This window comes from Burkholderia lata, assembly GCF_902499335.1.
GTDB classification, from domain to species: Bacteria; Pseudomonadota; Gammaproteobacteria; order Burkholderiales; family Burkholderiaceae; genus Burkholderia; species Burkholderia lata_B.
The window spans coordinates 168,879-284,221 of the sequence record NZ_CABVQK010000010.1 but is presented as its reverse complement, the minus strand read 5'-3'; the positions used below and the strand labels follow the sequence as shown (position 1 = coordinate 284,221).

General features: G+C 64.3%; 97 protein-coding genes, 1 tRNA gene, 1 pseudogene and 1 riboswitch (2 of these 100 cut by a window edge). Of the genes and pseudogenes, 53 read left to right on the top strand and 46 right to left on the bottom strand.

Annotated elements, in window-relative coordinates; all coding sequences use genetic code 11:
• Window positions 1-271, top strand: the 3' end of a protein-coding gene (locus BCO18175_RS25585; RefSeq protein WP_174985272.1) for an acyl-CoA dehydrogenase. It extends 917 nt beyond the left edge of the window; 271 of the gene's 1,188 nt are visible here — the last part of the coding sequence; the start codon falls outside the window, past its left edge; it ends in the stop codon at window positions 269-271.
• 151 nt (window positions 272-422) lie between these two features.
• Here BCO18175_RS25585 and BCO18175_RS25580 read toward each other — a convergent pair whose 3' ends face one another.
• Window positions 423-1,061, bottom strand: a complete 639-nt coding sequence (locus BCO18175_RS25580; RefSeq protein WP_122944588.1) for a peroxiredoxin — start codon at window positions 1,059-1,061, stop codon at window positions 423-425.
• Between the two features lie 318 nt (window positions 1,062-1,379).
• Between BCO18175_RS25580 and BCO18175_RS25575 the strand changes: the two genes are divergently transcribed.
• From BCO18175_RS25575 to BCO18175_RS25565, 3 genes are all read left to right on the top strand, one after another.
• Window positions 1,380-1,682, top strand: a complete 303-nt coding sequence (locus BCO18175_RS25575) for a DUF883 family protein (protein WP_006494044.1) — start codon at window positions 1,380-1,382, stop codon at window positions 1,680-1,682.
• Between the two features lie 123 nt (window positions 1,683-1,805).
• Window positions 1,806-2,195: a phage holin family protein gene (locus tag BCO18175_RS25570; RefSeq protein WP_021157159.1), complete on the top strand. Its 390-nt coding sequence runs from the start codon at window positions 1,806-1,808 to the stop codon at window positions 2,193-2,195.
• A gap of 43 nt (window positions 2,196-2,238) precedes the next feature.
• The gene (locus tag BCO18175_RS25565; protein ID WP_174913232.1) at window positions 2,239-2,682 is read left to right on the top strand and encodes a DUF3318 domain-containing protein; all 444 of its coding nucleotides are present in this window, start codon (window positions 2,239-2,241) and stop codon (window positions 2,680-2,682) included.
• 54 nt (window positions 2,683-2,736) lie between these two features.
• Here the strand turns inward: BCO18175_RS25565 and BCO18175_RS25560 are convergent, their stop codons facing one another.
• The 7 genes from BCO18175_RS25560 to glyA form a co-directional block, all read right to left on the bottom strand.
• Window positions 2,737-3,183: a type IV pilin protein gene (locus BCO18175_RS25560; protein ID WP_174985271.1), complete on the bottom strand. Its 447-nt coding sequence runs from the start codon at window positions 3,181-3,183 to the stop codon at window positions 2,737-2,739.
• Window positions 3,180-3,641, bottom strand: a complete 462-nt coding sequence (locus BCO18175_RS25555; RefSeq protein ID WP_174985337.1) for a hypothetical protein — start codon at window positions 3,639-3,641, stop codon at window positions 3,180-3,182. The genes BCO18175_RS25560 and BCO18175_RS25555 overlap by 4 nt, the downstream gene beginning before the upstream one ends.
• Before the next feature lie 203 nt (window positions 3,642-3,844).
• Window positions 3,845-4,684 carry a PilW family protein gene (locus tag BCO18175_RS25550; RefSeq protein ID WP_174985269.1) on the bottom strand — a complete coding sequence of 280 codons (840 nt, stop codon included), beginning with the start codon at window positions 4,682-4,684 and terminating at the stop codon, window positions 3,845-3,847.
• Window positions 4,668-5,069, bottom strand: coding sequence for a type IV pilus modification PilV family protein (locus tag BCO18175_RS25545; protein WP_254608168.1), 402 nt, complete (start codon window positions 5,067-5,069; stop codon window positions 4,668-4,670). Before BCO18175_RS25545 ends, BCO18175_RS25550 begins: the two co-directional genes overlap by 17 nt.
• A gap of 5 nt (window positions 5,070-5,074) precedes the next feature.
• Window positions 5,075-5,638 carry a GspH/FimT family pseudopilin gene (locus BCO18175_RS25540; RefSeq protein ID WP_174985267.1) on the bottom strand — a complete coding sequence of 188 codons (564 nt, stop codon included), beginning with the start codon at window positions 5,636-5,638 and terminating at the stop codon, window positions 5,075-5,077.
• Between the two features lie 152 nt (window positions 5,639-5,790).
• Entirely contained in the window at window positions 5,791-6,270 is a 480-nt protein-coding gene (nrdR, locus tag BCO18175_RS25535) for a transcriptional regulator NrdR (RefSeq protein ID WP_050011738.1), read from the bottom strand.
• A gap of 6 nt (window positions 6,271-6,276) precedes the next feature.
• Window positions 6,277-7,524 carry a serine hydroxymethyltransferase gene (glyA, locus tag BCO18175_RS25530; protein WP_021157166.1) on the bottom strand — a complete coding sequence of 416 codons (1,248 nt, stop codon included), beginning with the start codon at window positions 7,522-7,524 and terminating at the stop codon, window positions 6,277-6,279.
• 137 nt (window positions 7,525-7,661) lie between these two features.
• Window positions 7,662-7,762, bottom strand: a riboswitch (ZMP/ZTP riboswitch).
• Window positions 7,763-7,942: 180 nt separating this feature from the next.
• On the opposite strand from glyA, the gene BCO18175_RS25525 reads away from it, so the two are divergent.
• The 9 genes from BCO18175_RS25525 (at window position 7,943) to BCO18175_RS25485 (ending at window position 14,487) form a co-directional block, all read left to right on the top strand.
• Window positions 7,943-8,689 (top strand): SDR family NAD(P)-dependent oxidoreductase, encoded by a 747-nt coding sequence (locus tag BCO18175_RS25525; RefSeq protein WP_089430665.1) that lies wholly within the window; start codon window positions 7,943-7,945, stop codon window positions 8,687-8,689.
• A gap of 103 nt (window positions 8,690-8,792) precedes the next feature.
• On the top strand, window positions 8,793-9,278 hold the full coding sequence (gene ybgC, locus BCO18175_RS25520) for a tol-pal system-associated acyl-CoA thioesterase (protein ID WP_039361271.1): 486 nt from the start codon (window positions 8,793-8,795) through the stop codon (window positions 9,276-9,278).
• 130 nt (window positions 9,279-9,408) lie between these two features.
• The gene (gene tolQ / locus BCO18175_RS25515; RefSeq protein ID WP_021157170.1) at window positions 9,409-10,086 is read left to right on the top strand and encodes a protein TolQ; all 678 of its coding nucleotides are present in this window, start codon (window positions 9,409-9,411) and stop codon (window positions 10,084-10,086) included.
• 10 nt (window positions 10,087-10,096) lie between these two features.
• Entirely contained in the window at window positions 10,097-10,546 is a 450-nt protein-coding gene (gene tolR / locus BCO18175_RS25510; protein WP_011351075.1) for a protein TolR, read from the top strand.
• Entirely contained in the window at window positions 10,543-11,598 is a 1,056-nt protein-coding gene (tolA, locus tag BCO18175_RS25505) for a cell envelope integrity protein TolA (RefSeq protein WP_174985265.1), read from the top strand. The genes tolR and tolA overlap by 4 nt, the downstream gene beginning before the upstream one ends.
• Window positions 11,599-11,707: 109 nt before the next feature.
• Window positions 11,708-13,003 (top strand): Tol-Pal system beta propeller repeat protein TolB, encoded by a 1,296-nt coding sequence (gene tolB, locus BCO18175_RS25500; RefSeq protein ID WP_174913252.1) that lies wholly within the window; start codon window positions 11,708-11,710, stop codon window positions 13,001-13,003.
• A 17-nt stretch (window positions 13,004-13,020) separates the two neighbouring features.
• Window positions 13,021-13,533, top strand: a complete 513-nt coding sequence (pal, locus tag BCO18175_RS25495; RefSeq protein ID WP_011351072.1) for a peptidoglycan-associated lipoprotein Pal — start codon at window positions 13,021-13,023, stop codon at window positions 13,531-13,533.
• Between the two features lie 19 nt (window positions 13,534-13,552).
• The gene (gene ybgF / locus BCO18175_RS25490) at window positions 13,553-14,302 is read left to right on the top strand and encodes a tol-pal system protein YbgF (RefSeq protein ID WP_174913255.1); all 750 of its coding nucleotides are present in this window, start codon (window positions 13,553-13,555) and stop codon (window positions 14,300-14,302) included.
• Window positions 14,303-14,410: 108 nt separating this feature from the next.
• Window positions 14,411-14,487 (top strand) — tRNA-Lys (locus BCO18175_RS25485).
• A 160-nt stretch (window positions 14,488-14,647) separates the two neighbouring features.
• Here the strand turns inward: BCO18175_RS25485 and BCO18175_RS25480 are convergent.
• From BCO18175_RS25480 to BCO18175_RS25445, 8 genes are all read right to left on the bottom strand, one after another.
• A complete protein-coding gene (locus tag BCO18175_RS25480; protein ID WP_174985263.1) occupies window positions 14,648-15,595 on the bottom strand; it encodes a fatty acid desaturase family protein in 948 nt (315 codons plus the stop codon).
• A complete protein-coding gene (locus tag BCO18175_RS25475; protein ID WP_254608167.1) occupies window positions 15,592-16,230 on the bottom strand; it encodes a phosphatase PAP2 family protein in 639 nt (212 codons plus the stop codon). The genes BCO18175_RS25480 and BCO18175_RS25475 overlap by 4 nt, the downstream gene beginning before the upstream one ends.
• Window positions 16,206-17,363: a hypothetical protein gene (locus BCO18175_RS25470; protein WP_174985261.1), complete on the bottom strand. Its 1,158-nt coding sequence runs from the start codon at window positions 17,361-17,363 to the stop codon at window positions 16,206-16,208. The genes BCO18175_RS25475 and BCO18175_RS25470 overlap by 25 nt, the downstream gene beginning before the upstream one ends.
• Entirely contained in the window at window positions 17,360-18,109 is a 750-nt protein-coding gene (locus BCO18175_RS25465) for a hypothetical protein (RefSeq protein ID WP_174985259.1), read from the bottom strand. Before BCO18175_RS25465 ends, BCO18175_RS25470 begins: the two co-directional genes overlap by 4 nt.
• Window positions 18,106-19,122 (bottom strand): hypothetical protein, encoded by a 1,017-nt coding sequence (locus BCO18175_RS25460; protein ID WP_174985257.1) that lies wholly within the window; start codon window positions 19,120-19,122, stop codon window positions 18,106-18,108. The genes BCO18175_RS25465 and BCO18175_RS25460 overlap by 4 nt, the downstream gene beginning before the upstream one ends.
• Before the next feature lie 72 nt (window positions 19,123-19,194).
• On the bottom strand, window positions 19,195-20,259 hold the full coding sequence (locus tag BCO18175_RS25455) for a glycosyltransferase (protein ID WP_174985255.1): 1,065 nt from the start codon (window positions 20,257-20,259) through the stop codon (window positions 19,195-19,197).
• Between the two features lie 139 nt (window positions 20,260-20,398).
• Entirely contained in the window at window positions 20,399-20,842 is a 444-nt protein-coding gene (gene yiaA, locus BCO18175_RS25450; RefSeq protein WP_174913275.1) for an inner membrane protein YiaA, read from the bottom strand.
• A 103-nt stretch (window positions 20,843-20,945) separates the two neighbouring features.
• A complete protein-coding gene (locus tag BCO18175_RS25445; RefSeq protein ID WP_174985253.1) occupies window positions 20,946-21,893 on the bottom strand; it encodes a cupin domain-containing protein in 948 nt (315 codons plus the stop codon).
• A 129-nt stretch (window positions 21,894-22,022) separates the two neighbouring features.
• On the opposite strand from BCO18175_RS25445, the gene BCO18175_RS25440 reads away from it, so the two are divergent.
• Entirely contained in the window at window positions 22,023-22,352 is a 330-nt protein-coding gene (locus BCO18175_RS25440; protein WP_006484989.1) for a carboxymuconolactone decarboxylase family protein, read from the top strand.
• 209 nt (window positions 22,353-22,561) lie between these two features.
• A complete protein-coding gene (locus tag BCO18175_RS25435) occupies window positions 22,562-23,395 on the top strand; it encodes a class II glutamine amidotransferase (RefSeq protein WP_174985333.1) in 834 nt (277 codons plus the stop codon).
• 23 nt (window positions 23,396-23,418) lie between these two features.
• Here BCO18175_RS25435 and BCO18175_RS25430 read toward each other — a convergent pair whose 3' ends face one another.
• From BCO18175_RS25430 to BCO18175_RS25400, 7 genes are all read right to left on the bottom strand, one after another.
• Complete coding sequence (locus BCO18175_RS25430; RefSeq protein ID WP_174985251.1) at window positions 23,419-24,093, bottom strand: N-acetyltransferase; 675 nt, start codon at window positions 24,091-24,093, stop codon at window positions 23,419-23,421.
• Window positions 24,090-25,418: an aminotransferase class I/II-fold pyridoxal phosphate-dependent enzyme gene (locus BCO18175_RS25425; RefSeq protein WP_174985249.1), complete on the bottom strand. Its 1,329-nt coding sequence runs from the start codon at window positions 25,416-25,418 to the stop codon at window positions 24,090-24,092. The genes BCO18175_RS25430 and BCO18175_RS25425 overlap by 4 nt, the downstream gene beginning before the upstream one ends.
• 64 nt (window positions 25,419-25,482) lie before the next feature.
• Window positions 25,483-26,400 (bottom strand): UDP-3-O-acyl N-acetylglycosamine deacetylase, encoded by a 918-nt coding sequence (locus BCO18175_RS25420; protein WP_174985247.1) that lies wholly within the window; start codon window positions 26,398-26,400, stop codon window positions 25,483-25,485.
• On the bottom strand, window positions 26,397-34,028 hold the full coding sequence (locus BCO18175_RS25415; RefSeq protein WP_174985245.1) for a type I polyketide synthase: 7,632 nt from the start codon (window positions 34,026-34,028) through the stop codon (window positions 26,397-26,399). The genes BCO18175_RS25420 and BCO18175_RS25415 overlap by 4 nt, the downstream gene beginning before the upstream one ends.
• 3 nt (window positions 34,029-34,031) lie before the next feature.
• Entirely contained in the window at window positions 34,032-35,564 is a 1,533-nt protein-coding gene (locus BCO18175_RS25410) for an LTA synthase family protein (RefSeq protein WP_174985243.1), read from the bottom strand.
• Window positions 35,561-36,352: an SDR family NAD(P)-dependent oxidoreductase gene (locus BCO18175_RS25405; RefSeq protein WP_174985241.1), complete on the bottom strand. Its 792-nt coding sequence runs from the start codon at window positions 36,350-36,352 to the stop codon at window positions 35,561-35,563. Before BCO18175_RS25405 ends, BCO18175_RS25410 begins: the two co-directional genes overlap by 4 nt.
• Window positions 36,345-37,550 carry a capsule biosynthesis protein gene (locus tag BCO18175_RS25400; protein WP_174985239.1) on the bottom strand — a complete coding sequence of 402 codons (1,206 nt, stop codon included), beginning with the start codon at window positions 37,548-37,550 and terminating at the stop codon, window positions 36,345-36,347. Before BCO18175_RS25400 ends, BCO18175_RS25405 begins: the two co-directional genes overlap by 8 nt.
• Before the next feature lie 794 nt (window positions 37,551-38,344).
• Between BCO18175_RS25400 and BCO18175_RS25395 the strand changes: the two genes are divergently transcribed.
• From BCO18175_RS25395 to BCO18175_RS25375, 5 genes are all read left to right on the top strand, one after another.
• On the top strand, window positions 38,345-39,502 hold the full coding sequence (locus BCO18175_RS25395; RefSeq protein ID WP_438820512.1) for a hypothetical protein: 1,158 nt from the start codon (window positions 38,345-38,347) through the stop codon (window positions 39,500-39,502).
• Window positions 39,503-39,945: 443 nt separating this feature from the next.
• Window positions 39,946-41,901, top strand: coding sequence for a DUF4214 domain-containing protein (locus BCO18175_RS25390; protein WP_174985237.1), 1,956 nt, complete (start codon window positions 39,946-39,948; stop codon window positions 41,899-41,901).
• Window positions 41,902-41,907: 6 nt separating this feature from the next.
• Window positions 41,908-44,835, top strand: coding sequence for a glycosyltransferase (locus BCO18175_RS25385; RefSeq protein WP_174985236.1), 2,928 nt, complete (start codon window positions 41,908-41,910; stop codon window positions 44,833-44,835).
• 6 nt (window positions 44,836-44,841) lie between these two features.
• The gene (locus BCO18175_RS25380) at window positions 44,842-46,464 is read left to right on the top strand and encodes a glycosyltransferase family 4 protein (protein ID WP_174985234.1); all 1,623 of its coding nucleotides are present in this window, start codon (window positions 44,842-44,844) and stop codon (window positions 46,462-46,464) included.
• 193 nt (window positions 46,465-46,657) lie between these two features.
• The gene (locus BCO18175_RS25375; RefSeq protein WP_174985232.1) at window positions 46,658-47,776 is read left to right on the top strand and encodes a glycosyltransferase family 4 protein; all 1,119 of its coding nucleotides are present in this window, start codon (window positions 46,658-46,660) and stop codon (window positions 47,774-47,776) included.
• A 66-nt stretch (window positions 47,777-47,842) separates the two neighbouring features.
• Here the strand turns inward: BCO18175_RS25375 and BCO18175_RS25370 are convergent, their stop codons facing one another.
• From BCO18175_RS25370 to BCO18175_RS25355, 4 genes are all read right to left on the bottom strand, one after another.
• Complete coding sequence (locus BCO18175_RS25370; RefSeq protein WP_174985229.1) at window positions 47,843-49,540, bottom strand: hypothetical protein; 1,698 nt, start codon at window positions 49,538-49,540, stop codon at window positions 47,843-47,845.
• Window positions 49,541-49,831: 291 nt separating this feature from the next.
• Window positions 49,832-50,728 carry a WcbI family polysaccharide biosynthesis putative acetyltransferase gene (locus tag BCO18175_RS25365; protein WP_174985226.1) on the bottom strand — a complete coding sequence of 299 codons (897 nt, stop codon included), beginning with the start codon at window positions 50,726-50,728 and terminating at the stop codon, window positions 49,832-49,834.
• A 22-nt stretch (window positions 50,729-50,750) separates the two neighbouring features.
• Window positions 50,751-51,866 carry a GSCFA domain-containing protein gene (locus BCO18175_RS25360; protein ID WP_174985223.1) on the bottom strand — a complete coding sequence of 372 codons (1,116 nt, stop codon included), beginning with the start codon at window positions 51,864-51,866 and terminating at the stop codon, window positions 50,751-50,753.
• A gap of 679 nt (window positions 51,867-52,545) precedes the next feature.
• The gene (locus BCO18175_RS25355; protein WP_174985220.1) at window positions 52,546-53,493 is read right to left on the bottom strand and encodes a glycosyltransferase family 4 protein; all 948 of its coding nucleotides are present in this window, start codon (window positions 53,491-53,493) and stop codon (window positions 52,546-52,548) included.
• Between BCO18175_RS25355 and BCO18175_RS25350 the strand changes: the two genes are divergently transcribed.
• Complete coding sequence (locus BCO18175_RS25350) at window positions 53,494-53,847, top strand: hypothetical protein (protein ID WP_174985218.1); 354 nt, start codon at window positions 53,494-53,496, stop codon at window positions 53,845-53,847. It begins immediately after the preceding gene.
• An 8-nt stretch (window positions 53,848-53,855) separates the two neighbouring features.
• On the opposite strand, the gene BCO18175_RS25345 is transcribed toward BCO18175_RS25350, so the two are convergent.
• The 5 genes from BCO18175_RS25345 to BCO18175_RS25325 form a co-directional block, all read right to left on the bottom strand.
• Window positions 53,856-54,509, bottom strand: a complete 654-nt coding sequence (locus BCO18175_RS25345; RefSeq protein WP_174985215.1) for an ABC transporter ATP-binding protein — start codon at window positions 54,507-54,509, stop codon at window positions 53,856-53,858.
• Window positions 54,506-55,297: an ABC transporter permease gene (locus BCO18175_RS25340; RefSeq protein ID WP_174985213.1), complete on the bottom strand. Its 792-nt coding sequence runs from the start codon at window positions 55,295-55,297 to the stop codon at window positions 54,506-54,508. Before BCO18175_RS25340 ends, BCO18175_RS25345 begins: the two co-directional genes overlap by 4 nt.
• 159 nt (window positions 55,298-55,456) lie before the next feature.
• Entirely contained in the window at window positions 55,457-56,353 is an 897-nt protein-coding gene (locus tag BCO18175_RS25335) for a GDP-mannose 4,6-dehydratase (RefSeq protein WP_174985210.1), read from the bottom strand.
• 5 nt (window positions 56,354-56,358) lie between these two features.
• Entirely contained in the window at window positions 56,359-57,393 is a 1,035-nt protein-coding gene (gene gmd, locus BCO18175_RS25330; RefSeq protein WP_174985207.1) for a GDP-mannose 4,6-dehydratase, read from the bottom strand.
• A gap of 148 nt (window positions 57,394-57,541) precedes the next feature.
• Window positions 57,542-58,711, bottom strand: a complete 1,170-nt coding sequence (locus BCO18175_RS25325; RefSeq protein WP_174985329.1) for a polysaccharide biosynthesis/export family protein — start codon at window positions 58,709-58,711, stop codon at window positions 57,542-57,544.
• 143 nt (window positions 58,712-58,854) lie between these two features.
• Here BCO18175_RS25325 and BCO18175_RS25320 point away from each other — a divergent pair, with 143 nt between their 5' ends.
• From BCO18175_RS25320 to BCO18175_RS41125, 6 genes are all read left to right on the top strand, one after another.
• The gene (locus tag BCO18175_RS25320; RefSeq protein WP_174985205.1) at window positions 58,855-60,009 is read left to right on the top strand and encodes a glycosyltransferase family 4 protein; all 1,155 of its coding nucleotides are present in this window, start codon (window positions 58,855-58,857) and stop codon (window positions 60,007-60,009) included.
• Window positions 60,006-61,856 (top strand): capsular polysaccharide biosynthesis protein, encoded by a 1,851-nt coding sequence (locus tag BCO18175_RS25315; RefSeq protein WP_254608166.1) that lies wholly within the window; start codon window positions 60,006-60,008, stop codon window positions 61,854-61,856. Before BCO18175_RS25320 ends, BCO18175_RS25315 begins: the two co-directional genes overlap by 4 nt.
• A gap of 140 nt (window positions 61,857-61,996) precedes the next feature.
• Window positions 61,997-63,424: a mannose-1-phosphate guanylyltransferase/mannose-6-phosphate isomerase gene (locus BCO18175_RS25310; protein WP_174985202.1), complete on the top strand. Its 1,428-nt coding sequence runs from the start codon at window positions 61,997-61,999 to the stop codon at window positions 63,422-63,424.
• A gap of 201 nt (window positions 63,425-63,625) precedes the next feature.
• On the top strand, window positions 63,626-64,438 hold the full coding sequence (locus tag BCO18175_RS25305; protein WP_174985325.1) for a mechanosensitive ion channel family protein: 813 nt from the start codon (window positions 63,626-63,628) through the stop codon (window positions 64,436-64,438).
• Window positions 64,439-65,643: 1,205 nt separating this feature from the next.
• Entirely contained in the window at window positions 65,644-67,233 is a 1,590-nt protein-coding gene (locus tag BCO18175_RS25300; RefSeq protein WP_174985200.1) for a hypothetical protein, read from the top strand.
• Window positions 67,234-67,307: 74 nt separating this feature from the next.
• Window positions 67,308-67,742: a hypothetical protein gene (locus BCO18175_RS41125; RefSeq protein ID WP_438820511.1), complete on the top strand. Its 435-nt coding sequence runs from the start codon at window positions 67,308-67,310 to the stop codon at window positions 67,740-67,742.
• A gap of 589 nt (window positions 67,743-68,331) precedes the next feature.
• Here BCO18175_RS41125 and BCO18175_RS25290 read toward each other — a convergent pair.
• Window positions 68,332-69,015, bottom strand: a complete 684-nt coding sequence (locus tag BCO18175_RS25290) for a DedA family protein (protein ID WP_174968379.1) — start codon at window positions 69,013-69,015, stop codon at window positions 68,332-68,334.
• A 173-nt stretch (window positions 69,016-69,188) separates the two neighbouring features.
• Between BCO18175_RS25290 and mutL the strand changes: the two genes are divergently transcribed.
• Window positions 69,189-71,186 carry a DNA mismatch repair endonuclease MutL gene (mutL, locus tag BCO18175_RS25285; RefSeq protein WP_174985197.1) on the top strand — a complete coding sequence of 666 codons (1,998 nt, stop codon included), beginning with the start codon at window positions 69,189-69,191 and terminating at the stop codon, window positions 71,184-71,186.
• A complete protein-coding gene (gene miaA / locus BCO18175_RS25280) occupies window positions 71,183-72,157 on the top strand; it encodes a tRNA (adenosine(37)-N6)-dimethylallyltransferase MiaA (protein WP_174985194.1) in 975 nt (324 codons plus the stop codon). Before mutL ends, miaA begins: the two co-directional genes overlap by 4 nt.
• A gap of 5 nt (window positions 72,158-72,162) precedes the next feature.
• Here miaA and tetR read toward each other — a convergent pair whose 3' ends face one another.
• The gene (gene tetR / locus BCO18175_RS25275; protein ID WP_174985189.1) at window positions 72,163-72,795 is read right to left on the bottom strand and encodes a tetracycline resistance transcriptional repressor TetR; all 633 of its coding nucleotides are present in this window, start codon (window positions 72,793-72,795) and stop codon (window positions 72,163-72,165) included.
• 63 nt (window positions 72,796-72,858) lie between these two features.
• On the opposite strand from tetR, the gene tet reads away from it, so the two are divergent.
• Window positions 72,859-74,058: a Tet(A)/Tet(B)/Tet(C) family tetracycline efflux MFS transporter gene (tet, locus tag BCO18175_RS25270; RefSeq protein WP_174985186.1), complete on the top strand. Its 1,200-nt coding sequence runs from the start codon at window positions 72,859-72,861 to the stop codon at window positions 74,056-74,058.
• A gap of 61 nt (window positions 74,059-74,119) precedes the next feature.
• Here tet and purM read toward each other — a convergent pair whose 3' ends face one another.
• Entirely contained in the window at window positions 74,120-75,175 is a 1,056-nt protein-coding gene (gene purM, locus BCO18175_RS25265; RefSeq protein ID WP_006484927.1) for a phosphoribosylformylglycinamidine cyclo-ligase, read from the bottom strand.
• A gap of 250 nt (window positions 75,176-75,425) precedes the next feature.
• Between purM and hda the strand changes: the two genes are divergently transcribed.
• From hda to BCO18175_RS25225, 8 genes are all read left to right on the top strand, one after another.
• Window positions 75,426-76,160, top strand: coding sequence for a DnaA regulatory inactivator Hda (gene hda, locus BCO18175_RS25260; RefSeq protein ID WP_217483926.1), 735 nt, complete (start codon window positions 75,426-75,428; stop codon window positions 76,158-76,160).
• 11 nt (window positions 76,161-76,171) lie between these two features.
• Complete coding sequence (locus BCO18175_RS25255; protein ID WP_174913356.1) at window positions 76,172-76,849, top strand: HAD family hydrolase; 678 nt, start codon at window positions 76,172-76,174, stop codon at window positions 76,847-76,849.
• 5 nt (window positions 76,850-76,854) lie between these two features.
• Window positions 76,855-78,393 (top strand): polynucleotide adenylyltransferase PcnB, encoded by a 1,539-nt coding sequence (gene pcnB / locus BCO18175_RS25250; protein WP_174985180.1) that lies wholly within the window; start codon window positions 76,855-76,857, stop codon window positions 78,391-78,393.
• 35 nt (window positions 78,394-78,428) lie between these two features.
• Window positions 78,429-78,971 (top strand): 2-amino-4-hydroxy-6-hydroxymethyldihydropteridine diphosphokinase, encoded by a 543-nt coding sequence (folK, locus tag BCO18175_RS25245; protein WP_174913363.1) that lies wholly within the window; start codon window positions 78,429-78,431, stop codon window positions 78,969-78,971.
• Window positions 78,968-79,654 carry a deoxynucleoside kinase gene (locus BCO18175_RS25240; protein ID WP_027788310.1) on the top strand — a complete coding sequence of 229 codons (687 nt, stop codon included), beginning with the start codon at window positions 78,968-78,970 and terminating at the stop codon, window positions 79,652-79,654. The genes folK and BCO18175_RS25240 overlap by 4 nt, the downstream gene beginning before the upstream one ends.
• A gap of 45 nt (window positions 79,655-79,699) precedes the next feature.
• On the top strand, window positions 79,700-80,515 hold the full coding sequence (gene panB, locus BCO18175_RS25235; RefSeq protein WP_011351027.1) for a 3-methyl-2-oxobutanoate hydroxymethyltransferase: 816 nt from the start codon (window positions 79,700-79,702) through the stop codon (window positions 80,513-80,515).
• Between the two features lie 187 nt (window positions 80,516-80,702).
• Window positions 80,703-81,083 carry a BPSL0067 family protein gene (locus BCO18175_RS25230; protein WP_174985177.1) on the top strand — a complete coding sequence of 127 codons (381 nt, stop codon included), beginning with the start codon at window positions 80,703-80,705 and terminating at the stop codon, window positions 81,081-81,083.
• On the top strand, window positions 81,080-81,529 hold the full coding sequence (locus BCO18175_RS25225; protein WP_174985175.1) for an STY0301 family protein: 450 nt from the start codon (window positions 81,080-81,082) through the stop codon (window positions 81,527-81,529). The genes BCO18175_RS25230 and BCO18175_RS25225 overlap by 4 nt, the downstream gene beginning before the upstream one ends.
• Before the next feature lie 7 nt (window positions 81,530-81,536).
• Here the strand turns inward: BCO18175_RS25225 and BCO18175_RS25220 are convergent, their stop codons facing one another.
• From BCO18175_RS25220 to grpE, 5 genes are all read right to left on the bottom strand, one after another.
• Complete coding sequence (locus tag BCO18175_RS25220) at window positions 81,537-83,483, bottom strand: chorismate-binding protein (RefSeq protein WP_174985172.1); 1,947 nt, start codon at window positions 83,481-83,483, stop codon at window positions 81,537-81,539.
• Window positions 83,484-83,496: 13 nt separating this feature from the next.
• Window positions 83,497-84,633 carry a molecular chaperone DnaJ gene (gene dnaJ / locus BCO18175_RS25215; RefSeq protein ID WP_011351025.1) on the bottom strand — a complete coding sequence of 379 codons (1,137 nt, stop codon included), beginning with the start codon at window positions 84,631-84,633 and terminating at the stop codon, window positions 83,497-83,499.
• 266 nt (window positions 84,634-84,899) lie between these two features.
• A complete protein-coding gene (gene dnaK, locus BCO18175_RS25210) occupies window positions 84,900-86,852 on the bottom strand; it encodes a molecular chaperone DnaK (RefSeq protein ID WP_174913369.1) in 1,953 nt (650 codons plus the stop codon).
• A gap of 148 nt (window positions 86,853-87,000) precedes the next feature.
• Complete coding sequence (locus BCO18175_RS25205) at window positions 87,001-87,426, bottom strand: thioredoxin family protein (RefSeq protein WP_174985170.1); 426 nt, start codon at window positions 87,424-87,426, stop codon at window positions 87,001-87,003.
• 10 nt (window positions 87,427-87,436) lie between these two features.
• Window positions 87,437-87,982 (bottom strand): nucleotide exchange factor GrpE, encoded by a 546-nt coding sequence (gene grpE / locus BCO18175_RS25200; RefSeq protein ID WP_122944536.1) that lies wholly within the window; start codon window positions 87,980-87,982, stop codon window positions 87,437-87,439.
• Between the two features lie 355 nt (window positions 87,983-88,337).
• On the opposite strand from grpE, the gene BCO18175_RS25195 reads away from it, so the two are divergent.
• A complete protein-coding gene (locus BCO18175_RS25195) occupies window positions 88,338-88,499 on the top strand; it encodes a hypothetical protein (RefSeq protein WP_006476841.1) in 162 nt (53 codons plus the stop codon).
• Here BCO18175_RS25195 and BCO18175_RS25190 read toward each other — a convergent pair.
• The 3 genes from BCO18175_RS25190 to hrcA all read right to left on the bottom strand — a co-directional run bounded on the left by BCO18175_RS25190 (window position 88,471) and on the right by hrcA (window position 91,197).
• On the bottom strand, window positions 88,471-88,878 hold the full coding sequence (locus tag BCO18175_RS25190) for an RNA-binding S4 domain-containing protein (RefSeq protein ID WP_011351021.1): 408 nt from the start codon (window positions 88,876-88,878) through the stop codon (window positions 88,471-88,473). The two genes, BCO18175_RS25195 and BCO18175_RS25190, sit on opposite strands and share 29 nt — an antisense overlap.
• A gap of 84 nt (window positions 88,879-88,962) precedes the next feature.
• Window positions 88,963-90,027: a ferrochelatase gene (hemH, locus tag BCO18175_RS25185; protein ID WP_174985167.1), complete on the bottom strand. Its 1,065-nt coding sequence runs from the start codon at window positions 90,025-90,027 to the stop codon at window positions 88,963-88,965.
• A 147-nt stretch (window positions 90,028-90,174) separates the two neighbouring features.
• Window positions 90,175-91,197, bottom strand: coding sequence for a heat-inducible transcriptional repressor HrcA (hrcA, locus tag BCO18175_RS25180; RefSeq protein WP_096472512.1), 1,023 nt, complete (start codon window positions 91,195-91,197; stop codon window positions 90,175-90,177).
• 130 nt (window positions 91,198-91,327) lie between these two features.
• On the opposite strand from hrcA, the gene BCO18175_RS25175 reads away from it, so the two are divergent.
• Together BCO18175_RS25175 and recN are read left to right on the top strand one after the other, a co-directional pair.
• Window positions 91,328-92,230, top strand: coding sequence for an NAD kinase (locus BCO18175_RS25175; protein WP_122944533.1), 903 nt, complete (start codon window positions 91,328-91,330; stop codon window positions 92,228-92,230).
• A gap of 19 nt (window positions 92,231-92,249) precedes the next feature.
• Window positions 92,250-93,899 carry a DNA repair protein RecN gene (gene recN / locus BCO18175_RS25170; RefSeq protein ID WP_174985164.1) on the top strand — a complete coding sequence of 550 codons (1,650 nt, stop codon included), beginning with the start codon at window positions 92,250-92,252 and terminating at the stop codon, window positions 93,897-93,899.
• Between the two features lie 111 nt (window positions 93,900-94,010).
• Here recN and glnE read toward each other — a convergent pair whose 3' ends face one another.
• The gene (gene glnE / locus BCO18175_RS25165) at window positions 94,011-96,812 is read right to left on the bottom strand and encodes a bifunctional [glutamate--ammonia ligase]-adenylyl-L-tyrosine phosphorylase/[glutamate--ammonia-ligase] adenylyltransferase (protein ID WP_174985161.1); all 2,802 of its coding nucleotides are present in this window, start codon (window positions 96,810-96,812) and stop codon (window positions 94,011-94,013) included.
• A 227-nt stretch (window positions 96,813-97,039) separates the two neighbouring features.
• Between glnE and BCO18175_RS25160 the strand changes: the two genes are divergently transcribed.
• The 6 genes from BCO18175_RS25160 to BCO18175_RS25135 all read left to right on the top strand — a co-directional run bounded on the left by BCO18175_RS25160 (window position 97,040) and on the right by BCO18175_RS25135 (window position 105,981).
• Window positions 97,040-101,239 (top strand): YhdP family protein, encoded by a 4,200-nt coding sequence (locus BCO18175_RS25160; RefSeq protein WP_174985159.1) that lies wholly within the window; start codon window positions 97,040-97,042, stop codon window positions 101,237-101,239.
• Window positions 101,240-101,302: 63 nt separating this feature from the next.
• Window positions 101,303-102,130: a carbon-nitrogen hydrolase family protein gene (locus BCO18175_RS25155; protein WP_174985156.1), complete on the top strand. Its 828-nt coding sequence runs from the start codon at window positions 101,303-101,305 to the stop codon at window positions 102,128-102,130.
• Window positions 102,131-102,216: 86 nt separating this feature from the next.
• The gene (gene tldD / locus BCO18175_RS25150) at window positions 102,217-103,683 is read left to right on the top strand and encodes a metalloprotease TldD (RefSeq protein WP_174913396.1); all 1,467 of its coding nucleotides are present in this window, start codon (window positions 102,217-102,219) and stop codon (window positions 103,681-103,683) included.
• A gap of 445 nt (window positions 103,684-104,128) precedes the next feature.
• Window positions 104,129-105,202 carry a 3-deoxy-7-phosphoheptulonate synthase AroG gene (gene aroG / locus BCO18175_RS25145; protein ID WP_046544980.1) on the top strand — a complete coding sequence of 358 codons (1,074 nt, stop codon included), beginning with the start codon at window positions 104,129-104,131 and terminating at the stop codon, window positions 105,200-105,202.
• A gap of 123 nt (window positions 105,203-105,325) precedes the next feature.
• Window positions 105,326-105,595 (top strand): type II toxin-antitoxin system Phd/YefM family antitoxin, encoded by a 270-nt coding sequence (locus tag BCO18175_RS25140; RefSeq protein WP_174985153.1) that lies wholly within the window; start codon window positions 105,326-105,328, stop codon window positions 105,593-105,595.
• On the top strand, window positions 105,592-105,981 hold the full coding sequence (locus BCO18175_RS25135) for a type II toxin-antitoxin system VapC family toxin (RefSeq protein WP_011351011.1): 390 nt from the start codon (window positions 105,592-105,594) through the stop codon (window positions 105,979-105,981). The genes BCO18175_RS25140 and BCO18175_RS25135 overlap by 4 nt, the downstream gene beginning before the upstream one ends.
• A gap of 71 nt (window positions 105,982-106,052) precedes the next feature.
• Here BCO18175_RS25135 and hmpA read toward each other — a convergent pair whose 3' ends face one another.
• Window positions 106,053-107,261 (bottom strand): NO-inducible flavohemoprotein, encoded by a 1,209-nt coding sequence (gene hmpA / locus BCO18175_RS25130; RefSeq protein WP_174985151.1) that lies wholly within the window; start codon window positions 107,259-107,261, stop codon window positions 106,053-106,055.
• 92 nt (window positions 107,262-107,353) lie between these two features.
• Window positions 107,354-107,905, bottom strand: a complete 552-nt coding sequence (locus tag BCO18175_RS25125; RefSeq protein WP_048022312.1) for a cob(I)yrinic acid a,c-diamide adenosyltransferase — start codon at window positions 107,903-107,905, stop codon at window positions 107,354-107,356.
• Here BCO18175_RS25125 and BCO18175_RS25120 point away from each other — a divergent pair.
• From BCO18175_RS25120 to proC, 6 genes and pseudogenes are all read left to right on the top strand, one after another.
• Window positions 107,829-109,488, top strand: a pseudogene (locus BCO18175_RS25120) (FAD-binding oxidoreductase). The gene BCO18175_RS25125 and the pseudogene BCO18175_RS25120 sit on opposite strands and share 77 nt — an antisense overlap.
• Window positions 109,489-109,529: 41 nt before the next feature.
• The gene (locus tag BCO18175_RS25115; RefSeq protein WP_174985145.1) at window positions 109,530-111,023 is read left to right on the top strand and encodes an FAD-linked oxidase C-terminal domain-containing protein; all 1,494 of its coding nucleotides are present in this window, start codon (window positions 109,530-109,532) and stop codon (window positions 111,021-111,023) included.
• A 183-nt stretch (window positions 111,024-111,206) separates the two neighbouring features.
• Window positions 111,207-112,295: a glycolate oxidase subunit GlcE gene (gene glcE / locus BCO18175_RS25110; protein ID WP_174985142.1), complete on the top strand. Its 1,089-nt coding sequence runs from the start codon at window positions 111,207-111,209 to the stop codon at window positions 112,293-112,295.
• A gap of 290 nt (window positions 112,296-112,585) precedes the next feature.
• On the top strand, window positions 112,586-113,812 hold the full coding sequence (gene glcF / locus BCO18175_RS25105; RefSeq protein WP_174913420.1) for a glycolate oxidase subunit GlcF: 1,227 nt from the start codon (window positions 112,586-112,588) through the stop codon (window positions 113,810-113,812).
• Between the two features lie 131 nt (window positions 113,813-113,943).
• Window positions 113,944-114,642: a YggS family pyridoxal phosphate-dependent enzyme gene (locus tag BCO18175_RS25100; protein ID WP_174913530.1), complete on the top strand. Its 699-nt coding sequence runs from the start codon at window positions 113,944-113,946 to the stop codon at window positions 114,640-114,642.
• A gap of 51 nt (window positions 114,643-114,693) precedes the next feature.
• Window positions 114,694-115,343: the 5' portion of a pyrroline-5-carboxylate reductase gene (gene proC, locus BCO18175_RS25095; protein WP_174985139.1), read on the top strand. Its footprint extends 163 nt past the window's final position; only the first 650 of its 813 coding nucleotides appear in the window; it begins with the start codon at window positions 114,694-114,696; its stop codon lies beyond the right edge, outside the window.

Below are 115,343 nucleotides of genomic sequence, written 5' to 3'. Positions count from 1 at the left end.
CCTGCAAGGCGTGCTGCGCCTCGGCCGTATGAAGGACGAAGGCACGGCGGCCGTCGAAATCACGTCGATCATGAAGCGCAATTCGTGCGGCAAGTCGCTGGACATCGCACGACTCGCGCGCGACATGCTCGGCGGCAACGGTATCTCCGACGAATTCGGCGTCGCGCGCCACCTCGTGAACCTCGAAGTGGTCAACACGTACGAAGGCACGCACGACATCCACGCGCTGATCCTCGGCCGCGCGCAGACGGGCATCCAGGCGTTCTTCTGATCGTCCAGGTGCGGCGTGCGCGGCTGCCACGCCGCGCCACACACGCGCAAAAGACACGGCCCGCCCGGCATGACTGCCGGGCGGGCCGTTTTTCATCTGATCCGCGCACCGGGCCACTGGCCCGGTACCACGTTCATGCATCAGCCGATGCTTACTTGTTCGGCTGCGGCGTGAGGCGCAGATACGGACGCACTGCGTTGAAACCCTTCGGGAAGCGCTTCTTCAGCTCTTCCGGATCCTGCAGTGACGGCACGATCACGACGTCGTCGCCATCCTTCCAGTTGCCGGGCGTCGCGACCTTGTAGTTGTCGGTCAGCTGCAGCGAGTCGATCACGCGCAGTACTTCGTCGAAGTTGCGCCCCGTGCTGGCCGGGTACGTGATGGTGAGCCGCACCTTCTTGTTCGGGTCGATCACGAACAGCGAGCGCACCGTCAGCGTTTCGTTCGCGTTCGGGTGGATCATGTCGTACAGCTGCGAAACCTTGCGGTCCGCATCGGCGATGATCGGGAAACCGACGACCGTCGACTGCGTGTCGTTGATGTCGTTGATCCAGCCCTTGTGCGATTCGACACCGTCGACCGACAGCGCGATCACTTTCACGTTGCGCTTCTCGAATTCGCCCTTCAGCTTCGAGGTCAGCCCGAGTTCAGTCGTGCACACCGGCGTGTAGTCGGCCGGGTGCGAGAACAGGACACCCCAGCTGTCACCCAGCCACTCGTGAAACTTGATCGTGCCCAGGCTCGATTCCTGCTCGAAATCCGGTGCGATGTCGCCAAGACGCAGACTCATGATGTTCCCTCCTCGAACGATGCTGGTTGAAACCGCGCCCGGGTCGGCGCGGGAAAGTCTGTCAGCTTACGGGAAGCAATGGGGCGTGCGAACGATTATTCCGTTTGATATTCATACTTTTTTGTCATTTTTGCCCGGTGTTGGTGCCGAGCGGGCGGCCACTCGGGAAACTTTTCACCCCGTTTGCTGCTCTGTTGATGATTACAAGTCGTTTACCATGCGGTCTTGCACTGCCGTCGTGTGTCTTCCCGGCTCGCCAGCAGGCAGGCGTTTCGCTACGATGTGAACCTGCAGCATGACAGCACGATGGGAGTTGCAATGTCGGAAATCAACAAGGAGAAACTGATGTCGGATATCAAAACCGTTCTCTCGGACGCCGAAGACCTGCTCAAGCAAGCTGCGAGCAGCACGGGCGACCGTGCGGCCGAGCTGCGCGAGAAAGCCATGTCGCGCCTGAAGCAGGCCAAGGAAAAGGCAGCCGACGTCCAGGTCGTGGTGGTCGAGAAGGGCAAGAAAGCCGCACGCGCGACCGACGACTACGTGCACGAGCATCCGTGGACGTCGATCGGCGTCGCCGCCGGCGTCGGCGTGCTGATCGGCCTGCTGATCAACCGCAAGTAACGCGCTCTGCGCCGTTTCGTCCCGTTGGCCGCGTCGCGCGGCCTGCGGGCGTCGAAGCCAGCCGGCGGTTTCCGCCGGCCGGCTTTGTCCTAGCTGCACACTGCACGCGCACGCACCTCACCCATGACGACAGACACCACCTCGCAGCCGTCCGGCCAAGGACCGCTGCGCCGCCTCGTCGGCTCCGCGATCGGACTTCTGCAAACGCGCCTCGAACTGGTGGGCATCGAGCTTGCCGAGGAGAAGGAGCGCCTGATGGGCGTGCTGTTCCTCGGGCTCGCCGCGATGATGCTCGCGACGATGGCACTCATCAGCCTGACCGTACTCGTCGCGATCGCGTTCTGGGATACCTACCGCTGGCAGTCGCTCGCGGCGATCACCGCGCTGTATGCCGCAGGCGGGATCGCATGCGCACTGAAGGCCCGCTCGGGCCTGCGCGATGCGCCGACCGTATTCGAGGCGACGCTCGCCGAACTCGAGAAAGACCGCGAGCTGTTCCGCGGCAAGCCGTGAACGCAGTCGCGCTCACCCCTTCCACCTACTTCGCCGACGCGCCATGAGCCAGAACGTCACGGGCAATTCACCCCGCTCCCATTCGTCGCGATCGAACTGGAGCGCGTCGCAGCATCGCGCGCTCCGCAAGGAACTGCTGATCCTGCGATCCGAAGTCGAGCGGCTCGAACTCGCGGAAGCCGCCGGCGAAATGCGCCACGCCGTCACGCGCTTCAGCTGGCTCAAGGTGTTCATCCCCGGCCTGTCCACCAACAAGTTCAGCCAGTCCGCCAAGAACCTGAATACGAGCCTCGGCCAGCTCGTCAACCAGTATCCGATGCTGAGCTCGCTCGCATCGCTCGTGCTCGCAAAACCCGTTCGCTCGCTGCTGCGCGCGAGCGCGGGGCCCGCGCTGAAGTGGGGCACCCTCGGTTTCGCCGCTTGGGAGGTCTACCGGATCTGGAAGCAGTCCCGCGACGAGCGCGGGCTCGACACGCAAGACGACTGACCGCCGGCATCCTGCGCGCACGGCCATGCGCCGTGGCGCGCCTTCCATCCGGACTCAACGCACACCCCAGCACGCCGCGACCTGTCCGTCGGCGCCATCACTTCGCGCATTGCCTTTCGTCCCGTCCGAACGCAGCGTGAATGCGCCGCATGCGTCGTCGTGCATCGGGCCCGTGTCGAGCGGGATGGCTTCCAGTTCATAGTTCACCGGCGAATCGTCGCCGTCCAGCCGCCTGAGCGCCAATCGATACACCGCGCGCCCGTCCGGCGGCGCTTGCGTGAGCGCCGTCGGCAATGCCGAAGGCGGCACACCGTCCAGTGTTTCGAGATGTTGGGCCGCCCGGTACAGCGCGGCGACCGCCGACGCGCGATGAACGCGCACGACATGCTCGCGATACGACGGGATGCCCCATCCGGCCAGCACCGCGACGATCGCGAGCACGATCATCAGCTCGATCAGTGTGAATCCCGCCGAGCGGTACTCGGACGTGCGACCGTTCATCGAAGCATCGTCGCGACGCGACGCCAGTGCAGGGCAACGATGTGTCCGTCGCGGATCGCGACCTGATGCTGCAGCCAGACGGCGCTCGATGCATGCGCACCCACGCCACGCGCGGTGACGACGTAAGCGCGGCCGCCGGCCGGCCCCGCCCCGCGCCACGCTTCGATCAGGCATCGCGGCGGTTGCGCAGCCATCGGCCATCCGACGAACGGCGCGAACGCTTCGGCGGCTGCCAGCGCCGGCATGCGCCGCCACGCGTCGGGCTCCTCGTACGATTCGCCTTCGCTCACGTACGGTGCCGAGCCTCGGCGCAATCGTGCGGTGCATACAGCAAGCGCGGCATCGGCCGCGTGGAATGCGACCAGCCGATCGGACAACGCGCGCGTGCGGCGCGATTCCGTCAGTGCGGCTTCGAACCACATACCGGTCAGCGCCGCGACCGCCGCGCCAACCGCGATCACCGCGGGCAATGCAAGGCCCGCGTCGCGACGCCAATCACGGCTGGATGACCGCAAGCGTATGTGCGGCGCTCGCCGGCCCGTGGTCAGCGCCTCCGCAGCGGCAGCCTGCCGCGGATCGTCGCCGGGTATCGCGATACGCTCGCGCGTGTTGCGTGCCGCGACGCATCGCGACCTCTGTCGCGCGTACTGGCCCACCCCGTTCATCGCGGCACCTCGCGTTCATCCGTTGCATCGCTCGACGTATCGTCGAATGCGCGCGTGGTATTCCGCAACGCGACGATGCGATCGAGTGTCAAACGCGCGCGACCGTCTTGCGCAACGACAGTGCGGCCGTCGCAGTCGACGTGCCGCACCGGCTCGCCCGCCGGTTCGCCGCGCGCCCGCACGCAGACATGCACGGCCACGACCTCGCGCCAGTCGTCGCCGCGCATTGCATCGGCATCGACGAACTGCGTGCCGCCGCGACGAAGATAGCGCACCCGCAACTGATCGATTCCCGACACGACCGGCTGCGGCGTGCCCGGACGGCCGCTTCCTTCGCAATACAGTTCGGGCTCGCCCGTCGACGGACTGGTGTGCACATCGAAGCGGTTCTCCACCAGCGCACGCTCACCGGACACGCCGACTCCCTGCCCGAGGCAATCCGACACCTGGCCGCTAACGGTGGCCCACGTCGACACGGCATCGCCGACGTACCGGATCAGCAACGCGTCCGACGCAGCACGCACGGGCTCGCACCGTAGCTGTGCGCCATCTCCCCTCACACGCGCCATCGAACAGCCGAACACCGGCGGCAACGACGACACGGCGTCCGCATCGAGCGGCCGGAATCCTGCCATCTGGATCTGCTGGCCGATCAGTATCAGCGCTGTGCCGGCCGCGTCGCGCATCCGGAACCCGTCGTCCGCGCGCCGCTGTGCGACGCGCTGCGCGTGGTACAGCGCACCGGCCGCCACGAGTACGAGCAGACCGACGGTCATCGCAATCAGCACTTCAAGCAGCGTATGTGCGCGCATCCGGCGATCAGCGTTCATCGGCATCAGCCTCCCGATACGGAATCCGGACGCACGACGGCGGCTGCGCCGACCTGCCCGCCGCGTCGCATCGCGGCCCGGTAGCCGCATTGCCGCCGCGCCAGCCGACAACCGCGTAGCGGACGCCGCCCGGCCCGTCACCGCGCGTCATCGCGCCGCCGGGCAGCGCCGCCGCGGCCCGCGCCGCGAGGCCATCGTCAGCCTCCGCGGCCACGCGCAAGCGCTCGATACGCGCATCGGCCAGCCACAGCGCGCGTTCGCGCCAGATCGTCGCGCGCTGCGCACGCGCCATCGCAAGCTGGCTGCCCGCCACGGCCAGCATTACAGTCGCGAGCAGCGCGATGGCCAGCATCGCTTCGATCAGCGATGTGCCGCGCATTGCGTTGCGCATGGCGCTCACGCAGCGCCGCAGCGGCCGGCGACAAGCCGCGCCCGGCCGCCTGCCGCGATCCGCACGCAACGCGATACTTGCGCGCCGTCAGCCCCCGGCACGTCGCGCCGCGGACGCAATTCGAAACGCCGGATGCCACCGATTGCCTGACCGACCGGCGGCGCGAACGCGAGATCGTGCGCGGCACCCGCGACGGCCACTTCGGCATCGCGCGGATAGCGCCGCAGCACGCGCGACTGCCCGTCGACCTGCCCGCTGACGATCCAGTCGCACGACCATTCGGCCGGATCGCACCGCTCACCGGCGCGCAGACAGGTGCTGCCGCTCCCGGCCCGGCACAGCGTGACGCGCACGCCGAGACGCGCCGCCTCGGTACGTGCAAACGACAGCGCACCGAGCAACGCACGCGAGCGTGCGTCTACACGCTCACGCATGCGCCACTGGTCGAACGCGGGCGCCGCATAGAGCGCGAGCCCGGCCGCCAGCGAGATGGCGACCATCAGCTCGACGAGCGTGAACCCGCGCGAGCGTCGCAACACATTTTTCAGGGGATGAGCGTGCAGTTCCATCGCAGTCGTCCTTCGCCGAGGTGATGCGACGACTGTAGCGACGCGTGTGGACGCACGCTATTTGCCGAATGGCCGACTGGCGGCATGCGATCGCCACCGACACAATCGGCGCGAACTGACCAACGGAGAAGACGATGAACGGACGCAGCGCGTCAGCGCTTACGCGGAGTCTTGGCGGGAGAGGCGCGACGGAACTCTTCGATCACGTCGGCAAATTCGGAAACGTCCTCGAACTGGCGATACACCGATGCGAAGCGGACATAAGCGATCGTATCGAGGCCGCGCAACTCGTTCATCACGAGTTCGCCGAGCTTCTCGCTACGCACTTCGCGCTCGCCTGTCGCGAGCAGTTGATATTCGATGCGGGCGACCGCCGCGTCGATCGCGTCGGCAGCAACCGGCCGCTTGCGCAGCGCGAGTTGCATGCTGGCGACGATCTTGCGACGGTCGAATTCCGTGCGGCTGCCGTCCTTCTTCACGACGAACGGCAGGGACAACTCGACCCGCTCGTACGTCGTGAAGCGCTTGTCGCAAGCCGAGCAGCGACGTCGCCGCCGGATCGCGGCGCCATCTTCGGACACGCGGGAATCCACGACCTGCGTGTCGTCATGCCGGCAGAACGGGCAGCGCATCGTCGATCAGCGATAGACCGGGAAACGCTTGGTCAGCTCGGCAACCTGCGCGCGCACGCGCTCGATCGTCGCCGCATCTTCCGGGTTGTCCAGCACGTCCGCGATCAGGTTGCCCACCTGTTCCGCTTCTGCCGGGCCAAACCCGCGCGTCGTCATTGCCGGCGAGCCCAGGCGCACGCCGCTCGTCACGAACGGCTTTTCCGGATCGTTCGGGATCGCGTTCTTGTTCACCGTGATGTGCGCCGCGCCCAGTGCCGCTTCCGCTGCCTTGCCGGTGATGTTCTTCGCACGCAGGTCCACCAGCATCACGTGGCTTTCCGTACGGCCCGACACGATCCGCAGCCCACGCTTCACCAGCGTTTCAGCCAGCACGCGTGCGTTCTCGACCACCTTCTCCTGGTACGCCTTGAACTCCGGCGACAGCGCTTCCTTGAACGCCACGGCCTTCCCCGCGATCACGTGCATCAGCGGGCCGCCCTGGATCCCCGGGAAGATCGCCGAGTTGATCGGCTTCTCGTACTCCGCCTTCATCAGGATCACGCCGCCGCGCGGGCCGCGCAGGCTCTTGTGCGTCGTCGTCGTCACGAAGTCCGCGTGCGGCACCGGGTTCGGGTACACGCCCGCTGCGATCAGGCCTGCGTAGTGGGCCATGTCGACCATCAGGTACGCACCGACCGACTTCGCGATCTTCGCCAGGCGTTCGAAATCGATCTTCAGCGAGAACGCCGACGCGCCCGCGACGATCAACTTCGGCTTGTGTTCCTGCGCGAGCTTCTCGGCGGCTTCGTAGTCGATGTCTTCGTTTTCGTTCAGGCCGTAGCTCACCACGTTGAACCACTTGCCCGACATGTTCACCGGCGAACCGTGCGTCAGGTGGCCGCCGTGCGCGAGGCTCATGCCCATGATCGTGTCGCCCGGCTTGAGCATCGCGAAGAACACGCCCTGGTTCGCCTGCGAACCCGAGTTCGGCTGCACGTTCGCCGCTTCCGCGCCGAACAGCTGCTTCACGCGGTCGATCGCCAGCTGCTCGACCACGTCAACGTATTCGCAGCCGCCGTAGTAGCGCTTGCCCGGATAACCTTCCGCGTACTTGTTCGTGAGTTGCGAGCCCTGCGCGGCCATCACGGCCGGGCTCGTGTAGTTTTCCGACGCGATCAGCTCGATGTGATCTTCCTGGCGGCGGTTTTCCTGCTCGATCGCGGCAAAGATTTCGGGATCGACGTTCGCAATGGTGCTTTGGGCTCTGTCAAACATACGGTTTCCGTTAAGTGTGTACAGGTTGACCGGAGCGGCCGAGTACGGTGCGCTGCTGGCGGGACCAGCTCGACGTGGCGGAAGAATCCGTATGACGCGAAGCAGGACAGCCACCGGCGATGCACGCGACGGCACACAACGGCTGCCCAGGCGAACGGCAAAAACGGTGCCCCGCGCTTCACGGTGGGATGCTCCACCTTGAACCCGAAGGGTTCTATCGCCAGTCACGCGGGGGTGATGAGCGCGTTAGTGTATTGGATGCGTCATGAATAGGCAACCGCACGGCGGCGCGCCGGATGCAATTGGGGCCAGACTCTACGCGCCCGTGCCGGAACGCTTTGCCGCCTTGCCGCGGTGCGGCAATCTCAGTAGGCTTGCGGGATACTACCCGCTATTTTGTCATCGACCAGGAGCAGCAATGATCGTGTTCGTCACAGGCGCGTCCGCCGGCTTCGGCGCCGCCATCGCCCGTGCCTTCGTCAAGGGAGGCCACCGCGTCGTCGCGACCGCGCGCCGCAAGGATCGTCTCGATGCGCTCGCCGCCGAACTCGGCGATTCCCTGCTGCCGCTCGAGCTCGACGTACGCGATCGCGCGGCCGTCGAGGCCGTGCCGGCCGCCCTTCCCGCCGAATTCGCGGCACTCGACGTGCTCGTCAACAACGCCGGCCTCGCGCTCGGCGTCGAGCCGGCCCAAAAGGCCAGCCTCGACGAATGGCACACGATGATCGACACGAACTGCACGGGCCTCGTCACGGTCACGCACGCACTGCTGCCCGGCATGATCGATCGTGGCCGCGGTCACATCTTCAATATCGGCTCGGTCGCGGGTTCGTACCCTTATGCGGGCGGCAACGTCTACGGCGCGACCAAGGCGTTCGTCAGACAATTCAGCCTGAACCTGCGCGCCGACCTGCTCGGCACGCCGCTGCGCGTCACCGACATCGAGCCTGGCCTGTGTGGCGGCACCGAATTCTCGAACATCCGCTATCGCGGCGACGACGCCAAGGCGGCGAACGTCTACAACAATGTCCAGCCGCTCATGCCCGAGGACATCGCCGACACGATCTACTGGATCGCGACGCGCCCGGCGCATGTCAACGTCAACACGATCGAGCTGATGCCGATCGCGCAAGCTCCCGGCGGCCCGACCGTCCACCGCGGCTGAAGCCACGCGGGCCCGGCCCCTTCCGGGCCGGCCCGCAGTGTGCTACGGCATACTACATTCCGTTACGAATCGGTTACGAATCAGGCTCCTGCCTTCCGGTAGAATGCGCGCCATGACCCAGCCTACCCGCTCCCCGGAAGCGCCGTCCGGCTTCATCTGGCCGGTGCGCGTGTACTACGAGGATACCGACGCAGGCGGCATCGTCTTCTATGCCAACTACCTGAAGTTCTTCGAACGCGCCCGCACCGAGTGGCTGCGCGCATGCGGCATCGACCAGCGTCAGCTCGCCGACGACACCGACGCGATCTTCGTCGTCCGCAGCACGTCGCTCGACTACCGCGCGCCGGCGCGACTCGACGACACCCTCGCGATCACGAGCCGGCCCGGACGCATCGGCCGCGCATCGGTGGAATTCACGCAGGAAGCCTGGTGCGGAGACACGCTGCTCGTGGCCGGACACATCCGCCTCGGCTGCGTCGACCGTACCGGTATCCGGCCCGCGGCCATCCCGCCGGCCGTGCTCGACGCGCTGCAGCGCGGGCCCGTCATCAACGACGGGCAGACTGCACTGTCAACGAAGCTCGCATGAGCCCCGTTTAGACAAAGCCTATGAACTTGCCTTTCTGATTCGATACTAAGCAAGGTTCGGCGCCAGGCATGGCCGGCGCGCCGCGCCGCACGCATACCGGGCGCCCCGAAGGGACGTTACTCAAACCTCTATGAACACTTCTCAAGACCTGTCGATCATTTCCCTCGTCCTCAACGCGAGCGTGCTGGCCCAGGCCGTGATGGGGCTGCTGCTGCTGCTGTCGCTGATGTCGTGGACCTTCATCTTCCGCAAGTGGTTCGCGATCCGCCGCGCACGCGCGCAGACCGAACGCTTCGAGAAGGATTTCTGGTCGGGCGGCGACCTGCAGGCGCTGTACCAGAGCGCGGCCAACAACCGCCACACGATCGGCGCACTCGAGCGGATCTTCGAATCGGGCATGCGCGAATTCCTGAAGGCGAAGGAAAAGCGCATCAGCGATCCGGGCCTCGTGCTCGACGGTGCACGCCGCGCGATGCGCGCGTCGTTCCAGCGTGAAATGGACGTGCTCGAAGCGAACCTCGCGTTCCTCGCATCGGTCGGCTCGGTCAGCCCGTACATCGGTCTGTTCGGCACGGTCTGGGGGATCATGAACTCGTTCCGCGGCCTCGCGAACGTGCAGCAGGCCACGCTCGCGAACGTCGCGCCGGGCATCGCCGAGGCGCTCGTCGCCACTGCGATCGGCCTGTTCGCCGCGATTCCGGCGGTGGTCGCGTACAACCGCTACGCGCACGACATCGACCGCCTCGCGATCCGCTTCGAGACCTTCATCGAAGAGTTCTCGAACATCCTGCAGCGTCAGGCCCAGTAAGGAGCGCGCCATGGCAGGAAGTCCCATCCGATCCAGCATGCGCGGCGGCCGCTCGCGCCGTGCAATGGCCGACATCAACGTCGTGCCGTACATCGACGTGATGCTGGTGCTGCTCGTGATCTTCATGGTCACCGCACCGCTCGTCGCCCCGTCGATCATCAACCTGCCGACCGTCGGCAACGCCGCGCCGCAGGAGCAGACGCCGCCCGTCGTCGTCAACATCAAGGCCGACCGCACGATGAGCGTCAAGTACAAGGGCGACTCGGGCGCGACCCAGGAAGACACGATGACGAAGGCCGAGCTCGACAGCTTCATCGTCGCCCGGCAGGCTGACCATCCCGACCAGCCGGTCGTGATCGCGGCCGACAAGACCGTGCAGTACGATGCGGTCATGACCGTGATGTCCGATCTGAAGGCGCGCGGCGTCAAGCGCGTCGGCCTCCTCGTCAAATCGCAATGACCCGGCAGCAATCCTCGCGCAGCTCCGCCTACCCGCCTCGGCCTCCCCGCGAGCGCGGCACCTGGCGTGCATTCGCGCTCGCCGCGCTGATGCACGTGCTGCTCGCGCTGTTCCTCTATCACGGCGTGCAGTGGCAGAACAGCACGCCGGCCGGCGCCGAAGCCGAGTTGTGGACCGAGGTGCCCGATGTCCCCGCGCCGCGGCCCGTCGTGACACCCGCACCGCCCGTGAAGGTCGCGCCGCCCGCTCCCCCGGTGCGCGACGAGCAGGCCGACATCGCGCTGCAGCAGAAGAAGCGGCAGCAGGAAGCGGCCGCGCGTGAAGCGCTGCTCGAGCAGCAGCGCCGCGCGCAGCAACTGAAGGCCCAGCAGGAAGAGGAAACCCGGCGCGCGCAGCTCGCGGCGCAGCAGGCTGCCGCGCTCGCCGCGCAGAAGGCCGCGGAACGCGACAAGCAGAAGCAGGCCGACAAGCTCAAGCAACAGCAGCTCGCCGAGCAGCAGAAGCTCGAACAGCAGAAACTCCAGCAGCAAAAGCAGGCGCAGCTCGAAGCGCAGCAGGCGGCGAAGGCGAAGGCCGACGCGGCCGCGAAGGCAAAGGCGGAAGCCCAGGCCAAGGCGAAGGCCGAAGCCACGGCGCGCGCGAAGGCCAACGCGGCGGCGAACGCGAAGCTCGACCGCGAGCGCAGCGCGCGCCTCGCGCAGATGCAGGGCCAGTCCGGCGCCGGTGAAGGCGGCGGCGAGGGCCTCGCGAAAAGTGGCACCGGCACGGGCTCAGGCGGCAATGCCGCTACGCCCGGCTATGCCGACAAGGTGCGCCGCCGCGTCAAACCGAACATCGTTTGGGGCGGTGAGCGAGCAGGCCTGACCACCGTCGTCAAGATTCGGTGCACGCCGTCCGGTGACGTATTGAGCGCATCGGTTTCCCGTTCCAGCGGGAATTCGGGGTGGGATCAAGCCGTGGTCAATGCGATCCACGCATCGGTCCCGTTGCCGCCCGATTCTAACGGTCGTACCCCGTCGGACATTACGATTACCTTCAAGGCAGCGGAGTGAAAGGAAATGCGCTTACACTCCGGGCGTCGCTGTCGGACGGGAACGAATCGGGTATTTTTACTGTCTCTGCCGTTGCGCAGCGATCCAAGTCATACGGGAAGCAACAAGCATGAGTTTGATGACAAAGCTAGGTTTCAGGGCACTCGTGGCCTCGTGTCTGATTACGGCGGGCAGCGCCGCTAACGCCCAGGTCAACGTGCTGATCACCGGTGTCGGGTCGACCCAGTTCCCCATCGCCACCGCGAATTTCGCGAACGAGGCGAACCTGCCGCAGCAGGTCACGTCGATCGTCCGCGCCGACCTCGCCCGCAGTGGCAAATTCACCAACATCGACGCAGGCAGCACGCCCGTGCCGGAGTCCGCATCGGTCGATCTCGGCGCATGGAAGGCCAAGGGCGCCAATGCGTTCGTCGCCGGCAGCGTGAACCGCGAGGCGAACGGCCAGTACAAGGTCAACTTCATCCTGTACGACACCGTGAAGCAGCAAAGCCTCGGCGGCCTGTCGCTGACGGCCACCGACACCACGCTGCGCACGGCCGGCCACAAGATCGCCGACTACATCTACCAGAAGCTGCTCGGCGTGCGCGGCGTGTTCGCCACGCGCCTGTCGTACGTGATCAAGACCGGTAACCGCTACCAGCTGCAGATCTCTGATTCGGACGGCCAGAACGCGCGCATCGCGCTGTCGAGCACCGAGCCGATCATCTCGCCGTCCTGGTCGCCGAGCGGCACGAAGGTCGCGTACGTGTCGTTCGAGCGCAAGAAGCCGATCGTCTACATCCACGACCTGCCCACCGGCCGCCGCTACATCGTCTCCGACCAGAAGGGCAACAACAGCGCACCGGCATGGTCGCCGGACAGCAACACGCTCGCCGTCGCGCTGTCGCTGTCGGGCAATACGCAAATCTATACGGTCAACTCGACCGGCGGCGGCCTGCGCCGTCTCACGCAGAGCAGCTCGATCGACACCGAGCCGTTCTACTCGCCGGACGGCCGCTGGATCTACTTCACGAGCGATCGCGGCGGCGCGCCGCAGATCTACCGGATGCCCGCGCAGGGCGAAAGCGCCGGCGCGGCGCAACGCGTGACCTTCACCGGCAGCTACAACACGAGTCCGCGTATCAGCCCGGACGGCAAGCTGCTCGCTTACATCTCCCGCACGGGCGGGGGCTTCAAGCTGTACGTTCAGGATCTGCAATCGGGCGCGGCGAACGCCATCACGAATACGAATCGCGACGAATCGCCGAGCTTCGCGGCAAACGGCCAGTACCTTCTGTACGCTACCCAGTCGGGTGGTCGCAATGTTCTGGCAGCAGTGCCCTCCGACGGCAGCGCGCCGCCGCAAATCCTGTCCGTCCAGGGCGGCTCCGTTCGTGAGCCGTCGTGGGGGCCCTTCATGCAATGACCACAAGGAGAGTAACCATGATGTCGAATAAAGCTCGTCTGGCCCTGGCCGTGATGATGATCAGCGCGCTCGCAGCGTGCAAGTCGGGCGTGAAGCTCGACGACAAGGCAAACAACGCGGGTGCAGTCAGCACGCAACCGAGCGCCGACAACGTCGCTCAGGTGAACGTCGATCCGCTGAACGACCCGAACAGCCCGCTCGCGAAGCGCAGCATCTACTTCGACTTCGACAGCTATTCGGTGAAGGACGAGTACCAGCCGCTGATGCAGCAGCACGCTCAGTACCTGAAGAGCCACCCGCAGCGCCACGTGCTGATCCAGGGCAACACCGACGAACGCGGCACGAGCGAGTACAACCTCGCGCTGGGCCAGAAGCGTGCGGAAGCCGTCCGTCGTGCGATGGCACTGCTCGGCGTGAACGATTCGCAAATGGAAGCCGTGAGCCTCGGCAAGGAAAAGCCGCAGGCAGCGGGTCACGACGAAGCATCGTGGGCGCAGAACCGTCGCGCCGACCTCGTCTACCAACAGTAAGTAACGGAAGAATCGCCGTATGACGCACCGTGTATCCCTGCTGCGCGTTGCCGCAGCATTCTGCGTCGCCGGCGCGGCGTGGTCGGCCGCGCCGGCGCACGCCGGCGTGTTCGACGACAACGAAGCGCGCCGCGCCGTGCTCGATCTGCGCAGCAAGACCGACAACCTGGCGAGCCAGTTGTCCGCCGCCCAGCGTACGATCCTCGATCAATCCGGCCGTCTCGACCAGCTGAATCAGCAGGTCGCGACGCTGCGCGGCGAGAACGAGGATCTGACGAACCGGCTGACGACGCTCGAGCGGCAGCAGAAGGAGTACTACCAGGATCTCGACACGCGGCTCAAGAAGTTCGAGCCGCAGCAGGCGACGATCGATGGTGTCGAAGGCACCGTGCAGCCGGGTGAAACGGATGCGCTCAGTGCGGCGCAGCAGCAGTTCCGCAACGGCAACTTCAAGGCGGCGGCAGCTTCGTTCCGCGCGTTCATCGCGAAGTATCCGCAGAGCCCCTACCAGCCGACCGCGCAGTACTGGTACGGCAATGCGCAATACGCGCTTCGCGACTACCGCGGTTCGACTGCAACGTGGCAAGGGATCGTCAGCAAGTTCCCGCAGCACCCGCGCGCAGCCGACGCCCTCGTGGCAATCGGCACGAACCAGCTCGAACAAGGCCAGAAGGCGGCCGCGAAGAAGACGTTCGAACAGGTCGTGTCGCAGTACGGCGGGTCGAACGCTGCGCAGACCGCGCAGGGCAAGCTCGAGACGATCAAATAATTATCGCGGCGGGTTGTTGACAGCCTGACAATCCGTCGCTATAATCTTTTGCTCTTTGGGTCGTTCTCCAAGTTGTTGAAGCAACGAACCAACAGGTTTCAAGAACGTGGGGTGGTAACTCAGTTGGTTAGAGTATCTGACTTTTAATCAGAGAGTCGAGGGTTCGAGTCCCTCCCACCCTACCAACTATCTTTGATAGTGCAAATTAAAGCCTCCCAAGCGGAGGCTTTTTTGCGTCTGCCGCATCCGTGTCGATGCGCGGCATCCCGGTGATGCCTGCCACACATTCAGCCGAACCCTCCCGACTCCGCTACCGGACGGGGCACGCAACGCCCCGCCCGTGCGTCAGCGCACACTGACGTCGCGCAGCACGCCACCGTATCCCGCGTACAGATTGCCGTCAGGCAGCAACTGCCGCTGCGCGAGCTGCCGATGCACGACCGGCAGGTTATGGGACGGCATCCGCGCGAACAGGTGATGTTCGATATGGAAATGAATCGCGTGCGGGCCGAACAGGAACGTCTGCCACGAACGCCGGACGATCGTGCGCGCGTTGCGGCTCTGGTCGGCACACGCCGGCAGCCCTGCATGCTCGAAGATCGCGCGCACCTGTCCGGCGAGCGGCAGCAGCGTGACGGACGGCACGATCCACAACGTGACGTACAGCAGCGGATGTCCGGCCCATGCCAGCGCGCCGAACAGCACACCGTTACCGGCCAGCATCGACGCGATTTCCCACGCGGCATACGCGCGCGACTTCCCGACCTTCGGCAACGCATGAGCAAACTCGCCACGGGCGAGCTTCACGACACTCGTCACGTAGCCGATCCCGCACGCGTACGCGAGCAGGCGGCCGATCAGCCGCCCGCGTGTTACCGGATAGTCGTGCACGCCGAACAGCAGCGCGACCGGATCGTCCGACTGCATCGGTGCGCGATGGTGCTTCAGATGGCCTGCACGATACGTGCGCAGCGACAGCCACAACGGGCCGGCCGCGAACAGTTGGCCCAGCGCGTCGTTGACACGCCGGTTCCGCGCCAGCAACCCGTGCGCGCCTTCGTGCATCATGACCGCGAGCGCAAGCTGGCTGCGTGCGATCACGATCGCGGCCAACGCGTACGCGAGCGGATGCGCAAACGCGATCGCAGCCACGAACGCAGCGGCGATCATCAGCCAGTCGCCCGCCAGCGCCGCGCCGACACGCGACGCGCTCACGCGAAACAACGCGGGATCGGGCACGAACTGCGCAAGCTCCGCATTCGACCCGGCAGGGTGAACATGGGTATCCGTCACGCGAGCCCCCTGCGCAGTGAACGCCGCTCGACCCACAGCGCACTGACCATCGCGAGCGCCACGCCCCCCAGCACATCGGCCACCGTATGCTGCTTGAGCGTCAGCGTCGACGCGCAGATCAGCACGCCGACCGCCACCGTCACGATTCGCCGCCGGTCCGCCAGCATCCGACAGGCAAGGCAGGTCACCGCGACATGCAGGCTCGGAAAACCGTTGGCCGCGAGATCGAGCTGCCACATGCGCGCGAGACGGTGGCGCACGAACGCGTTGCCGATCTCCGCGACGTCGGGCCGCGGCACGGCTTCCGGAAACAGCAGGAAGCACACGACACCGAACACGAACGCAATCAGCACGGCCTCCTTGAACGCGGCGAACGCGGGCGGCCGCGCATACGCGGCAAGCGCAATCACGAACGGAAAGAAGCCGACATAGACGAACCACGACCACGCGATGAACGGAATCCGCGCGTCGATCGCCGTGGCAAACACGTAGCGCGGCGTGACACTGCGCTCCAGCAGAAAAAAGATCGCGAGGCCGGCTGCCATGCCGAACGTCGCGGCCAGCATCTGCCGGATATCGGGCCGCCGATCATCTCGAAACGACAGCGAATTCATCGCGATGCCGGCGCCTCGCATCGCGTCTTCGTATCGGCCACCTGCGCACGCGGACTCAGCGCGAGGAGGCGCGACGTCCATGCATCCACGCGTGAACGTGCATGCTCGCGGCCGGCGATCGTGCCTGCATGCGTGCCGGGATTGCACATCAGTTCGGCTGCGGCCTGCCCGACTTCCCGCCGGAACGCGGCCGCATCGCCGCGCCACGTGACGACGCGGTGCACGAGTTGCAGCCGCGCGGCGCGCGCGGCGTTGCTCGCCTGCTCGGGCTGATCGGACTGCACGAGCAGGATCGGGCGGCGGTACACGCGTGCGATCGACAGCGCGGCCATGCCGGGTGCCGATACGATCAGCGGTGCATGGGCGGCGCGCGTCGCCCAGTCGGCGTCGACGCCGGTCCAGCCGTCGTGCCCGGCGTAGCCCTCGCCCACACGGTGCGTGGCGAGCCCCGCGTCGCGCATGCCGGCCGACAACGCATCGGCGAGCGCGATATCGCGGAAGTGCGGGTTCAAATAAACAGCTGCGGCAGCCGGCTCCGAAGCCGGCAATTCAGCGACGATCGGCACCGGCGTCGGCAGCCGGCAATGCGTGCGCGATCGCCGGACTTCGTCGGCAGCGTCGTACGCAAAATCGTGTTCGATGCAGCATCGCGCCGAATCGATCTGCCAGTCCACGATCCGCGCGAAAGCACGCGCCAGCATGCGTGGCAGCCGCGCATCGAAATTCGCGGTCAACGCACGGCGCAGGCTACCGCCATACACGTGGACGACGCGGTGCCGCCAGCCCGGCATCGCGCCCATGAACAGCAGCGCCGGATGAAACGAGTCATTGATCACGAGATCGGCATCGCGAACGATCGCACGCAGCCGCGCGATGTCGCGCAGCATGCGCGTCGGCCTGAACACGTAGTGCGCGACAATGCGATCGGTCGCGTCGCGCAGCATGTTCTGCCGTTCGTCGAACTGCACCGCGTAGTGACGGGACAGCACGGCCGCGTCGATATCGAACGCAGCCAGGAATGCCTGCCCCGCGTCGGACGTCGTCCACACGTCGACCTGCGCGCCGGCCACACGCAGCGCGTGCACGAGCAGTTGCGCGCGCATCAGGTGGCCGCGCGCGTCAGCCGTCGCCAGATAGACGATCCGCGGCATCATGCGCGCGGACGAAGCGACTGGAACCAGCCGGCCGCAACCATCGCCAGCGCGCCCGTCACGCCGAAACCGGCTTCGATCGCACGGATCTCGTTCAGCAACGCGGCGAGATGCGTGGTCTCGGACGGCGCAACGAGACGGCGCAGCGTGTCCGAGCAGAGCCGGACATGCCGCGTCTCGTCGGCGAGCACGCGCGAGAGCAACGGATACAGCGGATGCGCGGCACCGATCGTCGCGCAGTGGCGCGCAAGCACGCGCATCGCCATCTGCTCCGCGCACAGACCCGTCGCATAGGCCGGCACGAGCACGCCTTGCGAGAAATGCGGCGCATGGCGCTGCGCGAGCCGGCGCCATCGCATGATCTTGCGACGGCTCAGCCAGTCGGGTTCGTTCGGTGCGGTCGATGGCGCGACACCCCGTACGCGCAGCGCCTCGGCAAACGCAGCCGCGTGGCGACGCTCGTCCGCGAGATGCTGTTCGATCCGCGGCGCAAGCCAGTCCGGCGGCTGTCCGGTCCAGTCCTCGTGCAACGCGCACTCGGTCGCTTCCTCGCCGATCAGGTACATGCGCAACACCCAGCGCTCGCCATGTGTGCTGCGATGAAGCTGCCGGATCGCCACACGCTTAATGCGATCGACGAGGTACGCGCGTAGCCGCGCCACGCCGCGCGGTGCGGGCGCGTCGAGACAGTCGAAGCGCGCGTCGTGCGCCGCCTGCGGCGCCGCCGGCAGTTCGCCTGCCGTAGTCATGCAGGCACACCCCGTACCGACGCGGATTTCGTCGCGGACGCCGCGGCAGCGGCTGGATCGCGACGCCATCCGAGGATCAGGCCGATGAAGCTTTCCTGCATGAACGCATGCGCGGACGCGGTCGCACCCGCGAATGCCTCCTCGCGGCCGTTCACGCGCAGATAGCCGTTGCCGTCGCGCGCGCCGAATTCGATCCGGTCGTTCTTCTTGAAGCCGCGCGCACGCATGTCCTTCACGAGCGCACTGCTGTCGAGGCCGAACAGGAACAGCTCGCGCTGCGCGACCCACACCGGAATGTGATTGCTCAGCGCATCGAAACGAATCGTCCACGTGCCGGACGCGAGTGCGCGATCGACGTCGGCATCGTGCGGCGCGTTCGACGCAAAGCTCGCGCGCGCGACCGACTTCGTCAGGCCGCCGACGCCGAGCGCGATCGTGATGTCGTCCACGGACGGCTGCTTCGGATCGGTTGCACTCACCTTCACGAAATGCCGCGCGAGCCGCGATGCCAGCGACGGATGCGCGAACAGCGCCAGCGTTTCCTCCGGCGTGAGCACGTCGCGCTCGCCCGCCCCCTCCTTCACGCGCACGCGATACGGATCGATCCGGACGTCGGTGAACGTGCCGTGCACGGGCGCATGGACGTACACGTCGCGATCCCATTTCGCGTCGTTGCGACGCAGCAGCACGTGCACGCTCAACGGCACGCGCCGGCCCTCGCCGTCGACGCCCGTACCCTGCAGCAGCACGTCGCCGAGCACATCCTTCGTGCGGCGCGTCGCATCGCTCGAGAAGACGATCGTGTGCGCATCGGTATCGATGCTCGCGTGAACGTCCGGCGCATCGAGCGCGACGCGGTTGCAGTCCGTGGCGGTCGCGCTCGCGAACGGGCAGCCGCTTTGCGACGCGAAGTGGTAGATCCCGCGCCCCGCATGATCGACCGGCGCGGCATGGGCGCCGGCGCTGGCGGCAAACAGGGCGAGGCAGGCAATACGGGTGACGAGAGAGGGCATGGTCGTTGTCGGATGGATGCGGAGTGTCGGGGTATCGGCGTGTCATGGCCGCGCACGATGCGCGGCGCCGGTTCAATGACGGTGGTAGGACAGCGCTTCAAGATCGCGCCGGGCCGACGCGCGCCCGGCGAGACCGAAACCGCGCGCGAGCGCGCCGAGCGTATCGACGGCGGACGCAGCGATCGTGACGCCGACGGCCGCGAGATAGCGGGCAGCGCCCAACTGCGGCAGTTGCTGGCGATTGAGCGCGCGCAGGCTGTAGCCGAGCCGCATGGCCATCACGCAGAACGGGCCGAGCGGGCCGCTGCGGCCGAGCCACTGCCATCCGCGTGGCAGGTACGCGTTCACGAGATACGGCGTCAGCCCGACGCTGTCCTCGCCGCGCATCCAGCGCAGCTTCAGCGATTCGCGATGCGTGTCCGGCAGCCGATGCTCGGTGTGAGCGGCAGGCGCAAACTCGACGGCCACGCCGGCTGCCTGCATCCGCAACCCCATCACCTGGCAATGCGCGCGATAGACGCCGTCGAGCGGCTCGTAGCGGAATTGCGCGAACACGTCACGCCGGAACGCGACGTTGTTCGCGTAGAAATTGCGCGTCGCGCCGTCGCGCAGCGGGCTCGGGAAATACATGAAATCGATCGACGTCAGCGCGATGCCGAGCACGTTCGGCGCATAGCTGGTGCGCCCCGCCACCGCGACGGGCGCATCGCCGGTTTCGCGCGCGAACGGTGCGAGCAGGTGCTCGAGCCAGTCGTCGGCCGGCCGGCAATCGGCATCGCCGAACACGACGATGTCACAGCGGGACGCGTCGACGCGATCGAACCCGTCGTTCTTCGCATCGTAGTAGCCGGTACTCGCGCCGATCTCGACGAAGTCGATCGGGCGGCCGGCCAGCGCGGCGATCTCCGCGCACGCATCGGCCGGCAGGCCGTCGTGCGTGATGATCCATTGCGCGAGTGCCGCGGGCGGCACGGTCTGGTTCGACAGCGTCGATACGAGGCGCTTCAGGCTGTCCACGGCCTGCACGAGGCCGGCGCCGCCGCGCAGGTTGTTCGTCTCCAGCACGAGCGCGGCCTTCGCCGCCATCGAACGGGCAGCCGCGCGGGTGAGCCGCGTGGTTTCAGTGAAATCTGGCATCCGGAATATCTCCATCGTCATGCGCGACGGCATGGATGAAACGAATGGGCGGGGAGCCCGCGGCGCACGGGCGAATGCGGGCCGCCCTCGACCGTCATTGCAAAACGGGCGGCCTGGAAGGCGCCCGCCTCGCGTGCCGTCACTCCTGGACGGACGGCGCCGAATCGGCGTCGGTATAGCGCGGCTTCGCGTTCTGCAGGTCGCGCGTGTTCTTCTGCACGGCCACCGAGCCGAACAACGCGAGCACGAACGACATCGCGTAGAAGCCCTTCTCGCTCAGTTGCAGCGTCGCATTGAAGAGGCCGACGACCAGCAGCGCGATCGACAGCAGCAGCGCGATCCAGCTGAGGCCGTAGTAGATGCCGGTGACGGGAATGCCCTCCGCGCGGTCGCGGACGCTCTTCTGCAGCGAGATCGCCGCATAGAGGCCGAACACCAGCACGGTGAAGTAATAGCCCTTCTCGTTGAGCTGCATGCCGGCGTTCCAGAGACCGATCAGGAATGCCGCGAAACCGGCGAGCAGTGCGGCCCACGATGCGGCCACGAACGCGAACGACGGCTGCTGGATGGTGGTCTGGTTCATTGCTTTGCCCTCTCTTTCTTCTTGTTCGAAATCGTTTTCGTTGAACTGCGTTTCGCGCATGGTAGCAGCTTTGGCGCGTGCCACGACAACCTGGCTTGCAGTCTTACATGCCGCGCTGCGCGCGCCGCCAGCGCCCCGGCGTCGTGCCGAGCACCGCGCGAAACGCCTTGCCGAAGGCGGCCTCGGACTGGTAACCGACCGCCTGCCCGATCTCCGCCTGCCCGCGCTGCGTGTCCTGCAGCAGCGCGCACGCATGCATCATCCGGATCTGCGCGACGAACGCGCCGACGCTCATCCCGGCCCGCTCGCGGAAATGCCGGGCATACGTCGCGCGCGACATCGCGGATGCGTCGCCGAGCGACTCGACCGTCCACGGTTTCTCCGGCGCCTGCAGCACGGCCTGGACCGATGGGCCGAGCCGCGCATCGGCCGCAAGCGCGAGCCAGCCGGACGGCACGCGCGCGCCGCGACCGTATGCGCGCAGCGCATACGCGAGCAGCGCCTGGCCGAGCGCGTTCACGATCGCGCCGGCGCCCGGTTGCCCGTTCGACGCCTCGGTACGCAGCACACTCGTCAGCAGTTGCAGCGGCGCGAACCCCGACGCCTCGCGCAACCCGACATGCAGCACGTGCGGCAGCGTGCGCATCAGCAGTTCACCCGCACCGCGCGCATAGACGAACCGTCCGCACAGCAGGTCCACGCTCGCGCTGCCCGGCTCGGCCGGATCGAGATTCGACTTGACCGGCAGCACCGCGCCGCCGCCGGTACCCTGTTCGCGCAGCGCCGCAACCGGCCGCGACCGGCCAGCCCCTGCATCGAGCAGGTCGTGCGCGCCACCCGCGGGCAGCAGCACGAAATCGCCGTCGGCGAGTTGCAGCGTGCGCCCATCCGCGGTACGCAGCCGGCACGTTCCGGCCAGCACCAGGTGAAACGCCGCCTCGCCGGACGGCAGCGGGTCGTGCGGCATCGCGAACGGCCCGTCGAGCAGGCAGCGCACGTCGAGCTCGACATGACTGCGGCCCAGCGACAGGAGTTGACTCAACGCATCCATGAGACGATCGCGCTAAAAATTGACACTCTAGCGTATCGAAACCCTCAGCGCGAACGATCAGAATAGCCCTGCATCGCCCGAGATCGCGGCGCCCGCCGCCCTCCTCACCCCTACTCGAAAGGACGCATCATGCTGAACTGGAACGAATACCGGAAGGAACTCTCGACGCGTATCGGCGACATCGCCAAGCTGTCGCCCGATACGCTGGCCGGCTACAAGGCACTGTCCGGCGCCGGCGCCAAGACGGGTCATCTCGACGCGAAGACGCGCGAACTGATCGCGCTCGCGGTCGCCGTCACGACGCGCTGCGACGGCTGTATCGCCGTGCACACCGCGGAAGCGGCCAAGCATGGCGCGACCAAGGAGGAAGTGGCGGAAGCGCTCGGCGTCGCGATCGCGCTGAATGCAGGTGCGGCGCTCGTCTATTCGGCGCGCGTGATGGACGCGCTCGGCGACTGAACCTGACGTGGCGGTCGCGGTGCCGCCGTCGGGCGGCGGCGCCGGGCCACCAGTCTGAATGGCCGCCCGGTTGCGCGTCGCGAATCCGGGCAAGCGATGTATGAAGAATGGCCAACGCTTGCCCGAACGACCGGCCGGCCGCGCACCGGCACGGATGCGCCGCGAAGTCGGCTACCATGCGCGAACGATCCATCGTGAAGGAGCGCCTCATGTGCCGCTGGCTCGCCTATACGGGTAATCCGATTCATCTCGAGACCGTACTGTTCCGCGCGAAGCATTCGCTGATCGACCAAAGCCTGCATTCGGAGCTGGGGGCGACGACCACCAACGGCGACGGCTTCGGCATCGGCTGGTATGGGCATCCTGACGAACTCCCGTTCCGCTACCGCTCCGTGCATCCCGCGTGGAACGACCGCAACCTGCGCGAGGCCGCGCGCGCGATCCGCTCGCGGATGTTCATCGCGCACATCCGCGCGGCCACCGACACACCGGTGCAGGAAACCAACTGCCACCCGTTCCGCCACGGCCGCTGGCTGTTCGCGCACAACGGGCTGATCCGCGATTTCCACAAGCTGCGCCGCGACCTGACGCTGAAGGTCGACCCGGCGCTGTTCCCGACGCTCGAAGGCTCGACCGACTCCGAACTGATGTTCCGCCTTGCCCTGACCTACGGCCTCGAGCAGACGCCGCTGCCCGCGCTCGAGCGGATGGTCGGCGTGGTCGAGGAAAGCGCCGCGCGGCACCACGTGGCCGACCCGCTCAACATGACGATCTGCGCGACCGACGGCGAACGGATCATCGCGGTGCGTTATTCGAGCGAACGGCAATCGCGTTCGCTGTTCCACAGCACGTCGTTCAAGCACCTGCACGAACTGTATCCGCACAACCCGCGCATCGCCGAAGCCGGCGACGACGCGTTCATGGTCGTGTCCGAACCGCTCGTCGACCTGCGGGGTGCGTGGGAGGAAGTGCCGGAGAGCATGGCGATCGTCGCGCAGGGCGCCGATGTGCAGCAACGGCCGTTCAGCCCGCGGCACAAATAGCGCAGCAGGCACCATACGCGCCGTCAGGCGCGGCGCGACAACCGCATCCGGATCGAATCGAGTTCGGCCGGCAGCCGGTGCGAACGGGCGCGCGGCCGCGGCAACGCGGTAAACCCGAGCCGTTCGTAAAGCGCGCGGGCCCGCACGTTGCGGGTCAGCACGTCGAGCACGACGTCGCGGCTGTCGTCCGCAGGCAATGCACCGGCGGCCAGCGCGTCGCAAAACAATGCGCTGAAGATCCCCGTGCCGCGCTGCCGCTCGTCGGTTGCGCAATGCGCGACGAGGATCTGCGAACGCTTCGGCGCCGGGAGTTCCGTTTCGAGGATCAGCCCGCGCAGCAACTGGCCGACCGTGCGGCGCACGCCGAAAAAGCGCGCGAGTGCCCATACGACATGCACGTCGTCGAACATCGTCCGCTGCCCGTCGTGAATCGCCATCACGGCAAGCACGGTGCCGTCTTCGGCAACCGCGACACGATGCCGGCGCCACGAGAAGCGCCCATGACGCGAACGGAACGCCTGCTGCAGGAAGGCGATGCAGCGCGCGTCGCTTTCGCCGAGAAAGAAGCCGAATTCGGCCACGCCGGACGCAAACACGAGCGGTGCACACGCCGCCGCGTCGCCCGCATCGGCCGCACGAAACCGCATGCGTTCACCGGCGCGTGGAGCCGCTTGCGCGAACGCGCCGGCCAGCGTCATGCGCTGCGCCCCGCGAGACGAGACAACACGGCGACCGTCCGGCTGATCTGCTCCGGCTCATGCGTCGAGCAGATGAAGAAGCGCAGGCGCGCCGCCTTTTCCTCGACGGCCGGATAGAAGATCGGCTGCACGTTGATCCCTTCGTCGAACATCGCATTGGCCCACTGCGCGGCCTTCAGCGAGCTCCCCGTGATCACCGGCACGACCGCGAACCCGGCGCTCGTGCCCGTATTCAGCCCGGCGGCACGCGCCTCGGTCAGGAACTGCCGCCCGCGCGCCTGCAGTTGCGCGACGCGCTCCGGCTCGGCCTGCAGGCGCTCGAGCGCGGCCAGCGACGCTTCGGCGAGCGTCGGCGCGAGCCCGACGCTGTACAGGAAGCCCGGCGCCAGGTGGCGCAGCATGTCGACCAGCGGCTGGCAGCCGGCGATGAAGCCGCCGCAGCCGGCCAGCGTCTTGCTCATCGTGCCCATCCACATGTCGACCTGGTCGGGCGCGACGCCGCAATGCTCGCGGATGCCCTTGCCGGTCGCGCCGAGCACGCCGAGCGAATGCGCCTCGTCGACCAGCAGGAATGCACCGTGGCGCGTCTTCACGTCGACGAAGCGCTGCAGGTCGGGGAGATCGCCGTCCATGCTGTACAGCCCTTCGATCGCGATCAGCACGTGCCGGTATTCGCGGCGCACGCGCGACAGCAGCTCGTCTAGCGCCTGCCAGTCGTTGTGCGCGAAGCTCAGCCGCTTCGCGCCGCTCAACTGCGCGCCCTGCACGATGCTGTTGTGCGCGAGCGAATCGTGGACGATCAGATCACCGGGGCCGAACAGCGCGCCGATCACGGTCACGTTCGTCGCGTGCCCGCTCACGAACGCGACACAGTCGTCGGTCTCGTAGAACGCGGCCAGCGCGCGCTCGAGGTCGCGCTGCACCGGGCGCTCGCCCGCGACCATCCGGCTCGCGGAGGCCGACGTGCCGTAGCGGTCGATCGCGGCTTTCGCGCGCGACGACACGGCCGGATCGCCGGCAAGGCCGAGGTAGTTGTAGTTCGCGAAGTTCAGGTACTCGCGGCCGCCGATCTGCGTCGTCGCACCGGCGACGCCGTCGTGCACGCGGAAAAACGGCGAGTCGACGCGCAGCTTCTCGCCCATCTCGCGCATGATCCGGACCTGCTGATACTGCGGCATCGACTCGAAGCGGCTGCGTGCCGATGCGGTCTGCGCGGCCAGCGTGCCGGGCACGCCCGGTGCCGCGGCAGCATCTGTCGCACGCTCCAGTTGCCGTTTCAGCGCTTTCGCCGCCAGTTGCTGGCGAAGATGCTCTCCCAGTGCCATTGCTTCCTTCGCTGTATCTCGAAAAGACGCTATGTTACGCCGCGCATCATGAAAAAGCGTGGTGTCACGCGTCGGAAAACTCGGCCCATTGCCACGCATCGGGTTCGGCCAGCAGTGCGTCCACCAGCCGGAAATTCATCTCGTGGCTCGGCCGCAGCGCGCTCACGCGCGCCAGCAGCGGCGCGCCGGCCAGCGCAAGATCGCCGACCAGGTCGAGTACGCGATGCCGGACGAACTCCTCCGGCAGCCGCATCCCGCCCAGCACGCGATTGCCGACGATGGACGCCGTGCACGACGGCCGCGCGCCACGCAGGATCGGCACCCCGCGCAGATAACCGGCGACGATCGCGGGTACCGCCCACTTCACCCGGCCATACGAACGCGATGGCGCAATTTCGGTCGCAAATGCGGCCGGCGTCAGCGCACCGTCCCAGTGCATGTCGCCGAAGCCGCGCAGGTCGTTGCGCACGCTCAGTTCGTAACGCGGCGCCGGTTCGATCCGCATTTCACGCCGCTGGTCGCCCTCGCCGTCCGTGACGACGACGGGCCGCAGCACGCGGATGAAGCGTTTCGGCGCATCGAGCGCGACACGGCCGCACGCGCGGATGGCGTCCACCCACGGCGCGGCGCTGCCATCGAGAATCGGCACTTCCTCGGCGTCGATCTCGACGACCGCGTGATCGATCTCGCACGCGAGCAGCGAAGCGAGCAGATGCTCGATCGTGCGAACGCCAACGCCGTCGGCATTGCGCAGCATCGTGCACAGCGGCTGCGCGCGGCGCAGCGCGGGATCGACCGGCAGCGTCGCGAGCGTGCGCCCCTGCGCGACGCGACGGAACGCGATGCCCGTCACGCCGTCTTCCGGACGCGCGGGCAGGATCCGCACGCCCACCTTGCGCCCCGTGTGCAGCCCGTGACCGTCGATCGTCAGCGGGCGTGCCAGCGTGCCCTGACGCGTTGCCCAGCCGGACGGCGCGCTCATCGCGCGACCTCCAGCGTCGGCGACGCCTGGCCCGCCACGGGCGCCGGCCGCGTGTCGAGCATCGCGCGCGCTTCGCCGTCGATCGCATGCTTCGCCGCAAGCGCGGCGACGGCCTCCTGCGCGGCGTCGATCGCAGAACCGGCGTCGGCATCGGTCGACGCATCGATCGAATCGACGATGCGTCCGGCCAGCGTCTTCACGGACGCGCCCTCGGCAATCGCCATCACCGACAGCTTGACCTCGAACGCCTCCTCGACCGCGAGGCCGAGCTCCATCCCCATCAGCGAATCCATGCCCATGTCGAGCACCGACTTGTCGAGCGCGATGCGATCCGGCGTCATGTGCAGGATCCGCGCGATCTGCCCTTGCAGCGTCCGGGCTACCAGCGCGATCGCTTCGTCACGCGGCAACGCCAGCACTTCTTCCCGCAGCTGCGTGCCACCGTCGCGCGCATCGCCACCCTTCGCATGCGATTGCAGCAGCGCATACCGGCGCGCCTTCGCGGCAGGCATCCCGCGCGCCACCGCGTGCCAGTCGAGCCGGACCACGGCTTCGCCCGCCGCGCCCGCCACCAGCGCGCGCTCGAGCGCGACCATCGCCTCGTCGGACGTGATCGATGCACCGCCGATCCGCGACTGCAACGCCTCCCGCGTATCCGCGTGGCGTGCGAGGAAGCCGACGTCCTCGAGCGGCCCCCAGGCCATGAACGTGCCCGGCAAGCCTGCCGCGCGGCGATGTTCGACGAGCGCCTCGAGGAAGCTGTTGGCCGCGACGTAGTTCGATTGCCCCGGATTGCCGAGATAGGTCGTCGCCGACGAATAGACCACGAACAGGTCGAGCGGCAACGCGCGTGTCGCTCGATGCAGGTTCCACGCGCCGGCCACCTTCGGTGCGAGCACCGCGGCCATGCGCGCATCATCGAGATTGCGCACGAGGCCGTCGTCGATCGACATCGCGGAATGCAGCACGCCCTTGAGCGGGCTGTCGCGCCGGACGATCGCGTCGATCATCGCATCGACCGCCGCTGCGTCGGTCACATCGCACGACACGACATCGACCGTGACGCCGAGCGTCGCGCGCCAGCGTTCGACTTCCTCGCGTGCGGCAGCAGCGAGTTCGCCGGAACGGCTCGCCAGCGTCAGCCGGCGTGCGCCGAGCTCGACCATCCAGCGCGCACTCGCGAAACCGAGCCCGCCCGTGCCGCCGACCACCAGGTACGTGCCATGCGGATCGAGCGCGAGCGAACCCGCGCGCGAGACGCCGCGCGTCGGAGCCGGCGTGCCGGACGGATAGGTCACGAGCACCTTGCCGATCTGGCGCGCCTGCTGCATGTAGCGGAACGCATCCTCCGCCCGTTCGGCCGGAAACGCGCGATACGGCAGCGGATGCAGCACGCCTGCCGCGAACAGCGCCATCACTTCGCCGAACAGGCGCGCAGTCAGCTCAGGCAGCGCCCCCATCAACTGGTCGGCGTCGATGCCGAAATAGCTGATGTTGTTGCGGAACGGCCGCAGCCCGATATGGCTGTTTTCGTAGAAGTCGCGCTTGCCGAGCTCGAGGAAACGGCCGAACGGCCGCAGCGTATCGATGCTGCGCACCATCGCCTCGCCGGCGAGCGAATTCAGCACGATGTCGATGCCCTGGCCACCCGTCAGCGCGCGAATCTCGTCCGCGAACGCGAGGCTGCGCGAATCGAGCACGTGGTCGGCACCGAGCAGGCGCACGAACTCGCGTTTCTCGTCGCTGCCGGCCGTCGCGAACACTTCCGCGCCGAAGTGGCGCGCGAGCTGGATCGCGGCGATCCCGACGCCGCCCGCACCACCGTGCACGAGCACGCGCTCGCCGCGACGCAGACGCGCGAGTTCGACGAGTGCGTAATACGCGGTGAAGAACGTGGTCGGCACGGTCGCCGCTTCCTCGAACGACAGGCGCTCGGGCTTCAGCGCGATCGCTTGCGCGCGCGTCCTGACGCGCGTCGCGAACGAGGCCGGTGCGAAGCCGAGCATCGCATCGCCCGGTGCGAATTCCGTCACGGCGCTGCCCACCCGGACGACGCGGCCGGACAATTCCATGCCGATCGTCGCGCCCGCGAAGCCCGTCTCGACCGCTTCATCGGACAGGAGCCCCATCGCATACATCACGTCGCGGAAATTGAGGCCCGTCGCAACCGGCTCGATCTCCACCTCGTCGGCACCCAGCGGGCTTTCCGGCAACGCAAACCATTCGAGATTGCGCAACGAGCCGGGCGCATCGAACGCGAGCACGGCCGCACGTGTGATCGCGCCATCGTTGCGGGCCGCGGCCTGCACGGCTGTCAGCATGCGCGGCACCTGGCGCCCGTGTGCGCCCAGGATGACTTCTTCCTCGACCGCCGAACCGGTCAGCTCGCGAACCAGTGCGTCGGAAATCCCGTCCGCCGCGGGATCGGCGTCGATCAGACGGCACGCGAGTTCGGGATGCTCGTTCGCCAGCACGCGACCGAGGCCCCACAGCGTGGCCTGTTCCGGGTGCGCATTCGCGGTCCCGGCGAATGGCGCGCCGCCGCGTGTGACGACGGTCAGCCGCGTGGCCGCATTCGGCTGCGCACCGAGCGTGCGAACGAGCGCCGCAAGAGCGATCACGCCGCCATGCTGCGCGGCCATCAGCCCATCCCCCGTCGCCGATTCGGCGAGCGGCGTTTCAGGCGCGCAGAACACGACATGCGCCGGCTGCCCGGTCGGCAACGACGCGATCGCATCGGCCGCGTGGGTGACGTCGACGATATCGGCCGGATAGCCCGCACGCGCCAGCGCATCGGCCAGCCGCCCGCCGAAACTGCCGGCGGCATCCGGTGCGTGCATCACGAGCCATTGCTCGCTGCGTGCCAGCGTATCGAGATCGCTCGGATCGTCGCCGCGTTGGTCGGCAACGGCGCTCGCCGGGTTGCGTGCGATGACGAACGTCGGCGTGCCGTCCAGATCGAGCGACTGCTCGACGTGCCGCACAACGTCGACGTAACCTGCGCGTTCGAGCGCCGCATCGAGATCCGCCGGTGCCAGCGGCACGGGCACATCGGCTTCCGTCGACGAACCCTGCGCGCCAAATACGATGTCGGAGAAGCGGCCGCGGCGCGACTCGGCCAGCAGCAGCAATCCACCGGGCGCCAGCCATGACCGCATCGCATTCAACGCGTCGGCTACGTCGTGACGGCCGCTCAACGCGCGGTTCGCGACGATCAGGTCGTAAGGACCGGCTTCGTCGGCCGCCAGCGACAGGCGCTCGCCTGACTGCAGCGCAACCGTGCGCACCGCCGCTTCCGCATCCGCGTCGAACCCGGCCAGCTGACCGGCCGTCGCCGCGATCGTGTGATCGCAACGCGCGGCCGCGAGATGCATGCCGAGCGTCTGCAGCACGTCGCCGTCCGTCGCGCCCAGTTCGAGCACGCGCAACCGGCGTGCCGGTTGCCATTCGTCGACGGCCTGCTCGACGCTTGCGGTCAGCAACGCGTGCACGTGCTGCCACGTCGGCGATGCGGCAAGGAGTTGCTCGACCAGGCTGTGCCCGGTCGGCGACAGCAAGCGTGCGCCGTCCTTCGCGCCGTTCAGCACGTCCGGCAACGCCGCGCCGCAATGCGCGAGCAGCGTCAGCTCGGCCACGTGCCCCGGCGATTCGGCCAGCAGCCCGCGCCACAGCTCGTCGAGCGGCGGCAACGCCGCACACGCCGCGTCGTCGCGAACGAGCAGCGCGCCGTCGCGATGAGCGAGACCATCCTCGACCAGCATGTCGGCAAGACGCGCGGCCAGCGCCGCGTGCCCGGCCGCCGGCTGCCACGTGCCGGCGAATGTGCCGAGCGCATCGAACGCGCGGAGCGCGTAGAGGCTCGCCAGCACGTCGAGCAGCGGCAGGATTTCGGTCAGATGCTGCGTCCGGCGGCCGTCGTGCCCGGTTGCATCGAGCCGCGCGACGGCCTGTGCGAGCAGCGCATCGGGGGCCGGCAAACCGGCTGCATCGACGTCGCCCGGCAGCGGCACCTCTTCAAGGCGGTAGACGAAGCGCGCGGGCAGGTTCTGCCGGCGGCCGACGAGATCGACGCGCCGGAACCGGCATGCGCCGAGCCGCGCGACGATCGCGCCGTGCGCGTCAAGGAATTCGAAATGCGCGACGATCGAATGCGGGCTGTGCCGGTCAATCCGCACGAGCACGCGCTCGACCGTGTCGCCGCGCAGATAGTCGACGCGACCGATCTGCACCGGCACGTAAGCCGGATGCTCGCCTTCGCGCGCGTAGGCTGCAAGCAAGGCGAACAGCGGATGAAACCCGCTGTCCATCAGCGCCGGATGCAGCAGATAGGCGGACAACGCCCGCGCGTCGCCGCATGCGGCCGGCGCGGCGACGTCGGCCAGCGCAGCACCGTCGCCGGCGGCGACCCGCACGCTGCGGACCCAGCGGAACGCCGGCCCGTAGCCGAGGCCGATCGCTGCCGTGTTTGCGTACAGCGAGTCGCCGTCAGCTGCGGGCAGCGCAAGCAGACGATCGAGCGCGTCCGGCGGCACGATGCTCGCATCGCCGAGCGCGTTGCCACTTTCCAGCATCCGCCCCGTCACGTTCAGCGTCCATGCGCCGTCGGACATCCGGTCGCGCGTCTCGATCGTGAAGGTCGCGGTACGCGGCTCGATCACGAGCCGGAACAGTTTCGCCTGCTGCGGCTGGAATACCACCGGCGTGCGGATCTCGACGTTTTCGAGCGCCGCATCCGGCGTATCGAAGAAGGCGCGTGCCGCGGCGAGCGCCATTTCCACGTATCCAGCCCCCGGGAACGCCACGCCGCCGTCGACGACGTGATCGGCCAGCATCGGCAGCTTCGCCGGATCGAGCTGGTTTTCCCATGCGAATGCGTGCTCGTGCAGGCGATAGCCGAGCAGCGGATGCTCGCGGCGGCGATTGACGAGGCCGTAGCCTTCGACGGTTGGCGTCAGCCAGAAGCGGTCGCGCTGCCAAGGATAGGACGGCAATGCAGCGCGCGATTCGCCCGGCGCGAAACGGTCGGGATCGACGCTCGCGCCATGCGCGATCGCCGCGAGAATCGCGTGCCGCAGCGTCGCCGCGCTGCCGTGGTCGCGCTTGAGCGTCGGCAGCACCACGCCGGTCGCGCCGGCGGCCGCGAATGCCTGCTTCACGTACGTGCGCAGGATCGAATGCGGCGAGACCTCGACGAACAGCCGGACGCCCTGCTCGATCAGATGCGCGATACCGTCGCCGAAGCGCACCGGCTCGCGAATGTTGCGCCACCAGTAGCGGGCATCGAGTTCGGTGCCGGCAAGCGCGCCGCCGGTCACGGTCGACACGAACGCACCGTTGCCCGACTGCGGCCGCAGGCTCGCCAGTTCGGCCAGCACGACCGGCTCGATGCGGTCCATGTGGCTGCTGTGGAATGCGTAGTCGAGATCCAGCATCTGGAAGAACTTGCCGCTGCCGCGCAGCGCGGCCTCCAGTGCCTGCAAGCCCTGCAGCTCGCCCGCGAGCGTCACCGCATCGGGGCTGTTGATGCCGGCGATCTCGACGCGCCGCGCCAGCCCGTGGCGCGCGATCAGTTCGCGCGCCGCCGCGTCGCCGATGCCGACGGCCGCCATCCGGCCGCTGCCGCGCGTCATCGCCTGCGCACGGCTGCGGATCTTGATCACGCGAACCGCGTCGGCGAGCGACAGCGCGCCCGTCACCCACGCCGCGGCAATCTCGCCGACGCTATGACCGATGGCCGCGTCGTAACGCATTCCGCGCGCGTCGATCACGCGGATCATGCCGACCTGGATCGCGAACAGCAGCGGCTGCGCGTTCTCCGTCGCGGCGAGCCATTCCGCGCCCGCGCCGGCCAGCCATTCCGCGCTCGGGCCGCCACGCATCACGTCGACGAGCGACGGGCTGCCGTCGGCGCACCACAGCGCGTCGACTTCGTCGAGCGCCGCGCGGAACACGACGTTCTCCGCATAGAGTTCGTTGCCCATCCCGACCCACTGGCAGCCGTTGCCAGAGAAGACGAGCGCGGTGCGCGCCGCGTCGGCAGGCGCCTGGCCGGTTGCCACGCTGGCCGGCAGGCCTTCCTGCGACGGCTGGGCCAGTGCCGCAAGCGCCGCACGGCCTTCGGTCGCATCGGCCGGCGCGACGATCGCGCGATGTTCGAGCCATTGACGGCGACGTGCGGCCGCGGCGGCAAGCGCCTGCCAGTCGCCGCCGTTGTCGAGCGCCGCCAGATAGCGGCCCGCGAGCGCGCCGAGCGCATTCGCGCTGCGCGCGGTCAGGACGAGCGGAGGCAGCTGCGCGTGAGTCGGCTCGGGTGCGGCCGCCAACGCCTCGTTTGCAGCCGGCGCCTCGGTCAGCACGACGTGTGCGTTCGTTCCGCCGAAGCCGAACGAATTGACACCGACCGTCAGCGGCGCGTCGCCCGCGTCGAGCGGCATGTAGCGATCGACGACGCGCAGACGCCCGCCGTCGAAATCGATCCCGGGATTGGGCGTGACGAAGTGCAGCGAGCGCGGTACCGCCCGATGCTTCAGGCACAGCACGGCCTTCAGCAGCCCGGCCATGCCGGATGCCGTCTCGAGATGGCCGATGTTGGTCTTGACCGAACCGATGAGCAGCGGCCGATCCGCCGGGCGCTCGCCCGACACGACGTCGATCAGCGCACGCGCCTCGATCGGATCGCCGACCGCCGTGCCGGTACCATGCGCCTCGAGATACGCCAGCGACTGCGGATCGATGCCGGCGCGCGCGTACACGCTGCGCAGCAGCGACGCCTGGGCGGCCGCGCCCGGCACGCTGATGCCGCCCGGCGAATGGCCGACAGAGTTCACGCCGGAGCCGGCGATCACCGCATGGATCGTGTCGCCGTCGGCGAGCGCGCGATCGAGCGGCTTGAGCAGCACGAACGCGCCGCCTTCCGAGCGGACATAACCGTCGCCGGTCGCATCGAACGCGCGGCAACGGCCGCGCGGCGACAGCATCGACGCCTTGGAGAAGCTGACGAAACCGAACGGGTGCAGCAGCAGGTTGACGCCGCCTGCGAGCGCCACGTCGGCTTCGCCGGACTGCAGCGCCTTGACGGCCTGGTGAAGCGCGACGAGCGACGACGAGCAGGCCGTGTCGACCGACATGCTCGGGCCGCGCAGGTCGAACAGGTAGGACACGCGGTTCGACGCGATGCTCAGGGTGTTGCCGGTTGCCGAATACGGATCGATCACGTTCAGATCGTCCATGTTGCGGTTGCCGTAATCCATGCTGGCGGCACCGACGAAGACGCCGCAGTTACTGCCGCGTATGTCGGCCGGGCGCACGCCCGCATCCTCGAATGCTTCCCATGCGAGTTCGAGCAGCAGGCGCTGCTGCGGGTCCATCTGGGCCGCTTCGCGCGGGGAAATGCCGAAGAACGCCGCGTCGAAGCCGGCGACGTTGTCGAGGACGCCGGCCGAGAACGTATAGCTCTTGCCCGGTTCGCGCTTGGACGGGTGCTGGTAGAAATCGGTGCCGAAGCGGTCGGCGGGGATTTCGGTCACTGCGTCGCGTTCGTCGCGCAGCAGTTGCCAGAAGTCGCCGAGATTATTCGCGCTTCCGGGAAACCGACAAGCCATCCCAATTATTGCAATCTTACTGTTCATCTTTTATGTCGCTTTCTCGGATGCGTGCGGTTCTTCCGTACGATTTCCGTCGTCTTGTACCACGCTCAGCAGTGCCGCCCCAAGCTCTTCGGCGGCCAAATTCCGGCATTTCACCGCAACTGCGCCGTAATTTCGCCAAATGAAGTAATCGCTGCGTTGCGGGGTAACGCCCAACTTTTGGAAAACATGAGGCAGAGCGGGAACGTGATCGCCGTAAAAACAAACGACCGTTTCACGATTGCTGGTGCGCAGATAATCGATCAGGCGCCCGATCATTGCGTCCGCATTTTCAATGTGCCGCAAATATGCGGTCAGATCGCGCCAGGATGCGTCCTCGCCAAGAGTATGCCGTGAAGACGATTCACCAGGCAAAACCTGCTCGAGATGCAGCGGGCCGTGATTTTCCATGGTCATCGCAAAGACAAAGCGCGGGCGGTCGCCACTGGCCGCGTCGAGTTCCGCGATGATCGACTCGGACACTGCGGCGTCCGCCACGTACGGACCGGCACGGGACGCCGATGCGAAGTGGCGGATATCGAGAAAACGCGTAAAGCCGAGCAACGGAAATACCCGGTTCCGCCCGAAGAAATCGGCGTAATAGGGATGAATCGCGACTGTATCGTAGCCGCAACGGTTGAACCAGGATGCGAGCGAAGCGATTTTGTTTCTTACAAATGCGTAGGGATAGAAGCGCGCATACCCGAGCGAATGGGATTCCGTGCCGGTCAGCACCGCGAATTCCGTTCGCATGGTGTTTGCCCCCCACGCAGGCACCGTCATCTCGCCATGCCAGACGGCCTCGCGACGCGCGTCGTCGAAGCGCCTGAAGAGACTCGGTTCGACCGCCTCTCCGAGCCGGCGTGCATCGAAGAACGATTCGCTCTGGATCACGATCACGTCAGGGCGCCGCGTCGGCTTGCCGGTTGCGAACGGCCCGGCCGCAACGATCTCGCGAAACCGGCGAAATGTTGCAGGCCGCAGGCCGTTGAGCAGATAGGCAACGAACACGGCGAAAAAGCCATGTCGACGCTGGTCGGCATCGGGATCGAGTGTCAGCGGCATACCGGCAGCCACGAACGCGGCCAGCACGAACGACAGCACCACCGTAAGCCAGACCAGCATGCCGGAGCCTGCAAGCACGGGGCGCTCGACGACGAAGCCCGCGATCACGAGCACGATGCCAGCACCGATCGCGATAACCTTGCCTGCGCTCAGGAACGGCAGGTAGAGACGGGGATGCGAGAACAACTGACTGAATAGGCTCAGATCGGTAAAAACGAACGGCTCGCGCAACGACTCGTACTTCGCATTGCTGACTGCGGCGACAAGACCGACGAGCGCTATCGCCGCGCAGGCCGAAAAAAACGGGCGCGACGTGACCGCGAACACCGCGTCGAACAGGAAGACTACGGAAAGAATGTGAAGCACTGACGACAGCAGCGGCCGCCGCAGCGGCGCGCGCGGGACGGCGATCGCATCGACCGCAAACGACAGCGCGACGGCGGCCGTCAGCGTCACAGCGAGACGCGCGCTCAATTGGCCCGGTCCTTCGACGGCAGATAGGAAAGGCGGTCGAGGATCGCGTCGGCGAGTGCGGCAGGCAGGATTGACAGCAAGCGCATGCCGAACGCGAGCAGCCCAGGGAATGCGATCTCACTGTGGCCCGCGTCCAACCGGCGCCGGATGTATGCAGCCGCGCGTTCGGCACTCTGAAGGAACGGCTTGTCGCCAGGAAATACGTCGCTCATCGCCGTCTTCACAAAGCCGGGCAGGATCACCGTAACGCCAATGCCGTTTCGCGCAAGCAGCGGCCGCACCGAGTCGCCATACGCTTTGATTGCAGACTTGCTTGCGCAATAGGCCGGCGAGATCGCCATGCCGCGCAGTGCAGCGATCGAACTGACCATGGCAACGCGGCCGCGCCCGCGTGCGCGCATACGTTCAATGACGGGCAGAACCGTATTCAGCGTACCGTAAAGATTGGTGTCGATGACGCGCACCGTACGCTCAAGCCCCTCCCAGTCTGAGGCCGACGCAATCGTGCTGGCAATGCCGGCGTTTGCGATTAGCAGGTCAATCGGATGAAGGGCGTCGAAATCGTCAAGCCAAGCGGCAATAGCCGCCGCGTTGCACACATCAATTGCCACGGTCTCGACAGCAGCACCACGGGAGCGGCAGGCTGCCGCGGTTTCAGCGATCCGCTCGCAATCGCGACCGACGAGACCGAGCATGATGCCCGGTTGCGCATAGGTGAGTGCAAGGGCCCGGCCGAGGCCTGCGCTCGCGCCCGTAATGACGACGTGAACAGGCTCGCGGCTACGCATCCACACAATCCAAACGGTCGACCGCGCCCTTCACCGCCATCGCAATGCCGGTGTGCGTATAAAAATCGCCGTTGATCTGAGTGTGATGCATCACGTAGTCGAGAAAGGCGTGATAGAGGACCATATTGGGCGGTTCGCTGTTGCTCCAGAAGTCATCCAGCCCTCCCTGCCAAGTCAGGCCGCGCATATTATATATGGCAGTGCCGAGCGCCATTAAAGGGCGCTCATGGTGCAAGGCAGACAAGCCGACCGTACTGTTGACCACTACGACGCCGCGCGAAAACTGCAGTAGCGTAGGCAGATGACCGGAATCGATAAAGCGCAGACGTCCGTCAATACCGACTGCACGTGCGAGCGACATCGCGAAGCGCCGGTATTCGATCAACCCGGTGTCGAACGGATGATTCTTGATGACCAATGTTGCGTCTTGCGATGCGTGCTTCGCGAACGACCGGATCACCTGATCAATGGCATCGCGCACGCCGTCGAAAGGCGAATGCACAACGATCTGCGCGTCGGAATTCAGTTGCAACGGAAACAGATAGTACGGCCGCCCACAGTCGAGCAACTCTCGCGTAACCGCCTCAGCCTGACGGTGATGCCTGCCCCGCAACAATGTACGCACCGCCAACCCCGTGTATTCGACTAGTCCGTTACGCGGACGATGGCTCCGGTAGCACGGGAACCGCCAAGCCAACAGTGTGTTCGCGATACGGTATGTGATGTCATGAAAGACTCGTTCGAATAGGTTGTACCCTGTTGCCAGCCCGGGTTGCGCCGATGGAACATGTCCTTGAAACTGCAGGATATTCTCGGGATTGGTCGGCATCAGCGATCTGCCGTTGACGCCGTGACGCTCAAGCGTAATCCAGTGCGGACGAATATAGCCTTCCTCAAAGACGTACAACCGAAGGCCATGCCGCTCGGATACCAAATGCATGTGCTGGTGAATCTCGCGGCAATCGCCGAACATCAGGACGTCCGTAATCCCCTTCTGACGAACGAGAGCCGCATACCAATCCGGGAGTTCGGAAGTCTTCCCGCGATAGTTGATAACTTCCGTCGTCCGGCCGTACAACCAGTCGCCGCCACAGAAATTGATGCGGCATACCGCGTGACCACGGGCGGAGAGCGCCTCCGACAACCGACTGAAGAACAGGGAAGCCGTGCCTTGCAGCACAAGAAAAGAGCGAGGCATCGAAATATCAACCAACCGGGCATCCCGGGGGAATCGCCCTCATTCATCGAATCGGGCTCTGGAATTGGCATTCATCGCGCCGGGATTGCTCGCGATTCGCAAGGCCGCCGAATATAGCATTCCAAACTGAGCGCCCACAAGGCAGCAGACGAAATATGTGGCGCATTACAACGTCCCGGTCGAGGTGCCTTCCGTCACGCCGGCAATTGCCCCGGCACGCCCCGCCTGCGCGCTCGAGCACGTGAGGCAAACGCCCCCCCTCCCGGGTCGCCGCGCGCCCGCACTCGAGCCAAATCCAACCCTGCTTGTTTTTTATTTTTCAAATCAGACAATTGGCCGGAATAATTTTGAGTGCCGTCAATTTTCGATAGCACCCACATGGAGCGCGAGCGACAGCAAATGGCCCGCCAGCGGAGCGACGATTACACACCATGTGGATATAGTCACAAACTTTCTGTTATGTGCAGCCACATCACAGCGAATTCGCCCCCTGTTGAACGCCACCGCACAATAGAACACAAAAGTGTCAGCTACGAGTGATATCGTGCACTCAACGCAGCTATAATTTCGCGCGCAGCCGTCCCGCGGAACTCAGCGTGACATGGACAGCAAGATCGCGACCCCGCTCCGGCCTGTAGTACGAAGAGCCAGGAACGGTACATGATTGTACGTCCCGGGATGCGCACTAGGCAGTCTGCGCCCAGCCTGAACAGCACCCCGGATTTCTGATTCGCCCTCCGCCAGACAACGATGCTGGCAACGAAGTGAGGGCACCACATTCCTGCGGAAAAGAGTTGGAACAGATCTCTAGCAACACTGCAACGAACAATCAGTCGACGTCAGCCAAGCACAGCCTGATCGATAGATTTAAGCGCATGAATCGGCTGTTTGTAATCTCGGTCATCGTTCCGACTATCATTGCGATCGTCTACTACGGCCTGATCGCCTCCGATGTGTATGTCTCTGAGTCGCGCTTTATTGTAAGAAGTGCATCTCGTCAGAGCTCCAGCAGCGTCATGGGCGCCCTGCTGCAAGGGGCTGCCTTTTCCCGCACGCCGGACGATGCTTACTCCGTCATCGACTATATCCAGTCGCGTGATGCGCTTCACGAACTCAACACCAACAGCAGTATCGCAACCGCCTACTCTACACAGGGCGATATCTTTAGCAGGTTCCACGCAAGCCTCGACGGCAGCTTCGAATCGCTGTGGAGATACTACGGCAAGCACATTGTGTCAGTGAATCTGGATTCCGCATCCGGCATCGCGACACTGCAGGTGCGCGCCTATACCGCCAATGAGGCCGCCGACATCAATAAGAAGCTTCTGGAGATAAGCGAACGCCTGATCAACGAGATGAACAAGCGTGCCGCGGACGACACTGTGCGATTTGCCCAACGCCAGGTCGACGAAGCCGCAGATCGAGCCAAGGCAGCCGCAGTCAATCTGGCGGCATATCGAAACGGGAACGCGGTTTTCGACCCTGAAAAGCAGTCAGCCTTGCAACTTCAGCAAATCACGAAGCTGCAAACGGAGTTGTTCAGCGCTCAGACCCAACTTGTGCAACTGCAGTCCATCGCGCCGAAGAACCCTCAGATTCCGGTGCTGACGCAAAATATCGCCATGCTGCAGAAGCAGATCCACGACTCCACCGGAGATGTCACTGGCAACAAGAGCTCGTTGTCGGCAAAAAATGTCGCCTATACGAAGTTGCAACTGGATTCGGAAGTGGCCAATAAGCAACTTGCCTCGACCATCTCCGCACTGGAAAATGCCCGCAGCGAGGCAGAGCGAAAGCAACTTTACCTAGCTCGGCTGGTTCAACCGAATACCCCTGACGTCGCAACCGAGCCCAAGCGCATCAGATCGATATTCGAGGCAATCGCACTCGGAATGATTGCATGGGGAATTTTGAGCCTGTTGCTCGCGGGAATTCGCGAACATCATGATTGATCTGTTGCGACACCATATTCTCGGAGAGCTGCTAATATAGCGAGCCATTTAAACACGATGACGCAGGCAGTTCAGAGCCTGCGCCATCCTACGAAAAGAACGGCGGAGAGGCATCTCTTGGCTTGCGGAAGCGGTAATGCGCGAGCTTTATCTGCAAAGTAGTCGGTTGTGTCTTTCCGGCAATCAATCTTTCGGCACCCAAAATTCGAAGTCGCCTCCTCGCTGGATGGCAATGCGGTACGTACGCTCCCGCCGAGCTTACTCAATGACTTGCTTACACGGCCGAGAACATATTTCCACAACGAAACTCCGATCATCGCGCGATATTTCCCCGAATCGCGACAATCGGAATTTCGCTCTAGCCCCCTCATCGGCACGGCAGATGGCAGGCAGGAAGTTCACGATTTTTAATTCGGCAATTACCTTCAAGAAGGTTCAAAACCATGCAGCCCACTGAAATCGCTCACTTCAAGAACCGAATCCGACAGGTAGTTGCGAAGCAAGCCAACCGAGTCCTGCAATCCAAACTCGAGAAGGCGGTCGATCCGACGCAGGTGCATACCGGCGGCCCGGATTCGATCGCACCCGATATCGAGCGCATCAAGCAGATTGCCATCGAGTTGCGCGGCGCCGTTCATGCGTCAGGCGGCACACACCATCACGCCACGCTCGAGCCGCATCCGCTGCCGCCGTTGCCCAGTGTATCCATTCCCGCCCGGTTCGATCTCGCCTACCCTGCACTGCCCACTTATCCAAGTTTCGTCGACTTCTTCGACGAAAGCCACGAACGCTTCCTTCACCGGTTGTTCACCCATCTCCTGCACCGGGAGCCCGATGAAGCTGGCCTCGAGCATCTGCTCGAACAACTCCGGTCGGGCGACTCCCAACTCGAAGTCCTTCTTCACATCTGGGCATCGCAGGAACGGAAACTACTCGGCACGCAACTCGCAGGAATACGGCATGCGAAACGACGTCTGTTTCTCTCGAATCTTCCTGTAATCGGCCGCCGATTTAAAAGCAAGCTCGGGCCATCGGCCTCGGGCAAAAAGCCAATCCAGTTTTCCGCGACGACGCTCCAGCAGTATGAAGACGAGGGGTTCGTCCGCTCAGCCTATCGCATCATCTTGAGGCGTGAACCGGACACCCAAGGCCTCCGTGACTACCTGAATCAGATCCGGTCTGGCATCTCAAAGGTCAAGATCATTCAGAATTTACGCGCAAGTCGCGAAGGACGGGAGGCCGCGACCATTCTCCACGATTTCGCCTACGCGAGCGTAGTGGAAACGCTGGAGGCAATCCCCGTGATTCGCTGGATCGCTTTCCCGTTCATCGTTCACTATCGTACATATCGCGTCGCGAAATTGGCTAAGCTGGCCAATAGCACCTTCATCGCGAATACCAATGCCCGCGCCGCAGCCGCAGATTCCGCATTCCAGCGGATCCTGATTGCCATCGGGGAGCGCGATCAAATCTCGAATATCCAGGCCTGTATTGCACGTGACGCGATCACGTCCCTGCAGGGGAGCATCGATGCTACATCCAAATTGATTGCCGAATCGGCCAAGCGCTCTCCGTGGATCGCCTACGACGAACGAATCCGGAAGCTCGAGAAGAAAGTGCAATCGGATCATGATCATCTCGCGCGACTCGTCCAACTCGAGGACAGCGCAAAGCGCTCGGACGACATCCATCGCGTCGTCTTCAGCGCCATCGACGACAGCAGGAAAACAAGTCAAGCCTTCGCCCTCGAGCTGAAGCGCGAAATCGATCTTCTCCGCCAAGACATATTCGACACCGCCCGCGTCGTTTCCGCCGTAGCCGACACCCCACAGCCGAGCGCACACGGCACTTCCGGCCCGGCCTCAAGCGTGCAATCTACACGCACGGAAAAGCCTAGCTTGTCTGAAGGCGACGTCAGCAGCGCATCGGCGACACACGACCGGTCACTTACAACCTTGCTGGATTTCATCGCGGAAAACAACGGAGTTCGCGATTCAGAGATTGAAATGTTGCAACAGGCAGTCGACGTACTCCGGTCGAACGTCGACCACATCGCCAAGGAGCGCAAACGCTCCGCGGAACAACCTCAGTGGATCATGTACGACGAACGCCTCCGTGCGCTCGAAAACAGGATCAGTCGCATCGAGCAAAGCGTACATCGAACGAACAACTTCCGCGAATCGAGCGGCTCCACCGATCAGGCCCAACTGCTTGTCATCGCACGACAACTGGATTCGTTCAAGCAGGCGCTGGACGACACGTTGACGAAAATCTCTGCGACGGTCGGTCACGCGAATGAGGGGGCGACTTGGCAGATTCCTCGAGATACGTCACATGATGTGCACGCGGGCCCACAAGACTACGCAGTCATCGATAAAAAAGCGCAAAAAAAGGCATAAACGATCATGAATATTTTGATTTGCAATGAACGGCTTCTGTTTCGCTTTGGCGTCGATCGACTACTCCTGATTCTCGCTGAGAATCTTCGCAAGCAGGGACACCACGTTACTGTGATTGCGAACAACTTCAACGAGTCCGTGGTGAAAAATGCCGCCGATCAAATCTATCGAATTCCGGATGGTGCCGAGGCCTACATCCAGCTAGACACTTTTACGTCAAAGTGGATCAACAGGGCATGGGACGAGCTGTTCTGGAAATCGAAACCTGACGTCGCAATTATCGGTGGCTGGCCATTTTTCTCAACGATTCCGGTTCTCGAAAAGCATAACTGCCGGACCCTCTTCATCGATTGCGGCTCCGTCCCGCTCGACGGATTCGAGGGGCACGCTCGTGAGATTCAGCTTTACCTGAAGGAACTGCGCAAGAAGCACTTGCCTAGTCTGACCAGGATTTCGCCGATCAGCCAATTCATCGCGACATCGCAATCCGCGATCGACGCCCCCTCGGTGTCATCCAAAACGATCCTGCTCGGTGCGGATCACATGACAGACGCGATCTGGGACGATGCGGCCCAGAATTCCGAATCGCTGGCGTCGCCGATCCTCGATGCCTCGAAAGGTAAAAAACTGAACGTCATCAACTTGGGGCGCTGGGAACCCGGCTGCTACAAGAATTCCGAATGCGTATTCGACATCTCTACCGAGCTGTCGCAACGGAACATCGACCACAACATCTTCGTGCTGGCCGACCCCCAGCAGTTTGAATGCCCCGCGTCTACACGAGATCACGTGCACCCAGTCGGCTTCCCGAGCGATCTGCAACTGCAGGATCTGATGAACGCCTGTGACGTCGGTATTTCCGTGTCGACCTGGGAAGGATTCAATCTTCCACTTGCGGAGATGCAATGGTTGAACAAGCCCACACTGGTTTTCAATGTCGCCGCCCACCCCGAGGTCGTTGTTCACCCGTGGTACCTGTGTGCGAATACAACCGAGATGGTGGACAAACTCGCCTATCTGCGCGATTCCGCCGACGTCGTTGCCGCCGATCACTGGCCGGAGAGGACGGTGTTTCATCGGGATTTCCGCTGGCGGCGTGTCATCGGGCAATATGTCGACCTCATCCGTGACCTCGGTCACGCCCGCAGGAAGGTCTTGATCGACGTGAGCAACGCCGCGATTGACCCGGCCAACTCCGGCGTCATTCGTGTTACCCGACGACTCAGTCGCGAGCTACAACATTTTGTGGATCCTGTCTTCGTTATGTGGGATCCAAGCATCAAACAGTATGTGTTCCCGACGGAGCATGAGTACAAGCAGTTGTCGCAATACAATGGCCCGGTCGCGGGGAATGCCTTGCCGCGCTCTCCGGCGGGCAAACGCACACTGCTGAGCGACCGTTCGGATCTTTATCGCGGCAACAATACGTGGCTTCTTCTGACTGAAACCATATTCGAGAAGAACGGCGTCAACATTCGAAAGTTCTGCATGCAGAACGGCATCCGGACGGCGGCCATCTTCTATGATGCGATCCCCGTGCTCCGCCCCGACTACGTCAAGGACTCTGCCATTCGCGAGAACCATGCGGACTACATGCGAGGCATCTCGCATTGTGACGTGGTCGTTCCCATTTCCCAATTCTCGGGCGACTGCCTCGATACATTCTGGAAAGCGAACGATCTCGCCGGGTCGCGGGTCCGTGTCAACGCCCTGCCCGGCGAGTTCGGTGGTACGTCCCGAGTTGTCACCGCGGTCAACTCGTCGTCCGAAGGGCCGACGCGCATTCTCTGCGTCTCGACGCTGGAACCCAGAAAGGGGCACAGGAAAATACTTTCGGCCCTGCGAATACTAGCGAAGGACCATCCTGATTTTGACTGGGAAATCACGTTTATCGGGAATCGATATGCAGGGGCTCAGGACATTGCCGACGAGATGACGGCATTCTGCCAATCCGAGCCTCGTGCGAAATGGCTCGGTATCGTCGACGACGACATCTTGCGTAGGGCCTACTCCGATTCGACACTGACGATCTACGCCTCCGAAATCGAAGGTTTCGGCATGCCCATCATGGAAAGTCTGTGGCACGGCAAGCCCTGCATTTGCCACTCGGATGGCGTGATGCGTGAGCTCGCGAGCGACGGCGGCTGCCTGACGGCAGATATGACAACACCCGGCCACATCGCGGATGCCTTGTTCAAGGCGGGCAGTGATCGGGGACTGATGCAACGTCTGACTGAGCAGGCCGGTAAACGTGCCATCAAGAACTGGCAGGAATACACGTCCGGCTTTCTCGAGATACTCGACGAATCGACGGATACCGAGCACGAAGATACCGACGATGACTGCGTGCAGGCGGCCATTGGTGAATCGCTGTCGCTCATTCGTGACTACGGCATCAGCACCGCATCGCGTATCTTCCTGAATGCTCTTTTCAAGCGGGTCTCGCTTGGTAGTACGCTCATCGTGACCGACAAGCAGGTAGACGCGTTGATACAGGTACCCGATGGGCGCGCAGTATTCGCGTTCAACCCGGACGACAAATCGCACGACGTCCGACCGGGTGACGACCACGTCATCCGCATCAGTGGACCGATCGATATTTCGCTTCCGCTCGTGCTTGAAGAACTCGATGTCCGGGGCCCCTATCCGGATTCGATACTGGTCGTGTCCGATGATGAGCGCCTTGTCGCTCAAGCCCTCGACATCGCCCATGCATACGCGACGAAGCAGCCGCTCGCCGTTTATCTCGAGACGAACTTGCCGAACATGATCAGGCTGCAACGGCACGCGGTCTTTCAAAACGATCGCATGTCCGTCGTTTCCAACGACCGCCGAAATCCGGAACCGACAGGCGATATCGTGTCGCTCGGTGATGGTGACTCAAGAAAGCACGTCGTTTTCTCGATCGTGGACACCCTGAAAGCCGATCACTGAATTGCGATGAAGATACTTATCTGCTCAAACGTCTATCCGCCGAAGTTCATCGGTGGCGCCGAACTGATCGCGCACCAGCAAGCGGTCATGTTGAAACACGCCGGACATGAAGTCGAAGTGTTTTGCGGGGACATTCGCGAAGGTTACCCCCGACATAGCTTACGCACCGACGAACTAGATGGAATCACGGTCCACCGTAATCGGCTGACCGGCGAAGATTTCCAGATCAACCTGCTCAGCTTCAACCACCCGGAAGTTGAAGACAATTTTCGTGCGGTCATCGAGCGCTTCAAGCCCGATGTGGTGCATGGACATAATCTGATCGGACTGTCGACGCGCATTCTCCGGATCGCTAAGGATGCCGGTGCGTTTTGTGTCGTCACGCTCCATGATCATTGGGGATATTGCCTCAAGAATACGGCAATGCTTGAGGATGGGCAGCTTTGTGATGACTTCACGGCCTGCACGCGATGCCACGGCCCACTAGACGACGGACGTGGCAGAAACATACCGATCCGGCTTCGCCAAGGGCATTTCCGGATCTTGTTCGACAGCGTCGACGCCTTCATCTCCCCTTCGGCCCATTTGGCAAACTCCTACTTGAAGGCTGGCTTCCCGGCGGAGAAGATGCACGTCAACTGGAATGGCGTCGACTTCCAACGCTTTTCCAATATCGAAAGACGCGCAGCACCTGCCGTGCGCTTTACCTTTGTTGGTTACTTCGGCAAGCACAAGGGCGCCGCCACCCTGCTAAACGCGCTCGCGATCGTCAAGAACCATGTCAACGTTCACGTCAATCTGATCGGCGAAGGCGAGCAGCGTGAAGAATACGAACGCTTGGTTACCAGCAATGGCTGCAAGGATCTCGTGACATTCTGGGGGAAAATCCCGAATGAACAGATGACTTCCGTTTATGAAAATACCGACGTGCTGGTTCTTCCGTCGATCTGGCCTGAAAATCAGCCGGTCTCGATCACGGAAGCCATGTGCTCCGGAATACCGGTCATTGCATCGCGAATCGGCGGCATGCCGGAACTTGTCAAACATAGTGTCACCGGTTTGACCTTCGAACCCGGCAACGCAAGCGACCTCGCCCATTGCATAGAAGAAATGGCGCGCTCTCCGGAATTGCGTACCCTGCTCGGCGTCAATGCGCAGGAAGCCATGCGGTTCAATGCCTTCGAGATGCAAGTTTCGCGCCTCGTTCATATCTACAGGCTTTCGATCGATCATTCTCGAACACCCGGCCCGGCAGCGCGGATTCTGTGCATCGGAGACAGATTCGACCAGTCGTTTGCCACGATTGTCGAAGCCACCCATGAATGTCTCGCCGAAGAAATTCGCCCTGTCTTCACACACCATGAATGGATCACTCCGACGCAACTCCGAGAGTTCTCGTTGATCTGGATTACCGAGAGCAATGGCGATCTGAGCAGCGTGATACGCCAGAACCTAGACATCAGGGTGCCAGTAGTCTTGCCTCAGGCAAAACTCAGGGGACTGCCCGCAGAACACGGGCTTCCGGTGTGGTTCGCGTATGAAGACGCCGCCGAAGCACTGGCATGCATTATCGAATTTTCACGAGATCACGCCAGTCGCCACATGTCAAACACCGAGTCGATCAGTTAAGCATCACTGTATTTCAGCCGGTTGCGAACGCCTCCGGGTTGGCTTGCTGCTCATGCGCGGCAAGACCTGACGTGACAGGCTGATACACGACTCATCAACCGCGACATCGAGATGGACTCCATCACGGTGTCGCCCAACTTTGACTGGATATGGCGCACCTCGCCCAAGGTTGTCTTGCCACTATCGCGAATTCATGAAAATTGCCTTCTGCGTCGACGCCATTACACCACCTCTCACCGGCATCGGTCGTTACACGTATGAGTTAGCCAATCATTACCTGGCAGATTCATCGAATTTCGCTGAGCTGAAATTCTTTCTCCAGAATCGTTGGATCGAGAACCCGAACGTACTGTTAAGCAATCTCGTTCAAACTCGACACCGAAAAGGGGTGCTTGCTCAAACGGCACGGAAGTTCCGGCGCTGGCGACTGAACCGTCAGGCAAGACAGTTCCTGTTTCACTCGCCCAATTACTTTCTTCCGGATCTGGCCGACTCCGGAATCTCGACCATTCACGATTTGTCGGTATTCAGGTATCCCGAGGCACACCCCCGCGAACGACTCGCCGATTTCGAAAACCGGTTTGATTCTACGCTCAACAGAGCACAACACCTGGTCACGGACTCCGAAGCCACACGAAAGGAAGTCATCGACTACTTCGGATGGCCGGACCATCGCGTTACATCGATTCCACTCGGCGTGGCGACCGATTTCCACCCTCGTGACAACAGCGATCTGCAAAACTACCTGGGTTCAACCGGACTTAGGTTCGGATCATATTCACTGTGCGTATCAACGCTGGAACCGCGCAAGCGAATTGATTACCTGCTCGATGCCTACTCCAGCCTCCCCGACGACGTACGACGGCACTACCCGCTGGTGTTGGCAGGCAGCAAAGGCTGGTTGAGTGACGCGCTACATTCTCGCATCGAGACCTACCAGCGCGACGGATGGCTCCGCTATCTCGGGTTTGTTCCCGAATCGGCGCTTCCGCTCCTTTACTCCGGTGCACGCGCCTTCCTGTACCCGTCGATTTACGAGGGATTTGGACTCCCTGTCCTCGAGGCGCTCGCCAGCGGCATCCCGACCTTGACTTCGAATCGCTCATCCCTCCCCGAGGTCGCCGGCGGCGCAGCGTGGCTTGTGGACCCCGACGATACCGAAGCGTTGAAGCAAGGCATCGCAAAAATCCTCCTTGACGACGAGTGGCGGCGAACCGCAGTGTCCGCGGGCTTGTCGGTGGCCAGCCGCTTCACCTGGAAGCGCTGCGCAGATCGGACGATCGAACTCTATCGGCAAATCTCTCAAGAGTAGTCACTAGCGCCGTCACAATGAAAAACCTGATCGCGGTATCCAGCGAGAATGCAGGACGACGCCACGTCAATGCGCAGCCCACTTCGCCCCGTCACACACCGCCAGCACAGTCGTTGTACCGCTGCCCGTTAACGGCTTCGCGTATTGCGGCATCGCTGCGTCGGTCACCAAGTAAGTTGAGCCGATCGATGACTGGCCGCATGCGGGTAGAGTTGCGACCGTTGCCTGAGGCATCGCCTCGGGTCGTGCTCCAGCTCCGGCCGCCTGGATCCAGCGCGCCCCATCATGAACCAGTACCAGCACAGCGTTGCGATTCGCCTGAAATTTGCCGCCGTTGTCCACAAACAGCGAATCACGGCCGTCACCCGAATAAACCGTCAACGCATCGCGAAATATCAGCGTGATCGTCCGTCCTGCCCAACCGCCGCCGAGATACCGCAATCCGGCGGCCCCCTTCACCATAAATACCTCACCATTTGACGGAATATTCAAAATTTCGCGCGATATCAGTTCGGGTATTTTTAGCCCCCCAGAGGAGAGCCCCCCTTCCTGCTTACCCGTTAAATTTAGGTTATCCGGCCCGATATTAACATTTTCTGTCGAAACAAGCGCAGAAATACTGACATCGTTATTCGCCAACGTATTCCTATCGAACATAACAATTGAATCCGGGCCCCGAATCACCAATATTTTTTTGGCATTGAAAAACTCTGCCCCGTACACCTTCACGCTTCCACTTTCAACGTAAATATGCGTCGAATTATGATTAAATCGCATCCCAGATAAATCAACGATTTGACTGGGATTCAAATTAATACGCACCCCAACAGCCTGACTCCAGGAAACATTTCCCATTCCTGAAAATCCATTCAGATTTCCGTCAAATCGCCACCCCTCAGAATCAGAAGACTGCTCGACGTTATCCGCAAAGTTGTTGACCGCACTAACTGTACTGACATTCGCAAAGCGAAACGATATTTTGTAGCCGTACGAGAAATTATTGACGAGAACTGGACCATCAACGGTATCGTGAAAATTATACGCAATGCCCGACCGCCGATTGCGCAATGGGCCTCCCGATGATGCAATCGTTGCGAAAGGCCACATATGGCAGTTGGCAATTCGAGCGACATCGTACACACGCGTGAGCTCGATGCCATTGTTATTATCGCCGTACAGCGAATTGATCAATGGCCGCTGATAGCCCGCATCATACACAGCTCGGTCGAATCCGAGAATCGTGACGCGATCCACCGCGGCGTCATCGCCGCCGATCGTAATTGCCGTTCCTGCGTACGATTTGCTATCGGGCGCAGGGAACGTCATCCCTGCGCGAAAAATCTGCATTGCCCGAATACTCGCACCGGAAGACAAGACAATTGTCGCCGTGGGACTCACACTCATCACACCACAACGCGAGTTAGCATATTCGACGATCGAATTGCTGCCGTTGGTTCCCGGCGTTGCGCACTCACCCTCGAGTGAAACACCGGGTGGGACAACCAACTGTCGCTCAATCAAGTATTTGCCGGTTACCTTGACGCGGCCTCCACCGATCAGGCCGCGCATCTTTTTTTCGAGACAGGCAGTCGAGTCCTCTTTTCCTGTCGCATCGCAGATGGCATCTTCGCGGCCGCCGTGCTTTCGATCCGTACCCGCAACCATCTCTGGACCGGGCACATCAACTACCTGCGCGACCGCATTCTTTGCAGCGAAAGCAGACAGGCCAACCATCACGGCCACAACCGATCCAACATGTTTCATAGGGAGTTCAGCACGCAGGTCCGAGAATCCAGCAAATATCGGCATCGGTCTCGGTACATGCCTTGTATGGCCTCTTCGAGTACGCCCGCCGAATACAGTCGTAGACTACCGAAAAGATGCATCGTTCGCCAATCGCGTCGGCTGCGGAAGCGGTCACGGACAATCGGCATAGCTGCGTGCTGGTTTGCGCCAGCGCCTCGTCAAGCGCGTGATCCACCATTGGGTTCGAGCGGATCAAGCGGCCGGCATGCGACACCGACCGCAACTCGACGCCTGCCCTACCAGCACCACTCAAGAGCGTGAGTCGGAAATCAGGTCCTGTATGACTTTCCGGGCGAAGCGGATCGAGGAGTCGACGAGAAGCTCATCACGCTCCAGCGAACGATAGATCTCGTACGCATTTTTCGCAAAGCGATGGATGTCCATGTATCTCTCCGCCTCGCTATTGGCCGCTCGCTTGTAAGTACGAAAACGGTCGGCTCCCTGCACTCCAAGATAACGCCCAATTTCGGGGTATACCGGGCAACCATGCTGATCGTCGAAGATATCGTCGATCTCGCCTTCGACCGGCGAACCAGGCTCAAGGCCTGCTGTTTTGGCGGCATGCAGTGCAAACTCACCGAGAATAGCGACGCTCGGGTGATTCGGTGTATGCATGAATGCACCGCGCGAAATCCAGTCGTCCCAGCGTGAACGCGCGAACTCTTCGAGCTGATAGGGGCGCAACAGCTCAAAGAATACTTCCTTGGCTGCATTGAAGTGATGAAAGTAACCGAGGCGGTTAAATATCAACGCATTGGCAATATTTGCCGCCTGCGTATCAGGCAAACCAAGCGTATAGGCAGCCGCAATAATTCTGGAGTGATAGACCTCGATCGGAGAATTCAGTGGTACCCCGCGATGCGGAATGATGATCATATCGGGATGAAAACCGCTGAACACCAATGGCGGGATAATTACGACATCCCTCGCAATTTCCCGCAGCGCATCTTTCGAAAATTCTTCCATGCCGTGATCTGGCAGGATTTGCGAAATAATCAAATCCGAGTCTTTCAGATGGTTGATTATTTCGTTTCTATTTGACGTTGGCTGCACATGATAACTAGATACTTCTACCACGGGAAATTGCTTTCGCAAATAGGCGGCCATTCCCACGACTTGACAGATACCTACAAGAGAGATTTTCATGATTCGCCTGTCGTTTCGGGGATTAGTTGCCGAAGTCCTGATCAAGGACTTCTTCATCACAAATAATATTCTGAAGCTGTTTCATGTGCTCCGCGGTTGATGTCCCGCCCGCCGTCGTGAATGCCGCATGATCCGGGCGAAAATCTGCGGGCCGAGCGGAAGGTGCCGCGGCATCGAAAACCGTTGTGTCGGTACCGCCAAGGTAGTGACGCTTGAACAGGCGCATCACGTGCGCCACTCCCTCTGGCCGTACTTCCCGGAGATCGTCCTCGAAATATGACGAACGAGCATATGCCCCGGTTATGATTTCATACGAGGGGAAATAGGCCACATTTGAATGGCAGCGCGACGCGTCCTCGGCAACAACACGCAACGCCGACTTGCTATAGCAGGTCGAAACCAGCACATGGCGCGCTTCATAGGTTGCGACCAAAGCGACCGGCGAAACGGTCAGGATGATCTTGATGGCTGGATTGACGCCCCGCAGCAGCGAGATGAACTTGGTCAAATCCTCTTCCATCTCCCGAACCGTAAAATTCCGGAATGAAATCGAATCCCCCGCATCCGGATTGGCAACCACACCGGGAGCGATCGGGAAGACAGCACCATCGACATCCGAGACCCATCCCTCCGTCAACCCCAACGTAAACACAAAAACGTTTGCGCGCTCGAACATTTCGCGCACCGCCTTGAAGTGTTCAATACGATCGGATTCAACCTCTCCACGACTGGCAAATCCAGACTCCTGTACCCGCGGGCGAAACGGATCGACCGCGCGACCATCTGCCCGCCACCATACTGAATCGACCGGATGGAACAAGCCGTAAGCCCGGAGGAATAACTGCAGAAGCTGACGCACGGTGTAGATATTGCCGAAGCGAGCCGGGAATACACCGTATCCGTCGTCAACCGCAGCAGTGGAGCGCGGGGCACTCTCCGTCACCAGATAGTCGTAACCTTCCGAGGTCAACGTTCTCGATATGTGCTGGGCGAAACAACTCCCTGCCGTCGCGATCTTGTCCCCGAGATTGATCGGGAACGGCGCCGACACTACCGGATCCACTTCACCGATGTTCAGGCTGGACACCGATCGTTTCCAGAAAGCGTAGTCCGGTTTACCGGAATAAGGATTCTTCATGTTTCCCCTTCACATGTTCTGACTAACACAACCCATCTTTCCCCCGGGGGGCCCATCTTTGGCGTGAGTCACCAAAGTATGAGCTTCGCGGAGCTGAATCGCTACGTGTACGGACCGACCGATGACCTGCCCGGTCGGATGCTCATGGCCAACCGCACCAAACGGGAACGTCCGCCCCGAGCCACTCTCGGCAAACTCGACTCCCTTCCAGGCTGGCCTGTGACGAGGGCGCAATCGGGCTCACTTCACAAATTTTCATTTGTCTGAACACATGCCTGCACCCGAACGAACGAATCGAGCGATTTTGAAGATTTTACGTCGCAATAGACGAAGAATATCAGCAAAATCTCGCAATAATTGTGTCGGCGCGACGACGACGCCAAAATCGTTAAATTTCGGCGAAAGATTGTTGAATGTGCTTCGATTGCCGTCAGGCGATACGTCACGTCGAGGTCGGGCACCTGCGCTCGCGAAACAACCTCGTGTCGGCCCCGCTGCCGTTCGTTGCCTAATCGTCGCCACCCCGGCGAAGGCTATCGGCCGGCCTAGTCAAGCTAGATCTCGCGATTGGCGCGACGACACTCACGCCGGGCGCCTGCGGAAAGGCAACACGCAATAAATTTCCCCCCGGGGGGTTGCCCCGGCCAACCATGCCATTGGCCAGGACAAGGCCTGCCAGTCAAGCCAGTTCGTTCAGATGCCTGATCAGCCAATTCGTGCTCTCCCGCCAGTTGAGCAACCTCATTCGGTCAGTCGCGGGCGCTCTTTCCGATTCTGAATCATTCATCCATTCGAGTATTCGATCCGCGAACTGAATCGGATTGTCGTCGCAAAAATACGATGCTGACTCTCCGGCAATTTCTCTGAACACCGGCAGATCCCGCGCCAAGATTGGCATTCCGTAATGCATCGCCTCGACGAGGGGCAGGCCAAATCCCTCCGCCATCGACGCCATCACCAGTCCACCCAGATTCTTGTAGAGCCATCCCAACTGGCCGTCGCTGACATCCTCCAACCAGATGATCCGCTTGCCGTTCTCGGGATGCGCACGCAGACGTGCGGCAAACGATTCGACATTCCAGCCCTGTCGCCCCGCCACGACCAGTACGACATCGAATCCTCGCCGCCACAACTCCTCCACAGCGCCCAGCACTTGGTCATGTCCCTTTCTCGGCTCGACGGTGCCGACCATCAACAAGGATCTCGCGAGCGCGGCTTCACTTCCGCTGCCTCGCACGACCGCCGGCTGAATCGGCTCGATTACCTCCTCACCGAATGACGTGCCAAGATAGAACCAGCGAAAATTAATTTCGTCGTCGTCAATGCCGAATCTCGATGAAATCCAATGACGAGCATCATCCGCTACTGCATTCGAAATACAGCAAAGCATATCGGCGTGAATCGAAATTGACCTCAGCCACCTTTGATAACTATTTCTACCTTTCTTCGTGAACCACTGCGGATATAGGGCCGGAATCAGATCATAGACGACAAATACGCACTTTACTCCGATCTGTCGCCAAGACAATAATTCACGCAATCTCGCCGGGATGATCCGGCTACTGAAGTCCAGGCCGAGAAAAATGTCGCCGCATTGAACATTTACCGGAAGATCGAGCGTCCGCATTTGCAATCGATCGTCGTCTCCAACCGGGCACTGAAGCTCGACATGGCGATAGCCCAGCTTGCGCGTGGCTCTGACCAGCTTAACCTCAAAGCCATCCGGGGGGGCCCGCAACAATTCGATAGCGACGGAGCGGACAACGCGCTGAATGCCTGTTCCCGCGTCATGCATGGCGAAGATCGAGACATCGACGAGCAACCACCTGCCCCTGCGCTGCGGTTCCGGTTGGACGCGCAACGACGCAATGCCTTGGCGGGCGTGTTTCACCCAAGCCTCGTGGTAGCGAACGGCGAGCAACTGGAGAAGATGCAACCGCACCGTTTTCCACATCACAAAAAGATCAAATTCGAAGGTTAAATATTAAATTAATTAGAACTAGCCTGGTAAAATTCGTAGGCTTCGCCGACATGATCGAATTGATGCAACTTCCCTTGAACGAGAACCGCGGCACGATCACAATGCTCTCGAATGTATCCGGCATCGTGACTAACGATAATCAACGCCCGATCACTCCGCTTTTCAAAGAGCTCGGCGTGACATTTTGCATGAAACCTGCTGTCACCGACAGCAATGATTTCATCAATCAGGAAGCAGTCGAATTCGATAGCCATCGATAACGCAAACGCCAGACGAGCACGCATACCTGCCGAGTACGTCTTGACAGGTTCTCTCAGGTAATAACCCAGTTCGGAAAACTCCTGAACAAACGGCTCGGCCGCCTTCGAATCGGCGCCATATACCCGACAAATGAAACGCAGATTATCCAAGCCGGTCAGACTGCCCTGGAAGGCTCCTGCAAATGCCAGCGGCCATGATACGCTCATGCCACGTCGAACCATCCCGCTGGTCGGCGGTTCTGCACCACTAACCATCCTGATCATGGTCGACTTACCGGCGCCGTTGCGTCCGAGAATACCGATTTTCTCTCCGCGCTCAACCTTCAGGTTGATGCGATCGAGAACTGCGCGCGAACCCTGGCGGGTCCGATAGACCTTAGTGACGTTTTCCAGTGCAATCATTCAGGTTCGACTCGCTTGCCTGTTTCGGCCACCAGAAACAGGCCGACGAGCATTAAAATGGCATCGAATATCACAACGTAGGACACGCTGTAATGCGGTTTGACGAGATCACCGAAATAGCCGGCCCGCATCATTTCCACTCCATGCACCATGGGCAAAAACAATACATACTGCTGCATTTTCTTCGGCAACCAGTCGACCATAAATAGCGCACCGGAAAGCGCGAACAGCAGATAAGAAACCGTATGCCAGATCCGTTCCGACATCTCGCTACGCTCACTCAATGCTCCAATCGCAAATCCAAGTCCGATTGCAAAGAATGCAAGCAGAAACCAACCCATGAGAATCAAACTGATGTCACTTGGCATCGACATGATGCCGAGCGTCACAAATAATATCGTCAACGTGAATATCGAGATTGTCGCGCCCGCAATCTCCAGTATCGCCCGGGAAATGAACAAGTCGATCACGCGTACGTTCCGGTGAAACAGGAGGCTGTGATTCGGGAGAATGGCGAGACAGCATCGGTTAACGCAATTCCGCCACAACAGGACTGACGAATAACCGGACAGGGCGAAGGCAGCAATCGGCAGACCCGAGCCGTGAACAGTTTTAGTAGCCGTCCACAATCCGATGACACCCAACGTAAACATCATCGGCTCACCAAACAACCAGACGAACCCAACGTTGTGCCTTCCATAGCGCGTAATGATTTCCCGCATCAAGAGCGCACCAATCACTCTGATCTGAATTTCGATAGATCGTCTAAGTGGAGTATCGTGCTTCATTCCGTATAACCCGTCTCTACCCGGCAGCACCCGTTGAGAAACCACGAGGGCACGTACCGGATACAGAGATAAAAATCCCTCCGGCCGCTACCCTCCACGTGCAAGCCACGACCATATGCTCCGGCGGCCTGCGAGGTGGGATGGAAAGCCATCGGCTCATTACCTGACATTCGTTCCCTCGAGCATCCACTCAAGCGTCTTATCAAGGTCGGAGCCCGGCTCCCAACCGGTGGCCAAACGCAATTTCTCATTCGAACCGATCAACTTGTGCACTTCGTTGGCGCGAACAAATTGCGGATTGACACGAATCTCAAGATGGTGGCCGGCAATTTGTTCCGCCATGGCCAACACTTTGCGCAGCGCGTAGCCATGCCCAGAACAGACATTGAATGTTTGCCCCGCAAAACTGCCGTCAATCAGCCGTGCATAGGCGGCGACCACCGACCTGACATCGGAGAAATCCCGAATAACGTCAACATTGCCAAGTTCGATTACCGGTCGCCGATCACGAAAGTGTTCAACGATTTTGGGCAGCAGAAAGCTAGTCGATTGCCCAACACCGGTATAGTTGAACGGCCGGACGATGGTAATGGGCAGTTTGTCCATCCACAGTCTTGCCATGAACTCCATCGCGACCTTGCTTACGGCATAGTCGTTCGCGGGACTGACAGGCGTCTCTTCGTCCAAGACTTCACGATCCGAGTTACCATAAACGTTCGCGCTGCTGGCCAATAGCACTGATCGCGGACTGCATCCGGATGCGCACATGGCCTCCAGCAGATTCCGGGTACCGACTACGTTTGTGTCGTAAATTGCGCGTGCATCTCCATGTGCTACAAGCGCAATGGCTGCCAGGTGCACAACGACATCGGGCCTGATTTCCCCAAGGGCCTGTTCGACCTGGGAGCGATGCAGCAGGTCGACGACGCGAGTCGTTGGCGAATCCGTATCTTGCCGATGACCAAAACCACATACCTCATGGCCTGCCGCTACGAGAAAATCCGACAGGAAGCGGCCGGTGAAGCCGCGTACCCCGGTGATCAGGACTTTCGCCATGAGTGTTAGAAGGAAAAGCCGGCTTTATTGCGGCGGATATCAGCTTCAACCATCATCTGGCAAAGCGCCTCGAGAGAAGTTTGCGGCTTCCACCCAAGTTCGGCGTGAGCCTTCTCCGGATTGCCGATCAGCAGTTCGACCTCGGCGGGACGATAGAACTTCGGATTGATCTTCACGATCACCTTGCCCGTCTTCTTGCACGTACCGATTTCGTCGGCACCGCTGCCGCTCCACGCGAGATCGATGTCGGTTGCCTTGGCCGCCATCGTCACAAAATCGCGCACGGTTTCCGTCCGGTTCGTCGCCAAGACGTAGGTATCGGGCTTGTCCGCCTGGAGCATCCGCCACATGCCCTCGACATACTCCTTGGCAAACCCCCAGTCGCGCTTCGCGTCGAGATTGCCAAGTTCCAGCACATCAAGCTTGCCAAGATGGATCTTCGCGATGCTATCGGTGATCTTGCGAGTGACGAATTCACGCCCACGGAGCGGCGATTCATGATTGAAAAGAATGCCGCTGCAGCCAAAGATGTCGTAGCTTTCCCGATAATTCACTGTAATCCAGTGTGCATAAAGCTTTGCAACACCATACGGGCTACGCGGATAGAACGGCGTCGATTCGATTTGCGGAATCGCCTGCACCTTGCCGAACATCTCGGACGTGCTGGCCTGGTAGAAGCGAATATCAGTGTTGACGATACGGATCGCTTCGAGCAGGTTCAGCGGTCCAAGCCCGGTAATCGCGGCCGTCGTGGATGGTTGATCGAAAGACACCCCAACAAAGCTTTGCGCTGCAAGGTTGTAAACCTCGGTGGCGCCGGTCGTCTTGAGCAAGTTGATGCTCGCACCCAGATCCGTCAGATCGTATTCGACGAGTCGCAGATTGGGATGCGAGTCGATACCGAGCTCCTCGATTCGCCAGAAATTTACCGAACTCGTCCGACGGTAGGTACCGTAAACCAAATAATTCTTCTCCAGCAGCAATTGCGCCAGATACGCCCCGTCCTGCCCAGTGATACCAGTAATGATTGCCGTTTTCATGTTTATCTCTGCAATTCAAAAAAGTACTTCAGATCGCCAATGAGTCAGCATATACGTTCATGCGAATACGCAACCAAATATTTCTGCATATCGAACTGGGCGATATTGCCAACGCGACACCCAACGATCAAATGCCTTAACCCTCAAATCACTTGAACGACTGCACCCCGGTCACGACCGGATACGCAACAGTAAACACCAGATTCAACATTTTCTGGAGTTCCGTAACGGGTGCATTTGATACGTAAATCAGATCCTTGTTGTCCACCATGAAATTCTGGGCAACAAAAAACGAACCTGGATCACGCAAGTTCACCCGATAAATCACAGGGACCTTATTATCCGCCGTGGTGCGCACCGGCTTGGACTGCCAGTCGAGCGCACCAGCATCCTCGAAACGAAAGACAAACACGCCTTGCGCATCTGCACGCGAGTCTTCCAGGCCGCCGGCTCGCGCGAGCGCCTGTGCCAGGGTAATACCCTGCGCTTCGAAGTTGATTTCCTGATTCTTGCCCGTCGCGCCCAGGGACGTAAAGCTGTAAGGCTGGAACAACGCGGTAACCACGTCTCCCGCGCGTAACGGTACGTTTTGACGCGGATCGCGAATCACGGTCGCGAGCGGAAGTGACGCCACGACATTGCCCCGCGTTACCTGGATCGTGATCTTGTCGATCGGCTGTCGGACGCCACCTGCGGAAGCCAAGGCATCGAGCACGCGCTCGCCGCGTGCGCTGAGCTGCATCCGGTTGCTGCTGGCCACATCCCCCACAATCGTGACATATGACGTCTCGTTGCGATCGAGTTTTACCAGCACCTGGGGATCATGCGCGATGCCCTTAAGCCGAGTCGTGATGTATTGCTCAAGCTGGGCCGGCGTTCGCCCGGCAGCTTTTACTGCACCAATGAATGGGATACGAATATTCCCCTCACCATCGACGGTTTGGGTCGGCAGCGTCGTCATGCGCGATCCGCCTGTCGCACCAGACTTGGCGTCCATTTCACCTGCCGAAAACAGCGTTGCAGGTGGTGCCTCCCAGATCAACACGGAAAGACTGTCGCCGACTCCGAGCCGCTGACTGAATTGCGCCCCGTCGCCCAGGACATCGACGAAACCGCCGAGCTTGCGCTCGGCGAAAAGTTTGCGCGCCACTTCGTCAGTGAGATCGACGATTTGAATTCCCGCCGGATTGCTTTCGGAGGCCGCGCTATTGACTTGGGACCGGCTGGGCCCGGAAGTCGGAATGGCCGAGCAGGCGCTCAGGCCGACCACACCACATGCGGCCCAAGCCAGATATGTACGACGATAGAAACTTGCCATGTTTTGATGCGTTCCGGTCATCATCTAGAATCGGCTTGGATTGTCTCACGATGTAGAATATATTTGCGCGCGATTGGCAGAATTCCTCAATCCATCCGTTGCTACTCGCACACGTCCATCCGTCAAGACAAAATATTTCATCCGTGTTAAACGTATTCTTGGACGTATCTCGACTCCTGTCGCGCCTGGCCAAAGGACAATTACCGACAGGCGTGGATCGCGTCGGGCTGGCCTACGTGGAGCGCTACCACGACAACGCGCGTGCGGTACTCAGCGATCTCGGGTTTTCCAAAATTCTGTCCGAACGGGATTCGCGCAGGATATTCAGCCTGCTACTGCAATCGACCACGCCCTCCAAGACGCGAATACGCGTTCAATCTACTTTCAGTCTGTTGACACCCGTAAGTGGCACTTTCGACAGGGCCGTTCTCCTGCATACCAGCCACAACGGCATGGAGCAGCCACGCTACTACCAAGCCATGAAACGTCGCGGCATTCGGTCAATCTTCATGATCCACGACCTGATACCGATCACGCATGCCGAATATTGTCGTCCGGGAGTCGGCCCGGTTCATCGCGCGCGCATCCACACCGCGCTGCGCCATGCCGACGGCCTCATCATGAACTCGCAGGACACACTCAACGCACTGACCGCGGAAGCTCATCGCGCCAACCTGTCGCTGCCGCCTACGGTCGTGGCTCGCCTGGCACCGGGAATCGCAGTACACGACAGTGTATCCAGCCCGCTCGACCAGCCCTACTTCGTCATGCTTGGCACAATCGAGCCTCGAAAGAACCACTGGTTCATGCTGCATATCTGGCGGGAACTTGTCGCCCGGCTCGGCAAGAGAGCGCCCAAGCTCGTTATTATCGGTCGCCGCGGATGGGAATGCGAAAACGTCATTGACATGCTCGAACGCTGCGAAAGCATCCAGGATGCCGTGATAGAACATTCCGACTGCAGCGACGCACAATTGCGCGCCTGGCTGCAGCATGCGCAGGCACTATTATTCCCGTCCTTCGTGGAAGGCTACGGCATGCCACTCGTCGAAGCGCTGACGCTCGGAGTCCCCGTGCTAGCAAGCGATCTCGGGGTGTTCCATGAAATTGCCGGAGATATTCCGGACTACCTCGACCCATTCGATGGTCCAGGTTGGTCCGCACGCATTCTCGCATATGCACAAAGCGACAGCCCCGAGCGCAACACACAGCTTGATCGCATTGCAGACTTCGAGATCCCCACCTGGCAAATGCATTTCCGCCAGGTCGACGCATTTATTGACGCACTGTCTTCGTGAAGACGAACATCTACCGGCCCACCAGCGCCCCAGGCGTATGGGCAAATGACATCCTGCCACGCAAACGCGGGCCGTTACTTTCGTGGTTTTGTGCGCCGCTTGCAACTCGCACCGCAGAAACTTGGATCCGCTGCATCGATGACGAACTGGCGAAACACGCGACCGACAGCGAAACGGTCGGCTTGCAGCAGTTGATGGAGCGATTTCGCGCAGCCTGTGTCTTCGACCCTGCTGCTTCGCCATCGCGCCCCCACCCCGATCTGGCCGCGTCGACCAGGCAACGCGTTCTGCTGATCGACGAACCGGTCTCGGACGCATTCGGCACACCGCGTCCGGTGCGCCGTCAGGCATTCAAAAAGATGATCTCAGCTGCGCGCAACACGCATCCAGACGCGGAATTGTGGCTAGCGCGCAGCGGTGTGAACAAGCGCACAGAATGGTTGTCCGCCCGTCATCCCGAAATATGCGCGGTTTCGCGATCCATTGACCCTCTCGGATCGCTGTGTACGTCACTCCCCCATTTCCAGCATGTTTACACCGTATCTGCACCCGAAGGCATGCAAGCACTGTTGTGTGGCGTACCGGTACACGTATTTGGTCGCCCCTACTACGCGGGATGGGGCCTCACGCACGATGATGCCGTTCAGCCTACGCGTCAGGCCAGCGTAACAATCGATGCTCTGTTCGAAGCGATGTTCGTACGCCTATCCCGGTATATTGATCCGGAGACCGGGACAATCGGCGAGCTGGACACGTTGCTTGCCGCAATCGCAACACACCGTGCGACGGCGCGGCGTTTCGCCGATGTGGGTAGCATTGCGGGAATCCGCTTCCAGTGGTGGAAACGGCCGTTCGCCAAACCCTATCTCACCGCAGCGGGGACACGACTGCGCTGGATCGATCGGCTCGACGAACTTCGCGCTGGTGAATATGCCGCGTTCTGGGGCGCCCGCTCGTCGACAGGCCTTCCACCCGAGACGCCCATGATCCGCATCGAGGACGGCTTCCTGCACTCGGCGGGTCTAGGTTCGGATCACGTCGCACCCTGCAGTCAGGTTATCGACCGCTTAGGTATTTATTTCGATCCGAGCCGGCCAAGTGATCTCTCAGTGATCCTGAACGAGGCCGAGTTTTCCGACGCGGAACTTTCTCGCGCCAGAACATTACGTGAAACAATTTCAAACGCCGGATTGACGAAATACAATCTGGGGCGCCGCCGCCCGACCTGGCACGCACCGCCCGGGAAAACGGTCATACTCGTCCCCGGTCAAGTCGCCGACGATGCATCCATTCGCCTCGGCACAAGAAACATCTCGACGATTGAAGATCTCGTGAACCAAGTCCGCCTGCATCGTCCTGACGCATTTCTCGTATACAAACCGCACCCAGATGTGTTGTCCGGAAACCGGCAGGGTGTTGTTGAGGCTAACGGCAATGCGGATATCGTCGATACCGAATCCGATCTTGCGTCTCTGATCGAAGTTTCCGACGAAGTTCACACTCTATCCTCGCTGTCCGGCTTCGAAGCCCTCATCCGCGGCAAGCAAGTCCATACCTACGGGCTGCCATTCTACGCCGGCTGGGGCCTCACGCACGACAGGCTCCCACAGCCATGGCGCGAACGCAGACTGACTCTGGACATGCTCACCGCGGGCGTACTGATTCGCTACCCAGTTTACTGGGACTGGACCTGGGGGATATTTACCACACCGGAATCAGTTGTCGGCAAAATGAGCGCATCCGCATCGCGGCCGCTCGAAAGAATCGAAGGCAACCGAATGCGGCCGTGGTTGAAAGCCTGGCGCTGGAGTCGGAATGGCATTCTGCACCTTCTTTCGCGCGATTGATCATGCCGTGTTCGATTGAAATTAAGCGGAGCACTCGCTCATCCAAAAACAACACGTGTCTGCAAAATTTCGAGAAAATGGCACACTGATTTCAAGACAGGCAACTCTTTCATCAGCATCTCAGCAAGGTCGAGTGATTCATGAACATTTATCCGGTGATTCTCTGTGGTGGCAGCGGTACACGGCTTTGGCCAATGTCGCGGGGTGGCTACCCGAAGCAATATCTAAAACTAGCAGGAAAACACTCGCTAGCACAGCAGACTGCGCTGCGCCTTGCCGACATTCCGGATGCGGCAGCGCCAATTGTCGTTTCGAATACCGAGCAACGGTTCATCATTTCCGAACAACTACGCGCCGTCGGCATCACGCCATCCTCGGTCATACTTGAACCGGTTGGCCGCAATACGGCCCCCGCGATCGCCATCGCGGCACTGGTTGCGCTGCGAAGCGCACCTGATGCATTACTGATGGTGCTACCGTCGGACCATATCATTCTCAACGAGCAGGCATTCATCAAAGCGGCTTGCACAGCCGCGAAAATCGCCGCAGATAATCATCTCGTCACGTTTGGTATCAAGCCGGATTCACCACATACCGGATACGGATATATCCGCTGCGGCTCGACTATCTCCGAGGAATGCGCCGCCTACACCGTACAGGCTTTCGTCGAGAAACCCGACCACGCGACGGCCGAAGCCTTCCTCGACGATGGCGGCTATTACTGGAACAGCGGCATGTTCATGCTAAAGGCATCGACATACATGGAGGAATTGCAACGCTTCGAACCGGAGGTCGCCCGACAGGCCGAAGCTGCACTCCACGGAGCCACCTGCGACGCCGACTTTATCCGTCTCGATGAAACCCAATTTTCCGCCGTACCGAATATCTCGATCGACTACGCGGTAATGGAGCGGACCGAGCGTGCCGTCGTGATCGCCGCATCCGACCTCGGCTGGAATGATATCGGTTCGTGGGCGTCACTCGCCGAGATCGCAGACAAGGACGATAACGGTAATGCGCAGTTCGGGGACGTATTCACCTACGATACCCGCAATGCTTACGTTCGCGCGGAGCACCGCATGGTCGCCACGATCGGTGTCGACAATCTGGTGATTGTCGAGACCGCTGACGCCGTTCTCGTCGCTCATTGCGACAAAACCCAGGACGTCAAGAAAATTGTCGAGTGGCTCAACACCTCTGGCCGTCATGAATCCATCACGCACCGCAGAGTCGTGCGTCCGTGGGGCGATTACGAAGGCATCGACCAAGGCGACCGCTTCCAGGTCAAGCGTATCGTCGTGAAACCAGGTGCACAACTCAGCCTTCAGATGCACCACCATCGCGCTGAGCACTGGATCGTCGTGAAAGGCACGGCACTTGTCACGAACGGTGACAAGGAAATAATGCTGACCGAAAACCAGTCGACCTACATCCCGCTCGGCGCAACCCACCGGCTGAAGAACCCCGGCAAGATTCCGCTTGAACTGATCGAAGTCCAATCGGGTGCATATCTCGGCGAGGACGACATCGTCCGCTTCGAAGACACCTACGGCCGCGCAGCCTTGTAACGACAGCGATTTCCGGATCACGCGCCGACTTTGGCCGCGATCTGACTCTCACCAACGGGCAGTATGCGCACGCGTCCTGCCCGTTTTTCACTACGTCGCGCAATGTAAGGCGGGTTGCCCGCCCCTCACAGGTCGAGTTATAAAAGCGCCACCCACCCTGGTGCATGCGCCGCCCTTTTTACTCTTGACTTCGGAGAACGCATGATCGATCTCGCCACCGCGCAACAATTCCTGATGACCCGCGGCCTGGACTTCGGCCTCAACCTCCTCGCCGCGATCGTGTTGTGGTTCGTCGGCCGCTGGGTGATCCGCATCGGCACCCGCCTGCTCAGCAAAGTCGTGCGCCGCAGTGGCAAGATCGACCCGACACTGACCGACTACCTAACATCCGTCGTCGGCGTACTGCTGACTATCCTGCTGATCCTCGCAATCCTGCAGATCTTCGGCGTTCAGACGACCTCGTTCGCTGCCCTGCTCGCCGGCCTCGGCCTCGCGATCGGCACGGCCTGGGGCGGCCTGCTTGCGCATTTCGCCGCAGGCGTCTTCATGCAGGTGCTGCGTCCATTTAAGATCGGCGACGTGATCAATGCAGGTGGCGTCACCGGCACGGTCAAGGAACTCGGCCTGTTCGGCACCACGATCATCACGCCCGACAACATCGTGACGATCGTCGGCAACAACAAGATTTTTTCGGACAACATCGCTAACTACAGCGCAACGTCGCACCGTCGTGTCGACCTGACCGCGAAGATTGCGAACGGCGTCGATGCGGTCGACGCGATCAACCGCCTGAAGACGTCGATCCAGCAGATCCCGAACGTGCTGACCAATCCCGTGCCGGACGTCGGCGTGCTGCAGTTCACGCCGGAAGGCCCGCTGCTGTTCGTGCGTCCGTCCACGCAGCCTGAGCACTACTGGCAGGTGTACTGCGACACCAACCGCGTAATTCTTGAGACGTTCCGCGACGCGCGATACCCGACGCCCGAAACGCCAGTCTCGCATCGCAACGCGTAGTGGCAGCGCACGGGCGAAAAAGCGTGGCAACCGCCATGCTCAGACTATCGACAAACCCTCGCCAAGCGCGAGGGTTTTGTTTTCAATAGCGGGATGCCGAATACCCCAAAGCCCACTCAGCGCAAATTAGAGATGACCACGGGAAACTCATACCGAAGGCCAAGTGTTGTGCCCTGTCGACATATGGGGAATTTCGAATTCATCCGCGAGAAACCTGCGCATCCGATGCGTGGGCCACGGCTGTCCAAAGCCCGCCCCGGGCGTGTGTTCAAGCCGCTGTTCATCGGCAACCTATATGAATGCGCCATTGGCACGGCGCCACGACTTCGTCGCCAAATATGCCGGAAACCGCGATGTCTCGAATTCGCCAACGAGGCAATGTGATGTAATCAACGGTAACAAAAAGGATTATCGCACTCTCCCCGTGCGCGAGTACGATGAGCGCCAGCGCGGGCAAACAATATGCCCCCATTAACAGAAGAGAGCGCGATGTCGAGCCGGGAGACGCCTTGCACGGAAATCAAAGGGAGCAGCAAAAAGTCACTTTCGAAATCTGTGCGATATCAATGATGTTTGATTTTTATCGCCGGCACGAAAGGTATTATTCCGCGTCGCTGAGCCGGGACATTCGATATCCGAAACGTGATCTGGACCAGGCCCCGCTCCGCCGATTCGTCATCCCGGACAATCAGGCGCTCGACGTTGGCGCGAATATCGACTTCATCGCCCCGAGTTGCTCAAGGAGGCCGATGCGCGTCGCTCAATCGCTGCTGCCCCAATTCCTGAACTTTATGCAACGCTCGCGACGGTGGTTACCGACTGCGTCGTACACGTGGTTCGGCATCCCCTCTGATCCATCGACGCACCACAAATCGAGCGCCGTGATTTCGAGATCCGAAGTCAGGGTACCGAGGGGCCAGACGGCGATGCACAATCACGCGCAACGGGGTACTGCGTCACTGCCCGCCCCATGCCATAACCACCGAGATTTTTGGCGATCTGCAGCGTGCGTTCCGACACCGGTTAAGCGGGACACGACCACGATCTAGAATTCGCAGATGTCGACGTCGCGCCGAGCGACATGCATCACTATATAAATCCGACGTTTGTGTTTTCTCGCGAGACAGCCGCCTGACGCGGCTTGTCTCTGTCATTGATGCACTCGCGATTCATTCAATAACCTGCAATAGACAGTCAATGGATTCATGCTGGAATTGAGACGACGACCGCACATCGAAGAGGTGGTCTTCGCTGACGATTTTTTCCGTTCGCGCGAGAACGGATTGCCGCTGGCGTCACCGGTCAACCGCAAGTTCTTGCGTGCCTTCTTCGGGACGGCGGCTTCGAGACTAGGTTGGCGCGTGCGGGAGATCTGTTCTTGCTCGCAGGGCGGGAACATTCCGGTGCGCAAGGTCATGGAGGCACTGGACTTACCGCAAAGCCCGGATGGATGGGCCGCAGCGTGCACAACTGACTTGAATCAGGCCACCGAGCTACTGAGTTCGCTGGCCTTGACGCCCGCTACCCTGGTGATTGGCTGGGGCTTGCCGCCGTCCATCATGCAATACGTAGACAGCCACGGAGCCGCATTCATCGACGTGGAAATCCACTCGATCCGCTTTACCCGTGATCTGCATCTGGCAATGCGCACCAACGACATCGGGATCCAGCGTGTCCTGGAGCGGCTGCGTATCGACGAGGAAATGTTCTGGTCTGCTGCCGCCAGCTTGCGTGCTCACTTTGCACGGCGAGGACAGTCATCGATCGTACGGCCGAATCGGAGCGTCGGGGTCTTTGTTGGGCAGATGACCGTTGATCTTGCCGTCGTGCGCGGCGGCTGCATTACGCACCCCGTCGACTTCAGCAAGCAAATTAGTGATTGGGCAAAGGAAGTCGATCTGCTGGCAGTTCGACCTCATCCTGCGCAGACCGATACGAGCCACCTGCACGCGCTACTGGAACAAGTACCCAACGCGGTGCTTGTAGGCGGCAACACATATAGCCTGCTCTGTGCGGACAATCTTGCATTCGTTGGATCAATATCCTCCGGTGTGCTCAACGAAGCCGGCTATCTCGGGTGCAACGATATTCGGCGATTGCTCGACGACGATCGCAATAGGGTCAGTCTTTTGCCGGCGACCTGCTCGTCGTGGATACCCGTCAGGCCCGAGGTGGCCAGCGTTCGCTCGCTAAGGGCTTTCTCCCGTGCGAGACAGCGCGCATGGCACTGGCCACTGCCTCAACGTTCGGCAGACACACTGCCGTCGTTTCCCGAGGATGTGCTCAACCAGATTTTCGGCTACCGCTGGGGATTGGATCCAACGGCGAACGGCCTTCCGGAATTGCCAACGCTAGCTCCGGGACAATCGCTCAGCATGGCACTGGATACGCCTGGCGCTGCATGCTCCATCTTCGGATACGGCTGGTACTGGCCTGAAAATTGGGGGGTGTGGAGTGCTGAAGTGCGTGCGTCGCTGACCATTCCGCTGAGCCTTCCCGAACCCGTGTCGCCTAGCTGCGACTTCGAACTCACATTGCACGGTCACGTGTTTGCGCCCGGCTCGGTGACTCCGCCGACCATACGCGTCGTGGTCAATGGCCACGAATGTCAACTCTCCCTTTGCCAGGAGGGAAGTATGGAGTGGGTCGTCCGACTCGACGCCGAGGCCGTCAAGCACCGGTTGCTGGCCATCTCCTTCGATGTGCAAGGGGCATTACGGCCATGTGATGTTGGGGGAAATTCAAACGATGATCGAACTGTCGGGATTGGACTCAAATACGTCACGCTGCGCTAAAGCAAGGGGCGCGCCCGAACTACCGGCACAACAAAAAGGAATTAGCCAGCCTTCCGCGCACGAGGAGCATTCATGTGCCCCCTCTGAAAAATGTCCGTCGTCGCCGAGCTTGGTACAAGCGCTATCGCGGCCCACGACTGGAGCGGCTGGCGTGGCTGGGCCGCCACCAACGAGTGACGGAGCGGTACGCCAAGACCTGCGAGAAGCTGCTTCAGGCCTCCAGTGTACAGGCGGTTGCGGTGCTCCTGAAGGTGGCGAGCTTGGCACGCAGCAGGTTCTATCGCGAGATCGGTACATTGGACGTCGACGGCCGGAATGCTGAACTCAAGATGCAAGTCCGTATGGTGTTCAAGCGCAACAAGGGCCGCTACGCTATTCGGCGCGTCACGGCTACGATCCAGCAGGCCGGTCATCTCGTAAGCCACATGGGCGCGCAGAGGCAAAGCAATGCCGCAATTGCAACTGAAGTCCATGGTGCGCCCGATGAAATGCGGCTCCTAGCGAGGTGAAGTCGGCCAAGCGGACCCTACTTGCCGCAACGTCAGTTTGGTGCTCGACAGCCACAACCAGAAGTGGGTGGTGGATGTGACGAAATTCAATATCGGCAGGCGAAGCCGTGTCTGTCGCCGGTGATGGACCTGTACGACAGCACGCGTGGCTTACCAGATGGATCGACGTCCAAGCTTCGAGCTTGTCATCTGCATGCTGAAGTAGGCGCTGGCCAAATTCCGATGCCAGGACAACGCGTTATCGCGTCTGAATCTAGACTAGCAGTACCAAATGCCGGTGTTGAGCAATACAAGCTGACCCTGAGCATGTCGCGCAAGAGCGATGCCACGACAATGCCGCGGCAGCAGCTGCTTCGGCACGTCGAGCCCGAGTGCTGCTCGGGAAGTATAGCTTCACTTGCGTGGAGCACTCGCGCGACACGCTAGATCCGCACGACTACAACATCCAACACATCAAGCTCAAATTGAAACGGAGTTGAGTTTCATGCAACACGGAACTCTGGCCTTGGGCTTTTAGTTTTACCATCCAACTTATGGGTTCAGTCAAAATCGCCACGCTTTTCCATTTCACCGAAAACGAAGCTCCCGCTCAACGCCCGCCCGTATTCTGCGCATTATCCGACTGCCGCCCGCGCACCAGCTTCCACACGGCACCAAGCGCAACCGGCACGACCGCCGCCCCAATCCCGACCAGCACGATCACGTTCAGGTACTGACGGATGAACGGGATGTTGCCGAAGAAATAGCCGAGCAGTACGAGCAACAGCACCCACACCAGCGCGCCAACCACGTTGAACAGCTGGAAGCGCGCGGCGCTCATCGACGACGCCCCCGCGACGAACGGCGCGAACGTACGCACGACCGGAATGAAGCGCGCGAGCACGATCGTCTTGCCGCCGTGCTTGTCGTAGAACGAGTGGGTCTTCTGCAGCGCGGCGCGATCGAGGAAGCGCTCGAGCACCGGGATATGCGTGTTGAACACCTTCGGGCCGACCCAGCGGCCGATCAGGTAGTTGACGGTGTTGCCGGATATCGCAGCGACCAGCAGCAGCACGATCAGCAGGCCGACGTTCATCTCGCCCGTCGCCGCAAACGCGCCGCCGATGAACAGCAGCGAATCGCCCGGCAGGAACGGGAACACGACGAGCCCCGTCTCGCAGAATACGATCAGGAACAGCACGAGATAGACCCAGGCGCCGTACTGCCGGATGAAATCGCCGAGGAAGGCGTCGATATGCAGGACAAGATTGACGAAATGAAGCAGCGTATCCAAATGCGATTCCTCGATGGCGAAAGGGCCGGAACGGCCGAAAAAGGCTGAAGCGCCCACCGGTCAAGGCCGGGCGTGTTACGGACCCATGATACCGAAACTACCTTAAGGCTCCGTGAAAAAACGTAACCGCCAGTCGCCCCGGCACGCATTCGCCGCCTCGCTATAATTCGGCCATGTCCGATATCACCGAAACGGCCGCGGGCGCCGCGCCCGCCCCTGCTCCGCGCCCGCTGCGCGCGATCCAGCCCCTGCCCGACCAGCTGATCAGCCAGATCGCCGCCGGCGAGGTCGTCGAACGCCCGGCGTCGGTCGTCAAGGAACTGCTCGAGAACGCGATGGACGCCGGCGCCAGCACGCTGCGCATCGTGCTGGAAGAAGGCGGCGTCAAGCGCATCTCGATCACCGACGACGGCTGCGGGATTCCACCGGACGAGCTGGCGCTTGCGCTGATGCGCCATGCCACCAGCAAGATCCGTTCGCTCGAGGAGCTCGAGGCGGTCGCCACGCTCGGGTTCCGCGGCGAAGCGCTCGCATCGATCGCGTCGGTCGCCGAGATGTCGATCACGAGCCGGACGGCCGATGCCGCGCATGCGATGAAGATCGACGCGCAGACGGGCGTGCTGTCGCCCGCCGCTGGAGCGACTGGCACGACGATCGAGGTGCGCGAGCTGTACTTCAACACGCCCGCACGGCGCAAGTTCCTGAAGAGCGAGCAGACGGAGTTCGGCCACTGCCTGGAAATGATTCGCCGCGCAGCGCTCGCGCGGCCGGACGTCGCGATCTCGGTGCTGCACAACGGCAAGGCGGTCGAGCACTGGAATGCGACCGAGCCCGCGCAGCGCGTCGCGAAAATCCTCGGTGACAGCTTCGCGACCGCGCACCTGCCGCTAGACGAGCAGGCCGGCCCGCTTGCGGTCTACGGCTGCGCAGGCCTGCCGACGGCGAGCCGCGGGCGTGCCGACCAGCAATACTTCTTCGTCAACGGCCGCTTCGTGCGCGACAAGCTGCTGACGCACGCCGTGCGCGCGGCCTACGAGGACGTGCTGCACGGCGACCGCTACCCGTCGTATGTGCTGTTCCTCGACCTGCCGCCCGAAGCCGTCGACGTGAACGTGCACCCGTCGAAGATCGAGGTACGCTTCCGCGATTCGCGCTCGATCCACCAGTACGTGTTCCATGCGGTCCAGCGCGCGCTGGCGCGCCACGCGGGCGCGTCGCCGGAAACCACGGCGGGCGGCCATGCCGCGCAACTCTCACCGGCGCCGCGCGGGCCCGCTTCGTTCCTGGATACACCGCTCGGCCAGAGCCAGCAGGGCAACGCGCTCGGCAGCAGCGGCTTCTCGCCGTCGTCGTCCTCATCGTCGGGCAACACCTGGATGCGTCAGGCACGGATGACCCAGGGCACGCTGCCCGTCGCGCAGCCGCTCGCGCTCTATGACGCGCTGTTCGGTCGCAAGGACACGGGCGCGGGTACGCCGGACGGCACGACGCCCATCGCCCGCGATTCGGCCGACGCGCCGTTCGCGCCGCTGCCGGGCTTCTCGGCTGGCTTTCCGGCTTCGCCGATCGCCGCCACCGCGCACGACGAGCAGCCGCTCGGCTTCGCACTGGGCCAGATTCACGGCATCTACGTGCTCGCGCAGAACGCGCACGGCCTCGTGATCGTCGACATGCACGCGGCACACGAGCGGATCCTGTACGAACAGTTCAAGAACGCGCTGGCCGACCGCTCGGTCGCCGTGCAGGCGCTGCTGCTGCCGATCTCGATGACGGCCACGCCGGTCGAGATCGGCACGGTCGAGGAAGAACGCGACACGCTCGAATCGCTCGGCTTCGACCTGGCGGTGCTGTCGCCGACGACGCTCGCGATCCGCGCGGTTCCGGCGCTGCTGAAGGATGCCGACCTGCAGTCGCTCGCGCGCGCGGTGCTCGCCGACCTGCATGCGTTCGGCGGCTCGCGCGTGCTCACGGAGCGCCAGCACGAACTGCTCGGCACGCTCGCCTGCCACCATGCGGTGCGCGCGAACCGGCGCCTGACGCTCGACGAGATGAACGCGCTGCTGCGGCAGATGGAGGCGACCGAACGCGCGGACCAGTGCAATCACGGCCGGCCGACGTGGTATCAGCTCACGCTGAACGATCTCGACCGCCTCTTCATGCGCGGCCAATGAGCCCGGCACCGCACGCCAGCCCGACGACGATCGCCTGCCTGCTCGGCCCCACCGCTTCGGGCAAGACGGCCGCGGCGCTGGGGCTCGCCGCGCGCCGCCCGATCGAGATCGTCAGCGTCGATTCGGCGCTCGTCTACCGCGACATGGATATCGGCACCGCGAAGCCGTCGCGCGACGAGCGCGCGAGCGTGCCGCATCACCTGATCGACATCATCGATCCGGCCGACGCGTATTCGGCCGCGAGTTTCCGCGCGGATACGCTGCGCCTGATCGGCGAGATCACCGCACGCGGCCGCACGCCGCTGCTCGCGGGCGGCACGATGCTGTACTACAAGGCGCTGACGCAGGGGCTCAACGACCTGCCGGGCGCCGATCCGGACGTGCGCGCGACACTCGATGCCGAAGCCGAGCGTGACGGCTGGCCCGCGCTGCACGCACGGCTCGCGCAAGTCGATCCCGACACGGCCGCGCGGCTCGCGCCGAACGATTCGCAACGGATCCAGCGGGCGCTCGAAGTGTTCATGCTGAGCGGGCAGCCGATGTCGGTGCTGCTTGCCGCGCCGCGCCGCACGGACGATGCGGCCGCCGCTTACCGCTTCGTGCCGGTTGCGCTCGAACCGTCTGATCGCGCGGTATTGCACAAACGGATCGCACAGCGCTTCGACGCGATGCTCGACGCGGGCTTCATCGATGAAGTCGAGCGGCTGCGCCGTCGCGAAGACCTCCATCCCGACCTGCCGTCGATGCGCTGCGTCGGCTACCGGCAGGCGTGGGAATTCCTCGACGGCGACACCGACTACCGGACGATGCGCGACAAGGGCATCTTCGCGACGCGCCAGCTCTGCAAGCGCCAGATCACCTGGCTGCGCGCGATGCCGGAGCGGATCGTCGTCGACTGCATCGCGCCGGACTCGACAGCCCGCGCACTCGACGCGCTCGAACGCGTGCTCGACGGCAGCACGCCGGGCTGACCGCGTCAGCCGTGCTCGCGCGCGGCCAGATGCGCGCGGGCGCCATCGACGATCAACGCGACGCCTCGCTCGAACGCCTCGTCGCCGCCGCGCGCGCGCAGCGCGGCCCAGCCCTTCGCGAGCAGCGGATACTCGGCCGCGTCGGGCAGCGGCGCATCGGCGTCGCCGTCCGGTTCCGCCTGCTCTTCCAGCACCCATCCGACCACGAAGCGGCCCAGCGCATACATCACGTCGACCGCCTCGTCCGGCGCGAAACCCGCGTCGCCGAGCAGCGCGACCTTGCGTTCGATCGAGCTGAAGTGCAGCGCGCGTGGCCGCGTACCGGCATGCAGGCGAGCACCGTCGCGATAGGCCAGCAGCGCACGACGGAAACTGCGCGCGTTGTCGAAAAGCCACACATCCCACGCCTCACCTGGCTGCGGCAGCGACGCATCGTGACGCTCGAGCATGATCGCCTCGGCCATCGCGTCGAGCAGTTCGGCCTTGTTCCGGAAATGCCAGTAAAGCGTCGGCGACTGCACGCCGAGCCGCTCGGCGAGCTTCCGCGTCGACAGCCCGTCGATGCCGACTTCGTCGAGCAGTTCGAGCGCCGCGCGCAGTACCGTGTCGCGCGTCAGCCGCGCCCCTGTGTCCTTCATCTCTATCACCGATAGGGAAAGCTGTGGAATAATCGCCACTCTATCACCGATAGAGTTACGTCCTTGAATCCGTCCCTGATTGCCATCCTGGCCACTGTCCTGCTCGACGCGATCGGCGTCGGGATCGTGATGCCGATCCTGCCCGGGTTGCTGCGTTCGCTGGCCGACGCAGGCAGCACCGACACCCACTACGGGATACTGCTCGCGCTGTACGCGTTTGCGCAGTTCCTGTGCGCACCGCTGCTCGGCGCGCTGAGCGACCGCTTCGGCCGCCGGCCCGTCCTGCTCGTGTCGCTCGCCGGCGCCGCGCTCGACTACCTGCTGATGGCGCTCGCGCCGACGCTCGCCTGGCTTTACGTCGGGCGGCTGATCGCGGGCATCACCGGCGCGAACGTCGCGGTCGCGACTGCGTACATGACCGACGTCACCGCCGAACCCGACCGCGCACGACGCTTCGGCCAGCTCGGCGCGATGATGGGCATCGGCTTCATCGCGGGCCCGTTGATCGGCGGCCTGCTCGGCGCGCTGCATGTGCGCGCGCCGTTCGTCGCGGCCGCCGTACTCAACGCGCTCAATCTCGTGCTCGTCTGGCGCGCGCTGCCGGAATCGCGGCCGCGTTCGGCCCGCGAAGGCCATGCGGTCGGCGCGCTCAACCCGTTCGCCAGCCTGCGCCGGCTGAACGGCGCGCCGGCGCTCGTGCCGCTGATCGGCATTTACGTGATCGTGGCGCTGGTGTCGCAGGCACCCGCGACGCTGTGGATCCTGTACGGCCAGGAACATTTCGGCTGGTCGACACCGATCGCGGGGCTGTCGCTGGCGGGCTACGGCGCGTGTCACGCACTCGCGCAGGCATTCGCGATCGGGCCGCTGATCGCGCGGCTCGGCGAGCGCCGTGCGCTCGCGCTGGGCCTCGCGGGCGACGCGCTCGGGCTCGCGGCGATTGCGTTCGCGACCGCCGCGTGGGTGCCGTTCGCGCTGCTGCCGCTGTTCGCGGCGGGCGGCATGACGCTGCCGGCACTGCAGGCGATGCTCGCGCGGCAGGTCGACGATGCGCGCCAGGGTGAACTGCAAGGCGCGCTCGCGAGCGTGGCGAGCCTGATCGGCGTCGCGGGGCCGCTGGTCGTCACCGCGACCTACGCGGCGACACGCGCGACGTGGCCAGGGCTCGTCTGGGCCGCGGCCGCACTGCTTTATCTGCTCGTCCCGCCGTTGCTGGCCGGTGCGCGCGCCGCGAACTCAGGCGCACCGCGCCCGTCGGCATGAAAAAAAGCCGCCCGGATCGACTCCGGGCGGCTTTCCTTGCTGCATCTGCTGCGGAAGTGCGTCAGACCACGACCGTCTGCGCCTCGCCTTCGCGGGTCGCACGCACGGTGCCGATCTTCCACACCTGCTCGCCGGCGGCGGTCAGGTCGGCGATCGCTGCGTCGGCATCGGCCGCCGAAACGATCACGGCCATGCCAATGCCGCAGTTGAACACGCGGTGCATTTCCGCGTCGGCGACGCCGCCGTGCTCCTGCAGCCACTTGAACAGCGGCGGCAGCGGCCACGCGTTCTGGTCGAGCTCGGCGGTGAGGCCTTCGCGCAGCACGCGCGGAATGTTCTCGACGAGACCGCCGCCCGTGATGTGCGCCATGCCCTTCACCGACAGCTTCTGCATCAGCGCGAGCAGCGGCTTCACGTAGATGCGCGTCGGCGCCATCAGCGCGTCGGCCAGCGAGCGGCCGTGGAAATCGGCCGACAGGTCGGGGTTCGCGCGCTCGATGATCTTGCGCACGAGCGAGAAGCCGTTCGAGTGGATGCCGCTCGATGCGAGGCCCAGCACCACGTCGCCTTCGGCGATCGTGCTGCCGTCGATGATCTTGCTCTTCTCGACCGCGCCGACCGCGAAGCCGGCCAGGTCGTATTCGCCGTCCGGGTACATGCCCGGCATTTCGGCCGTTTCACCGCCGATCAGCGCGCAGCCCGACAGTTCGCAACCCTGCGCGATGCCCTTGACGACCGTTGCAGCGGTATCGACGTCGAGCTTGCCGCACGCGAAGTAGTCGAGGAAGAACAGCGGCTCGGCGCCCTGCACGAGGATGTCGTTCACGCTCATCGCGACGAGATCCTGGCCGACCGTGTCGTGTTTGTTCAGATGAAACGCCAGCTTGAGCTTGGTGCCCACGCCGTCGGTGCCCGACACGAGCACGGGCTCCTTGTACTTCTTCGGCACTTCGAACAGCGCGCCGAACCCGCCGATGCCGCCGAGCACGCCGTCGCGCAGGGTTTTCTTCGCAAAAGGCTTGATCTTGTCGATGAGCGCGTCGCCCGCGTCGATGTCGACGCCTGCGTCGCGATAGGACAGACCCTGAGCGTCAGGAGCGGATTTCGGAGGATTCATGGGGGAATGCGAGAAGGTCGGTAAAATGCGATTTTACCCGAAGCCGGCCCGTTGGCCGGAATTCCCAGCACCGAATCGTCAGGGATTGCATCTTGGTCAACACGTCCCCGTTTTCATCGCCGAGCGAACCGCGCCGAAACCGGCGTGGCGCCGTGCGTGCGGTCGCGCGTGAAGCCCGTGAAGACGCAGTTCCCGGCGCGTGCCCGGCGTACGGCGCGCGTATTTTCAACCGACCCGCATTGTGACTGTTGTGTCCCGTCAACTGACGCTCGATCTCGGCACGCCGCCGCCCGCCACGTTCGACAACTTCATCATGAACGATGAGAACGACGAGCTCATCTCGCGCCTGCAGAAGCTCGACCTCGCGCTCGCGGCGGGCCCCGTGCCGGATCGGTCGTTCTATATCTGGGGCGAGCCCGGCTGCGGCCGCACCCACCTGCTGCAGGCGCTCGTGAGCGATGCGTCGTACGGCTATGCGCGCTACCTGACGCCGCAGAGCCCGCTCGGCGCGTTCACGTTCGACCCGCGCATCGGCATCTACGCGATCGACGACTGCGACCGGATGAGCGACACGCAGCAGGTCGCGCTGTTCAACCTGTTCAACGAAGTGCGCGCGCACCCGTCGAGCGCGTTCGTCGCGGCAGGCCCCGCGGCGCCGCTCGCGCTCGACGTGCGCGAGGATCTCCGCACGCGCCTCGGCTGGGGGCTCGTGTTCCACCTGTCGCCGCCGTCCGACGCCGGCAAGATCGCCGTGCTCAAGCTCGCGGCGAAGGAGCGCGGGATCGCGCTCACCGACGACATCGCCGCCTACCTGCTGACCCATTTCCGCCGCGACATGCCGAGCCTGATGGCGCTGCTCGACGCGCTCGACCGCTTTTCGCTCGAGCAGAAACGCGCCGTCACACTGCCGCTGCTGCGCCGCATGCTGGCGCGTCCCGGCGACGACATCACACCACCGGGCACGGGCCCGAACCGCTTCGAGTAAAATGCGCTTCCATGACTAATCTGGCACTCTTTGACCTCGATCACACGCTGATCACGACCGATAGCGACCACGAATGGGGCCGCTTCATGGTGAAGCTCGGCATCGTCGACGCGGAAAGCTTCTCGCGTCAGAACGATCAGTTCTTCGCCGACTACAAGGCCGGCAAGCTCGACATCCACGCGTACCTCACGGCGATGCTCACGCCGCTCGCGAAATATTCGCGCGCGCAGCTCGCCGAATGGCACGCGCAGTACATGCACGAGGTGATCCGGCCCGCAATGACACCCGCCGCGCTCGAGCTCGTGCGGAAGCACCTCGATGCGGGCGACCTGTGCTGCGTCGTGACGGCGACCAACGAATTCATCACGCGCCCGATCGCATCCGCGTTCGGCGTCGACACGCTGATCGCCTGCGAGGTCGAAACGACCGACGGGCATCCCGATTCGCCGTACACGGGCCGGCCGACCGGCACGCCGAGCTATCGCGAAGGCAAGATCGTGCGAACCGAAGCGTGGCTCGCGTCGCTCGGCAAACAATGGAGCGACTTCACGCACACCTATTTCTACAGCGACTCGCACAACGACATCCCGTTGCTCGAGAAAGTCACCGACCCGATCGCGACCAACCCTGACGACACGCTGCGTGCGCATGCAAGCAACCGCGGCTGGCGCATCCTCGATCTCTTCTGAACGTCGTGATCAAAAAATTCATCCGCAAGCTGCTCGGTCAGGACGAAACCGAGCAAACGTCTCCCGCAACGGCCCCGGCCGACGAAGCGGCCCATGCTACCCCGCGCGCCCCGAAGGGCGCCCGCGGCGGCGACGCGAAGAAACCGCGCAGCAACCATGAGCCGACCGTCGTGCCGGCCAGCGTGCACGGCATCAACCCGGCGCTGATCTCGAAGAATGCCGTGCGCGTGACCGACACGCTGCAGCAGGCGGGCTTCCGTGCATTCATCGTCGGCGGTGCGGTACGCGACCTGCTGCTCGGCATCGCGCCGAAGGACTTCGACGTCGCGACCGATGCAACGCCGACCGAGGTGCAGCGCCTGTTCCGCCGCGCGCGCCTGATCGGCCGCCGTTTCCAGATCGTCCACGTGCAGTTCGGCCAGGAGCTGATCGAGGTGTCGACGTTCCGCGCGCTGGTCGACGCACCGCCCGAGGCGGCCGCCGCCGAGCCGCCGAAGCGCCTGAAGCGCGACGAACTCGATCGCCGCACGCACGCGGTCGACGCGAGCGGCCGCGTGCTGCGCGACAACGTGTGGGGCGAGCAGCACGAAGACGCCGCACGCCGCGACTTCACGATCAACGCGATGTACTACGACCCGTCGACGCAGACGGTGCTCGACTACCACGACGGGATGGCCGACGTGCGCGCCCGCCTGTTGCGGATGATCGGCGATCCGGCCACGCGCTTCCGCGAGGATCCGGTGCGGATGCTGCGCGTCGTGCGCTTTGCGGCGAAGCTCGGTTTCGAAATCGAGCCGCATACGCGCGAGCCGATCAACGCACTCGCCGACCTGATCAACAACGTGCCCGCCGCGCGCCTGTTCGACGAAATGCTGAAACTGCTGCTGTCGGGCCACGCACTCGCATGCCTGAAGCAGTTGCGCAAGGAAGGCCTGCACCACGGGCTGCTGCCGCTGCTCGACGTCGTGCTCGAACAGCCGCAGGGCGAGAAGTTCATCACGCTCGCGCTGAACAACACCGATGCACGCGTGCGCGCCGGCAAGCCGGTATCGCCGGGCTTCCTGTTCGCGACGCTGCTGTGGCACGACATGCGCCAGCGCTTCGAGCAATACACGGCGGAAGGCGAAATCCCGGTGCCGGCGCTCCATCGCGCGATGGACGACGTGCTCGACATGCAGACCGAGAAACTCGCGATCCACAAGCGTTTTTCGGCCGACATGCGCGAGATCTGGGGCCTGCAGTTGCGCCTCGAGAAACGCTCGGGCCGCAGCGCGATGCGGCTGCTGGAACACCAAAGGTTTAGAGCGGGGTATGATTTCCTCCTGTTACGCTGCGAATCCGGCGAGCTCGATGCGGAAGTCGGACAGTGGTGGACGGATTTCATCGAAGGCGACGCGGCCGCTCGCGAGGCATTGCTCACGCAGGGCGGCACGAAGGAAAAATCGCCCCGCAAGCGGCGCCGCCGCGGCGGTGTGCGAAACCGCAAGCCGGGTGAAGGTGCCGCCGAGCAGGCACCGGACACCTCGGACGGTTCCGACGACTGACGCGCTTGCCGGCGAACGACGTAGGAAGTGATGCCATGACGGTTGCATATATCGGGCTGGGGGCGAATCTCGGCGATGCGCGCCAGACCCTGAAGGACGCGGTGGTGTGCCTCGCTCAGCAGCGCACCATCTCGATCCTCGGCAAATCGAGCCTGTATCGCACGGCGCCCTTCGAAGCGGGCGGCGACGACTACTACAACTGCGTCGTCAAGCTCGACACGACGCTGTCGGCCCGCGAGCTGCTCGCGCTTTGCCAGAAGATCGAACATCACTTCGGTCGCGAGCGCCCGTATCGCAACGCGCCGCGCACGCTCGATCTCGACATCCTGCTGTTCGGCGCCGATTCGATCGACGAGCCCGACCTGATCGTCCCGCATCCGCGCCTCACCGACCGTGCGTTCGCGCTCGTGCCGCTCGTCGAGATCGAGCCGGCACTCGACATCCCCGCGCGCGGCCGTGCCGATGCCTTCCTCGCCGCCGTCGCGGATCAGCGTGTCGAGAGGGTGCAGACCTGCCAGTGCCCGATGCAGAAGGCACTCGCTGCCAGCGAAGACGCCGACAAGAACCGCTGCCGATGACCCCGACTCCCCTCACCGTCACCGCGCCCGACCTGCGCGCCCCGCACCGCTATCTCGTGATCGAAGGCCCGATCGGCGTCGGCAAGACGACGCTCGCGCGCCTGCTCGCCGAGCGCTGGTCGATGCAGACGCTGCTCGAGCGCCCGCAGGACAACCCGTTCCTCGAACGCTTCTATCGCGACACCGCGCGCTATGCGCTGCCCGTGCAGCTGTCGTTCGCGCTGCAGCGCGCGCAGCAGGCACGCGAGCTGATCGGTGCGCTCGAAACGGGCCGCCCGGTCATCGCCGATTTCATGCCGCAGAAGAACGACATCTTCGCGCGGCTGAACCTGCCGGAAGACGAGTGGCAGCTCTACCGCTCGGTCGCGACGCATGTGGACGTACCGCAGGCGCCGTCGCCCGACCTCGTCGTCTACCTGCAGGCGAGCCCCGAAGTGCTGTTCTCGCGCATCCAGAAGCGCGGGCTGCCGATGGAACTGCAGATCAGCGATGCGTACCTGCGCTCGCTCGTCGACGCGTACAACGAATTCTTCTACCACTACGACCGCACGCCGGTGCTGACGGTCGCCGCGGAACACCTGAACCCGCAGGACTCCCCCGAAGATCTCGCCCTGCTGGTCGAGCGCATCGAGACGATGCGCGGCCGCAAGGAATTCTTCGTCAAGGGCGAGACGACGCGCTGACGCGTCCTCGCCTGTCGTTCCTCACCCATTCGAACCGGATTTCCCATGACCTATCTCCAGGAATCGAGCCGGCCTGCCGTCACGGTGCCCAAGCTGCAGGCAATGCGCGACGCCGGCGAGAAGATCGCGATGCTCACCTGCTACGACGCGAGCTTTTCCGCTCTGCTCGACCGTTCGGGCGTTGACGTGCTGCTGATCGGCGATTCGCTCGGCAACGTGCTGCAGGGCCACACGACCACGCTGCCCGTGTCGCTCGACGACATCGCGTATCACACCGCCTGTGTCGCCCGCGCGCAGCCGCGCGCGCTGATCATGGCCGATCTGCCGTTCGGCACGTACGGCACGCCGGCCGAGGCATTCGCAAGCAGCGTCAAGCTGATGCGCGCCGGCGCGCAGATGGTCAAGCTGGAAGGCGGCGAATGGCTCGCCGAGACGATCCGCTTCCTCGTCGAGCGCGCGGTGCCCGTGTGTGCGCACGTGGGCCTCACGCCGCAGTCGGTACACGCGTTCGGCGGCTTCAAGGTGCAGGGCAAGACCGAAGCCGGCGCCGCGCAACTGCTGCGCGACGCGCGCGCGGTCGAGGCAGCCGGTGCGCAGGTCGTCCTGCTCGAAGCCGTGCCGACGCTGATCGGGTCCGAGGTCACGCACATGTTGCGCGTGCCGACGATCGGCATCGGCGCGGGCGCCGACTGCTCGGGCCAGGTGCTCGTGCTGCACGACATGCTCGGCGTGTTCCCCGGCAAGCGGCCGCGCTTCGTGAAGGATTTCATGCAGGGTGAGCCGAACATCCAGGCGGCCGTCGAAGCGTACGTGCGCGCGGTAAAGGACGGCTCGTTCCCCGGCCCCGAGCATTCATTCTGATCGGGCCGGCAGCGCCTTGGCGCGCAGCCGGCGACCGCGCAGCACACTCGTCGACACAGCCAGCAATACGGTATGCCACTTCTCGTACCGCATTGCCGGACAACGCGTACTTTCTAACTCATCCTATTTCTGCTCATCTTCATCGCTGCGACCATCAAACCTTCGTCAATCGAAGGAGTGGTAAAGGATGGCTCATGTGTATGAGAAGGCGGCCGAACTCGTCGGGCAAAAGCTGGCGGGCGACGGCGAATGCGTCGCGCTGGTCAAAATTTATACTTCCGTCGGCCCCACCGCCATCTGGCGCCCGGAAAAAAAAGCAAGCGGCGACTGGAGTATTCGCGCCGGAACCGTCATTGCAACTTTCGAGAACGATCGCTACCCAAGCCGATCGCATGGAAATCATGCGGCGTTCTATCTGATCCAGGATGTGCGCGGTATCCACGTCGTTGAACAATGGCGCTCACTCAGGGCAATTCAGAGAAGATGCATTCCGTTCAAAGGCAAAGACAAAAATGGCCGTTACATCGACCCGAGCAATAACGCCGATGCATTTTCTGTCGTGAAATGACGATGCTCATCTGCCGAAAACCATATCAATTGCTCGCCGTCGCTGCGCTCGCATACATTTCGCTCTTCGCATCACCCGCGTCCGCTGCGACAACGGATTGTCCCGCGCGGCTCGCCGTTACGCAGCAACTCGACGGTCAACCGCCCGATGGCTGGAAACGCTTCGACACTCAAAGCACTTATCCGCTTGCCAGCGTCACCTTCTGGTCAGGGCCGCCGGATCGGATGGCGTCGTTGTTGCCGAATCGCTCGCGCTCCGAGTCCAAAAGCGACATTTATATCTGGTCGCTCGCCGAAAACCGTGAAGACTACTGGGTTTCGTGCGACTACGGCAATACGAGCGTCGTCATCGCACGACCACTGGGCAAACAGGCACAGACTTGCGTTGCGCGCTACAGGCGTGGGCACGCCATCGTACAAAGCTGGCAATGTACGCAGCAGAAGTAATCTGCGTTCAGGCCGGTGCTCGGCCGTGAATCAGCCGCGCCGCCATCGGCCCGCGCAGCGCATTGCAAATCATCAACTCATCCGCGTTCAGCACATCGTCGAGCGTCAGCACACGCTCTTTTGCGCCTAGCACCTGATCGTCGAGCAGCACGCCGCGCATCACGCCCGGCAGCACGCCGGACTCGAGCGGCGGCGTCACCCACTGACCGTCGAGCTTCACGAACAGGTTCGAGCGCCCGCCTTCCGTCACCTCTCCGCGTTCGTTGACGAACAGCATGTCGAAGCCGCCGAGCGCCTCCGCCGCCTGCCATGCGCGATCGTATTCGGCGCGGCGCGTCGTCTTGTGCAGCAGCAGCGTATCGCTCGCACGGGTCGGTGCGAAACCGTGCGCGGACGCCAGCAGCACGCCGACCGGCCCCACCGCCAGCGGCTTGAGCGGTGCCGAGATGATCTCGACCGTGCCGTCCTTCGCGAGCGCGAGCTTCATCCGGTACGCGCCGTCGTCGTCGAGCGCCGCGCAGCGCGTGCCGATTTCGCGACGCAACGCGTCGGTGTCGAAGCGGAAGCCGAACGCATCCGCGCTACGCTGCAGCCGCGCGAGATGGCGATCGAGATACCGGATGCCTTCCGCACGCGTGGCGGCGGTCGTTTCGAACAGCTGGAAGCCGGGATCGGCGTCCGTCAGGAATCGCGCTTTCAATTCGCACTCCGCATATTCGTCGGCCGCGACACTGTCGAGCACGATGCCCGCGCCGACGCCCATCGTGCCGCGGCGCCGGCCGGCGATTGCCGTTGCCGGATTACGTGCTTCGGCATCGGCCGCACCGTCGCTGTCATCGCCTTCGCAGGCTGCGTCGAGCGTCAGCGTACGGATCGCGACCGACAGGCAGAAATCGCCGCAGCCGGCCGGGCGATCACCCGGTGCCTCGGATTCGGCACCTTGCTTCGCAGCGTCAAGCCAGCCGATCGCGCCCGTATAGAGCCCGCGCGGCGTCGACTCGATCGCATCGATCAGCTGCATCGTCTTGTGCTTCGGCGCGCCCGTGATCGATCCGCACGGAAACAGCGCACGCAGCATCTGCGCGAACGTCGTCCCGTCGCGCCAGCCGGCCTCGACCGTCGACGTCATCTGCCACACCGACGCATACGGCTCGACGGAGAACAGCGCCGGCACGCGGACCGTCCCGGTGCGTGCGATCCGCGACACGTCGTTGCGCAGCAGGTCGACGATCATCACGTTTTCCGCGCGGTTCTTCGGATCGTTCGCGAGGAACGCGGCCGCCGCCGCATCGTCGCGAGGGTCGGCTGAACGTGGCGCGGTGCCCTTCATCGGTCGCGCGCGCAGCACGTCGCCGTGCTTCTCGACGAACAGCTCGGGCGAGCACGACACGACCCACGTCCTGTCGGGCAACGCGATCAGCGCGCCGTAGCGCACAGGCTGGCGCGCACGCAGGCGTCGATACAACGCGAGCGGCATGCCGAATACGTCGAAGTTCAGCCGGTACGTGTAGTTGACCTGGTACGAATCGCCCGCGCGCAGCGCGTCGTGCACCGCGGCGATCGCCGCGTCGAACGCATCGCGCGACACGCTCTTTTCGACATGCGCGACGCCCGCGATCGACGGCGTGCCGCCGCCATCCTGCTGCGCGAGCCACGCGTCGACTTCGTCGCGCGACAGGCGCTCGCAGCGCGCATACAGCAAAAAGCGCAGCGGGGCATGGCCCGGCTGCGCTCGTTGCAGGTTGCGTCCGAATTCGTATTCGCCGACGACGACCGCATGCAGCCCGTCGCGCAGATCCTGCGCCACGGCCGCGTCGACTTCGTCGAGCCGAGCCGGATCCGTGCACACACGTTCGCGCACGAACCCCGAATACAAACGACTCGACCGCGCGAGCGCGGTCGAGTCGCAATCGTCCAAGAGCGCGAACGACGCGCTCTCGTTGCCTTCAGTCATGCTGTTACTCGAGTTACTCGAAGAAGCTCTTCACACGGTCGAACCAGCTCTTGCTCTGCGGGCTGTGACGCGCGCCGCCCTCGGCCAGCGATTTCTCGAACTGCTTGAGCAGGTCGCGCTGGTTGTCGGTCAGCTTCACCGGCGTCTCGACCTGCACGTGGACGTACAGATCGCCCGCGATGCTCGAACGCAGTCCCTTGATGCCCTTGCCGCGCAGGCGGAACGTCTTGCCCGACTGCGTACCTTCCGGCACCGGGAACGACGCACGGCCGGCCAGCGTCGGCACCTCGATCTCGCCGCCGAGCGCGGCGGTCGTGAACGGGATCGGCATCTGGCAGTGGAGATCGTCGCCGTCGCGCTCGAACACCGAGTGCGGCTTGATGTGGATCTCGACGTACAGGTCGCCCGGCGGCCCGCCGTTGATGCCCGGCTCGCCGTTGCCGGCCGAGCGGATCCGCATCCCGTCGTCGATCCCGGCCGGAATCTTCACTTCGAGCGTCTTGGTTTCCTTCACCTTGCCCGACCCGTGGCAATGCACGCACGGCTCGGGGATGTAGGTGCCCGTGCCGTGGCACTTCGGGCAGGTCTGCTGGATGCTGAAGAAGCCCTGCGACATGCGCACCGTGCCCTGGCCATGGCAGGTCGGGCAGGTTTCCGGCTTCGTGCCGGGCTTCGCGCCCGACCCGTGGCAAACCTCGCACGACACCCAGCTCGGCACGCGGATCTGCGTGTCGTAGCCGTGTGCGGCCTGCTCGAGCGTGATTTCCATGCTGTAGCGCAGGTCGGCACCGCGATACACCTGCGGGCCGCCACGGCCGCCGCGCGCGGCGCCGCCCGCGGCCTGGCCGAAGATGTCGCCGAAGATGTCGCCGAACGCGTCCGCGAAACCGCCGAAGCCCTGTGCGCCCGCACCGCCCATGTTCGGATCGACGCCCGCGTGGCCGTACTGGTCGTACGCTGCCCGCTTCTGGCCGTCCGACAGCATTTCATAGGCTTCCTTCACCTCCTTGAAATGCTCTTCCGCATCCTTGTTGTCCGGATTGCGGTCAGGGTGATACTTCATCGCAAGCTTGCGATACGCCTTCTTGATTTCGTCGTCGCCCGCATTCTTCGCGACGCCCAGAACCTCGTAGTAATCCCGTTTCGCCATATCGATTCACTGTGCCGCCACGCATCGCGCACGCGGCGGCTCCTTTCGCCTGCAGTAAAGTCTCTCGACTCGTCTGGCGCTGCGCCCGTCCGCGGACGGCTCGTGCAGCACCCGCCAAAAAACAAATGTGCCCGGAGGGCCGCGAAGCCCGCCAGGCGTGGAGTCGATCCGGCCATCCGGAAGGAAAGACAGACCGCTTGTCAGCCAACCCGTCAGCCGCGCCGCGCGCGTGTTGCGCGCGGCTTGCGGCACCGGGGCAACCCGGCTTAGTCCTTCTTCACTTCCTTGAATTCGGCGTCGACGACGTCGTCGGCAGCCTGCTGCGCACCGCCCGCGTGGGCCGCACCTTCCGCCGCACCCGCTGCGCCGGCCGCACCCGCTTGCTGGGCCTGCATGTCGGCGTACATCTTTTCGCCGAGCTTCTGCGAAACCTTGCCGAGCTCCTCGACCTTCGCGTCGATCGCTGCCTTGTCCGCCGACGTGTCCTTCAGCACTTCCTCGAGCGACTTCAGCGACGCTTCGATTGCTTCCTTCTCGCCCGCGTCCAGCTTGTCGCCGTACTCGGTCAGCGCCTTCTTCGTGCTGTGGACCAGCGCGTCGCCCTGGTTGCGCGAATCAGCCAGCTCACGCAGCTTGTGATCTTCCGCTGCGTTCGCTTCCGCGTCCTTGATCATCTGGTCGATTTCAGCTTCGGACAGACCCGAGTTCGCCTTGATCGTGATCTTGTTTTCCTTGCCGGTCGCCTTGTCCTTCGCGCCGACGTGCAGGATGCCGTTCGCGTCGATGTCGAAGGTCACTTCGATCTGCGGCACGCCACGCGGTGCGGGCGGGATGCCTTCGAGGTTGAACTCGCCGAGCAGCTTGTTGCCGGCTGCCATTTCGCGTTCGCCCTGGAACACCTTGATCGTCACGGCGCCCTGGTTGTCGTCCGCCGTCGAGTACACCTGAGCGTGCTTCGTCGGGATCGTCGTGTTCTTGCTGATCATCTTCGTCATCACGCCGCCGAGCGTCTCGATGCCGAGCGACAGCGGGGTCACGTCGAGCAGCAGCACGTCCTTGCGGTCGCCCGACAGGACCTGGCCCTGGATCGCCGCGCCGACTGCGACGGCTTCGTCCGGGTTCACGTCACGGCGCGGATCCTTGCCGAAGAACTCCTTCACCTTCTCCAGCACCTTCGGCATGCGCGTCTGGCCGCCGACCAGGATCACGTCGTCGATGTCCGACACCTTGACGCCTGCGTCCTTGATCGCGATGCGGCACGGTTCGATCGTGCGCTCGACGAGGTCTTCCACCAGCGCTTCCAGCTTCGCGCGGGTGATCTTCAGGTTCAAGTGCTTCGGGCCCGACGCATCTGCCGTGATGTACGGCAGGTTGATTTCGGTCTGCTGGCTCGACGACAGCTCGATCTTCGCCTTTTCAGCGGCTTCCTTCAGGCGCTGCAGCGCGAGCACGTCCTTCGACAGGTCGACGCCCTGCTCCTTCTTGAACTCGCCGATGATGTAATCGATGATGCGCTGGTCGAAGTCCTCGCCGCCGAGGAACGTGTCGCCGTTGGTCGACAGCACTTCGAACTGCATTTCGCCGTCGACGTCCGCAATTTCGATGATCGACACGTCGAACGTACCGCCGCCGAGGTCATACACGGCGATCTTGCGGTCGCCCTTCTCGACCTTGTCGAGGCCGAACGCGAGCGCAGCTGCGGTCGGCTCGTTGATGATCCGCTTGACTTCGAGGCCCGCGATACGGCCCGCGTCCTTGGTTGCCTGGCGCTGGCTGTCGTTGAAGTACGCCGGCACCGTGATCACGGCTTCCGTGACCGGCTCGCCGAGGTAGTCTTCGGCCGTCTTCTTCATCTTGCGCAGCACTTCCGCCGAAACCTGCGGCGGCGCGAGCTTTTCGCCATGTGCTTCGACCCATGCGTCGCCGTTGTCGGCCTTGACGATGGTGTACGGCATCAGGCCGATGTCCTTCTGGACTTCCTTCTCTTCGAAGCGGCGGCCGATCAGGCGCTTCACCGCGAACAGCGTGTTCTTCGGGTTGGTCACCGACTGACGCTTGGCCGGCGCGCCGACGAGCACTTCGTTGTCGTCCATGTAGGCGATGATCGACGGCGTGGTGCGCGTGCCTTCCGAGTTCTCGATGACCTTGACCTGGTTGCCTTCCATGATGGCGACGCACGAGTTCGTGGTGCCGAGGTCAATACCGATGATCTTTCCCATTTTTTCCTAATCTCCAGAAATGCTTGTTTGCTGCGCAAAACCCCGCGTTTTGGGGCGGTTTCGCGCGCCAGAATTCAACTCTGTTCCCGAAATGCGTCCGTCCGGTCCGTTTTCAAGACCCGACGAGCGATGCGGATATTAAATTTTTTCAATCGCCGCCGGCTAGCGGATCGCCGCCCGACGGATCGCCGCCCGCCGCGGCGATTTTCGCGCGTGCCGCCGACACCGCTGCCTGGAACTGCGCGAGGCCATGCCAGCCCGTCGCGCGGCCAAGCCGCTTGCCGCGGTGGAAGAAGAACCACGTCGGCACGCCGTGCAGCCCGAAGCGGCGCCCCAGCTGGTGGTGTTCGTACACGTTGCAATGGAACCACTTCAGGTCCAGCGCGCGGATCGCGTCGGTCTGGGCGAGCATCGCCTTCTTCGCGATCTCGCAGTTGAAGCAGTCGACGCCCCAGAAGAACACCACCGCGAGTGCGTCGCCCGCGCCGTCGATCGCCGCGTCGAACGTGCCGGCGTCCAGCGCCTGCATGTCGAACGCGTCAAACGCGGCCGGATCGACGCCGGCAGGCACCATTGCGACGGCCTTACTTCGGCTGCGCGACGGTGACGAGCGCCGGACGCAGCACGCGGTCGGCGATCGTATAGCCCTTTTGCAGCACTGCAACGACGGTGTTCGGCTCCTGATCGGCCGGTACCATCGAAATCGCCTGGTGCTGATGCGGATCGAATTTCTCGCCGACCGGGTTCAGCGCGACGACGCGGCCCTTCTCGAGCGCGCTCGTCAGCTGGCGCAGCGTCAGTTCGACGCCTTCGCGCACCTTCGTGATGTCGCCGGACGTATCGCTGACGGCCGCTTCCAGGCTGTCCAGCACGGGCAGCAGGTGCTCCGCGAAGCTCTCGATCGCGAACTTGTGCGCCTTCGAGACGTCGTCCTGCGCGCGACGGCGGACGTTCTCGGTCTCGGCCTTCGCCCGCAGGAAGCTCTCCTGCAGCTCGGCGACCTTGGCTTGAGCCTCCGCGAGCGCCGCGTCGGCTGCTTCGGCGGCGGGAGCGGCGCCTTGCGCCGCCTGCTTCTCGCTGCCGATATCTTCGGCCGATTGGGTAGCCGGGTTCTCTTGCGTGTTTTCCATGTCGCTGAAAGTCGATTAGAGGTTGAAGCCAAATCGGCAACCGCCGGACCGTATACCCGGCGGCACCGCACATTGCTGGTGCAAATAAGGGTGAAAACTACGATTTCAAGAGGGTTATTCGCCGGCATTCTCCAATGCCGCGAAACAACCGCGCGTCACGCCGGGGCATCGCCCGCATAGTCCGCCAGTTCGGGCGAAACGGGCTGTAACAACGCTTACCTGGCAAGTACTAGCTTGGCACAGGCCCGCTGCACTACACTCCACTCAAGCGTCGGAAAAGCGTGTTTACCCCTAGCTGACCGTCGCCTGACATCCACCTGGCGCCACTTTCACCCGTCTTCTCGAGGGGAGTACCGTGAAACTGACCTTTGCGATATCGGTGGTCGCGCTGGTACTCATTGCCGGCACCACCACCATCTGCCTGTCGGGAGCCGTCACCGACCGCACGACCGAATACGGGAGCGCGCGGGCGACGTTCGACCAGATGTTCAGCTCCCACCAGAAAATCTGTCGATGATGCGCCGGTCGCGCTTCGTCGGCCGGCCGTGCAATTCAGCCGCCGGCTCGCGATACGTGCGGCGTCGCTCCAGTTCGGCGAGCCGCGCGGCCCGCCCCGCTTCCGTTTCCGCGTAAAGCGTCTGCGCGACGCTCGCCGGCCCGCGCACGTCGCACACGCCGAGCACGGCAATGTGCCAGACGATGCCGTCGATCGCAATCTCGACCTCGTCGCCCACGCGCACTTCCTTCGCCGGCTTGACCGCCGCGCCGCCGATCTTCACGTGCCCCTTGTCGACCGCATCGGTCGCGAGCGAGCGCGTCTTGAAAAACCGGGCCGCCCACAGCCATTTGTCGATGCGCAGTTTCGCGCCCGGTTCGGTCGAAATCTTGTAGTTCATCGCAGCCTCCGCCGGGCCGCCCCAAGGAGGCTGACCGCCCCCTCGGGGAGCAGTGAACGAAGTGAGCGTGGGGGTCGTTTCATCTCAGCTCACCGTTTCGGGCTGCGCGGCCCTGACCGGCCAGCCCTGCAGATTCTCGGCGACGATCTCGCCGAGCGCGCCGATCCACGCGGGCGCGCCGTTCAGGCAAGGAATGCGGTGGAACGCCTTGCCACCGCCGGCGAGGAACTCGTCGCGCACTTCCATGCCGATCTCCTCGATCGTCTCCAGGCAGTCGGCCGTGAAACCGGGACAGAACACATCGGCCCGCCGCACGCCGGCCTCGCCGAACTCGCGCAGCGTCGGCGCGGTGTAAGGCTGCAGCCATTCGGCCTTGCCGAAGCGCGACTGGAACGTGACGCGGCACTCGGTCGTCGACAGCCCAAGCGCGGCCATCAGCAGCGCGCCCGTTTGCTGGCACTGGTCGTGATAGGGGTCGCCAAGGTCGAGCGTGCGCTTCGGCACGCCGTGAAAGCTCAGCACGAGCTTGTCGCCGGACGCGAAGTCGGGCCGGCCGTGCTGCGCCCAGTACTGGCGCACCTGCTCGGCCAGCGCGTGGATATAGGCCGGATGGTCGGCGTAATGCCGCACCGTGCGTACTTCCGGCTGGTTGCGCATGCGCGCGAGCGCGTCGAAGGCGGCGTCGAAGGCGGTGGCCGTGGTCGACGCCGAGTATTGCGGATACATCGGCATCAGCAGCACGCGCTCGACGCGCTCGCGCTTGAACTGCGCGAGCGCGTGCGAAATGTTCGGGCTGCCGTAGCGCATCGCGTAGTCGACCATCACGTGATAGCCGTTTGACGTGAGCAGATGCCGCACGCTGTCGGTCTGGCGCTCCGTGTACACGCGCAGCGGCGAGCCCTCGGGCATCCAGACCGCAGCGTATTTCTTCGCGGACGCGCGGCCGCGCAGCGGCAGGATCAGCGTGCGCAGCAGCACCTGCCAGACAGCCTGCGGAATCTCGACGACCCGCGGATCCGACAGGAATTCGGCCAGGTAGCGCCGCACCGCGCGCGGCGTAGGGGCGTCGGGCGTGCCGAGATTGATCAGCAGCACGCCGATGCGATGGGCAGCCGCGATGCTCGAAGGCGGCTCAAGATCGAAACGCATGGGCAATTACGTGCTCGGGGCACGGGACCGGACGGCTCTCAATTATAGCGGGCCGCTTCGCGCCGGTCGGCTGGCCGTTCGGCCGACTGCCGGCATGCGCGGTGCCGCGGCACGATGACGGGGCGGGATCGGGCTGGCGATCGCAGGCTACTGCTGGCTCAGCGTGAGCGACAGCAGGCGCGCGGTAATGTCGACGATCGGTATCACGCGGTTGTACGCCATGCGGGTCGGGCCGATCACGCCGAGCGTGCCGACGATCTGCCCGTTCACCTCGTAAGGCGCGGTGACGACGCTCATTTCCTCGATCGGCACGAGCGTCGATTCACCGCCGATGAAGATCTGCACGCCCTGGGCGTGGCTCGACACGTCGAGCAGTTGCAGGAGGCCCGTCTTTTGGTCGAATACGTCGAACAGCTTGCGCAGCCGAGCCATGTCGGAGGAAAGATCCGCCACCTCGAGCAGGTTGCGCTCGCCGGAAATCAGCACGGTGTCCTCGGTGTCGGGCACCTCGGTGCTGGCCGTCACCGCCAGATGCATCAGCGCGGTCATGTCGCCGCGCAACTGGTCGATCTCGTCGCGCAGGCGGCGGCGCACCTCGTCGAACGACAGTCCGGCGAAATGCGCGTTGATGTAGTTGGACGCCTCGGTCAGCTGCGACGGCGAGTAATCGCGCGGCGTCGCAAGCATCCGGTTCTGCACGTCGCCCTCGGGCGTGACGATGATCAGCAGGATGCGCTTGTCCGACAGGCGCATGAACTCGATCTGCTTGAACACGTGGCTGCGGCGCGGCGTGAGCACGACACCCGCGAACTGCGACAGGTTCGACAGCACGCTTGCGGCGGCCGCCACGACCCGCTGCTGCGGCTCGCCGGCCTGCAGCGTGTTCTGTACCTGCCGCGCGACGGCTTCGGCGTCGATCGGTGCCTCGACCGTCAGCATCGTGTCGACGAACAGCCGGTAGCCGCGCGGCGTCGGCACGCGGCCGGCCGACGTGTGCGGGCTCGACACGAGGCCGAGCTCCTCCAGGTCGGACATCACGTTGCGGATCGTCGCCGGGCTCAGCTCGAGCCCGGAGTAACGGGACAACGTGCGCGATCCGACTGGCTGACCGTCGGCGATATACCGTTCGATCAGGGTTTTCAGGAGGGTTCGTGCGCGAGGATCTAGCATGGTGGAAAATTTTAGCGCAACCGCGCGACCGCGGCGAGTGGCTCGGCCACCGATGCGCGGCCCGGCCCAATCCGGCCCCGTCTGCGCACAGCCGGTTCTTTTCGTCAACGAGCTATGGTGTAATGCCGGCATGAAAACCGGTAATCAGTTCAACACTGTCGCGCTCGTCGGCCGGAGCAACACGCCCAACATCGCCGAGCCGCTCGCCACGCTGGCCGCCTGCATCGCCAAGCGCGGCTTCGAGGTCGTCTTCGAAGCCGAGACCGCGCGCGAGATCGGTATCACCGGCTACCCGGCGCTGACCCCCGCCGAAATCGGGGCGCGCGCCGACGTGGCGGTCGTGCTGGGCGGCGACGGCACGATGCTCGGCATCGGCCGTCAGCTCGCGCCGTACAAGACCCCGCTGATCGGGATCAACCACGGGCGGCTCGGCTTCATCACCGATATCGCGGCGGCCGACATGCAGGCGCTCGTCCCGGTGATCCTGTCGGGCAAGTTCGAGCGCGAGGAGCGCGCGCTGCTCGAGGCCCGGATCATGCGCGACGGCGAACCGATCTACCACGCGATCGCCTTCAACGACGTCGTCGTGAACCGCAGCGGCTTCTCCGGGATGGTCGAGTTGCGCGCATCGGTCGACGGCCGGTACATGTACAACCAGCGTTCGGACGGCCTGATCGTCGCCACGCCGACCGGCTCGACCGCTTACGCGCTGTCGTCGGCCGGCCCGATCCTCCACCCGCAGCTGGCGGGCATCGTGCTCGTGCCGATCGCGCCGCACGCGCTGTCGAACCGGCCGATCGTGCTGCCCGACGATTCGAAAATCGCGATCCAGATCGTCGGCGGGCGCGACGTCAACGTGAACTTCGACATGCAGTCGTTCACCGCGCTCGAACTGAACGACACGATCGAGGTGCGCCGCTCGAAACACACGGTACCGTTCCTGCACCCGATCGGCTACAGCTACTACGCAACGCTGCGCAAAAAGCTGCACTGGAACGAACACGCCTCGAACGAAGACGACAAGGCGTCCTGACGCCGCTCCGCCCGACACCATGCTCCGCCACCTCTCGATCCGCGACTTCGTCATCGTCGCCGCGCTCGATCTCGAATTCGACAGCGGCTTTTCCGTCTTTTCCGGCGAGACCGGCGCCGGGAAATCGATCCTGATCGACGCCCTCGCCCTCGCGCTCGGCGAACGTTCCGACGCGAGCGTCGTGCGCACCGGCTGCGGCCGCGCCGACATCACCGCCGAATTCACGCCGCACGACCGCGTCGCGCGCTGGCTCGACGAACACGCGTTCGACACCGAGGACACCGTGATGCTGCGCCGCGTGATCGATGTGGGCGGCCGGTCGCGCGCATTCATCAACGGCACCAGCGCGACGCTCGCGCAACTGCGTGAGCTCGGCGAAATGCTCGTCGATATCCACGGCCAGCATGCGCACCAACTGCTGATGCGGCCCGACGCGCAGCGCGAGCTGTTCGACACGCACGCGGGGCTCGTCGCCGATGCGGCGAACGTCGCGCGCGCATGGCGCGTGTGGCGCGACGCCACGCAGGCGATCGAGGTGGCAAAAGCGCACGAGCGCGAGTTGCAGCTCGAACGCGAAAAGCTCGCGTGGCAGCTCGCCGAGCTCGACAAGCTCGCGCCGCAACCCGGTGAATGGGACGAAGTCAGCAACGAGCACAAGCGCCTGTCGCATTCCGCGAACCTGATCGAAGGCGTGCGCGGTGCGCTCAACGCGCTGTCCGAGTCCGACGACGCGATGCTCGCGCAACTCGGCGCGATCGTGTCGAAGCTGCGCAGCCTCGCCGACTACGACACCACGCTCGGCGATGCGCTCGCGTCGCTGGAGCCGGCCGAGATCCAGTTGCAGGAAGCCGTCTATTCGCTGTCGCACTACGCGCAGCGCGTCGATCTCGACCCCGAACGGCTCGCGCAGGTCGAAACACGCCTCGATGCGCTGCACTCGACAGCCCGCAAGTTCCGCTTGCCGCCCGACACGCTGCACGAAGAACACGCGGCACGCCGCGCTCAGCTCGCCGCACTGGATGCAGCGGCCGATCTTGGCGCACTCGAAGCGGTGCAGGCCAAGGCGCGGGAAGCCTATCTCGCCGACGCAAAACACCTGTCCAAGGCACGCACGCAGGCCGCCAGGACGCTCGGCACGGCCGTCACGACCGGCATGCAGGAACTGTCGATGGCGGGCGGGAGCTTCGAAGTCGCGCTCGTGCCGCTCGCCGATGGCGGCCCGCACGGGCTCGAGCAGGTCGAATTCCGGGTCGCCGGGCACCCTGGCGTGCCGCTGCGGCCGCTCGCGAAGGTGGCGTCGGGCGGCGAGCTCGCGCGGATCAGCCTCGCGCTCGCGGTGATCGCCAGCGCGGCGAGCCCGACGCCGACGCTGATCTTCGACGAAGTCGATACGGGGATCGGCGGCGGCGTCGCCGAAGTGGTCGGCCGCCTGCTGCACCAGCTCGGGCGCGATCGCCAGGTGCTGTGCGTGACGCACCTGCCGCAGGTCGCCGCGCGCGGCGACCATCACTTCCAGGTCGCAAAAGGCGCCGACGACCGAGGCGGTACGGTGTCGACGGTCATCGCGCTCGACCGCGCCAACCGGATCGAGGAAGTCGCGCGGATGCTAGGCGGGCTCGAGATCACGGCCACGACGCGCAAGCACGCGAAGGAAATGCTGGCGGCCTGACGCACGCACCCCGTTGGCCGAATGCAAAAAGACCGGCGCATGCGCCGGTCTTTTTTTGCCGGGCGGCAGCTCGATCGCCCCCACCCCGCCCCACAGATTCGAACGCCCGACTCAAACATCCGTTTCAACCGCCCCGAACACGCGCGTCCACAGCGCCGTCACGGCCTCACGCTCGTCGGCCACCACGGCCGGATCGACCCGCGCCTTCTCCATCCCGTCGAGCCGCAGCTTGTGCTGCAGCTTCCGGTACTTGCGATATGCCGCGCCGACGCGCTCGGCCTCGTCCTCGCCCATCAGCCCGAAGCGCGCGACCTCGCGCAGCAGCGCGATGTTGCCCGTGTTGCGGATCAGCTCGGCGTCGCTCGATGTGTGCAGCAGCACCCAGTACTGGACGATGAACTCGATGTCGACCATCCCGCCGCGATCGTGCTTCAGATCGAACAGCTCGGTCTGGTTCGGGTGGCCGGCGAACACCTTGCCGCGCATGTCGACGATTTCCTTCGCGAGCACGCCGCCGTCGCGCGGCGTCGTCAGCACCTGCTGGCGGATCGCCTCGAAGTCCGTGCCGATCTGCGCGTCGCCCGCGCTGTAGCGGGCACGCGTCAGCGCCTGGTGCTCCCAGACCCACGCGGTATTCGCGGCATCGCCCTCGCGCAGCTGGTAGCGGCGGAACGCGTCGAGATCGGTGACGAGCAGCCCGGCCTCGCCGTTCGGCCGCAGCCGCAGGTCGATGTCGAACAGCGCGCCCGCCCCGGTCGCCGTGGTGAGCCACGTGATCAGGCGCCGCGTGAAGGTCGTGTAGACGTCCGCCGAGCGCTCGTCGGCGTCGTCGTACAGGAAGATCAGGTCGAGATCCGATGCATAGCCGAGCTCCTTGCCGCCCAGCTTGCCGTACGCGATCACCGCGAACTTCGGCACGTCGCGATGACGCTTCGCGAGCTGCGACCAGACGACTTCGATCGTCACGTCGAGCACCGCGTCGGCCAGCTCGGACAGCCGGTCGCTGACATGCTCGACCGACAGTTGCCCGGCAAGATCGATCAGCAGGATCCGGAACACCTCCGCGTGCTGCGCGTGCCGCAGCAGGTCCATCTGTTGCTCGGGGCCGTCGGCTGCGGCGAGGCGCGCACGCAGTGCGTCCTTGAACGCGGGCCAGTCGAACGGGCTCGCGATCGCCTCGTCGTCGAGCAGTTCGTCGAGCAGTTGCGGGTGGCGGATCAGGTAGCCGCCGCCCCAGCGCGTCGCCCCGAGCACCGACAGCACGCGGTCGAGCGCGGCCGGATATTCGGTCAGCAGCGCGAGATAGACACCGCGCCGGCTGACCGTCTCGAGCAGGTCGAACAAGCGCACGATCGTGTCGTCGCGGCGCGCGGCGTCGATGTTCGGCGCAGCCTCGAGCGCCCGCTGCGCGACGCTGTCGAAACGCTGCCGGCTCTTTTCCGGCAGGCCCGTGTAGCGGGACGACTGCCAGATCGCGCGCAGCCGCGCGAGCACGGTGGCCGGATCGGCGAAGCCGAGGCCGTCGAGGCGCGCGACCAGTGCGTCGTCCTCGCCGTCGTCGGCCAGCGCGCCGCTCCAGATCCACGCGGCCGCCGTGTCGTCGCCGGCCGCGCAGGGGCTGCCTTTCACCTTGTCCGCGAAGATCTGGTGAAACTGCGCCTCGACGCAGGTCCGGTGGCCGTCCAGCACCGTCATCAGCGCCGCATAGTCGGCAAAGCCGAGCGACGCGGCCAGCGCCGCGCGCTCGTCCGGTTCGACCGGCATCGCGTGGGTCTGCGCGTCGTTGCGGTACTGCAACCGGTGCTCGAGCGTACGCAGGAAGTTGTAAGCGTCGGTCAGCTGCGTGCGCACGTCCTCGCCGATCAGCCCGCGGGCCTGCGCATGGCGCAGCACCGCGAGCGTCGGCCGCACGCGAAACTCGGCATCCTGACCGCCGCGGATCAGCTGGAAGACCTGCGCGCTGAACTCGATCTCGCGGATCCCGCCGCGCCCGAGCTTGATGTCGTCGGCCTTGTCGGGCCGCATCGACGCGCGGCGCGCGGCTTCCTGCCGGATCTGCTGGTGCAGCGAGCGGATCGCACCGATCACGCCGTAATCGAGATAACGGCGGTACACGAACGGCTTGACGATCGATTCGAGCTGCGACTCCAGCCGCTGCGCCGCTTCGCTGTCGCCCTCCGACACGAGCCGCCCCTTGATCCATGCATAGCGCTCCCACTCGCGCCCCTGCACGTAGAAATATTCCTCGAGCATCCCGAGGCTGCAGACGAGCGGCCCCGAATCGCCGTTCGGGCGCAGCCGCATGTCGACGCGAAACACGTAGCCGTCGGCCGTGACCTCGGACAGCACGCCGATCAGCCGCCGGCCGAGCCGCGTGAAGTATTCCTGCGTGGACAGCGGCGAACGCGCGCCGCCGGTCGTCTCGCCGTCGTCCTCGTAGACGAAGATCAGGTCGATGTCCGACGACACGTTCAGCTCGCGGCCGCCAAGCTTGCCCATCCCGACCACGCCGAGCACGACGCGCTGGCCGTCGGCGCCGCGCGGCTCGCCGTACAACGCCTCGAGCTCGGCGGACAGCAGCGCGAGCGAGCGCTGCACGGCCACTTCCGCGAGGTCGGTCATCGCGCCCGTCACCTCGGCGACGTCCGCCAGCCCGCGCAGGTCGCGTTCCGCGACCGCGCCGAATGCCTCGGCGCGCAGTTGCCGCAGCGCACGCTTCAGTTGGTCCTCGGTCGGCGCGGCCGTGCCGGCCGGCGTTGCGAGCAGGTCGGTGAGGCGCGCGTCGAGCTGCGCGCGACCGAGCGGCGCGGTAGCCCATGCGGCGACCTGGTCGGCGAGCGCAGGCCGCGCGGCCGCCGCGCGGGCCAGGTAACGGGAATAGGACGTGCAGATCAGGGCGGAAGCGTCGGTCATCGAGAAGCGGGCCTGGCGGAAAGGCCGGCCGGCACGGGAAACGCATGCGCGCCCCGCTCCCGACCGGCCCCATGGACTCGGCGCGGCATCGCGGGGCGGGTGCGCCCGTCGCGAAACCGCGCGCCGGAAAGCCCGTGCCGCGCTGCCGCAACGGCCGCCGGCACGAACCCGTGTGATACATTTCAACGTCAGTCTGCAAAACTACCATATCGCCGCCCGTCCGCCGCATGTCCGACCGTCAGGAATCCGCCGTAGCTGCGCCCGAAGCGGGACCTCCGAAGCACGATCATCCGGTCCTGCGTCGCGTGTTCAGGGTGACGCTGGCAGTCGGGATCGGCACCTACTTCGTCGCGTCCGGCGCGTTCCTCGGGCTGCGCTACGTACTGCTGCCCCGCATCGACGAATTCCGCCCGCGCATCGAGCGCGCGGTGTCCGACAAGCTCCACGCGCAGCTTTCGATCGGCAAGCTTTCCCCGAACTGGTCCGGCATGCAGCCGGGCGTCGAACTCACGAACCTGACGATCCGCGGCCGCGACGGCAAGGTCGCGCTGTCGGTACCGCACGCGACGGCCGCGCTGTCGTGGATGTCGCTGTTGCGGCTGTCGCCCGCACTGTCGAGCCTGATCGTCGACCAGCCCGATCTGGTGGTCGCGCGAGCGGCCGACGGCTCGCTGAGCGTCGCGGGCGTCGGCGTGGCAACTACCCACGGCGGCAACGACACGTTCGGCACGTGGCTGCTGAAGCAGCAGGCAATCGTGCTGCGCGGCGGCACGCTGCGCTGGCGCGACGCGCAGCATGATGCGCCGGAGCTCGTGCTGTCGGGCATCCGGCTCGCGGTGCTCAACGACGGCCGCGTGCACAAGGCCGCGCTGCAGGCGCCCGCGAACGGCACGCTGCTGCTCGGCCCGCTCGATTTCCGCGCGCGCTTCACGCACAAGCCGCTCGCGCCGGTCGGCAAGCCGTCGAACTGGACGGGCGACGCGTACCTGTCGACGGGCCCGGTCGACCTGCAGACGCTGGCGCGCTACCTCGACATGCCGCTCACGATCCACGCGGGCCGGATCGACAACGCGATCTGGGCGACCTTCAGCGACGGCCACCTGCATTCGGCGGGCGGCGACCTGCAGGGTGCCGACGTCGCGCTGCGCGTGCGCCCGACGCAGCCGCGGCTCGACGTGCCGACGGTCGGCTTCGGCTGGGACATGCAGCTCGACGCCGGCCACGACTACACGCTGCACCTGACGCGCTTCAACGCGGAGCTCGGCCAGCCGCCGCTGCCGGACGGCACGCCGCTCGCCCGTTCGCTCGCGCTGTCGACGCTGACGGCCCGCTACCGCGTGCCGACCGTGAGCCAGGGGCAGCTGTTGAGCGTCGTCGGCGACCGCGTCGATCTGGGCATCCTCAGCGAGTTCATTCGCGGGCTGCCGCTGCCGGCACGCCTGCGCAACGAGCTGATCAAGATCGACCCGCGCGGGATGGTGTCGAACTATCACATCGAGGTCGAGCGCGCGAAACCCGCGCACGCGGATCTCGCCGACGAGGAGCGGCGCACGGGCGCTGCGCCGATCGTCCGCTACCGTTTCCTCGGCGATCTCCAGGGCATCAGCTTCGCCGCGCAAGAGCCGCCGCCGGGCCTATCGCCGCGTGGCCACCCGCGCGCCGGCTGGCCGGGTGTCGAGAACCTGTGGGGCCGCGTCGATGCGAACGAGACGGGCGGCTCCGCGCATTTCGATACGGTCAACGCGGCCGTCACGGTGCCCGGCGAATTCGACGAACCGCGCCTGACGTTCGACCGGCTGCGCGGCAATGCCAAATGGACGATCATGCCCGCGCCCGGCGAGAAACACGCGCGCGTCGACGTATCGCTGCCCGACCTGCTCGTGTCGAACCCCGATGCCGAAATCGCGGTGTCCGGCTCGTACACGAACCCCGGCCACGGCCGCGGCACGCTCGACCTGCGCGCCGATTTCGCCCGCGCGTCGGTGGCGCGCATACCGCGCTACCTGCCGACCGGGATGTCCGAACACCTGCGCGACTATCTCGGCCACGCGCTGCAGGACGGCAAGGTGACCAAGGGCGCGTCGATCGTCGCCCGCGGCCCGCTCGAGAAATTCCCGTTCGAACACGAGCCGGACGCCGGCGTGTTCCACATCGTCGCGCCGTTCACCGGAGGCCGGTTCGAACCGACGCCGTACCCGCCGCGCAAGCTCGCGAACGGCACGCCGAGCGTCTGGCCGGCGCTCGACGGGATCGACGGCGTGTTCGAACTCGCGCAGAACAAGCTGCGCTTCGACATCCACCGCGCGCACTACAAGCGCGTCGCGCTGACGAAGGTCGCGGGCCGCATCGACGATCTCGGCAACCCGACCCACTCGCCGCTCATCATCGACGGCCACGCGCAGGGCCCCCTCGCCGACCTGATCGACTACGCGGACAACAGCTCGCTCGGCACGATGAGCGGGCATATCGGCCAGCGGATCGATGCGCAGGGACCCGCGTCGCTCGCGCTCAAGATCACGATTCCGCAGCACGTCGCGCATCCGCACACGCACGTCGAAGGCGCGCTCGCGTTCGGCGGCAATACGCTGACGACCAGCGGCGTGCCGCCGCTGTCGGCGCTGCGCGGCAGTGTCCGGTTCACCGAGGCCGGCGCGTCGCTGCACGACCTGTCGGGGCGCTTCCTCGGCGGCCCGGTGCGCGCGAACGGCAACTTCCAGTCACACGGCCCGTACACGGTGGACGTCGACGGCCGGCTCGCGCTCGACGCCGCACGCGGCCTGAACCTGCACGGCCCGGCCGCCGCGCTGCTCGAGCACGTGATCGGCGACGCACCGTACAAGGTCGCCGTGCGCGGCGCGCCGGGCCGCCTGCCCGACATCAGCGCGCATTCCGACCTGACCGGCGTCGCGCTGAATTTCCCCGCGCCGTTCGCGAAGGCGGCCGGCACGCCGATGCCGTTCAGCTTCACGCTGCAGCCGGCGCCGCAGGCCGACGGCAAGCGCCTCGAGCACGCCGACCTGACGCTCGGCCCAGTGTCCGCGACCTACCTGCTCGACGCGACGCGCGGTCAGCCGCTGCGCGCGGTGCGTGGCGCGATGGGCATCCACCGGATGCCCGACATGCCGCAGGACGGCGTGAGCGCGGCCGTCGACGTCAACGAACTGGACGCCGATGCGTGGCTCGCGCTGGCTCATACGCTGAAGCCCGACACGCCGCGCACGCAGGAGCCGCAGGCCGCGCCGCGCGTCGATTTCGCGAGCTTCGCGCCGAAGCGCTTCGCGTTCCATTTCGGCACGCTGAAGCTGCTCAAGCGCAACTGGGAAAACGTGATCGTCGGCGCGTCGCACGTCGACGATCTCTGGCAGGCGAACATCGCGTCGAACCAGGTATCGGGCTACCTGTCGTGGGCGCCGGGCGGCGGCCACAACGGCGCGGGCGTGCTGAACGCGCGGCTCGCGAAGCTCGTGATCCCGGACAGCGCACAGCACGATCTCGTCGGCCGCGCGATGAACCTGCCGACGCCGACCGACCGCCCGATGCCGTCGATCGACCTGATCGTCGACCAGGTCGTCGCGCGCAACCACGACATCGGCCGCCTCGTCGTCAACGCGCGCAACATCGACGAAGCCGGCACGCCGGTCTGGCAGCTCGACAAGCTGGAGCTGTCGAACCCGGCCGCGAAGCTGACGGCGACCGGCAACTGGCGCACGTCGCGCCGTGCGCTCGCCCGCGGCACCGACGAAAGCGATGCGCCGCGCCGCACCGTGTTCGACTTCAAGCTCGACATCGACAACGCGGGCGCACTGCTCGACCGCGTCGGCCTGCCGCGCACGCTTGCGGATGGCCATGGCTCGATCACCGGCAAGGTCGGCTGGCGCGGCGGTCCGACCGCGCTCGACCTCCCGTCGCTCGGCGGCCAGATCTCGCTCGACCTCGAGCACGGCCAGATCCTGAAGGTCGATCCGGGCGCGGCGAAACTGCTCGGCGTGCTGAGCCTGCAGAGCCTCGCGCGCTTCCTGACGCTGAACTTCCGCGACGTGATCGGCAAGGGGCTGCCGTTCGACAAGATCACCGGCACCGGCCAGATTTCGAACGGGATCGCCCGCACCGACGACTTTTCGATGATGACGGGGCCCGCGAACGTCACCGTGCGCGGCGCGGTCGATCTCGGCACCGAGACGCAGGACCTGCATGCGCACGTCGCGCCGAAAATCAGCGCGGGCGCAGCCGCGATCGGGGCGGCCGTCATCAACCCGCTGCTCGGCATCGGCGTGCTGGCCGCGAACTACGCGCTGTCGGAGACGCTGTCGCGCGCGTTCGCGCTCGACTACGCGATCACCGGCTCGTGGGCCCACCCGCACATTGAGCGGGTGCGGGGCGATCAGGGTAAGATGAATCACGGTCCGGCCGATGCGACGAACCATTGAGCCGCGCGTCGGACCGCGCACGGTGCCGGGCCGCACCCCATTTATGACGCAACCGATCCTGCGATGACCGACCACACCCGTTCCGCCACGCCCTTCCAGGTCGCCGCGCTGCAGATGGTGAGCACGCCGGACGTCGCGCGCAATCTCGCCGAGGCGCGCCGCCTGATCGCGGAAGCCGCCGGCGAAGGTGCGCAGCTCGTGCTGCTGCCCGAGTATTTCTGTTTCATGGGCCACCGCGACACCGACAAGCTCGCGCTCGCCGAACCCTACCAGGACGGCCCGATCCAGCACTTCCTCGCGGACGCCGCGCGTCGCCACGGCATCTGGGTGATCGGCGGCACGCTGCCGCTGAAGGCGCCGGAGCCCGATCGCGTGCTCAACACGACGCTCGTGTTCGATCCGTCCGGCAACGAAGCCGCGCGCTACGACAAGATCCACCTGTTCAACTTCGAGAAAGGCGACGAATCGTTCGACGAGGCGCGCACGATCCGCGCGGGCGATACGGTCGTCGCGTTCGACGCGCCGTTCGGGCGGGTCGGCCTGTCGGTCTGTTACGATCTCCGCTTTCCGGAGCTGTATCGCAGGATGGGCGACTGCGCGCTGATCGTCGTACCGTCGGCGTTTACGTATACGACGGGCCGCGCGCACTGGGAAACGCTGCTGCGCGCGCGGGCCGTCGAGAACCAGTGCTACGTGCTCGCGGCCGCGCAAGGCGGCAAGCACGAGAACGGCCGGCGCACCTGGGGCCACAGCATGCTGATCGACCCGTGGGGCGAGATCGTCGCGGTCTGCGACGTGGGCGCAAGCGTCGTGCTCGGCGCGATCGATCCGCAGCGCATCGCCGACGTGCGCCAGAGCCTGCCCGCGTGGCGGCACCGCGTGCTGACCTGAATCCGGCCGCGCCGCTTGAAACGCCGCGCGGCCAACCCATCTGCCCAGAAGCACCCGACAACTTTTTGAGAAACCCCGATATCCGCATGAACATCATCGAACCCGGCATCCGCAACCTCGCGCTGGCGAAGGACATCCTGCTCACGCCGTACGGCCTCGACGAAAGCCTGCTCACGCGAACGATCGCCGACATCTTCACGCATCGCGTCGACTACGCGGACCTGTACTTCCAGGCGACCCGCAGCGAAGCGTGGAGCCTCGAGGAAGGCATCGTCAAATCGGGCAGCTTCAGCATTGACCAGGGTGTCGGCGTGCGCGCGGTCGCGGGCGACCGCACCGCGTTCGCGTATTCCGACGACCTGTCGCCGGAAGCCATCGCGCAAGCCGCCGCTGCCACCAAGGCAATCGCGGCAGCCGGCGGCGGCCGCCAGAAGATCAAGGCGGCGACGTCGCTGAAGGGCATCTCGGGCCGCGACCTGTACCTGCCGTCCGATCCGCTCGCGTCGCTCGACGCGACGGCCAAGGTCAAGCTGCTCGAGCGCATCGAGCAGATGGCGCGCGGCCGCGACCCGCGCATCACGCAGGTGATGGCGGGCCTCGCCGGCGAATACGACGTCGTGCTGGTCGCCCGCAGCGACGGCGCGCTCGCGGCCGACATCCGCCCGCTCGTGCGCGTGTCGGTCACGGTGATCGCCGAGCAGAACGGCCGCCGCGAGATCGGCTCCGGCGGCGGCGGCGGCCGCTTCGACTACGGCTACTTCACCGACGACGTGCTGTCGCGCTACGTCGACGACGCCGTGCATGCGGCACTCGTGAACCTCGACGCACGCCCCGCGCCGGCCGGCGCGATGACGGTCGTGCTCGGGCCGGGCTGGCCGGGCGTGCTGCTGCACGAAGCGATCGGCCACGGCCTCGAGGGCGACTTCAACCGCAAGGGTTCATCGGCATTCGCGGGCCGGATCGGCGAGCGGGTTGCCGCGAAGGGCGTGACCGTCGTCGACGACGGCACGCTGCCGAACCGCCGCGGCTCGCTGAACATCGACGACGAAGGCAACCCGACGCAGTGCACGACGCTGATCGAGGACGGCATCCTGAAGGGCTACATCCAGGACACGCTGAACGCACGCCTGATGAAGATGCCGGTCACGGGCAACGCACGCCGCGAGTCGTACGCAGCGCTGCCGATGCCGCGCATGACGAACACGTACATGCTGAACGGCGACAAGGATCCGCAGGAAATCATCGCGTCGGTGAAGAACGGCCTGTACGCGGTGAACTTCGGCGGCGGCCAGGTCGACATCACGAACGGCAAGTTCGTGTTCTCGGCGTCCGAGGCGTACATGATCGAGAACGGCAAGATCACCTACCCGGTGAAGGGCGCGACGCTGATCGGCAGCGGCCCCGAATCGCTGAAGGATGTGAGCATGATCGGCAACGACATGTCGCTCGACTCGGGTGTCGGCGTGTGCGGCAAGGAAGGCCAGAGCGTGCCGGTCGGCGTCGGCCAGCCGACCCTGCGGATCGACAGGATGACGGTCGGCGGTACGGCATAACCGCATCACGGCGCAGACATTCCGCGCATTTTGAAGAAAACGCGCGGAATGTCCGCATTTTCGACGTTTCCCGGTTGCCAGCCGCCCGGCGACGGGGTATAAATTCCGAATCATCTTTTTTGACGAACCGAATCTCCGTCATGTCCGCCAAGTTTTATTTTTACTTTTTTTGGTATCTCAGACCGCTGGCGGATCGAGAGGGTTGATGGCGCGTAAAGCGCAACCGAAATTCCCGAAAAAACCGCCGGCGAACCCGGCGGTTTTTTTTCGCCCTTCGCCACCCGGTCACCGTCGCAGCGGTCCCGCGGCCCCGACCGAAACCACTGAATCACTTGAATTGATGAATCTGCCGCACGCGAAGTAATTGGTCGGCGCCCACAACAGCTTTGCATGGGACCGGAGCAAGTGCTGAAGCACTTACTCCGGTCGACAAAGGAGAAACAGCATGCCCCCGCACAACACCGACGACGTCCGCATTCGCGAACTCAAGGAACTGACGCCGCCCGCCCACCTGATCCGCGAATTCGCGTGCTCCGAAGCCGCGTCCGAGCTGATCTACAACTCGCGCCAGTCGATGCACCGCATCCTGCACGGGATGGACGACCGGCTGATCGTCGTGGTCGGGCCGTGCTCGATCCACGACACGAAGGCGGCGATCGAGTACGCGGGCCGGCTGGTGAAGGAGCGCGAGCGCTTCAAGGGCGAACTGGAAATCGTGATGCGCGTGTACTTCGAGAAGCCGCGCACGACGGTCGGCTGGAAGGGGCTCATCAACGATCCGCACCTCGACAACAGCTTCAAGATCAATGAAGGGCTGCGCACCGCGCGCGAGCTGCTGCTGCAGATCAACGAAATGGGGCTGCCGGCCGCGACCGAATACCTCGACATGATCAGCCCGCAATACATCGCCGACCTGATCTCGTGGGGCGCGATCGGCGCACGCACGACGGAATCGCAGGTGCACCGCGAACTCGCGTCGGGGCTGTCGTGCCCGGTCGGCTTCAAGAACGGCACCGACGGCAACGTGAAGATCGCGGTCGACGCGATCAAGGCCGCCTCGCAGCCGCACCATTTCCTGTCGGTGACGAAGGGCGGCCATTCGGCGATCGTGTCGACGGCGGGCAACGAGGACTGCCACGTGATCCTGCGCGGCGGCAAGGCGCCGAACTACGACGCGGACAGCGTGAACGCAGCATGCGCGGACATCGGCAAGGCCGGCCTCGCCGCGCGCCTGATGATCGACGCGAGCCACGCGAACAGTTCGAAGAAGCACGAGAACCAGATCCCCGTCTGTGCCGACATCGGCCGCCAGATCGCGGCCGGCGACGCTCGCATCGTCGGCGTGATGATCGAGTCGCATCTCGTCGAGGGGCGCCAGGACCTGAAGGAAGGCTGCGAACTGACCTACGGCCAGAGCATCACCGATGCGTGCATCGCATGGGACGACAGCGTGAAGGTGCTCGAAGGCCTCGCGGAATCGGTGAAGGCGCGCCGCGTCACGCGCGGTAGCGGCAACTGACGGACGCAAACAGGCTGGCCGCATGACCCCGCCTGGCGGCGGGTTGGCCATGCGGCCAGCGTGCGGCCGTCGTTTCGCTCTGCTAGACTAGCTAACATTGCCTAGCTAATCACGGGAGCGATCATGCCGACCGTCAACATGCACGATGCCAAGTCGCGGCTCTCAAGCCTCGTCGAAGCGCTCGAATTGGGACGCGAATCCGAAGTCGTGATCGCCCGAAACGGACATCCGGTTGCGCGGATCGTTCCTTACGCGGCGCCGAAGCGGATCGGCGCAGCTCGTCAGTTGCTTGCCGGGCTGAACATCCCCACCACCGTCGAGGCCTTCAATGCCGGCGACGAATCGATCTCCGCCGACTTCGACGCCAGTTCGGAACGGGGACTCGCGCCGTGAAGCTGCTGCTCGATACGCACATCGCGCTATGGGCGGCCGAAGGCGCGCCTCAACTGTCAGCGACCGCGGCCGCGTTGATCGAGCATCCCGAAAACACGCTGTACGTGAGCGCCGCGTCCATCTGGGAAATTGCGATCAAATACCGCAAAGGCAATCTGCCCGTTCATCCGCGCGATGCACGCTCGGCGTTCCGGCTCGCAGGTTTTGCGGAGTTGCCGATCAGCAGCGATCACGTCGAAGGTGTCGCCGCGTTGCCCGATTTTCCGGACCATGCCGATCCGTTCGACCGCGTGATGGTTGCGCAGGCACTCCATGAAGGCATGCCGCTCGTCAGCGCCGATCCGAAAGTGTGGCGCTATCACGCGACGCTGATGCTGCGCGCCTGACGCATGCACGCAACAAAAAAGCCCGGCTCGCGCCGGGCTTTTTCATTGGCCGGAGACTTTCCGCCAGTGCATCACTCGAGCGCGCCCGAACCGAAGATTTCGGTATTCACGCGCTCCGGCGCGACGCCGAGCGCGACGAGCGCGTCACGCTGCGCCTTCATGAACCCGATCGGGCCGCAGATGTAGTAGTCGGCGTCCGGCACCAGCGCGTATTGCTGCACGCGTTCCGGCGTGAGGCGCCCTTCCAGGTCGTAGTCGATGCCGGCGCGATCGTTCGGGCCGACCAGTTCGTACACCACCGTGCGCTTGACGTTCGCGTGGTCGCGCACCGTATCGTTCAGCCAGTCGCGGAACGCGTGCACCGCGCCCGAGCGGCACGCATGGACGAACCGCACTTCGCGCTTGCTGCCCTCGGCGATCAGCGTCGACGCCATCGACAGCATCGGCGTGATGCCGACGCCGCCGGAGATCAGCACGACCGGCGTCTCGACCCCACGCTTCAGCGAGAATTCGCCCATCGGCGCGGTCACCTCGACGATCGCGCCCTCTTCCACGCCGTCGTGCATCAGCGTCGACACCTTGCCGGCCGGAATGACTTCCGGCTTGCCGGCTTCACGCTTCACCGAGATGCGCAGCCACTTGCCGTGCGGCGCGTCGGACAGGCTGTACTGGCGCGGCTGGTCGACGCCGAGGTCGCCGACGAAGCGCTTCACCGTGATGTACTGGCCGGGCTCGAACGTCGGCGCCGCGCCGCCGTCGGCCGGGGTCAGGTAGAACGACGTGATCTCGTCGCTTTCGCGGACCTTGCGCTCGACCTTGAACGGACGGAACCCGCTCCACGCGGCGCCCGCATACAGGTCGGCCTCGACGCCGATCAGGATCTGCGCAAGCTGGCCGTACGCGACGCGCCACGCCTCGAGCGTGTCGGCATCGACCGCGTCGCCCAGCACTTCGACGATCGACGCGAGCAGGTTCTCGCCGACGATCGGGTAATGCTCGGGGCGGATGTTCAGGCTCGCGTGCTTGTGCGCGATCTTGGTCACGGCGCCGCCCAGCGCGCCGAGATTGTCGATGTTCGCCGCATACGCGTAGACGGCCTTCGCGAGCGTTTCCGGCTGGCTGCCCGTCTTCTGGTGCGTCTGGTTGAACAGGTTCTTCAGTTCCGGATGCCGCGCGAACATGCGCTGGTAGAAGTGCTTCGTGATCGTCGCGCCGTGCACGGCGAGGACAGGGGCAGTGGCCTTCACGCGAGCCATCTGGTCAGCGGTGATGTGGGTCATGTTCGTTCTCCGTTAAACATGCACATACAATACATCTTTAAAAATCGATGCCCCCCGGGCAAATTGTCGCAGTGCGCCAAAGGGGCAAATCGTCAGCGGACGCGGCCGCGCTCCCACAACACATCCGAGCCGCCGTCGGTGCGGTTCAGCACGCGCGCCAGCACGAACAACAGGTCCGACAGCCGGTTCACGTAGCGCCGCGGCGCATCATTGAGCGTCTCGGTGCGCCCGAGCGCGACGATCGAGCGCTCCGCGCGGCGGCAGACAGTCCGGCACACGTGTGCGAGCGACGCCGCGCGCGAGCCGGCCGGCAGGATGAATTCCTTCAGCGGCGGCAGCGTCGCGTTGTAGTCGGCGAGCCAGCGGTCGAGACGCGCGAGATGCGTGTCGTCGAGCACGGTATGGCCTGGAATGCACAATTCGCCGCCGAGATCGAACAGGTCGTGCTGGATCGTCACGAGCGCCGTGCGGATATCGTCCGGCAGCGTTTCGGCGAGCAGCACGCCGAGGTTCGAGTTCAGTTCGTCGACGTCGCCGATCGCGGCGATCCGCGTGTCGTCCTTGCCGATGCGCCGGCCGTCGCCGAGGCCGGTGGTGCCATCGTCGCCCGTGCGCGTGGCGATCTTGCTCAAGCGGTTGCCCATGCGAATGTCCTCTCGTGCGCGGCCGCGAGGCGGCCCGGTTGCGTTCGAACGCGATTATCGCAGCCCGCGGTGGCAGGCGCAGCGGGCGTTACAGCGTAGAATGGGCCGAAACCCTGCAGCACGGGAGCCGGGCCGGCGTCAACGCGCTCACCCGGATCGACAAGGAGACGTACGTGAATCACCCTGCCCCGCCGGCCGCCACGCGCCGCCCCCTTCCCCCCGCCATGCTCGATGCGCTGCGCGCCACCTTCGGCGAACGCGTGTCGACCGCCGACGCCGTCCGCGAGCACCACGGCCGCGACGAATCGCCGTTCGACCCGCAACTGCCCGACGCCGTCGTGTTCGCGCACAGCGCGGACGACGTGCGCGAAGTCGTGTCGCTGTGCTCGTTGTACAGCGTCCCGCTGATCCCTTACGGCGCCGGCTCGTCGCTCGAAGGCCACCTGCTCGCGGTGCGCGGTGGCGTATCGCTCGACCTGTCGGAAATGAACCGCGTGCTGTCGATCAACGCCGAAGACCTGACCGTGACGGTCGAGCCGGGCATCACGCGCAAGGCGCTCAACGAAGCGCTGCGCGACACCGGCCTGTTCTTCCCGATTGACCCGGGCGCCGACGCGAGCATCGGCGGGATGACCGCAACGCGCGCGTCGGGCACCAACGCCGTGCGCTACGGCACGATGCGCGAGAACGTGCTGGGCCTGACCGCCGTGCTCGCCGACGGCCGCGTGGTGAAAACCGGCTCGCGCGCCCGCAAGTCGTCGGCCGGCTACGACCTCACGCGCCTGTTCGTCGGCTCCGAAGGCACGCTCGGCGTGATCACCGAAATCACGCTGCGCCTGCATCCGCTGCCCGAAGCCGTATCCGCCGCGATCTGCACGTTCCCGTCGATGGGCGACGCGGTGCGCACCGTGATCGAGACGATCCAGATCGGCGTGCCGATCGCGCGCGTCGAATTCGTCGACGCGCTCGCCGTACGCTCGATCAACCGCCATTCGAACCTGACGCTCACCGAAGCGCCGACGCTGTTCTTCGAATTCCACGGCACCGAGGCCGGCGTGAAGGAACAGGCCGAGCTCGTGCAGGCGCTCGCCGGCCAGAACAACGGCCAGGGCTTCGAATGGGCAACCCGCCCCGAAGACCGCAGCCGGCTCTGGGCCGCCCGCCACAACGCGTATTTCGCGATGCTGCAGTTGAAACCCGGCTGCCGCGCGGTGACGACCGACGTGTGCGTGCCGATCTCGCAGCTCGCCGCGTGTGTCGAGGAAACCGAGGTCGACCTTCGCGCGTCGTCGCTGCCCTGCCCGATCGTCGGCCACGTCGGCGACGGCAATTTCCACGTCGCGATCCTGATCGACCCCGACAAGCCCGAGGAAATCGCCGAAGCCGAGCACATCAACGACCGGATCGTCGAGCGCGCGCTGCGCCTCGGCGGCACCTGCACGGGCGAGCACGGCGTCGGGCTGCACAAGATGCGCTTCCTGCCGAAGGAGCACGGCGACAACGCGATCGATACGATGCGGGCGATCAAGCTCGCGCTCGACCCGCGCAACCTGATGAATCCGGGCAAGATTTTCACGTGCTGACACGGCGGCGCGACGCCGCGCCGCCTGCTGCAGGAGACCCAATGAACGCTCCAGTCGAACTGTCGAGCGCGGCACGCGCGCAGCGCCAGCGCGAAGTCGTGCAGGCGCTGATGGCCGTGCTGCCGACGCACTGCCTGCTGTACCGCGACGAAGACACCGCGCCGTACGAATGCGACGGCCTGTCCGCGTACCGCCGCCTGCCGCTCGCGGTCGCGCTGCCCGAAACGGAATCGCAGGTGCAGCGGATCGTGCAGATCTGCCGCCGCATGGAGGTGCCGATCGTGCCGCGCGGCGCGGGCACGAGCCTGTCGGGCGGCGCGTTGCCGATCGCGCTCGGCGTCGTGCTGTCGCTTGCGCGCTTCACGCGCATCGTCGAAGTCGATCCCTACGCGCGCACGGCGACCGTGCAGCCCGGCGTGCGCAATCTCGCGATCTCGGAGGCCGCCGCGCCGTACGGCCTGTATTACGCGCCCGATCCGTCGTCGCAGATCGCGTGCACGATCGGCGGCAACGTCGCGGAAAATTCCGGCGGCGTCCACTGCCTGAAATACGGGCTGACCGTGCACAACGTGATGCGCGTGCGCGCGGTGACGATCGACGGCGAGATCGTCGAGTTCGGCTCGCTCGCCCTCGACATGCCGGGCCTCGACCTGCTTGCGGTGATGATCGGCAGCGAAGGGATGTTCGCGATCGTCACCGAGGTCACGGTGAAGCTGATCCCGAAGCCGCAAACGGCCCAGCTCGTGATGGCGAGCTTCGACGACGTCATCAAGGGCGGCGAGGCCGTCGCGGCGATCATCGCGTCGGGCATCATTCCGGCCGGGCTCGAGATGATGGACAAGCCGGCCACGCAGGCCGTCGAGTCCTTCACGCATGCCGGCTACGACCTCGACGCGAAGGCGATCCTGCTGTGCGAATCGGACGGCACGCCGGAAGAAGTCGCGGAAGAGATCGTGCGGATGACGGCCGTGCTGCGCGAACACGGCGCGACCCGCATCCAGGTCTCGCGCAACGAGAGCGAGCGGCTGCGCTACTGGTCGGGCCGCAAGAACGCGTTCCCGGCCGCCGGCCGTATTTCGCCCGACTATTACTGCATGGACGGCACCGTGCCGCGCCGCGCGATCGGCCCGCTGCTCGCGCGCATCGAGCAGCTCGAAACGCGCTACGGGCTGCGCTGCATCAACGTGTTCCATGCCGGCGACGGCAACATGCATCCGCTGATCCTCTACAACGCGAACGATCCGGACGAGCTGCACCGCGCCGAGCAGTTCGGCGCGGAAATCCTCGAATGCTGCGTGGAATTCGGCGGCAGCGTGACGGGCGAACACGGCGTCGGCATCGAAAAGCTCAATTCGATGTGCGTACAGTTCTCGCCGCAGGAGCGCGATGCATTCTTCGCGGTCAAGCGCGCGTTCGATCCGGCGGGGCTGCTGAACCCGGACAAGGGCATCCCGACCCGCGCGCGCTGCGCCGAATACGGTCGCCAGCACGTGCGCGGCGGACTGCTGCCGCACCCGGACCTGCCGCGCTTCTGAGCATCGCGCGTGGTGCGCGGTCCGCGCCGGCAGCCGTCCGGGCGGCCCGCCGTGCCCGCGCGGCCCGTTTGCGCCGCGGCGCGGGCGAGCGGTCTGCAATACCGGGCTTAGGGATAGTCGCGATGTGGAATCGCGCCACCCCGGTACAATCGACCGAACAACAAGTCGAGGCAGCAACAGAACATGGAAGAGGACGACATCGTCTCCGGATGGGCCGAACGCGTCCGCGCAGCCAGCGCCGACGGCCGGCCGCTGCGGATTCGCGGCGGGGGCACCAAGGACTGGTACGGCCAGGCGCTCGAGGGCGAAATACTCGATACCCGCGGGTTTCAGGGTGTCGTGTCGTACGACCCGGCCGAACTCGTCGTCACGGTCCGCGCGGGCACGCCGCTCGCGCAGCTTGAAACCGTCCTCGCCGAGTGCGGCCAGATGCTGCCGTTCGAGCCGCCGCACTTCGGCCGCGCGGCCACCGTCGGAGGCTGCGTCGCGGCCGGCCTCGCGGGGCCTCGGCGCGCCACCTGCGGCGCGCCGCGCGATTTCGTGCTCGGCGTCACGCTGATGAACGGCCGCGGCGAAATGCTGCGCTTCGGCGGGCAGGTCGTGAAGAACGTCGCCGGCTACGACGTGTCGCGGCTGATGGCCGGCGCGCTCGGCACGCTCGGGCTGATGCTCGACCTGTCGATCAAGGTGCTGCCGATGCCCGTCGCCGAAGTCACGCTGAAGTTCGAGATGACCGCGACCGATGCAGTGCGCAAGCTCAACGAATGGGGCGGCCATCCGCTGCCCGTCAGCGCGAGCGGCTGGCGCAACGGCACGCTCGTGCTGCGCCTGTCGGGTGCCGAAGCGGCCGTGAAATCCGCGAAAACGCTGCTCGGCGGCGAAGTCGTCGACGCGGTCGAGGCCGAGCGCTTCTGGGCCGGCCTGCGCGAGCATACCGACCCGTTCTTCAACGGCATCCCGCCCGGCTATGCGCTGTGGCGCCTCGCGCTGCCGTCGATCACCGAACCGATGCACCTGCCCGGCACCCAGCTGATGGAATGGGGTGGCGCGCAGCGCTGGTGGATCACCGACGCCGATGCGCAGACCGTGCGGATGAGCGCGAAGCAGGCCGGCGGCCACGCGACGCTGTTCCGCGCGGGCGACGCGTACGACCGCAGCGCGGGCGTGTTCACGCCGCTCCCCGCCCCGATGATGAAAATCCACCGCGGGCTGAAGGCCGCGTTCGATCCCGCGCGCATCTTCAACCGCGGCCGGCTCTACCCTGATCTTTAGGGTCTGTTTACATATGGAACGCACATGCGAATACCCGAAATCGCCCGCAGGGCAAGAAGTGAGGAGCGCCGTTTGGCCGAGCCAAACAAGCGACGAGCGACGCCGCCATACGGGCGATTTCGGGCATTCCCGTGACATGGGTTTTTTAATTTGGGGTTGCCACGAGAACGGCCGCTCGCCGCGTTGCGCTCCTTGCGAATACGTCAGTATTCGCGGCGTCGCGCGCCTCGCGAGCGGCCGTTCTCGTGGCAACGCATGCGCGTTCCATATGTAAACAGACCCTAAGCTCGATGCAAACGAACCTCGCCGATTTCATCCGCAATACGCCCGACGGCGACGAGGCCGACGCGATATTGCGCAAGTGCGTGCATTGCGGGTTCTGTACCGCGACCTGCCCGACCTACCAGTTGCTCGGCGACGAACTCGACGGCCCGCGCGGCCGTATCTACCTGATCAAGCAGATGGTCGAAGGGGCGCCCGTCACGCGCAGCACGCAGCAGCACCTCGACCGCTGCCTCACGTGCCGCAGCTGCGAGACGACCTGCCCGTCCGGCGTCCAGTACGGCCGGCTCGTCGAGATCGGCCGCAAGCACGTCGAGGCGCAGGTGCAGCGCCCCGTGCAGCAGCGCCTCGTGCGCCGCCTGCTCGCGAGCTTCGTGCCGAACGCCGCGCTGTTCTCGCCGGTGATGCGGCTCGGCCAGCACGTGCGTCCGCTGCTGCCGAAGCGGCTGCGCGACAAGGTGCCGCCGCGCACGCGGCTGCTCGAATGGCCGCACCACACCCATACGCGCAAGATGCTGATGCTCGGCGGCTGCGTGCAGCCGTCGATGCTGCCGAACATCAACATCGCGACCGCGCGCGTGCTGGACGCGCTCGGCATCGAGACGATCGTCGCGCCCGATGCAGGCTGCTGCGGCGCGATCCGACTGCACCTGAATTACCACGACGAAGCGCTCGACGACGCGCGCCGCAACATCGACGCGTGGTGGCCCCATGTCGAACAGGGTGTGGAGGCGATCGTGATGAATGCGTCGGGCTGCGGCGCGACGGTGCTCGAATACGCACACCTGCTGCGCGACGACCCGGCCTACGCGGAGAAGGCGCAGCGCATCGTGTCGCTCACGCGCGACATCTCCGACGTGCTGCTCGCGTTCGAGGCCGAGCTCGCGACGCTCGCGCGGCGCCGCGCGATCCATACGGTCGCGTACCACCCGCCGTGCACGCTGCAGCACGGCCAGCAGTCGCGCGGCAAGGTCGAGCGCCTGCTCGAGACGCTCGGCATCGACGTGCGACTGCCGGCCGACAGCCATCTGTGCTGCGGGTCGGCCGGCACCTATTCGCTGACACAGCCGTCGCTGTCGTACCGGTTGCGCAAGCAGAAGCTGCTGAAGCTGCAGGCGCTCGAGCCGCAGATGATTGTCTCCGGCAACATCGGCTGCATCGCGCACCTGCAGAGCGGCACGCAGATTCCGGTCGCCCACTGGATCCAGCTCGTCGAGCATCTGCTGTACGGCTAGGGCCCGTTCATGCGAATGACGGATGGACGCTGGGCCTCGCGCGCGGCGTCCGTATAATGGGCGGATCGATGCGTCGCGTGCCGCGGCGCATCCGCTACATGCCTGCTTCCGTGCCTGCTTTCGTGCCCGTCATGTCCGATCTCGCCGCCCGCCTCGAATCCGTTCATCGCCGCATCGCCGACGCCGCCCGCGCGGCCGGCCGCGATCCCGCCACCGTGTCGCTGCTTGCCGTCTCGAAGACGTTTCCCGCCGATGACGTGCGCGCCGCGCATGCGGCCGGGCAGCGGGCATTCGGCGAGAACTACGTGCAGGAATCGATCGACAAGATCGACGCGCTCGCCGACCTGCGTGCAAACCTCGAATGGCATTTCATCGGGCCGCTGCAATCGAACAAGACGCGCCCGGTTGCCGAGCGCTTCGACTGGGTTCATTCGGTCGACCGGCTGAAGATCGCGCAGCGCCTGTCGGAACAGCGCCCCGCGCACCTGCCGCCGCTCAACGTGTGCGTGCAGGTGAACATCAGCGGCGAGGCGTCGAAGAGCGGCGTCGCGCCGGCCGACGTGGCCGAGGTCGCGCGTGCGGTCGCCGCGCTGCCGTCGCTGCGGCTGCGCGGCCTGATGGCGATTCCCGAACCGGCCGGCGACACCGAAGCGCAACGCGCGCCGCATCGTGCGCTGCGCGCACTGTTCGACACGTTGCGCGCCGATGGCCTGCCGCTCGACACGTTGTCGATGGGCATGTCCGCCGATCTCGACGCGGCCGTGCTCGAAGGCGCGACGATCGTGCGCGTCGGCACTGCGATCTTCGGCGCGCGCGATTACTCGCACTGAGCGCCGCGCCCTTTCCGCCCTACCGTTCACTCACTTGCTCAATCGGACATCATGAAAATCGCATTCATCGGCGGCGGCAACATGGCCGCGGCCCTGATCGGCGGCCTGATCAAGCGCGGCGTTGCCGCTGACGGCCTGTATGCCATCGACGTCAACGAAGAGGTGCGTGCGCGCGCCGCCCAGCAGTTCGGCGTGCGCACCGGCGCAGCCATCGACGCGACGCTCGCCGACTACGACGCGATCGTGCTCGCGGTGAAGCCCCAGGTGCTGAAGGACGTCGCGCAGGCGCTCGCGCCGCACCTGAAGACGCAGCTCGTGATCAGCATCGCGGCCGGCATCCGCGGCAGCGACCTCGCGCGCTGGCTCGGCGACTACGCACGTGTCGTGCGCACGATGCCGAACACGCCTGCGCTCGTCGGCATGGGCGTGACGGGCCTCGCCGCGCTGCCGGGCGTCGACGCGGCGGGACGCGAACTCGCGTCGAACGTGCTCGGCGCGGTCGGCGAGATCGTATGGTTCGACGACGAATCGAAGCTCGACGCTGTCACCGCGATCTCGGGCAGCGGCCCGGCCTACGTGTTCTATTTCATCGAAGCGCTGCAGGAAGCCGCGCGCCAGCTCGGCATGAACGACGAACAGGGCCGCGCGCTCGCGGTCGCGACGTTCACGGGCGCCGCGCAACTCGCCGCGCAATCGGGCGA

Coding starts and splice junctions, on each gene's coding strand:
- BCO18175_RS25580 (WP_122944588.1), bottom strand. CDS start 1,061: ATGAGTCTGCGTCTTGGCGACATCGCACCGGATTTCGAGCAGGAATCG.
- BCO18175_RS25575 (WP_006494044.1), top strand. CDS start 1,380: ATGTCGGAAATCAACAAGGAGAAACTGATGTCGGATATCAAAACCGTT.
- BCO18175_RS25570 (WP_021157159.1), top strand. CDS start 1,806: ATGACGACAGACACCACCTCGCAGCCGTCCGGCCAAGGACCGCTGCGC.
- BCO18175_RS25565 (WP_174913232.1), top strand. CDS start 2,239: ATGAGCCAGAACGTCACGGGCAATTCACCCCGCTCCCATTCGTCGCGA.
- BCO18175_RS25560 (WP_174985271.1), bottom strand. CDS start 3,183: ATGAACGGTCGCACGTCCGAGTACCGCTCGGCGGGATTCACACTGATC.
- BCO18175_RS25550 (WP_174985269.1), bottom strand. CDS start 4,684: ATGCCGATGAACGCTGATCGCCGGATGCGCGCACATACGCTGCTTGAA.
- BCO18175_RS25545 (WP_254608168.1), bottom strand. CDS start 5,069: ATGCGCAACGCAATGCGCGGCACATCGCTGATCGAAGCGATGCTGGCC.
- BCO18175_RS25540 (WP_174985267.1), bottom strand. CDS start 5,638: ATGGAACTGCACGCTCATCCCCTGAAAAATGTGTTGCGACGCTCGCGC.
- nrdR (WP_050011738.1), bottom strand. CDS start 6,270: ATGCGCTGCCCGTTCTGCCGGCATGACGACACGCAGGTCGTGGATTCC.
- glyA (WP_021157166.1), bottom strand. CDS start 7,524: ATGTTTGACAGAGCCCAAAGCACCATTGCGAACGTCGATCCCGAAATC.
- BCO18175_RS25525 (WP_089430665.1), top strand. CDS start 7,943: ATGATCGTGTTCGTCACAGGCGCGTCCGCCGGCTTCGGCGCCGCCATC.
- ybgC (WP_039361271.1), top strand. CDS start 8,793: ATGCGCGCCATGACCCAGCCTACCCGCTCCCCGGAAGCGCCGTCCGGC.
- tolQ (WP_021157170.1), top strand. CDS start 9,409: ATGAACACTTCTCAAGACCTGTCGATCATTTCCCTCGTCCTCAACGCG.
- tolR (WP_011351075.1), top strand. CDS start 10,097: ATGGCAGGAAGTCCCATCCGATCCAGCATGCGCGGCGGCCGCTCGCGC.
- tolA (WP_174985265.1), top strand. CDS start 10,543: ATGACCCGGCAGCAATCCTCGCGCAGCTCCGCCTACCCGCCTCGGCCT.
- tolB (WP_174913252.1), top strand. CDS start 11,708: ATGAGTTTGATGACAAAGCTAGGTTTCAGGGCACTCGTGGCCTCGTGT.
- pal (WP_011351072.1), top strand. CDS start 13,021: ATGATGTCGAATAAAGCTCGTCTGGCCCTGGCCGTGATGATGATCAGC.
- ybgF (WP_174913255.1), top strand. CDS start 13,553: ATGACGCACCGTGTATCCCTGCTGCGCGTTGCCGCAGCATTCTGCGTC.
- BCO18175_RS25475 (WP_254608167.1), bottom strand. CDS start 16,230: ATGCGAGGCGCCGGCATCGCGATGAATTCGCTGTCGTTTCGAGATGAT.
- BCO18175_RS25470 (WP_174985261.1), bottom strand. CDS start 17,363: ATGATGCCGCGGATCGTCTATCTGGCGACGGCTGACGCGCGCGGCCAC.
- BCO18175_RS25465 (WP_174985259.1), bottom strand. CDS start 18,109: ATGACTACGGCAGGCGAACTGCCGGCGGCGCCGCAGGCGGCGCACGAC.
- BCO18175_RS25460 (WP_174985257.1), bottom strand. CDS start 19,122: ATGCCCTCTCTCGTCACCCGTATTGCCTGCCTCGCCCTGTTTGCCGCC.
- BCO18175_RS25455 (WP_174985255.1), bottom strand. CDS start 20,259: ATGCCAGATTTCACTGAAACCACGCGGCTCACCCGCGCGGCTGCCCGT.
- yiaA (WP_174913275.1), bottom strand. CDS start 20,842: ATGAACCAGACCACCATCCAGCAGCCGTCGTTCGCGTTCGTGGCCGCA.
- BCO18175_RS25445 (WP_174985253.1), bottom strand. CDS start 21,893: ATGGATGCGTTGAGTCAACTCCTGTCGCTGGGCCGCAGTCATGTCGAG.
- BCO18175_RS25440 (WP_006484989.1), top strand. CDS start 22,023: ATGCTGAACTGGAACGAATACCGGAAGGAACTCTCGACGCGTATCGGC.
- BCO18175_RS25435 (WP_174985333.1), top strand. CDS start 22,562: ATGTGCCGCTGGCTCGCCTATACGGGTAATCCGATTCATCTCGAGACC.
- BCO18175_RS25430 (WP_174985251.1), bottom strand. CDS start 24,093: ATGACGCTGGCCGGCGCGTTCGCGCAAGCGGCTCCACGCGCCGGTGAA.
- BCO18175_RS25425 (WP_174985249.1), bottom strand. CDS start 25,418: ATGGCACTGGGAGAGCATCTTCGCCAGCAACTGGCGGCGAAAGCGCTG.
- BCO18175_RS25420 (WP_174985247.1), bottom strand. CDS start 26,400: ATGAGCGCGCCGTCCGGCTGGGCAACGCGTCAGGGCACGCTGGCACGC.
- BCO18175_RS25415 (WP_174985245.1), bottom strand. CDS start 34,028: ATGAACAGTAAGATTGCAATAATTGGGATGGCTTGTCGGTTTCCCGGA.
- BCO18175_RS25405 (WP_174985241.1), bottom strand. CDS start 36,352: ATGCGTAGCCGCGAGCCTGTTCACGTCGTCATTACGGGCGCGAGCGCA.
- BCO18175_RS25400 (WP_174985239.1), bottom strand. CDS start 37,550: ATGCCTCGCTCTTTTCTTGTGCTGCAAGGCACGGCTTCCCTGTTCTTC.
- BCO18175_RS25390 (WP_174985237.1), top strand. CDS start 39,946: ATGCAGCCCACTGAAATCGCTCACTTCAAGAACCGAATCCGACAGGTA.
- BCO18175_RS25385 (WP_174985236.1), top strand. CDS start 41,908: ATGAATATTTTGATTTGCAATGAACGGCTTCTGTTTCGCTTTGGCGTC.
- BCO18175_RS25380 (WP_174985234.1), top strand. CDS start 44,842: ATGAAGATACTTATCTGCTCAAACGTCTATCCGCCGAAGTTCATCGGT.
- BCO18175_RS25375 (WP_174985232.1), top strand. CDS start 46,658: ATGAAAATTGCCTTCTGCGTCGACGCCATTACACCACCTCTCACCGGC.
- BCO18175_RS25370 (WP_174985229.1), bottom strand. CDS start 49,540: ATGAAACATGTTGGATCGGTTGTGGCCGTGATGGTTGGCCTGTCTGCT.
- BCO18175_RS25365 (WP_174985226.1), bottom strand. CDS start 50,728: ATGAAAATCTCTCTTGTAGGTATCTGTCAAGTCGTGGGAATGGCCGCC.
- BCO18175_RS25360 (WP_174985223.1), bottom strand. CDS start 51,866: ATGAAGAATCCTTATTCCGGTAAACCGGACTACGCTTTCTGGAAACGA.
- BCO18175_RS25355 (WP_174985220.1), bottom strand. CDS start 53,493: ATGCGGACGCTCGATCTTCCGGTAAATGTTCAATGCGGCGACATTTTT.
- BCO18175_RS25345 (WP_174985215.1), bottom strand. CDS start 54,509: ATGATTGCACTGGAAAACGTCACTAAGGTCTATCGGACCCGCCAGGGT.
- BCO18175_RS25340 (WP_174985213.1), bottom strand. CDS start 55,297: ATGAAGCACGATACTCCACTTAGACGATCTATCGAAATTCAGATCAGA.
- BCO18175_RS25335 (WP_174985210.1), bottom strand. CDS start 56,353: ATGGCGAAAGTCCTGATCACCGGGGTACGCGGCTTCACCGGCCGCTTC.
- gmd (WP_174985207.1), bottom strand. CDS start 57,393: ATGAAAACGGCAATCATTACTGGTATCACTGGGCAGGACGGGGCGTAT.
- BCO18175_RS25325 (WP_174985329.1), bottom strand. CDS start 58,711: ATGGCAAGTTTCTATCGTCGTACATATCTGGCTTGGGCCGCATGTGGT.
- BCO18175_RS25310 (WP_174985202.1), top strand. CDS start 61,997: ATGAACATTTATCCGGTGATTCTCTGTGGTGGCAGCGGTACACGGCTT.
- BCO18175_RS25305 (WP_174985325.1), top strand. CDS start 63,626: ATGATCGATCTCGCCACCGCGCAACAATTCCTGATGACCCGCGGCCTG.
- BCO18175_RS25300 (WP_174985200.1), top strand. CDS start 65,644: ATGCTGGAATTGAGACGACGACCGCACATCGAAGAGGTGGTCTTCGCT.
- mutL (WP_174985197.1), top strand. CDS start 69,189: ATGTCCGATATCACCGAAACGGCCGCGGGCGCCGCGCCCGCCCCTGCT.
- miaA (WP_174985194.1), top strand. CDS start 71,183: ATGAGCCCGGCACCGCACGCCAGCCCGACGACGATCGCCTGCCTGCTC.
- tetR (WP_174985189.1), bottom strand. CDS start 72,795: ATGAAGGACACAGGGGCGCGGCTGACGCGCGACACGGTACTGCGCGCG.
- purM (WP_006484927.1), bottom strand. CDS start 75,175: ATGAATCCTCCGAAATCCGCTCCTGACGCTCAGGGTCTGTCCTATCGC.
- BCO18175_RS25255 (WP_174913356.1), top strand. CDS start 76,172: ATGACTAATCTGGCACTCTTTGACCTCGATCACACGCTGATCACGACC.
- folK (WP_174913363.1), top strand. CDS start 78,429: ATGACGGTTGCATATATCGGGCTGGGGGCGAATCTCGGCGATGCGCGC.
- BCO18175_RS25240 (WP_027788310.1), top strand. CDS start 78,968: ATGACCCCGACTCCCCTCACCGTCACCGCGCCCGACCTGCGCGCCCCG.
- panB (WP_011351027.1), top strand. CDS start 79,700: ATGACCTATCTCCAGGAATCGAGCCGGCCTGCCGTCACGGTGCCCAAG.
- BCO18175_RS25230 (WP_174985177.1), top strand. CDS start 80,703: ATGGCTCATGTGTATGAGAAGGCGGCCGAACTCGTCGGGCAAAAGCTG.
- BCO18175_RS25225 (WP_174985175.1), top strand. CDS start 81,080: ATGACGATGCTCATCTGCCGAAAACCATATCAATTGCTCGCCGTCGCT.
- BCO18175_RS25220 (WP_174985172.1), bottom strand. CDS start 83,483: ATGACTGAAGGCAACGAGAGCGCGTCGTTCGCGCTCTTGGACGATTGC.
- dnaJ (WP_011351025.1), bottom strand. CDS start 84,633: ATGGCGAAACGGGATTACTACGAGGTTCTGGGCGTCGCGAAGAATGCG.
- dnaK (WP_174913369.1), bottom strand. CDS start 86,852: ATGGGAAAGATCATCGGTATTGACCTCGGCACCACGAACTCGTGCGTC.
- BCO18175_RS25205 (WP_174985170.1), bottom strand. CDS start 87,426: ATGGTGCCTGCCGGCGTCGATCCGGCCGCGTTTGACGCGTTCGACATG.
- grpE (WP_122944536.1), bottom strand. CDS start 87,982: ATGGAAAACACGCAAGAGAACCCGGCTACCCAATCGGCCGAAGATATC.
- BCO18175_RS25190 (WP_011351021.1), bottom strand. CDS start 88,878: ATGAACTACAAGATTTCGACCGAACCGGGCGCGAAACTGCGCATCGAC.
- hemH (WP_174985167.1), bottom strand. CDS start 90,027: ATGCGTTTCGATCTTGAGCCGCCTTCGAGCATCGCGGCTGCCCATCGC.
- hrcA (WP_096472512.1), bottom strand. CDS start 91,197: ATGCTAGATCCTCGCGCACGAACCCTCCTGAAAACCCTGATCGAACGG.
- BCO18175_RS25175 (WP_122944533.1), top strand. CDS start 91,328: ATGAAAACCGGTAATCAGTTCAACACTGTCGCGCTCGTCGGCCGGAGC.
- recN (WP_174985164.1), top strand. CDS start 92,250: ATGCTCCGCCACCTCTCGATCCGCGACTTCGTCATCGTCGCCGCGCTC.
- glnE (WP_174985161.1), bottom strand. CDS start 96,812: ATGACCGACGCTTCCGCCCTGATCTGCACGTCCTATTCCCGTTACCTG.
- BCO18175_RS25160 (WP_174985159.1), top strand. CDS start 97,040: ATGTCCGACCGTCAGGAATCCGCCGTAGCTGCGCCCGAAGCGGGACCT.
- BCO18175_RS25155 (WP_174985156.1), top strand. CDS start 101,303: ATGACCGACCACACCCGTTCCGCCACGCCCTTCCAGGTCGCCGCGCTG.
- tldD (WP_174913396.1), top strand. CDS start 102,217: ATGAACATCATCGAACCCGGCATCCGCAACCTCGCGCTGGCGAAGGAC.
- aroG (WP_046544980.1), top strand. CDS start 104,129: ATGCCCCCGCACAACACCGACGACGTCCGCATTCGCGAACTCAAGGAA.
- BCO18175_RS25140 (WP_174985153.1), top strand. CDS start 105,326: ATGCCGACCGTCAACATGCACGATGCCAAGTCGCGGCTCTCAAGCCTC.
- hmpA (WP_174985151.1), bottom strand. CDS start 107,261: ATGACCCACATCACCGCTGACCAGATGGCTCGCGTGAAGGCCACTGCC.
- BCO18175_RS25125 (WP_048022312.1), bottom strand. CDS start 107,905: ATGGGCAACCGCTTGAGCAAGATCGCCACGCGCACGGGCGACGATGGC.
- BCO18175_RS25115 (WP_174985145.1), top strand. CDS start 109,530: ATGAACGCTCCAGTCGAACTGTCGAGCGCGGCACGCGCGCAGCGCCAG.
- glcE (WP_174985142.1), top strand. CDS start 111,207: ATGGAAGAGGACGACATCGTCTCCGGATGGGCCGAACGCGTCCGCGCA.
- glcF (WP_174913420.1), top strand. CDS start 112,586: ATGCAAACGAACCTCGCCGATTTCATCCGCAATACGCCCGACGGCGAC.
- BCO18175_RS25100 (WP_174913530.1), top strand. CDS start 113,944: ATGTCCGATCTCGCCGCCCGCCTCGAATCCGTTCATCGCCGCATCGCC.